This is a genomic window from Bordetella flabilis, assembly GCF_001676725.1.
GTDB lineage: Bacteria > Pseudomonadota > Gammaproteobacteria > Burkholderiales > Burkholderiaceae_B > Bordetella_C > Bordetella_C flabilis.
Genome location: NZ_CP016172.1, coordinates 4,724,087 through 4,838,159, shown reverse-complemented (window position 1 = coordinate 4,838,159; position 114,073 = coordinate 4,724,087). Strand labels below are relative to the sequence as shown.

Annotated in this window: 102 protein-coding genes (2 of these 102 cut by a window edge); 54 read left to right on the top strand and 48 right to left on the bottom strand. The window is 67.1% G+C overall.

The features are described 5' to 3' along the window. Positions 1-356: the 5' end (the start) of a UbiD family decarboxylase gene (locus tag BAU07_RS21555; RefSeq protein ID WP_066662299.1), read on the bottom strand. Its footprint begins 1,189 nt before the window's first position; 356 of the gene's 1,545 nt are visible here — the first part of the coding sequence; the start codon lies at positions 354-356; its stop codon lies beyond the left edge, outside the window. Positions 357-499: 143 nt separating this feature from the next. Between BAU07_RS21555 and BAU07_RS21550 the strand changes: the two genes are divergently transcribed. Then, a complete protein-coding gene (locus BAU07_RS21550; protein WP_066662296.1) occupies positions 500-1,372 on the top strand; it encodes a transglycosylase SLT domain-containing protein in 873 nt (290 codons plus the stop codon). Positions 1,373-1,513: 141 nt separating this feature from the next. Here the strand turns inward: BAU07_RS21550 and BAU07_RS21545 are convergent, their stop codons facing one another. Beyond that, positions 1,514-2,677, bottom strand: coding sequence for a pyridoxal phosphate-dependent aminotransferase (locus BAU07_RS21545; RefSeq protein ID WP_066662294.1), 1,164 nt, complete (start codon positions 2,675-2,677; stop codon positions 1,514-1,516). 45 nt (positions 2,678-2,722) lie between these two features. Between BAU07_RS21545 and BAU07_RS21540 the strand changes: the two genes are divergently transcribed. The 3 genes from BAU07_RS21540 to BAU07_RS21530 all read left to right on the top strand — a co-directional run bounded on the left by BAU07_RS21540 (position 2,723) and on the right by BAU07_RS21530 (position 7,144). Next, positions 2,723-3,691 carry a hypothetical protein gene (locus tag BAU07_RS21540; protein ID WP_066662291.1) on the top strand — a complete coding sequence of 323 codons (969 nt, stop codon included), beginning with the start codon at positions 2,723-2,725 and terminating at the stop codon, positions 3,689-3,691. Between the two features lie 397 nt (positions 3,692-4,088). Beyond that, complete coding sequence (locus BAU07_RS21535) at positions 4,089-6,377, top strand: NADP-dependent malic enzyme (protein WP_066662289.1); 2,289 nt, start codon at positions 4,089-4,091, stop codon at positions 6,375-6,377. Between the two features lie 302 nt (positions 6,378-6,679). Then, complete coding sequence (locus BAU07_RS21530) at positions 6,680-7,144, top strand: barstar family protein (RefSeq protein ID WP_066662288.1); 465 nt, start codon at positions 6,680-6,682, stop codon at positions 7,142-7,144. Positions 7,145-7,235: 91 nt separating this feature from the next. Here BAU07_RS21530 and BAU07_RS21525 read toward each other — a convergent pair whose 3' ends face one another. Further along, positions 7,236-7,976, bottom strand: a complete 741-nt coding sequence (locus BAU07_RS21525; protein WP_066662287.1) for a 16S rRNA (uracil(1498)-N(3))-methyltransferase — start codon at positions 7,974-7,976, stop codon at positions 7,236-7,238. Positions 7,977-8,356: 380 nt separating this feature from the next. Here BAU07_RS21525 and tkt point away from each other — a divergent pair, with 380 nt between their 5' ends. The 3 genes from tkt (at position 8,357) to BAU07_RS21510 (ending at position 12,800) form a co-directional block, all read left to right on the top strand. Further along, positions 8,357-10,402, top strand: coding sequence for a transketolase (gene tkt, locus BAU07_RS21520; RefSeq protein ID WP_066662285.1), 2,046 nt, complete (start codon positions 8,357-8,359; stop codon positions 10,400-10,402). Positions 10,403-10,418: 16 nt separating this feature from the next. Continuing rightward, a complete protein-coding gene (gene gap, locus BAU07_RS21515) occupies positions 10,419-11,429 on the top strand; it encodes a type I glyceraldehyde-3-phosphate dehydrogenase (protein ID WP_066662283.1) in 1,011 nt (336 codons plus the stop codon). Between the two features lie 174 nt (positions 11,430-11,603). Continuing rightward, on the top strand, positions 11,604-12,800 hold the full coding sequence (locus BAU07_RS21510) for a phosphoglycerate kinase (RefSeq protein ID WP_066662280.1): 1,197 nt from the start codon (positions 11,604-11,606) through the stop codon (positions 12,798-12,800). Positions 12,801-12,834: 34 nt separating this feature from the next. Here the strand turns inward: BAU07_RS21510 and yfcF are convergent, their stop codons facing one another. The 4 genes from yfcF to BAU07_RS21490 form a co-directional block, all read right to left on the bottom strand. Then, entirely contained in the window at positions 12,835-13,464 is a 630-nt protein-coding gene (gene yfcF / locus BAU07_RS21505) for a glutathione transferase (protein ID WP_157122379.1), read from the bottom strand. Between the two features lie 123 nt (positions 13,465-13,587). After that, positions 13,588-15,279 (bottom strand): sensor domain-containing diguanylate cyclase, encoded by a 1,692-nt coding sequence (locus tag BAU07_RS21500; protein ID WP_084025906.1) that lies wholly within the window; start codon positions 15,277-15,279, stop codon positions 13,588-13,590. A 181-nt stretch (positions 15,280-15,460) separates the two neighbouring features. Then, positions 15,461-15,814, bottom strand: coding sequence for an Hsp20/alpha crystallin family protein (locus BAU07_RS21495; protein WP_157122377.1), 354 nt, complete (start codon positions 15,812-15,814; stop codon positions 15,461-15,463). 29 nt (positions 15,815-15,843) lie between these two features. Further along, positions 15,844-16,287: an Hsp20/alpha crystallin family protein gene (locus BAU07_RS21490; protein WP_066662258.1), complete on the bottom strand. Its 444-nt coding sequence runs from the start codon at positions 16,285-16,287 to the stop codon at positions 15,844-15,846. A gap of 211 nt (positions 16,288-16,498) precedes the next feature. Between BAU07_RS21490 and BAU07_RS21485 the strand changes: the two genes are divergently transcribed. Continuing rightward, positions 16,499-17,443, top strand: coding sequence for a DnaJ C-terminal domain-containing protein (locus BAU07_RS21485; protein ID WP_066662247.1), 945 nt, complete (start codon positions 16,499-16,501; stop codon positions 17,441-17,443). Between the two features lie 139 nt (positions 17,444-17,582). Here BAU07_RS21485 and BAU07_RS21480 read toward each other — a convergent pair whose 3' ends face one another. Then, positions 17,583-18,338, bottom strand: coding sequence for a GNAT family N-acetyltransferase (locus BAU07_RS21480; protein WP_157122375.1), 756 nt, complete (start codon positions 18,336-18,338; stop codon positions 17,583-17,585). Between the two features lie 350 nt (positions 18,339-18,688). Here BAU07_RS21480 and mog point away from each other — a divergent pair, with 350 nt between their 5' ends. Next, on the top strand, positions 18,689-19,330 hold the full coding sequence (gene mog, locus BAU07_RS21475) for a molybdopterin adenylyltransferase (protein WP_084025905.1): 642 nt from the start codon (positions 18,689-18,691) through the stop codon (positions 19,328-19,330). Between the two features lie 157 nt (positions 19,331-19,487). Here the strand turns inward: mog and BAU07_RS21470 are convergent, their stop codons facing one another. After that, complete coding sequence (locus BAU07_RS21470) at positions 19,488-19,874, bottom strand: COG4315 family predicted lipoprotein (RefSeq protein ID WP_066662239.1); 387 nt, start codon at positions 19,872-19,874, stop codon at positions 19,488-19,490. Between the two features lie 213 nt (positions 19,875-20,087). Here BAU07_RS21470 and BAU07_RS21465 point away from each other — a divergent pair, with 213 nt between their 5' ends. Then, positions 20,088-20,426 (top strand): hypothetical protein, encoded by a 339-nt coding sequence (locus BAU07_RS21465; RefSeq protein WP_066662238.1) that lies wholly within the window; start codon positions 20,088-20,090, stop codon positions 20,424-20,426. A gap of 73 nt (positions 20,427-20,499) precedes the next feature. Here BAU07_RS21465 and BAU07_RS21460 read toward each other — a convergent pair whose 3' ends face one another. Next, positions 20,500-20,781 carry a hypothetical protein gene (locus tag BAU07_RS21460; RefSeq protein ID WP_066662237.1) on the bottom strand — a complete coding sequence of 94 codons (282 nt, stop codon included), beginning with the start codon at positions 20,779-20,781 and terminating at the stop codon, positions 20,500-20,502. Between the two features lie 137 nt (positions 20,782-20,918). Next, positions 20,919-21,203, bottom strand: a complete 285-nt coding sequence (gene infA / locus BAU07_RS21455) for a translation initiation factor IF-1 (RefSeq protein WP_066662235.1) — start codon at positions 21,201-21,203, stop codon at positions 20,919-20,921. 501 nt (positions 21,204-21,704) lie between these two features. On the opposite strand from infA, the gene BAU07_RS21450 reads away from it, so the two are divergent. After that, entirely contained in the window at positions 21,705-21,884 is a 180-nt protein-coding gene (locus tag BAU07_RS21450) for a DUF3311 domain-containing protein (RefSeq protein WP_066662232.1), read from the top strand. Then, positions 21,884-23,377, top strand: coding sequence for a monocarboxylate uptake permease MctP (gene mctP, locus BAU07_RS21445; protein ID WP_066662229.1), 1,494 nt, complete (start codon positions 21,884-21,886; stop codon positions 23,375-23,377). The genes BAU07_RS21450 and mctP overlap by 1 nt, the downstream gene beginning before the upstream one ends. On the opposite strand, the gene BAU07_RS21440 is transcribed toward mctP, so the two are convergent. Continuing rightward, complete coding sequence (locus BAU07_RS21440) at positions 23,345-24,442, bottom strand: acyltransferase family protein (RefSeq protein WP_066662226.1); 1,098 nt, start codon at positions 24,440-24,442, stop codon at positions 23,345-23,347. The genes mctP and BAU07_RS21440 overlap by 33 nt on opposite strands. A 470-nt stretch (positions 24,443-24,912) precedes the next feature. Here BAU07_RS21440 and phnC point away from each other — a divergent pair, with 470 nt between their 5' ends. From phnC to BAU07_RS21420, 4 genes are read left to right on the top strand one after another with little or no spacing between them, the layout of a single operon-like run. After that, a complete protein-coding gene (gene phnC / locus BAU07_RS21435) occupies positions 24,913-25,752 on the top strand; it encodes a phosphonate ABC transporter ATP-binding protein (RefSeq protein WP_066662223.1) in 840 nt (279 codons plus the stop codon). Positions 25,753-25,786: 34 nt separating this feature from the next. After that, a complete protein-coding gene (phnD, locus tag BAU07_RS21430) occupies positions 25,787-26,782 on the top strand; it encodes a phosphonate ABC transporter substrate-binding protein (protein ID WP_066662221.1) in 996 nt (331 codons plus the stop codon). Between the two features lie 6 nt (positions 26,783-26,788). Further along, positions 26,789-27,586, top strand: a complete 798-nt coding sequence (gene phnE, locus BAU07_RS21425; RefSeq protein ID WP_066662219.1) for a phosphonate ABC transporter, permease protein PhnE — start codon at positions 26,789-26,791, stop codon at positions 27,584-27,586. Positions 27,587-27,597: 11 nt separating this feature from the next. After that, complete coding sequence (locus tag BAU07_RS21420; protein WP_066665614.1) at positions 27,598-28,134, top strand: phosphonate degradation HD-domain oxygenase; 537 nt, start codon at positions 27,598-27,600, stop codon at positions 28,132-28,134. 52 nt (positions 28,135-28,186) lie between these two features. On the opposite strand, the gene BAU07_RS21415 is transcribed toward BAU07_RS21420, so the two are convergent. The 5 genes from BAU07_RS21415 to phnF form a co-directional block, all read right to left on the bottom strand. Then, positions 28,187-29,332, bottom strand: coding sequence for a serine hydrolase domain-containing protein (locus tag BAU07_RS21415; protein WP_066662217.1), 1,146 nt, complete (start codon positions 29,330-29,332; stop codon positions 28,187-28,189). A gap of 178 nt (positions 29,333-29,510) precedes the next feature. Next, positions 29,511-30,086, bottom strand: coding sequence for a phosphonate metabolism protein/1,5-bisphosphokinase (PRPP-forming) PhnN (phnN, locus tag BAU07_RS21410; protein ID WP_066662214.1), 576 nt, complete (start codon positions 30,084-30,086; stop codon positions 29,511-29,513). Continuing rightward, entirely contained in the window at positions 30,083-30,820 is a 738-nt protein-coding gene (locus tag BAU07_RS21405; RefSeq protein WP_066665613.1) for a DUF1045 domain-containing protein, read from the bottom strand. Before BAU07_RS21405 ends, phnN begins: the two co-directional genes overlap by 4 nt. A gap of 10 nt (positions 30,821-30,830) precedes the next feature. Continuing rightward, positions 30,831-32,027 (bottom strand): alpha-D-ribose 1-methylphosphonate 5-triphosphate diphosphatase, encoded by a 1,197-nt coding sequence (locus tag BAU07_RS21400; protein ID WP_066662211.1) that lies wholly within the window; start codon positions 32,025-32,027, stop codon positions 30,831-30,833. A gap of 64 nt (positions 32,028-32,091) precedes the next feature. Next, positions 32,092-32,817: a phosphonate metabolism transcriptional regulator PhnF gene (gene phnF / locus BAU07_RS21395; RefSeq protein WP_066662208.1), complete on the bottom strand. Its 726-nt coding sequence runs from the start codon at positions 32,815-32,817 to the stop codon at positions 32,092-32,094. A 127-nt stretch (positions 32,818-32,944) separates the two neighbouring features. On the opposite strand from phnF, the gene phnG reads away from it, so the two are divergent. The 7 genes from phnG to BAU07_RS21360 are packed head-to-tail and all read left to right on the top strand — an operon-like array spanning position 32,945 to position 38,831. Continuing rightward, on the top strand, positions 32,945-33,409 hold the full coding sequence (gene phnG / locus BAU07_RS21390; RefSeq protein ID WP_066662206.1) for a phosphonate C-P lyase system protein PhnG: 465 nt from the start codon (positions 32,945-32,947) through the stop codon (positions 33,407-33,409). Position 33,410: 1 nt separating this feature from the next. Beyond that, positions 33,411-34,037 (top strand): phosphonate C-P lyase system protein PhnH, encoded by a 627-nt coding sequence (gene phnH, locus BAU07_RS21385; RefSeq protein ID WP_066662204.1) that lies wholly within the window; start codon positions 33,411-33,413, stop codon positions 34,035-34,037. Position 34,038: 1 nt separating this feature from the next. Next, complete coding sequence (locus BAU07_RS21380) at positions 34,039-35,208, top strand: carbon-phosphorus lyase complex subunit (protein WP_066662202.1); 1,170 nt, start codon at positions 34,039-34,041, stop codon at positions 35,206-35,208. After that, complete coding sequence (locus BAU07_RS21375) at positions 35,205-36,122, top strand: alpha-D-ribose 1-methylphosphonate 5-phosphate C-P-lyase PhnJ (RefSeq protein WP_066662200.1); 918 nt, start codon at positions 35,205-35,207, stop codon at positions 36,120-36,122. The genes BAU07_RS21380 and BAU07_RS21375 overlap by 4 nt, the downstream gene beginning before the upstream one ends. Next, entirely contained in the window at positions 36,119-36,898 is a 780-nt protein-coding gene (gene phnK, locus BAU07_RS21370) for a phosphonate C-P lyase system protein PhnK (protein WP_066662190.1), read from the top strand. Before BAU07_RS21375 ends, phnK begins: the two co-directional genes overlap by 4 nt. 2 nt (positions 36,899-36,900) lie before the next feature. Next, complete coding sequence (gene phnL / locus BAU07_RS21365) at positions 36,901-37,614, top strand: phosphonate C-P lyase system protein PhnL (RefSeq protein WP_066662187.1); 714 nt, start codon at positions 36,901-36,903, stop codon at positions 37,612-37,614. Positions 37,615-37,616: 2 nt separating this feature from the next. Then, positions 37,617-38,831 carry an alpha-D-ribose 1-methylphosphonate 5-triphosphate diphosphatase gene (locus BAU07_RS21360; RefSeq protein WP_066662176.1) on the top strand — a complete coding sequence of 405 codons (1,215 nt, stop codon included), beginning with the start codon at positions 37,617-37,619 and terminating at the stop codon, positions 38,829-38,831. A gap of 112 nt (positions 38,832-38,943) precedes the next feature. Here the strand turns inward: BAU07_RS21360 and yfiB are convergent, their stop codons facing one another. Genes yfiB through yfiR form a run of 3 tightly spaced genes read right to left on the bottom strand, consistent with a single transcriptional unit; the run spans position 38,944 to position 41,305 of the window. Further along, on the bottom strand, positions 38,944-39,474 hold the full coding sequence (yfiB, locus tag BAU07_RS21355; RefSeq protein WP_232338178.1) for an outer membrane lipoprotein YfiB: 531 nt from the start codon (positions 39,472-39,474) through the stop codon (positions 38,944-38,946). Positions 39,475-39,485: 11 nt separating this feature from the next. Further along, positions 39,486-40,763, bottom strand: coding sequence for a diguanylate cyclase DgcN/YfiN (gene dgcN / locus BAU07_RS21350; RefSeq protein ID WP_066662174.1), 1,278 nt, complete (start codon positions 40,761-40,763; stop codon positions 39,486-39,488). Then, a complete protein-coding gene (yfiR, locus tag BAU07_RS21345) occupies positions 40,760-41,305 on the bottom strand; it encodes a regulatory sequestration protein YfiR (protein WP_066662172.1) in 546 nt (181 codons plus the stop codon). The genes dgcN and yfiR overlap by 4 nt, the downstream gene beginning before the upstream one ends. Before the next feature lie 213 nt (positions 41,306-41,518). On the opposite strand from yfiR, the gene BAU07_RS21340 reads away from it, so the two are divergent. Then, positions 41,519-41,953, top strand: coding sequence for a DUF6985 domain-containing protein (locus tag BAU07_RS21340; RefSeq protein ID WP_066662170.1), 435 nt, complete (start codon positions 41,519-41,521; stop codon positions 41,951-41,953). A gap of 24 nt (positions 41,954-41,977) precedes the next feature. Here BAU07_RS21340 and BAU07_RS21335 read toward each other — a convergent pair whose 3' ends face one another. Together BAU07_RS21335 and BAU07_RS21330 are read right to left on the bottom strand one after the other, a co-directional pair. Next, entirely contained in the window at positions 41,978-42,511 is a 534-nt protein-coding gene (locus tag BAU07_RS21335) for a hypothetical protein (protein ID WP_066662168.1), read from the bottom strand. Positions 42,512-42,664: 153 nt separating this feature from the next. Further along, positions 42,665-42,985 (bottom strand): hypothetical protein, encoded by a 321-nt coding sequence (locus BAU07_RS21330; protein ID WP_066662166.1) that lies wholly within the window; start codon positions 42,983-42,985, stop codon positions 42,665-42,667. Positions 42,986-43,189: 204 nt separating this feature from the next. Between BAU07_RS21330 and fba the strand changes: the two genes are divergently transcribed. The 7 genes from fba (at position 43,190) to BAU07_RS21300 (ending at position 49,037) form a co-directional block, all read left to right on the top strand. Beyond that, positions 43,190-44,254: a class II fructose-bisphosphate aldolase gene (gene fba, locus BAU07_RS21325; RefSeq protein WP_066662164.1), complete on the top strand. Its 1,065-nt coding sequence runs from the start codon at positions 43,190-43,192 to the stop codon at positions 44,252-44,254. 87 nt (positions 44,255-44,341) lie between these two features. Then, positions 44,342-45,223, top strand: coding sequence for a phosphoribosylaminoimidazolesuccinocarboxamide synthase (locus tag BAU07_RS21320; protein ID WP_066662162.1), 882 nt, complete (start codon positions 44,342-44,344; stop codon positions 45,221-45,223). A gap of 74 nt (positions 45,224-45,297) precedes the next feature. Further along, positions 45,298-45,456 (top strand): DUF5993 family protein, encoded by a 159-nt coding sequence (locus BAU07_RS27410; RefSeq protein ID WP_198168831.1) that lies wholly within the window; start codon positions 45,298-45,300, stop codon positions 45,454-45,456. A gap of 12 nt (positions 45,457-45,468) precedes the next feature. Beyond that, positions 45,469-46,047, top strand: a complete 579-nt coding sequence (locus BAU07_RS21315) for a disulfide bond formation protein B (RefSeq protein ID WP_066662160.1) — start codon at positions 45,469-45,471, stop codon at positions 46,045-46,047. Between the two features lie 108 nt (positions 46,048-46,155). Next, the gene (purE, locus tag BAU07_RS21310; RefSeq protein ID WP_066662158.1) at positions 46,156-46,680 is read left to right on the top strand and encodes a 5-(carboxyamino)imidazole ribonucleotide mutase; all 525 of its coding nucleotides are present in this window, start codon (positions 46,156-46,158) and stop codon (positions 46,678-46,680) included. After that, positions 46,677-47,894, top strand: coding sequence for a 5-(carboxyamino)imidazole ribonucleotide synthase (locus BAU07_RS21305; protein WP_066662155.1), 1,218 nt, complete (start codon positions 46,677-46,679; stop codon positions 47,892-47,894). Before purE ends, BAU07_RS21305 begins: the two co-directional genes overlap by 4 nt. Positions 47,895-47,978: 84 nt before the next feature. Next, positions 47,979-49,037, top strand: a complete 1,059-nt coding sequence (locus BAU07_RS21300; RefSeq protein ID WP_066662153.1) for an L-threonylcarbamoyladenylate synthase — start codon at positions 47,979-47,981, stop codon at positions 49,035-49,037. A 1,263-nt stretch (positions 49,038-50,300) separates the two neighbouring features. On the opposite strand, the gene BAU07_RS21295 is transcribed toward BAU07_RS21300, so the two are convergent. The 8 genes from BAU07_RS21295 to BAU07_RS21260 all read right to left on the bottom strand — a co-directional run bounded on the left by BAU07_RS21295 (position 50,301) and on the right by BAU07_RS21260 (position 62,373). Then, a complete protein-coding gene (locus BAU07_RS21295) occupies positions 50,301-54,974 on the bottom strand; it encodes an NEL-type E3 ubiquitin ligase domain-containing protein (protein ID WP_066662151.1) in 4,674 nt (1,557 codons plus the stop codon). A 291-nt stretch (positions 54,975-55,265) separates the two neighbouring features. Then, the gene (locus tag BAU07_RS21290; protein WP_066665611.1) at positions 55,266-55,976 is read right to left on the bottom strand and encodes an ABC transporter ATP-binding protein; all 711 of its coding nucleotides are present in this window, start codon (positions 55,974-55,976) and stop codon (positions 55,266-55,268) included. Between the two features lie 2 nt (positions 55,977-55,978). Beyond that, positions 55,979-56,755, bottom strand: coding sequence for an ABC transporter ATP-binding protein (locus BAU07_RS21285; protein ID WP_066662149.1), 777 nt, complete (start codon positions 56,753-56,755; stop codon positions 55,979-55,981). After that, positions 56,748-57,755: a branched-chain amino acid ABC transporter permease gene (locus BAU07_RS21280; protein WP_232338177.1), complete on the bottom strand. Its 1,008-nt coding sequence runs from the start codon at positions 57,753-57,755 to the stop codon at positions 56,748-56,750. Before BAU07_RS21280 ends, BAU07_RS21285 begins: the two co-directional genes overlap by 8 nt. A gap of 75 nt (positions 57,756-57,830) precedes the next feature. After that, on the bottom strand, positions 57,831-58,712 hold the full coding sequence (locus tag BAU07_RS21275; protein WP_066662147.1) for a branched-chain amino acid ABC transporter permease: 882 nt from the start codon (positions 58,710-58,712) through the stop codon (positions 57,831-57,833). A gap of 21 nt (positions 58,713-58,733) precedes the next feature. Then, positions 58,734-59,900 (bottom strand): ABC transporter substrate-binding protein, encoded by a 1,167-nt coding sequence (locus BAU07_RS21270; RefSeq protein WP_066662144.1) that lies wholly within the window; start codon positions 59,898-59,900, stop codon positions 58,734-58,736. Between the two features lie 56 nt (positions 59,901-59,956). Beyond that, positions 59,957-60,820 carry an alpha/beta fold hydrolase gene (locus BAU07_RS21265; RefSeq protein ID WP_084025902.1) on the bottom strand — a complete coding sequence of 288 codons (864 nt, stop codon included), beginning with the start codon at positions 60,818-60,820 and terminating at the stop codon, positions 59,957-59,959. Continuing rightward, positions 60,817-62,373: a benzoate-CoA ligase family protein gene (locus tag BAU07_RS21260; protein ID WP_066662141.1), complete on the bottom strand. Its 1,557-nt coding sequence runs from the start codon at positions 62,371-62,373 to the stop codon at positions 60,817-60,819. The genes BAU07_RS21265 and BAU07_RS21260 overlap by 4 nt, the downstream gene beginning before the upstream one ends. Before the next feature lie 276 nt (positions 62,374-62,649). On the opposite strand from BAU07_RS21260, the gene BAU07_RS21255 reads away from it, so the two are divergent. The 11 genes from BAU07_RS21255 (at position 62,650) to BAU07_RS21205 (ending at position 80,258) form a co-directional block, all read left to right on the top strand. Next, entirely contained in the window at positions 62,650-63,555 is a 906-nt protein-coding gene (locus tag BAU07_RS21255; RefSeq protein ID WP_066662138.1) for a helix-turn-helix transcriptional regulator, read from the top strand. A 113-nt stretch (positions 63,556-63,668) separates the two neighbouring features. Then, complete coding sequence (gene boxC / locus BAU07_RS21250) at positions 63,669-65,327, top strand: 2,3-epoxybenzoyl-CoA dihydrolase (protein WP_066662135.1); 1,659 nt, start codon at positions 63,669-63,671, stop codon at positions 65,325-65,327. A 14-nt stretch (positions 65,328-65,341) separates the two neighbouring features. Further along, the gene (gene boxB, locus BAU07_RS21245) at positions 65,342-66,769 is read left to right on the top strand and encodes a benzoyl-CoA 2,3-epoxidase subunit BoxB (protein WP_066662132.1); all 1,428 of its coding nucleotides are present in this window, start codon (positions 65,342-65,344) and stop codon (positions 66,767-66,769) included. A 36-nt stretch (positions 66,770-66,805) separates the two neighbouring features. After that, positions 66,806-68,140, top strand: coding sequence for a benzoyl-CoA 2,3-epoxidase subunit BoxA (gene boxA / locus BAU07_RS21240; RefSeq protein ID WP_066662129.1), 1,335 nt, complete (start codon positions 66,806-66,808; stop codon positions 68,138-68,140). A gap of 81 nt (positions 68,141-68,221) precedes the next feature. Continuing rightward, positions 68,222-68,671: a MaoC family dehydratase gene (locus BAU07_RS21235; RefSeq protein ID WP_066662126.1), complete on the top strand. Its 450-nt coding sequence runs from the start codon at positions 68,222-68,224 to the stop codon at positions 68,669-68,671. Between the two features lie 89 nt (positions 68,672-68,760). Beyond that, positions 68,761-69,603: a hypothetical protein gene (locus BAU07_RS21230; RefSeq protein ID WP_157122371.1), complete on the top strand. Its 843-nt coding sequence runs from the start codon at positions 68,761-68,763 to the stop codon at positions 69,601-69,603. A gap of 317 nt (positions 69,604-69,920) precedes the next feature. Further along, positions 69,921-71,297 carry a hypothetical protein gene (locus BAU07_RS21225; RefSeq protein WP_066662120.1) on the top strand — a complete coding sequence of 459 codons (1,377 nt, stop codon included), beginning with the start codon at positions 69,921-69,923 and terminating at the stop codon, positions 71,295-71,297. A gap of 116 nt (positions 71,298-71,413) precedes the next feature. Continuing rightward, positions 71,414-73,207: a Hint domain-containing protein gene (locus BAU07_RS21220; RefSeq protein ID WP_066662117.1), complete on the top strand. Its 1,794-nt coding sequence runs from the start codon at positions 71,414-71,416 to the stop codon at positions 73,205-73,207. A gap of 77 nt (positions 73,208-73,284) precedes the next feature. Continuing rightward, positions 73,285-73,599 carry a hypothetical protein gene (locus tag BAU07_RS21215; protein WP_066662113.1) on the top strand — a complete coding sequence of 105 codons (315 nt, stop codon included), beginning with the start codon at positions 73,285-73,287 and terminating at the stop codon, positions 73,597-73,599. A 75-nt stretch (positions 73,600-73,674) separates the two neighbouring features. After that, positions 73,675-75,114 (top strand): hypothetical protein, encoded by a 1,440-nt coding sequence (locus BAU07_RS21210; protein ID WP_066662111.1) that lies wholly within the window; start codon positions 73,675-73,677, stop codon positions 75,112-75,114. Positions 75,115-75,266: 152 nt separating this feature from the next. Next, positions 75,267-80,258 carry an autotransporter outer membrane beta-barrel domain-containing protein gene (locus BAU07_RS21205; protein ID WP_084025901.1) on the top strand — a complete coding sequence of 1,664 codons (4,992 nt, stop codon included), beginning with the start codon at positions 75,267-75,269 and terminating at the stop codon, positions 80,256-80,258. 7 nt (positions 80,259-80,265) lie between these two features. On the opposite strand, the gene BAU07_RS21200 is transcribed toward BAU07_RS21205, so the two are convergent. From BAU07_RS21200 to BAU07_RS21165, 8 genes are all read right to left on the bottom strand, one after another. Continuing rightward, entirely contained in the window at positions 80,266-80,973 is a 708-nt protein-coding gene (locus BAU07_RS21200; RefSeq protein WP_066662108.1) for an autoinducer binding domain-containing protein, read from the bottom strand. A 214-nt stretch (positions 80,974-81,187) separates the two neighbouring features. Next, the gene (locus BAU07_RS21195) at positions 81,188-82,381 is read right to left on the bottom strand and encodes an acyl-CoA dehydrogenase (protein ID WP_066662106.1); all 1,194 of its coding nucleotides are present in this window, start codon (positions 82,379-82,381) and stop codon (positions 81,188-81,190) included. Between the two features lie 54 nt (positions 82,382-82,435). Next, on the bottom strand, positions 82,436-84,124 hold the full coding sequence (locus BAU07_RS21190) for a thiamine pyrophosphate-binding protein (protein WP_066665609.1): 1,689 nt from the start codon (positions 84,122-84,124) through the stop codon (positions 82,436-82,438). Between the two features lie 216 nt (positions 84,125-84,340). Beyond that, the gene (locus tag BAU07_RS21185; RefSeq protein WP_066662104.1) at positions 84,341-85,318 is read right to left on the bottom strand and encodes a Bug family tripartite tricarboxylate transporter substrate binding protein; all 978 of its coding nucleotides are present in this window, start codon (positions 85,316-85,318) and stop codon (positions 84,341-84,343) included. Between the two features lie 75 nt (positions 85,319-85,393). Further along, on the bottom strand, positions 85,394-86,599 hold the full coding sequence (locus tag BAU07_RS21180) for a pyridoxal phosphate-dependent aminotransferase (RefSeq protein WP_066665608.1): 1,206 nt from the start codon (positions 86,597-86,599) through the stop codon (positions 85,394-85,396). A gap of 40 nt (positions 86,600-86,639) precedes the next feature. Continuing rightward, positions 86,640-87,152 (bottom strand): LeuD/DmdB family oxidoreductase small subunit, encoded by a 513-nt coding sequence (locus tag BAU07_RS21175; protein ID WP_066662102.1) that lies wholly within the window; start codon positions 87,150-87,152, stop codon positions 86,640-86,642. Then, positions 87,149-88,411, bottom strand: coding sequence for a 3-isopropylmalate dehydratase large subunit (locus BAU07_RS21170; protein WP_066662099.1), 1,263 nt, complete (start codon positions 88,409-88,411; stop codon positions 87,149-87,151). Before BAU07_RS21170 ends, BAU07_RS21175 begins: the two co-directional genes overlap by 4 nt. 219 nt (positions 88,412-88,630) lie before the next feature. Continuing rightward, positions 88,631-89,557: a LysR family transcriptional regulator gene (locus BAU07_RS21165; RefSeq protein WP_066662096.1), complete on the bottom strand. Its 927-nt coding sequence runs from the start codon at positions 89,555-89,557 to the stop codon at positions 88,631-88,633. 147 nt (positions 89,558-89,704) lie between these two features. Here BAU07_RS21165 and BAU07_RS21160 point away from each other — a divergent pair, with 147 nt between their 5' ends. The 5 genes from BAU07_RS21160 (at position 89,705) to BAU07_RS21140 (ending at position 94,105) form a co-directional block, all read left to right on the top strand. Further along, positions 89,705-90,598, top strand: a complete 894-nt coding sequence (locus BAU07_RS21160; protein WP_066662093.1) for a LysR substrate-binding domain-containing protein — start codon at positions 89,705-89,707, stop codon at positions 90,596-90,598. Between the two features lie 224 nt (positions 90,599-90,822). Then, positions 90,823-91,752: an amino acid ABC transporter substrate-binding protein gene (locus tag BAU07_RS21155; RefSeq protein ID WP_066662091.1), complete on the top strand. Its 930-nt coding sequence runs from the start codon at positions 90,823-90,825 to the stop codon at positions 91,750-91,752. 120 nt (positions 91,753-91,872) lie between these two features. Continuing rightward, positions 91,873-92,631, top strand: a complete 759-nt coding sequence (locus BAU07_RS21150) for an amino acid ABC transporter permease (protein ID WP_066662089.1) — start codon at positions 91,873-91,875, stop codon at positions 92,629-92,631. A gap of 10 nt (positions 92,632-92,641) precedes the next feature. Next, positions 92,642-93,334, top strand: a complete 693-nt coding sequence (locus BAU07_RS21145) for an amino acid ABC transporter permease (protein ID WP_066662087.1) — start codon at positions 92,642-92,644, stop codon at positions 93,332-93,334. A 33-nt stretch (positions 93,335-93,367) separates the two neighbouring features. After that, the gene (locus BAU07_RS21140; RefSeq protein WP_066662084.1) at positions 93,368-94,105 is read left to right on the top strand and encodes an amino acid ABC transporter ATP-binding protein; all 738 of its coding nucleotides are present in this window, start codon (positions 93,368-93,370) and stop codon (positions 94,103-94,105) included. 160 nt (positions 94,106-94,265) lie between these two features. On the opposite strand, the gene purU is transcribed toward BAU07_RS21140, so the two are convergent. The 6 genes from purU to BAU07_RS21110 all read right to left on the bottom strand — a co-directional run bounded on the left by purU (position 94,266) and on the right by BAU07_RS21110 (position 99,486). Next, complete coding sequence (purU, locus tag BAU07_RS21135) at positions 94,266-95,120, bottom strand: formyltetrahydrofolate deformylase (protein ID WP_066665607.1); 855 nt, start codon at positions 95,118-95,120, stop codon at positions 94,266-94,268. 34 nt (positions 95,121-95,154) lie between these two features. Next, positions 95,155-96,264, bottom strand: a complete 1,110-nt coding sequence (locus tag BAU07_RS21130; RefSeq protein ID WP_066662082.1) for an NAD(P)/FAD-dependent oxidoreductase — start codon at positions 96,262-96,264, stop codon at positions 95,155-95,157. Beyond that, entirely contained in the window at positions 96,261-96,791 is a 531-nt protein-coding gene (locus BAU07_RS21125; RefSeq protein ID WP_066662080.1) for a flavin reductase family protein, read from the bottom strand. Before BAU07_RS21125 ends, BAU07_RS21130 begins: the two co-directional genes overlap by 4 nt. A gap of 48 nt (positions 96,792-96,839) precedes the next feature. Further along, positions 96,840-97,481 (bottom strand): pyridoxamine 5'-phosphate oxidase, encoded by a 642-nt coding sequence (pdxH, locus tag BAU07_RS21120; RefSeq protein WP_066662079.1) that lies wholly within the window; start codon positions 97,479-97,481, stop codon positions 96,840-96,842. A gap of 80 nt (positions 97,482-97,561) precedes the next feature. After that, on the bottom strand, positions 97,562-98,131 hold the full coding sequence (locus tag BAU07_RS21115; RefSeq protein WP_084026097.1) for a gamma-glutamylcyclotransferase: 570 nt from the start codon (positions 98,129-98,131) through the stop codon (positions 97,562-97,564). A 137-nt stretch (positions 98,132-98,268) separates the two neighbouring features. Beyond that, a complete protein-coding gene (locus BAU07_RS21110; RefSeq protein WP_415830326.1) occupies positions 98,269-99,486 on the bottom strand; it encodes an MFS transporter in 1,218 nt (405 codons plus the stop codon). 250 nt (positions 99,487-99,736) lie between these two features. On the opposite strand from BAU07_RS21110, the gene BAU07_RS21105 reads away from it, so the two are divergent. The 3 genes from BAU07_RS21105 (at position 99,737) to BAU07_RS21095 (ending at position 102,933) form a co-directional block, all read left to right on the top strand. Then, complete coding sequence (locus tag BAU07_RS21105) at positions 99,737-101,218, top strand: ATP-binding protein (RefSeq protein ID WP_066662070.1); 1,482 nt, start codon at positions 99,737-99,739, stop codon at positions 101,216-101,218. A 15-nt stretch (positions 101,219-101,233) separates the two neighbouring features. Continuing rightward, positions 101,234-101,902: a response regulator gene (locus BAU07_RS21100; protein ID WP_066662068.1), complete on the top strand. Its 669-nt coding sequence runs from the start codon at positions 101,234-101,236 to the stop codon at positions 101,900-101,902. Between the two features lie 170 nt (positions 101,903-102,072). Beyond that, a complete protein-coding gene (locus tag BAU07_RS21095) occupies positions 102,073-102,933 on the top strand; it encodes a tRNA threonylcarbamoyladenosine dehydratase (protein WP_198168830.1) in 861 nt (286 codons plus the stop codon). Between the two features lie 89 nt (positions 102,934-103,022). Here the strand turns inward: BAU07_RS21095 and BAU07_RS21090 are convergent, their stop codons facing one another. From BAU07_RS21090 to uvrA, 3 genes are read right to left on the bottom strand one after another with little or no spacing between them, the layout of a single operon-like run. Next, entirely contained in the window at positions 103,023-103,691 is a 669-nt protein-coding gene (locus BAU07_RS21090) for an aminotransferase class IV family protein (protein ID WP_066662064.1), read from the bottom strand. Positions 103,692-103,703: 12 nt separating this feature from the next. Then, positions 103,704-104,834: an aminodeoxychorismate synthase component I gene (locus tag BAU07_RS21085; protein ID WP_066662062.1), complete on the bottom strand. Its 1,131-nt coding sequence runs from the start codon at positions 104,832-104,834 to the stop codon at positions 103,704-103,706. Positions 104,835-104,855: 21 nt separating this feature from the next. After that, on the bottom strand, positions 104,856-110,612 hold the full coding sequence (gene uvrA, locus BAU07_RS21080; RefSeq protein ID WP_066662056.1) for an excinuclease ABC subunit UvrA: 5,757 nt from the start codon (positions 110,610-110,612) through the stop codon (positions 104,856-104,858). 199 nt (positions 110,613-110,811) lie between these two features. Between uvrA and BAU07_RS21075 the strand changes: the two genes are divergently transcribed. The 4 genes from BAU07_RS21075 (at position 110,812) to BAU07_RS27680 (ending at position 113,425) form a co-directional block, all read left to right on the top strand. Next, on the top strand, positions 110,812-111,633 hold the full coding sequence (locus BAU07_RS21075) for an IclR family transcriptional regulator (protein WP_066665605.1): 822 nt from the start codon (positions 110,812-110,814) through the stop codon (positions 111,631-111,633). Next, positions 111,630-112,289 carry a bifunctional 4-hydroxy-2-oxoglutarate aldolase/2-dehydro-3-deoxy-phosphogluconate aldolase gene (locus tag BAU07_RS21070; RefSeq protein WP_066662053.1) on the top strand — a complete coding sequence of 220 codons (660 nt, stop codon included), beginning with the start codon at positions 111,630-111,632 and terminating at the stop codon, positions 112,287-112,289. The genes BAU07_RS21075 and BAU07_RS21070 overlap by 4 nt, the downstream gene beginning before the upstream one ends. After that, positions 112,282-113,217, top strand: a complete 936-nt coding sequence (locus BAU07_RS21065; protein WP_066662052.1) for a sugar kinase — start codon at positions 112,282-112,284, stop codon at positions 113,215-113,217. Before BAU07_RS21070 ends, BAU07_RS21065 begins: the two co-directional genes overlap by 8 nt. Positions 113,218-113,296: 79 nt before the next feature. After that, positions 113,297-113,425 carry a hypothetical protein gene (locus BAU07_RS27680; RefSeq protein ID WP_255592312.1) on the top strand — a complete coding sequence of 43 codons (129 nt, stop codon included), beginning with the start codon at positions 113,297-113,299 and terminating at the stop codon, positions 113,423-113,425. Positions 113,426-113,559: 134 nt separating this feature from the next. On the opposite strand, the gene BAU07_RS21060 is transcribed toward BAU07_RS27680, so the two are convergent. Further along, a protein-coding gene (locus BAU07_RS21060; protein WP_066662051.1) for a LysR family transcriptional regulator crosses the window boundary here: on the bottom strand, positions 113,560-114,073 show its 3' portion. Its footprint extends 404 nt past the window's final position; 514 of the gene's 918 nt are visible here — the last part of the coding sequence; its start codon lies beyond the right edge, outside the window; it ends in the stop codon at positions 113,560-113,562.

Sequence of the window (114,073 nt, the reverse complement as noted above, 5' to 3'; positions counted from 1 at the left end):
AAGGCGGCCTTGAGCATGGCGACCTTGGCGAAGGCGTCGCGCAAGCCCTTGGGCGGCTCTGGCTCGCGCAGCGAAGCGAGCAGCTCGCCGGTGTCGCGCAGCGCTTCGACCTGCTCGGCGCCCATGCCCCACGCCACGCGGCGCGGCGTGCCGAACAGGTTCGCCAGCACGGGCATGCCGGCCGCGCGGTCCTCGTGGCGCGCGTTCTCGAACAGCAGCGCGGGGCCGCCCGCCCGCAGCACGCGGTCGGCGATTTCGGTCATTTCCAGGCGCGTGGATACGGGCGCGCCGATGCGTTTCAGTTCGCCACGCGATTCGAGCTGCGCGATGAAGTCTCTAAGATCTCGGTATTTCACGGGGTTTCCATGGGGCGGCGTGCGTACTTTGACAGCAGTTAGCCAAAATTGCTTAAAGTTGCATGGCAATTAAGGGATTTGTTACATACGGGCCGGCGCTAAGAGGTTAACATCGCCTTCCCTTTAAAACGCAGGAGGTTCACATGCCCGATGCGTCAGTCGCCAGCTTCGTATTCAGGCAGTTGGCACAAGGCGTTCACCGCTACCTCGCCGAATGGTTGCGCATCTGTTCGGTCTACCTGGGCATCGCCGTCATCGTAACGGTCAGCATGGGGTTGGCCTTACCCGGCCTGCGCGACCAGGCCCTGCAAGTGCACAAGGCGCTGCTGATGGCGCTTGCCCCAGCCACCGCGCCCGGCGCGGGCCAGGATAGCGCATATGCCGATGCGGGTGTCGATGCCTGGTCGGATCTCGATGCCGACGGTACCCCCGCCAAGCCCGATGGCTCGCCCGCCGCGGTGGCGCTTGCCGTGCCCGATACGCCGTCTAGCAACGCCACGGCCTTCCTGACGCCCTTGCCGCATCCGGAACCGAAGCCGGCTGCGCGACTGGACAGCATGTCCAATGCGCAGACGGAAGCGCTGCGCAACTACATCTCGCGCAAGTACAAGGTGGCGTACGACGCCACGGGCGTACTCGTCAACACCGCCTACAAGGTCGGCCGCGAATTGAAGATCGATCCCTTGCTGCTCCTGGCGGTGATCGCCGTGGAGTCGCGGTACAACCCCTTCGCCGAAAGCAGCGTGGGAGCGCAGGGGCTGATGCAGGTCATGACCAGCGTGCACCAGTCCAAGTTCGACGCCTATGGCAAGAAGGGTGCGCTGGATCCGGTGGCCAACATCCGGGTCGGGGCAAGCATCCTGAAGGATTGCATCAAGCGCCGCGGTTCCGTGGCCGCGGGGCTGGCCTGCTACGTCGGCGCCAGCGGCCCGAATGACGGCGGCTACGGCGACAAGGTGCAGGCCGAGCGCCGTCGCCTGGCGGTCGCCTCGGGCATCCCCCTGGCGCGCGACTGACGGCGCCGGGCGGCATCCGGCCGCGTTTCCCATGTCATGCGGGTCGAGACGATGACTCGACCCGGCGTGCGGGCAGCGCGCCGGGCGTGGCCAGGGCGGGCCGAGGGCCGACCCTGGCTTACGGTATACGAATCCGGTCGCTCAACCCAGTGTCCGCAGGAAACGCTCGATGCGCGCCGCCGCCTCGGCCAGCCGGTCCATTCCGGTCGTGTATGCAAAGCGCACGGTGCGGCTGGCGTGGGCCGGGCCGAAATCCATGCCCGGCACGGCGGCGACGCCCGCCTCGTGCAGCAGCCGGTGCGCGAAGCGCCCGCTGTCCATGCCCCAGCGCGAGACATCCGCGTAAATATAGAAGGCGCCGTCCGGCTTGACCGGCACGTCGATGCCCATCCTTTCGAAGGCATCGAGCAGGAAGTCGCGCCGTTGCTGGAACGCGGCCCGCCTTTGCTCGTACAGCGCCAGGGTGTCGGGCGCGAAGCAGGCCACGGCGGCGTGCTGGGCCAGCGTCGGCGCGCAGATCGCCAGGCTCGCGGCCATCTTTTCCACGGTGGACACCATCGCGGACGGCACGATCAACCAGCCGAGCCGCCAACCCGTCATGTTGAAGTACTTGGAGAAGCTGTTGATGATGACGGCCTCGTCGTCCAGCGCCAGCGCGGAACGCGGCTTGCCGTCGTAGGACAGGCCGAGGTAGATCTCGTCCATGATGGTGAATCCGCCGCGCCCGCGGACCTCGGCCAGTAGCGCGGCCAGTTCCGCCGCGGCGATCGAGGTGCCGGTCGGGTTGCTGGGGGACGCGATCATGGCGCCCCGCGTACGCGCCTGCCAGTGTCGCCGTATGTCCTCGGCGGACAACTGGAAGCGCTGCGCCGCCGTGCTGGGGATCAGTCGCGGCTGCCCACCCGCGGCCAGCACGAAGTTGCTGTTGGCGGGGTAGGCGGGGTCCGGCATCAGCACTTCGTCGCCCGGATTCACCAGCGCCGCGCAGGCCAGCGCTAGCGCGCCCGATGCGCCGGCCGTGACGATGACCCGGGACGGGTCGACGTCGGCGCCGAAACCGGCATAGAAGCGCGCGATCGCTTCGCGCAGCGCGCCCACGCCCGCTGGAGGGCTGTAGCCGCTGCGGCCGGCGCGCGCCGCCTGCTCCAGCGCTTCCACGACCTGGGGTGGCGCGGTAAAGTCCGGTTCGCCGATGCCCAGGCTGATAATGTCCCGGCCCGCCGCCTGCAGCGCCTGGGCCTCCTTGAACACCTCCACGGCATGAAAGGTAAGGAATTCGGCGGTACGGTCGGCGAGGCGCGGCATGGGAACTGGGGCGGGTTTTTCGGGAATGGAAAGGGGATTTTAGTCATGCAGCCGTCGCGACGCGCTTTCCTGATGGGACGGCCTGCACCACGCACGCCGTGGCAGCACTTCTGCGAGCGCCTGCGGGCGCTGTGCGGCGGCACGCTGGTGCCGGTTGCGCCGGGTGCCGTCTCCACACCTGCGGGCGCCCCGGGCGATGGCGGCCTTGCGTCCGGCCCGCTTGTCGTGCCACAGGCTCGATGGACGCCCCTGGGCGCTGGCGATGTGCGCCAGGCCCGCGCCCTGTGCGTCGAACATGGCGTGCTGTTGGCGCTCCATGGGCTCTCCGGCACGCAGGCCGCGGCGGCCTGCCGGCCGATCCTGTGGGTGGATCCCTCGGCGCTGAATCGCGTAGTGTCCGAGCCCGGACCAGTGCCCCGTTGGCGCGCGGATGCGGGCGTCACGGCGGGCGAGCTGGCGGAGGTGGGCTTGGCCCAGTTCGCGGGCGTCGCCCCCGACACGACGCTGGCCGCCTGGTACGCCGACCGCGCCGCGGCCAACTGGCCGTCCGGCCGTGGCGACCTGTCCGGCATACAGTCTGCGGACATCCTGCTCGCCGATGGGGTGGTCGACACGCTGGGCCCTTTCGGCGCGGACGATGGCGCTCCCCTGCGCAGCGCGTCGCTGCAAGCCCTGGTGCCCGCGCTGTTCCGCCTGTCTTCCGGACCGCAGGCGCAATGGTGCCGCGAGCAGGAGGCGTGGCCGGCGCATTACCGGCTGGACGCGCTGGCGCCGCGTGCCCCGGCCACCGTCAACCTGGCGCAGCTGCTGCACGGGCATGGCGGCACGCTGGCATGGATGGAAGCCCTCGTGCTGCAAGTGCCGCCATCGGGCGCCGCGGCCCAGGCCGCGATGCCGCCGCCGTTGCGCCCGGCGCAGGCGCGCGCCGTGGACATGCGTGTCAAGACGCTGTTCGATCCGGGCGATCTGTTTCCCGAAATCGCGGATGCGGCCACGGACGGCACGCCGGCTTGAGGGCTGCATGTCCTTTCGCATGCCCTTCGTGCAGCGTGGTCGCTCCCGCCGTTATGGTCCGGCCCGCACGCGTGCCAGCGCGCCCGGCGCGGCAGCGCCGTATGGCATGGGCTGCATACGGACGGACGCGCTTCGCGCAGGCGCCATCGCACAGGCACGGGCGTACAACGCAAGGTACTGGGAGCCACCTTGCGGGGCTCCTGCTCTTGGGGAGTAAGATAAACGGCCTTCAAGCTGTAATAAATCGTGTTGCAACCGTGCTGGATTTGCCTCCGGTTTTTTGCTGCCGCGTCCCTACGGACACGCTTCGCTGAAGCGAATCCGGGCAGGCTCTCCGGCAAGGGACTAGAATCCTGCGTTTCCGCTTTTCAACTTTCTTCACACGTATCAAGCGATCATGGACGCCAATCTGCGCAAGGCCGCGCTCGAGTATCACGAGCAAGACCGCCCCGGCAAGATCTCGGTCACACCGACCAAGCAACTGACCAACCAACGTGATCTGGCCCTGGCCTACACGCCAGGCGTGGCGGCGGCCTGCGAAGAAATCGTCGCCGACCCGGTGAACGCGTTCCGCTATACCAGCCGCGGCAACCTGGTCGGCGTGATCACCAACGGTACGGCAGTGCTCGGCCTGGGCAATATCGGCGCGCTGGCGTCCAAGCCGGTCATGGAAGGCAAGGCTGTCCTGTTCAAGAAATTCGCCGGCCTGGACGTCTTCGATATCGAGATCAGCGAAACCGATCCGGACAAGCTCGTCGAGATCATCGCGGGCCTGGAACCGACGTTCGGCGGCATCAACCTGGAAGACATCAAGGCGCCCGAGTGCTTCGTGGTGGAGCGCAAGCTGCGCGAGCGCATGAAAATCCCGGTCTTCCATGACGACCAGCACGGCACCGCGATTACGGTCTGTGCCGCCTTCATCAACGGCCTGAAGGTGGTGGGCAAGGACATCACCGGCGTCAAGGTGGTGGCGTCCGGCGCGGGTGCGGCGGCGCTGGCCTGCCTCGACCTGATGGTGGACCTGGGCCTGCCCCTGGAAAACGTCTGGGTCACGGACATCGAAGGCGTGGTCTACGAGGGGCGCGTCGCGCTGATGGACCCCGACAAGGCGCGTTTCGCGCGCAAGACCGACAAGCGCAAGCTCGCTGAAGTCATCGAAGGCGCCGATGTGTTCCTGGGCCTGTCGGCGGGCAATGTGCTCAAGCCGGACATGGTCGCGGCGATGGCGGCGCGGCCGCTTATCCTGGCGCTGGCCAATCCCACGCCGGAGGTCCTGCCCGAAGTGGTCAAGAGCGTGCGCGATGACGCCGTCATGGCGACCGGCCGCTCGGACTATCCCAACCAGGTCAACAACGTCCTGTGTTTCCCCTACATCTTCCGCGGCGCCATGGACGTGGGCGCCACGACGATTACGCGCGGCATGGAAAAAGCCGCGGTCTATGCCATCGCCGGATTGGCGCAGGAAGAACAGAGCGAAGTCGTGGCCGCGGCCTATGGCACCTTCGACCTGTGTTTCGGTCCCGAATACTTCATCCCCAAGCCCTTCGATCCGCGCCTGATCGTGCGCATCGCCCCCGCCGTCGCCCGCGCCGCGATGGAAGAGGGCGTGGCGACGCGCCCGCTGGCCGACATGGACAGCTACGTCGAACAACTGCAGCAGTTCGTGTACCACTCCGGGGCCTTCATGAAGCCGCTGTTCGCGGCGTCCAAGCGTCTGGTGCGTGAAGGCGCCAAGGCGCGCATCGTCTACACCGAAGGCGAAGACGAGCGCGTCCTGCGTGCGGTGCAGGTCGTCGTCGACGAAGGCCTGGCCAAACCCATTCTGGTTGGCCGCCCGTCCGTGCTGGCCGCGCGCATCGAGCGCCTGGGCCTGCGCATCCGCCTGGGCGAGGACGTCGAAGTCACCAATCCGGAATACGACGAGCGTTTCCATCGCTACTGGACGACGTACTGGGAGCTCATGTGCCGCCGCGGCATCACGAAGGAGATGGCGCGCGTCGAGATGCGGCGCCGCCTGACCCTGATCGGCGCGATGATGGTGTATCTGGGCGACGCCGACGGCCTCATCTGCGGCACGGTAGGCGCCTACGCCGATCACCTGCGCTTCGTCGACGAAGTCATCGGCAAGCGTCCGGGCAGCAATGTCTACGCCGCCATGAGCATCCTGCTGCTGGCCGAACGCACCGTGGTGCTGGTGGACACGCACATCAACGAAGAGCCGAGCGCCGAACAGATCGCCGAGTTCACCATTGCCGCCGCGCAGGAAATGGGTCGCATGAACCTGGCGGCGAAGGTCGCGCTGCTGTCGCGTTCCAACTTCGGCTCGGGCAGTTCCTCGTCGGGCGCCAAGATGCGCGCGGCGCTGCAGATCGTGCGCGACCGTGCGCCCGACATCGAGATCGACGGGGAAATGCACGGCGACTGCGCGCTGGACGAAGAACTGCGTCTGCGCATCCTGCCGTCTTCCACGCTCAAGGGAACGGCGAATCTGCTGGTGTGTCCCAATGTGGACTCCGGCAACATTGCGTACAACCTGCTGAAGACCGCCGCGGGCGGCAACGTCGCCGTGGGACCCTTCCTGCTCGGCGCCAATGCGCCCGTGCACATCCTTACATCGAGTTCCACCGTGCGCCGCATCGTCAACATGACGGCGCTGACCGTGGTGGACGCCAACAACCGCCGCTGACGCGGCGCGGTCCGACAGGCAGGGCGCACCTGGCGGTGCGCCCTGTTTTTTTGGGCCTGTCGCGGGCAAACCACGGCGTCCTACCGTGCGGCGGCCAGGCGGGCGGCGACGTAATTTTTCTGCCCGTTCTCATCCCGCACGGTGTATCTTGCGACTCCATGCCGCCCCGGCCACGACGCGCTTCGGGCAGCGGCACGAAAACGTGTCGCGGCGATTGATCGTTCCGGCGTATGCCGATACGATGCAGCGTATCGCCGCCGACGGGACGCGGTGGACTTCACGATTTTGCAGGAGGGCCGAGCATGGCCAGAACCGGTCAGCCCGCATTGCAGCGGCAGTTGCAGCGTGGCGGCGAGCTCGACGCTGCTGCGCTGGACAAGCAATCGGTGGTCGATGCCGCCAGCGACCTGCGGGCGGCGTTTTTCGTGGCGGACTGCGATCGCGCGCGCAGCCGTTCTGCTGTGCTCCGCGCCATCGCCAAGGCAGTCGATTTCCCCATGCACTTCCGCAGCTTCGACGAACTGTCGGATTGCCTCTGCGATACGGTGCTCGATCAGAAAGTCGGCGTCGTGCTGTGGCTGCACAAGCTGCATTCGGGCGACCCGGCGCTGGAAGAGGATGCGGCGAACATCCTGGCGGTGTGCCAGGACGTGGTCGAATATGCCCGCGAAAACGGCCGCCTGTTTGCCTACGTCGTCGAGCACGCCGGCGCCCACCCGGCCGCCGAACCGGGCGTGGCCGCGGCGCCCTATGGCGAGGCGGACTAGTCCCTGCGGCCGCGCTCCTGCTTGATGCGCGCGTCATCGATGCCTTTTTCCCGCATGGGAATTTCCCGCGTGCTCCCGCTGTGAGCCCGTCCTAGGCGTCATTCCATCCCAGCAGCGCCGTCGCCGCCGCGACCAGTGCCAGTCCCGCGGTTTCGGTACGCAGCACGCGCGGGCCGAAGCCCACGGTGACGGCCCCGGCGGACGTGGCCGCGGCCCGCTCGCCATCCGTCCATCCGCCTTCGGGGCCCACCAGCAGACATAGGGCCTGCTGGGCGTCGGGTGCGCGCAGCGCCTGCGATAAGGGGGCCCCCTGTTCGGGATGGCAGATGGCTCGCATCCCGGCAGCCGGCGTGGCAAGCCATTGTTCGAGCGTCATCACGGTTTCGATGCGCATGATGCGGTTGCGGCCGCACTGCTCGCTGGCCGCCACGGCGATGCGGCGCCAATGCGCGAGCCGCTTGTCCTGTCTGTCCCCGGTCAATTGCAGGACGCTGCGTTGCGCCGCGACGGGAACCAGTTGCTGCACCCCGAGTTCGACGGCTTTTTCGACGATCCAGTCCATTTTGTCGCCGGATGGCAAGCCCTGGACCAGCGTCATGCCGCCCGCCAGTTCCGCTTCGCGCGCGTCGTGCGCGCCCAGTTCGGCGTGCGCGGTGCGGCCGGCCACGCGCAGGGTCGCCGGGTAGGATCCGCCGTGCCCGTCGAACAGCACCAGCGCGTCGCCGTCGCGCAGGCGCAGGACGCGTACGGCGTGGTGAGCGAGGGCATCGGGCAGTTCGATGCGCGCGTGGGGCGACAGGGCGAAAGGGCAGTAGAAGCGTGGGCTGGGCATGTCGATGGTTGCGGTACGCCGGTGGCAAAGTCGCAAGAAAGATGGAGGTCCAGGGCAGCGGCAGGGCCACCCGCTTCGGCATTTGCCGTGGCCCGGCGGCCGGGGCGGATCGCCAGCCCGTATTCTGAGGCATGCCGAACCATCCCGTCGCCGAGGCGTTTCCATGCAGCGCCCGGCGCCTGCCGCCGCGCGGGCCGCCGGACGAAGCGGCGCGGCATCGCGCCGTCCCTGCAGCCGCCCGAACGGCCCACCGCGTACTAGGCCGCCCGGCCGAGGGCGGGGCGGCGGCCGGGCGGCGTGCGGGTGCTAAAATCGTGAGCTCTTCAAACCCTATACCCGGCCCTTTTTTTCAGCCGCGCCGGGAGACGAGCCCTTCCAGAATGAGCAATCCCACCGCCCGACAACCCACATTGGCGGATGCCGTCCGCGCCCTGGCGATGGATGCCGTGCAACAGGCGAATTCAGGGCACCCGGGTGCTCCCATGGGCATGGCGGAGATCGCCCAGGCCTTGTGGACGCGCCACCTGCGCCACAATCCCTCCGATACCACCTGGCCTGACCGCGACCGCTTCGTGTTGTCCAACGGCCACGGTTCCATGCTGCTCTACGCCTTGCTGCACCTGACCGGCTATGACCTGCCGATCGAAGAGCTCAAGAATTTCCGCCAGTTGCACTCGCGCACGCCCGGTCATCCCGAGGTCGGCATCACCGCCGGCGTGGAAACCACTACCGGCCCCCTGGGCCAGGGCTTGGGCAATGCCGTGGGCATGGCGCTGGCCGAAGCGCTGCTCGCCGCGGAATTCAACCGTCCCGGGCATGCGCTGGTGGACCACCACACGTATGCCTTCGTGGGTGACGGCTGCCTCATGGAAGGCATTTCGCACGAGGTCGCCTCGCTGGCCGGGACGCTCAAGCTGTCCAAGCTGATCGTCCTGTACGACGACAATGGCATTTCCATCGACGGCAAGGTCGAAGCCTGGTTCGGCGACGATACGGCCAGGCGCTTCGAAGCCTACGGCTGGAACGTCATCCGCGGCGTGGACGGCCATGACGTGGACCAGGTGGATGCCGCCATCCGCCAGGCCCGCGGCCATGCGGCCAGCCATGGCGGTCCCACGCTGATTGCGTGCCGCACCGTCATCGGCAAGGGCGCGCCCAATATGGCGGGCACCGACAAGGTCCACGGCGCGCCCCTGGGCAAGGACGAAATCGCGGCGACGCGCGCCGCGCTGAACTGGCCGCACGCGCCCTTCGTCATTCCTTCCGAAATCTACGAAGCCTGGGATGCGCGCCGCGCCGGCGCCACCGCGCAGCACGATTGGCAGTCGCGTTTCGACGCCTACGCGGGGCAGTTTCCGGCAGAGGCGGCGGAGTTCAAGCGCCGCATGAAGGGCGAACTGCCGGCCGATTTCGCCGCCAGGGCCCAGGCCTTCATCGCCCAGACGGTGGAAAAGGCCGAAACCGTCGCCACGCGCAAGGCGTCGCAGTATGCGATCGCCGCGCTGGCCGACGCGCTGCCGGAACTGCTGGGCGGTTCGGCCGACCTGACCGGTTCCAACTACACCGACTGGAAGGGCGTGAAGCCCGTGCGCGCCGGCGAACAGGCGATACAGTCCGGTCGCCACATCAACTACGGTGTGCGCGAGTTCGGCATGGCCGCGATCATGAACGGCATTGCGCTGCATGGCGGCTACCTGCCCTTCGGCGGCACCTTCCTGACGTTCTCGGATTATTCGCGCAATGCGCTGCGCATGGCCGCGCTGATGAAGCAGCGCGTGGTCCATGTCTTCACGCACGATTCGATCGGGCTGGGAGAAGACGGCCCCACGCACCAATCCATCGAGCATGCCAACAGCCTGCGCCTGATTCCCAACCTTTCGGTCTGGCGTCCTTGCGACACCGCCGAGACGGCCGTGGCCTGGATCGAGGCGGTGAAGCGTCCCGCCAGCATCGGCATGGCCGTGCACGACGGCGGTCCGACGGCCTTGCTGCTGTCGCGCCAGAACCTGCCCTTCGTGCAGCGCGATGCGGAAACGCTCGCGGCCATTGCGCGCGGCGGCTATGTCCTGCGCGACGCGCAGGAGGCGCGCGCGGTCATCATCGCCACCGGGTCGGAAGTCGCGCTGGCGCTGGCGGCGCAGGATCTGCTGGCCAAGGACGGCGTGGCCGTCCGCGTGGTTTCCATGCCCAGCACGGATGTCTTCGACAGGCAGGACGCCGCATGGCGCGGCAGCGTCCTGCCCAAAGGCTTGCCGCGTGTCGCGGTCGAGGCCGGCACGACGGGCTTGTGGCACAAGTACGTGGGCCTGGAAGGCGCCGTCGTCGGCATCGACCGCTACGGCGAGTCGGCGCCGGCCGGCACGCTCTTCCCATTTTTCGGACTGACCGCGGAGAAAGTCGCCGAGGCCGTCAAACAGGTTTTGTAAACGAGGAGAACGAGTCATGACCATACGCGTTGCCATCAACGGCTACGGCCGCATCGGACGCAATGTCCTGCGTGCCCACTACGAAAGCGGCAAGAAGCACGACATCGAGATCGTCGCCATCAACGACCTGGGCGATCCCAAGACCAATGCCCATCTGACGCGCTACGACACCGCCCATGGCAAGTTCCCCGGCAAGGTGGAGGTCGAGGGCGACTACATGGTCGTCAATGGCGACAAGATCCGTGTGCTGGCCAACCGCAACCCGGCCGAACTGCCCTGGGGCGACCTGAAGGTGGACGTGGTGCTGGAATGCACCGGCTTCTTCACCACCAAGGAAAAGGCCAGCGCGCACCTGAAGGGCGGCGCCAAGAAGGTCATCATCTCGGCACCGGGCGGCAAGGACGTCGACGCCACCATCGTGTACGGCGTCAACCACACCACGCTGAAGCCCGAGCACACGGTCATCTCCAACGCCTCGTGCACGACCAACTGCCTGGCCCCGCTGGTCAAGCCGCTGAACGACGAACTGGGCGTGGTGTCCGGCCTGATGACCACCATCCACGCCTACACCAACGACCAGGTCTTGACCGACGTCTACCACGAGGACCTGCGCCGGGCCCGTTCCGCCACCCACAGCATGATCCCCACCAAGACCGGCGCCGCCGCGGCGGTGGGCCTGGTGCTGCCCGAGCTGAACGGCAAGCTGGACGGCTACGCCATCCGCGTGCCGACCATCAATGTGTCGATCGTCGACCTGTCCTTCATCGCCAAGCGCGAAACCAGCGTCGAGGAAGTCAACGGCATCCTGAAGTCCGCTTCGCAGGGCGCGCTCAAGGGCATCCTGGAGTACAACACCGAACCCCTGGTCTCGGTGGACTACAACCACAACCCGGCGTCCAGCACCTTCGATGCCACGCTGACCAAGGTGTCGGGCACGCTGGTCAAGGTCTCGTCCTGGTACGACAACGAGTGGGGCTTCAGCAACCGTATGCTGGACACCACCGTTGCCCTGATGTCCGCGAAGTAATCCGCGTATTCGCGCTGCGATGACGCGAAGCCGGCGTGGCCCATGCCGCGCCGGCTTCGCTTCGGATGGCCGTCCTTCCGGCGGAGGGGGCTCGCGCGCCTCGGGATGGTCCTGCGCCGTCCCGCCGGTCTTGGCGTGGCGCCGTGCCGTCCGGGGAGACCCAGGAGAAAAAATATGCCCAAGGTAAATACGCTGTCCGCGCTGGCCCGGTCCGGCGCGCTGCAAGGCAAGCGGGTGTTCATCCGCGCCGACCTCAACGTGCCGTTCGACGACGCCGGCAACATCACCGAGGACACCCGCATACGTGCCTCCGTGCCGGGCATCCGCCTGGCCCTGGAAGCCGGCGCGGCCGTCATGGTCACCTCGCATCTGGGCCGGCCCAAGGAAGGGGTGCTGACCGATGCCGACAGCCTGGCGCCGGTGGGACGCCGGCTGGCGGAATTGCTCGGCATGGCGGTGCCGCTGGTGCGCGATTGGGTCGCGCAGGGCGTGCAGGTCGCGCCGGGGCAGGTGGTGCTGCTCGAAAATTGCCGGGTCAATGCCGGCGAGAAGAAGAACGACGAGGCGTTGTCGCGCAAGATGGCTGCGCTGTGCGACGTGTATGTCAACGACGCCTTCGGCACGGCGCATCGCGCCGAGGCCACGACGCACGGGATCGCGCGCTTCGCCGCGGTGGCGTGTGCCGGGCCGCTGCTGGAAGCCGAGCTGGACGCACTGGGTCGCGCGCTGCACGACCCCAAGCGGCCGCTGGTGGCCATCGTCGGCGGTTCCAAGGTGTCGACCAAGCTGAGCATCCTGCAATCGCTGGCCGGCAAGGTCGACCAGCTGGTCGTCGGGGGCGGCATCGCCAACACCTTCATGCTGGCCGCCGGCAAGTCCATCGGCAAGTCGCTGGCGGAAGCCGACCAGCGTGACCAGGCCGCCGCGGTGATCGACATGATGCAGAAGCGGGGCGCCGCGGTGCCGATACCCACGGATGTCGTTTGCGCGCCGTCATTCGGCGCCGACGCGCCGGCCACCGTGAAGCCGGCCGAGGCCATCGGTGCGGACGACATGGTGCTCGATATCGGCCCGCAAACCGCGCAGGCGCTGGCGGACATCCTGAAGAAGGCAGGCACCATCGTGTGGAACGGCCCGGTGGGCGTGTTCGAGTTCGAGCAGTTCTCGCACGGTACCGAGGTGATCGCGCGCGCCATCGCGGAATCGCCGGCGTTCTCGATCGCCGGCGGCGGCGATACCCTGGCCGCCATCGCCAAGTTCGGCATCACGGACAAGGTCGGGTATATCTCGACGGGCGGCGGCGCCTTCCTGGAGTTCCTCGAGGGCAAGACGCTGCCGGCGGTGGAAATCCTGCAGCAGCGGGCAGGCTGACCTGGCGTGTTCCCCGGGGCGGGGCCGGGCGGCCTCAGCCCCGGCTGGCGCGCCAGCGGCGGATGCCGGGATGTTCCCATTGCGCGGCGGCGTAGGCGCGCAGCGGCTCTGGGACTTCATCTCCCGGCTGGATCAGCCGGTTCAGCATCAGCGCCAGGTCCGTGTCCGCCAGCGACCATGCGCCGAACAGGTGTTCGCCCCCATGCGACAGCAGCGCCGTGGCGACGCGTATCAGGCGGGCCGCGTCGGCCTGGGCGGCGTCGCTCAGCGGCGGCGGCTGCCTGCCGTCGAACACCACGTCCGTGGGACGCTCACTGCGCAAGGCCGCCAGGTCGCTGCGGAGCCAGGCCTGCGTCTGCCGCGCCTGGGCCCGGGGCCGCAGGTCGGCGGGATACAGCGCCGCATAGGCGGGTGGCGGAAAGGCCTGTTCCAGGTATTCCGCGATGGCGCTGGATTCGCTCAGGTAGAAATCCAGATGGGCCAGCACGGGCACCTTGCCGATAGGCGAGCGGCACAGATAGGGCGCCGTGCGCTGGTCGCCCTGCTCCAGGTCGACCAGCCGGACCTCGAAATCCAGTCCCTTCTCGACCAGCGCCACGTAGACGGACATCGCATAGGGGCTCAGGAATTGGGCGTCTACGTATAGGGTCAGCGGTACAGCCACAGTCTCCTCCGGTTAACCGGCAATTGCTCAATGCTGGCGGTTTTCCCGCCGTCTTGCAATGCGGCGTGTCTCCGGGATGTCGTCCGTACGGATGACTGTGGTTTCCATGTCGCGTCGCGGGCATCAGGCGGAGAGAACGGCGCGGTTGCGCCCGCGCTGCTTGGCACGGTACAGCGCGTGGTCCGCGCTCTCGATAACGGCCTGGATATCGTTGTCGCGCGCGCTGGCCACCGCGATCCCCAGGCTGATGGTGATGCGGATGGTCACGTGATGGTATTCCACGGGGGTTTCCTGCACGTTCCGGCGCATGCGCTCCGCGGTCGCCAGCACGGCCCCCGGGGAGGCGCCCGCCAGCAGGATGACGAATTCCTCGCCGCCAAAGCGTGCCACCAGGTCGTTCTCCCGTACGGAAGCGGTCAGGATTTCCCCGACCTTGCGGATGGTGGCGTCGCCCGCGCCATGGCCATGGTTGTCGTTCACCAGCTTGAAGAAGTCGATGTCGGCCATGATGATGGCGATCTGGCCCAGGCGCGCGCTTTGTTCGGCCACGCGGGTGGCGGCCGCATAGAGGAAAGAGCGCCGGTTCAAGAGGCCGGACAGCGGGTCGATGCCGGCCGCGCGCCGCAGCTCACTGATTTCCTGGACGTAGCGCTGTTCGTCCATCTGGGCGCGTCGCTGCACGTGCTCGGCACGCGCCTGTTCGACGTCGAGGCGACGCATCAGCGAACGCAGCGCGGCCGACAGGTTGACGATTTCGCGGGCGCCGGCCAGGCGCGGCAGCATGGTGACCGTATCGTCGCGCCCAAGATGGCGCGCCGCCAGGGTCAGCTCGCGCAGCGGCCGTGCGATGCGCTTGGAGATCACCCACATCAAGCCTACGCCCAGCACGCTGATCAGGACGCTCAGGATCAGCACCCGCCACTCCAGGCGCCGTACCGCGGCGTAGGCGTCGCGGGCCGGCTGGTGGGCGATGATGATCCAGTTGCGGCCCGGGTAGTCGCGGTAGCCGGACGCCAGGGCGAAGCCGGTCAGCATTTCGCCGTCGTCGGTCTGCCATTCGAAATAACCCTTGCCCGAGGCGCGCATGTGGGCAATCTGCTCCGCGCTGTAGGGCCGGCTGCCCAGCCGGGGGCCCAGCAACATGGTGCCGTCGGCGGACAGGATCCACAGATCCCGGACCCCGCCGGAGCTGTCGGATTCCAGCATGGCGCGCCGCACATCGGCCGCCCAGGTCCAGCTCAGGTGCGCCCCGAGGACGCCCACCAGCCGTCCATCGTCCATGATGGGCGCGGAAATCTCCACGAAGCGAAAACCCTTGCCGCGCGGACGATCCAGGAGCTCGTTCAACATGTCGGATTCGCGCACGTCGCCGATGGTGGGCGCCTCGCGTCCACGCATGAACCAATGCCGCATGGCGACCGATTGCCCTTCCAGCCGCGCGCCGCTGGCCGCGATCACCAGCCCCTCCGGGCTGGTGACGCCGATCCAGGCGTAGTCGTTCATGGATAGCTGCCGTCCGGTCAGCAGCGTGCGCAAGGCATCGCGGTTCATGGTGCGCGTCGTGGGCGCTTCGGATAGATTGCGGATTTCGCGGAACCGTTCGAACATGTCCCGGTCCAGCGTGCGGGCCATGGCGCCGGCGATGTCCGCCACATGCTGTTCGATCAGGTCGCGTGTCTGCCGTTGGCCCATGTACACCGCGCCGCCTGCTGCCGCCGCCACCAGCGCCAGGCACAGCGTGCCGGCGAGCAGGATGATCTGCTGCTGTATGGTGAGGGGTTGGCGAGGGTGCAAACGGCTGGCCCGAGCTGACATGAACGGCACCCATTCTGTCGCAAAGGCTGACCGCGCGCTACATAAAGGCAGCCGCGTCGCGACATAAGGCCCCGATTGTTGTTTGTGTGCAGGCCGGCTGGCGCGGGCCGGCCAGTCGTGGCCATCGGGCCGGCGGCCAGCGGCTGGCCGGCATCTGCGCGCCGGTCAGCCGTCGCCGCTGCTAGCCCGCCGCGATCTCGATACGGCGCGGCTGCGCCCGCTCGCGCTTGGGAATCCGCAGCTTCAGCACGCCGTCGCGCGATTCCGCCTCGATGCGGCCGCTGTCCAGCTCGCGGCTCAGCGTGAAGGCGCGCCGGAAGCGGGTCGCCGACATTTCGCTGTGGACCGCCTGGCCTGCAGCGGCCGGGGCCATTTCCCCCTCGATTTTCAGGGTATCTCCATCCACGTCGATAGCCAGCCTGTCTTTCGGTACGCCCGGCATGTCGGCCAGCAGCGTCAGGCCGGTGTCGTCCTCGAACACGTCCACGCGCGGCGACAGGGCGGGCGCCGTGCCCGTGGCAGAGGTCTGGTTCATGGTGTTTCTCCTCGGCATTTCGTGCAGGTTCATTGGATTTCGATGCGGCGCGGCTGTTCGCTGCCGCGGCGGTTGACGGCGATGCGCAGGACGCCATCGGTATAGCGGGCCGAGACGGTCTCCGGATCTACGTCATCCGAAAGGCTAATCGCCCGTTTGAAGCGGCCGGTGTAGCGTTCGGTGGCGTAGGTGCTGGTGCCGCCGTTTTCGGCGGGCAGGGTCGACTCGCGTTCTCCGCTGATGGTCAGCACGCCGCGGTCGACCTGGACGTCGAGTTTGGCGGGGTCGGCGCCCGGCACGAATACGTCGATCAGGACCGCGTCGTCATTGCGCGAGATGTTGATGGGCGGGTAGGCCCGCGATACGGCGCGGATACTGCTGGGCTGCGCGCCCCATACCGGGCTCAGCGCGCGTTGCAGCCGCTCGAACTCGGCGAAGAGTCCGGTCGGAAAATGAAGGAGCGGTTCGTACATGGCAGTGTTTCTCCGTATTGCCTGGATGTCACGTATGTAGGCGCCGCTTTGGCGTTTTCAAGTTGACAAGTTGAAAAAGTACACACCAACCCTACGTAAACAGCATCCGGACCCGCGGCGCGTTCCGGCGTTGCGGATCCCCACCGACAATCGACGGTGGCCGCATCGGCCAGCAGCCGAAGCAGGTCACCTTGATATGTGAGCAAGCGATATGGAGTTCAAGGACTATTACGGGATACTTGGCGTCGAGCGCGGTGTGTCCGACGAAGACCTTCGCCGGGCGTATCGGAAGCTGGCTCGCCAATTCCATCCGGACGTCAGCAAGGAACCGAACGCCGAAGGCCGCATGCGGGACATCAACGAGGCCTACGATGTATTGCGCGACCCCGCCAAGCGGGCCGCCTACGACGATCTGGCGGCGGGTGTGTCCGCGACGGCATCGGCCGGGGGCGGCTTTCGCGCGCGACGCGGCTGGGACGAGGGCTTCGAGTTCAGCTCGGCCGGCAGCGGCGAGGACGCCGATTTCAGCGAGTTTTTCTCCTCGCTCTTCGGCAGCGGTGCACGGCGTCGTTCGTCGCGGGGATTCCGCGCCAGCGGCGAGGACCACCACGCCACCATCGAAGTCGACCTGGAGGACACCCTTCATGGTGCGACGCGGGAGATCAGCCTGCGTTCCATGCAAATGGACGCCCAGGGGCGGCCGCGCCTGCGGCAACGCAAGCTGAGCGTGCGCATTCCCCCCGGCATCCGCGAAGGCCAGCGCATCCGCCTGTCCGGGCAGGGCATGCCGGGCTACGCCGGCGAGCCGGCCGGCGACCTGTACCTGGAGGTTCGCCTCAAGCCGCATCGCTTGTATCGGGTGGACGGGCGCGACCTGTCCCTGACCTTGCCCGTGGCGCCCTGGGAAGCCGCGCTGGGCGCCACCGTGACCGCCCCCACACCCGGCGGTCCCGTGGAGGTCGCGGTGCCGGCCGGCTCGCGCAGCGGGAGCAAGCTGCGCTTGAAAGGCCGGGGCCTGCCCGGCCAACCGCCCGGCGACCTGTACCTGGAGCTGGAGATCGCCTTGCCGCCGGCCGATAGTCCGGCGGCCCGCGAGGCCTACCGCGAGCTGGCGCGCGCGGCGCCGTTCGATCCACGCGCCAAACTGGGCGCATAGGGCCGCGCCGAGGGCCGGTGCCCGCCTGCCGCGCGGTGCCCCCGCAAGTCGACGGCCATAGAGATCCAACGCCCTGTGGCCCCTGAGGCAGGCCCGTCAGGATTTCTACGGCAGTTCACCGACCCGGGGTTTCCGTAAATCACGGGGCCATAACCCTGACGTGGTTAACCCTGACATAGGTCGGGGTGAATCCGGCCCGGACATAATTCGAAAACGAAGTGTGCTGCGCCTCCATGCCGACGTCGGGTTGTCCCGTTTCCGCGGTGAATGCTTTGGCGCCGAGCTCCATGCCGCGACGTAGGCGTGCCTGGATCAAATGCGATTGCACCCCACGGCCACGGAAATCCGCCAGGGTGGTATCCGCGCCCATCCATGCCCAGCCATTCGCCGTGTAGAGCGCGCCGCACCCCACTGGCGCGTCGTCCCAATAAGCGATCGCTACGCTCCAATTGGGCCGGCCGACAAGTGCGGCGAACCACCTTCCCACGCTCTCCGGCAGACCGAAACCGGCGCTCACGAGATGGCCGAAGGTCGCGGCGTCCTTGCGCTCGGCAAAGGCGCTGCGCAGATGAGGCACCGCGGGAATGTCTACCGTTACCGGTGCATGGCGAAACTTGGCCCATCCGTTGCCCTTGGGCGCATACCCGCGCGCTTCCACAGCGCGACGCGTTTCGGCGTTCTCCGGCACATTCGGCAACTGTAGCGCCCAACCCGCTGCGCAGTTCCCTTCCATCCATTGGATCGCCTCATCGACTTCGGGCAGGGATGAGACGCCGATGATGCGAGCGAACTCGGGCACGATCAATCGGCCGTGCGCCAGACATGCCCCGTCGCCTATGCGTGTAGTGGCCAGGGAATTCTCGCGCGCGTAGTCTGTCGGCGCTGCCTTGTACATGTCGTGCCAGGCCGCGGCTTCGATACTCTCGATATTGTGGGACGAGGTACTGCTATTGCTCATGGAGGAATTCCAATGCCGGGGTTCATCGGTGTGTCGCAGGCGCCCGTCGATCCTGGCGCGCCGAGTCCTGGCCGGAGCATTGTAGGCATAGGGCCGCGATCGGCATGGCGCATGGGCAGTGCTTTCTTGGCTTGGCCGGTGGCGTCCGCTTACCAGGCACGCCCAGGGCAAGAACGTCCAAGGCCGTGCCCTGGCGGAGTGCGAACCGCAGAGGCAAAGCCGAGTCCCAGCCCCCTCCCATGCGGGAGTTATAGTTCGTTCATCCATCTACAGAATGCAGGTAATCCATGACTGAAGCCGTCACCCGCATGGTGCGCCGTCATCCCGACGAATTGCTGGTCGGACTCGTGTCCGTTTCCGACCGGGCCTCCCAGGGCAGCTATGAAGACCAGGGCATCCCGGCCTTGCGCGAATGGCTCACGGCAGCCTTGTCGTCGCCTTGGCAGGCGGTCGCGCGGCTGATTCCCGATGAAACCGCGCGGATTTCCGCGGCCCTGGTGGAACTGGTGGACCAGGCCGGATGCGACCTGGTGCTGACCACCGGTGGCACCGGCCCGGCCCGGCGCGATGTAACGCCCGAAGCCACGCTGGCGGTCGCCACCCGTGAGATGCCGGGATTCGGCGAGCAGATGCGGCAGATCAGCTTGAAGTTCGTGCCCACCGCCATCCTGTCGCGCCAGGTGGCGGTCCTGCGGGAGACGGCGGACCATGCCGCGCTGATCATCAACCTGCCGGGGCAGCCCAAGGCCATCAAGGAAACGCTGGAGGGGCTGCGGGACGGGCAGGGCGCGGTGCTGGCCCCCGGCATTTTCGCCGCGGTGCCCTATTGCATCGATCTGATCGGCGGGCCTTATATGGAGACCCGCGACGAAGTCGTCAAGGCGTTCCGGCCGAAGTCCGCGCTGCGCAAACAGCCGGACGCGGGTTGAGGGCCTGCCGGTTTCCCTCCGGACGCGGCCGGCGGGCGGCCCGTCCGCCGGCCGGCACGACGCGGGAGACGGGCCGGCCACCCTGGAGCGTGGACGGGCCCGCAGGAGCCGTGGCGAGGAAGCGATGCGGCAGGGTCATCCAGGCCGCGGTCCGGGCTCAGGGCGTGGCGATATGCCAGACGCCCCCCACGCCATCGCCGGTCGCGTCGCCGGCCTTGGTGTCTTTCTTCCAGGTATACAGGGGCTTGCCGTCGTACGCCCATTGCCTGGAGCCATCGTCACGCGTAACGATGCTCCATTTGCCGGCAGGCTTGGCGTCCGCGCCGGCGGTGAGCGGAGGCCAGTTGGCCGCGCATTGGCCGTTGCAGTTCGACTTGCCCTTGGCGTCCTTGTCGTAGGTGTACAGCGTCATGTTCTTCGCGTCGACCAGCGCCGTGCCCTTGTCGGTCTTGCCGCTCTTGGCGGGCTGCTCCGACTGGGCCAGGACGGGCGACGCGACCAGTGCGCCGCAAAGCAGGGTGAGAGCCAGGTATGAACGTTTCATGGTTGTTCCTTGTTCGGTGAGGAAGCGACGTCCGGGACCACGGCACGCTGTGCCGCCACCCCATGCCGGTGTCTGTCCGCGGCGGCGCGGGGCCGCTTCAGCATACGCGCATTCAGGCCGGTGGGCGCGGGTTTTTTGAGCGGCATGTGCAGCCGCCATTGCCGCGGATCGCGCTATAGTCCCGCTTCGCAATCGATTCGAATGGAGCTAGCCATGAGCCGCCGTGTATGGGCCGCCGCCACCATCCTGGTGTTGGCCGGATGTACCTCCGCTTCCGACCTGTTGAAGCGGGATCCTGTCTTCTACGGCCACACCAACAAGTCGCCCCAGGCCTATGCCAGTTGCGTCGCGGACGCGTGGCGCCGCCAGGGCGAAGAGGTCAAGCAGACCGAGATCGACCACGGTTACGATGTGACGAACCAGGGCCTGACCGGCATGACGACCGCGTTGCGGGTGCAGCAGTGGGCCAATGGCGAGGTGGAGATCCGCATGTCGGCGCGTTCTTCCTTCGGCGCGCAGGACATGGTGCAGGCGGCCAATCTCTGCATGTAAGGCAGGGTGGGCCGGTGTGGCCGCCTTGCGTGGGCAGGCCGGCGTATCGACCGGGGGGCCTTGCTGCCCCTGCTCAGCCGTGGGATGCGTCGGCTTGCGCCTGCAGCGCATCGTAATCGCGCTGCGCGGCTTGCAGCGCCTCGGTCAGGTTCTCGTACAGACGCCGCTGTTCCTCGGCGAAGTCGTCGAATTTGATCTGCGCGTGCGCGTACGAAAGGCCGGTGTGGCGCAGGCTGCCGATGAAGGCGGCGCGGGACCGGCCTAGCAGCTGCCACCCCTTGGCGGCCAGGGCCAATTGCTGCTGAGCGCCGGCAACGCGCGCCTGGGCCGCGCGCAGTTCTTCTTCGGTAGCCATGGCTGAGCGGTAACGATACTTCGTGCAAAAGCCGCCACGTTAACCCAAGGCGAGCCTCTGCATTCCCTGGAAATCGGGCCGAAAGCGGGCGCTTTCGAGGTCTGGCGAGACCTTGCTACCCTTCCGGGGCTGCCGTCCTAGCGACGCGCGCCGTACGAACCGGTGCGTTGGCCGGCGGAAGCGGGGCGCGGGGGAGCGTTGTTGTCCTTGTGACGGTAGTTGATGCGCCCCTTGGTCAGGTCGTAGGGGGACATCTCCAGCGTCACGCGGTCGCCAGCCAGGATACGGATGCGGTGCTTGCGCAGCCGGCCCGATGCGTAGGCGCCTACTGCCACGCCATTGTCCAGCGTGACGCGGTAACGGCTATCGGGCAGCACTTCGTCGACGACACCGTCGAGCTCGATCAGTTCTTCTTTCGCCATGGAAATCTCCAATGCAGGACTGTCCTGTGCGCCATGCCGCAGGGGGCGCTCCGGCAGGATGCCGGGTGGGGCGGTCCGGATAAAAAGCCTGGAGCAAACGACCGGGCCGGGCGCGTCTGCGGACGCGAGAGGATGAAGGCGAGGACGCTGGCCGCCAGGGCGGCTAACCCGCGCGGGCGGGCGCTTGGTCGCAACCCCACCGACATGCGGCGCGATTGGAAGAAGCGAGGTGAAGGCGGCGGAGCGCCTGGTCGGCAACAGTGGCCGCACAGGGCAGCTGTTGCTATGAAGTAAATTCGCTTGATAGTTTAGCACTGTTGCAACAGCGTGGAAACCCCGACCTGCCACGTTCAGGTACTGGACAGGTGCGATTTGCGGCCGCCTTCGAGCCGGGAGTATTCTGCGGCCTCGCTCGCGGCCGATGCCCGATCCGGGCGCAGCGCCGCGCGAAGGCCGATCACGACAAGATCGAGACATAACCTTCCTGTAAAGAGTCCAGGCATGTGGATCCTGCTATTGCTGCCGTTCATCGGCTTGCTTTGGGTGCCGTTCTATAACGAGACCCTGCCCGAGTTGTTCGGCTTTCCCTTTTTCTATTGGTACCAGCTTCTCTGGGTGCCCATCACGGCTTTCCTGACCTGGATCGTCTACCGCAGCCAGCGCAGCGGGGGGGACGAGTGATGGACGCGCAGATCGATTGGACCGCCCTGAGCGTGTTCGTGTTTTTCTTCGTGCTGGTCACGGTCATGGGTTTCGCGGCCTCGCGCTGGCAGCGAGGACCGGCGGCGTCGCACCTGGACGAATGGGGCCTGGGCGGACGCCGTTTCGGCACATGGATCACCTGGTTCCTGGTGGGCGGCGATTTCTATACCGCGTACACGGTGATCGCCGTGCCCGCACTGGTGTATGCCGTCGGCGCGTATGGATTTTTCGCGCTGCCGTACACCATCCTGGTCTATCCCATCGTGTTCTCCATCATGCCGCGCCTGTGGCGGGTGGCGCAGCGCGCCGGCCATGTCACCTCGGCGGACGTGGTGTATGCGCGCTTCCAGTCGCGGCCGCTGGAACTGGCCATCGCGGTCACCGGCGTCCTGGCGACCATGCCTTACATCGCCCTGCAACTGGTCGGCATGGAGGTGGTCATCAAGGCGCTGGGGCTGACCGGCGAGTTTCCCCTGGCGGCGGCGTTCGTGATCCTGGCGCTTTATACCTATTCGGCGGGCCTGCGGGCGCCGGCGCTGATCGCCTTCGTCAAGGACTTGATGATCTATATCGTGGTGCTGGTGGCCGTCGTGCTGGTTCCGATGAAGCTGGGCGGCTATAGCGCGGTGTTCTCGTCGGCGGCCGAGGGTTTCGCCGCCAAAGGAGGCGCCACCGGCCTGACCTTGAAGCCGGCCCAGTTCCTGCCGTATGCCACGCTGGCCCTGGGCTCCGCGCTGGCGGCCTTCATGTATCCGCACACCCTGACGGGGATCTTCGCGGCCAAGAGCGCCGACACGATACGCAAGAACGCGATTTTCCTGCCGGCCTACACGTTGCTGCTGGGTTTGATCGCCCTCCTGGGCTATATGGCCTATGCCGCCAATCTGCACCCGCAGACGGCCAACGACGTCGTGCCCGCGCTCTTCAAGACGCTTTTCCCCAGCTGGTTCGCCGGTTTCGCCTTCGCGGCCATCGCCATCGGTGCGCTGGTCCCGGCGGCGGTGATGTCGATCGGCGCGGCCAACCTGTTCACGCGCAACTTCTGGAAGGCCTACGTCAATACCTCGGTCACGCCGGAAGGCGAAGCCAAGGTGGCCAAGATCGTCTCGCTGGTGGTCAAGGTGGGCGCGCTGGTGTTCATCCTGTTCGTCCCGACGCAATACGCGCTGGACCTGCAACTGCTGGGCGGCGTCTGGATCCTGCAGACCTTCCCTGCCGTGGTGTTCGGGCTGTTCTTCGGCTGGTTCCGCGGTGGTCCGCTGCTGCTGGGCTGGCTCGCCGGGCTGGTCACCGGCACCAGCCTCGCGTATGTGGACGGCATCAAGCCCGTTCACACCTTCATGGTCGGCGGCGACGCCTACGGCATCTACACCGGCCTGACGGCATTGGTCGTCAATGTGCTGGTGGCGGTGGTCGCGCAACTGCTGTACAGCATGGTCTCAAGCCCGCAAGGCGCCCGCCGGAGCGCCTGACGCGCGGTCGGGGCGCTTGACCCGCTCGCGCACCCGGTCGATACGGCTGTCGACCAGGCGCCAGAGCAACGCGGCGAGCGCCACGGAAAACACCGCGTTCAGCACGGAGATCGCCAGGGCATCCCTGACGCCCAGCCATGTGGTGGCCTCCTGCACCAGCAGGATGGCCACGCCATGCGAGATATAGATCGGGTAGCTCAGCTGCCCGATTTTTTTATCCATGCGATGGCGCGCCTGGTAGATGAAGGTAAGCGGCAGGATGCCCGTGAACACCGCTAGCGCCAGCGCATCGCGCACGTTGTGGTTGATCGTCACAGAAAAGTGGAACAGCGCGTAGACGACGAACAGGGCAGTGGCGAGTTCGGGCAGGTAATGGAAGCGGCGCGCCAGCTTCTGCCAGCCCGGCAGCAACAGGCGATGCGACAGCGCCCCGGCGAGGAACAGCGCCAGTTCCAGCGGGAAAAAGCGGTACGACCAGGGATCCGATTGCGCGACGCCGGCATACAGCAGCGCCGCGCGCAGGGCCAGTGAAGCCAGGAACAGCACCACGATCCAGCGCATGGAGCGCAGGATGAACGGCGCGATCAGGTAGAAGCTGAGCTCGATGCCCAGCGTCCACGCCTGGGGCACCAGCAATCCCTGGTACAGGGGCACATCGCTGTCGGCGAAACTGCCGGTAAAACTCAGCACGCCGCTCTTGACGCCCGCGAACATGACCCAGTCCTGGCCGAAGATGAAGAGGTTGGACAGCACCAGGAACAGGTCGGCGCTGGGCGGACTATGGCGGTACACCTCGAAGAAGGCCGGGTTCGCCACCATGTTAAGCGCCAGGGCCACCACCGCAACCGCTGCATAGCTCGGAAACAGCCGCAGCAGCCGGTTGCCATAGAAGCGCGGCGTGCTGCGATAGGCCTCGTTGGTCGCCAGGATGTAGGAGATCAGGAACCCGGAAATAACGTAGAAGAGTTGGACGGCCAGACGGCCCCCGACCAGCAGGTTGCCCTGGTTGAAAGGGGAATGATCCAGCACCACCGAAAGCGCAAATAGTGTCCTAAGCAGGCCCATGAGGCACACCTCCTATGCCTTAGGGCGTGTCGACAGGCCCTAATCATTGCCTCCGATTCTGCGCGTCCGCGCCGGTCCCGGCGTCCTCCATACGGACCGTAGTTGTCTCATATGCTTTGGTTCTATTACCGCACCGCTCCGCATCCGCGTCGATGTGCCTGCGGCGCGAGCGCGGCGAGCGGCGAGGAACCGCTTGCGGACGACTTTTCGAGGCGTCTTTGCCCGCAGTTGGCGGACGATACCGTCGCGGCGGCCGCTGCATGGCAGTGGTCCCGCCCGGCCGAGGGACGTGCTTGCCATCGCGCCAGCGGACTAATGCGAAGCACGCTTTGTGCCGCGCCACATTTCATTTTGATGACGAACACACAGAACGTCACGAAATACCCTCATAAAGCTTTATGACATCGTCATGAGGCTGTCACTCGCGCTGCCCAGACTTGCCGTATCGCTCCCAATGCGGAAATACGGTCATGACTTATGCAATCGATGTGCGCGGAATCACCAAGAGTTTTCGCGCGGGCCAGAAGGCCTTGGACAACGTCACCCTGCAGGTGCGGGACGGTGAGATGGTGGCCTTGCTCGGCGCGTCCGGGTCTGGCAAATCGACGCTGCTGCGCCACCTCGCCGGGTTTGTCGCGGCGGATGCCGGCGCCGGCGAAATCCGCGTGAACGGCGAGTTGATCCAGCGCAACGGACGCATCAGCCGCCAGGTGCGGCGCGCCCGTGCGGGGATCGGCTTCGTATTCCAGCAGTTCAATCTGGTGGGCCGCCTGCCGGTCATCACCAATGTCCTGGCCGGTATGCTGCCGCGCGTTCCGTTGTACCGCAGCCTGCTGCGCTGGTTCCGCCGTGCGGAGGTCGAGGTGGGCCTGGATGCGCTGGCACAGGTGGGTATCGAAGCCCAGGCCTTCCAGCGCGCTTCCAATCTATCGGGTGGGCAGCAGCAGCGCGCGGCCATCGCGCGCACCCTGGTGCAGAACGCCAGGACCATTCTCGCCGATGAACCCATCGCGTCCCTGGACCCGGAATCCTCGCGCCGCGTCATGGATACGCTGGCGCAGATCAATCGCACACGCGGTGTCGCCGTGGTGGTCTCGCTGCACCAGGTCGACGTCGCCATGCGCTATTGCCCGCGCGTGGTCGCCCTGCGCCACGGCAAGGTGGTGTACGACGGACCGTCCGCCGAACTTACCGCCCAGATGCTGAAGGACCTGTATGGCGCCGAACTGGACGAGCTGATGCCCGCCGCGCCCGTCGATGCCGCGGCGCCGCAACCCCTGATCGGCCGGCCTCGCCTGGCCGCTGCCTGACTTTTTTTCCCTACCGTCATATACGGAGCTACACATGTTTCGCAATACCTTTTGCGCCCTGATCGCCACGGTGGCCCTGGCCGCGCCCGCGATTGCGCAAGACGTCAAGAGCCTCAACTTCGGCATTATCTCCACGGAGTCCTCCACCAACTTGCGCAGCGGCTGGCAGCCGGTCATCGATGACCTGAGCAAGGCCATCGGCGTGCCGGTCAAGCCCTTCTTCGCTTCCGATTACGCAGGCATCATCGAAGGCATGCGCTTCAACAAGGTGCAACTGGCGTGGTACGGGAACGCCTCGGCCATCGAAGCCGTGGATCGGGCGCAAGGCGAAGTGTTCGCGCATGTGATCGACAAGGACGGCAAGCCCGGCTATTGGTCGGTGCTGGTCACCGGCAAGAACAGCAAGGTACAGACGCTGGATGACGTGCTGAAGAACGGGCAGGCGCTGAGCTACGGCGCGGGCGACCCCAACTCCACGTCGGGTACGGCCGTTCCGGGCTACTACCTCTGGGGCGCCAACAAGATCGAACCGAAGTCCTTCTTCAAGAACTTCCGCATCGCCAACCACGAAACCAATCTGCTGTCGGCCATCAACAACCAGGTCGATGTGGCCATCACCAATACGGAAGCGCTGGAGCGCTACCGCGTCAATACCGGCAAGGACGCCACCGAGCAGGTCCGCATTCTGTGGAAATCGCCGCTGATTCCCGCGGACCCGATCGTATGGCGTACCGACCTGCCGGCCGACATGAAGGAGAAGATCCGCGCCTTCTTCGTCAACTACGGCAAGACCGGGCCGGACGCCGCGCAGGACCTGAAGAACCTGCAGGCGCTGACCTACAAGGGCTTTGTCGTGTCCGACAATTCGCAATTGCTGCCGATACGCCAGATGAAGGTGGCCGCCCAGCGCACGAAAATCGAAACCGATACGACCCTGAGCGCCGAGGAGAAGCAGCGCAAGCTCGCCGAGGTGGACAAGCAGCTGGCCGCCCTGGCCCAGCAGGTCGCCATGGCCAAGCCGCAGCAGTAATCGACCATGAGCACCACCCTGTCAACGGCGCGGCCCGCGCCGCAAGCGCCGAAGGGCTCGCTGCCCACCCTGCTGGCCTGGGCCCTCGTCATCGCCGTGCTGGCCGCGTCCTGGAAGGGCGCGGACATGCGCCCCATGGACTTGTTCCGCGATTCCGGCAACATGGCGCAGTTCGCGCGCGACTTCTTTCCGCCTGACTTCCGCGATTGGCGGATGTACCTGGAGGAAATGCTGGTCACGGTGCAGATCGCCATCTGGGGCACGTTCCTGGCTGTGGTGCTGGCCGTGCCGATGAGCCTGCTGTGTTCGTCCAACATTGTGCCGGCGTGGGTGTACCAGCCCGTGCGGCGCGTGATGGACGCCTGCCGCGCGATCAATGAAATGGTTTTCGCCATGCTGTTCATCGTGGCGGTGGGCCTGGGCCCATTCGCCGGCGTGCTGGCCTTGTGGGTCCATACGCTGGGCGTGCTGGCCAAGCTGTTCTCCGAGGCCGTGGAGGCGATCGATCCGCGGCCGGTGGAGGGCGTGCGCGCGACGGGGGCCGGCGCGATCGAGGAAATCGTCTTCGGCGTCATTCCGCAAGTGCTGCCGCTGTGGATTTCGTATTCCCTGTACCGGTTCGAATCCAATGTGCGGTCGGCCTCGGTGGTGGGCATCGTGGGCGCGGGAGGGATCGGCATGGTGCTGTGGGAAATCATCCGCAGCTTCCAGTACGGGCAGACCTGCGCGGTGATGATCATCATCGTGCTGTTCGTGATCGCCACGGACGTGCTGTCTTCCCGTATACGCAAGATATTCATTTGACGGACCGCATCATGTCGGAAGCATTGACGCTGGAACGCATCGAAAGCCTGTTCGAAGGCTACGGCAGCGCCTACTACGGCCGCGAGGCCATTACGCAGACGGAGCACGCGCTGCAGTGCGCGGCGCTGGCCGAGCAGGCCGGCGAATCGGCCGCGATGATCGCGGCCAGCCTGCTGCACGATGTCGGCCATCTGGTCATGGCGGAAAGCGCGCTGGAGGACAAGCGGCACCAGGAGGTAGGCGCGCGGCTGCTGGACGATATGCTGGGTGAGAACGTGGTGGCGCCGGTGCGCCTGCACGTGCCGGCCAAGCGCTATCTATGTGCGGTCGATTCGGCATACTGGTCGACGCTCTCGCAGGCGTCCAAGGACTCGCTGGCATTGCAGGGCGGACCCTTCACGGCACAGGAAGTGGAGGCCTTCGAGCGTCTTCCATTCTTCGCGGAGGCGGTGCGACTGCGCAAGTACGACGACATGGCCAAGGTGCCGGGGGCGGTGACGCCGCCCCTGCGGCATTACCTGGGCCTGCTCGAGGCGATCGCCGCCTGAGCGGCAGCGCCGTGGCGTCGCGCCGTCCAGGCCGGGGGCAGGTCTCCGGCCTTCAACCCGGGCAGGCGGGGTTGTCCGTCGGTTTGGGAAACTTCGACCGGTCGGCGGGCGTGCCGCGCAATGCGCCCAGCAGCAGGCGTCCATGCTGCGTGATGTTGTCGCCCCCAGTGCCGCCGCTGGTATTGCCGAAGGCGAAAACCCCGATCTGGTTGCTCGGATCGAAGGCCATGTAGGTTTCATAGCCGGCCACGCCGCCGTTCTTGTCCAGATAGCCGTTGGAGAGCTGCCAGCCCAGTCCCATGGACAGCTCGTTGTCGCTGGGGCAGGGTTGCTGGGTGTACAGGATGGCCTGGCCCAGCTCGCTGCCGGGCGGGCTGCACTGCGCCTCCAGGAACTGCAGCATGTCGTCGAGCGTGGCGGACAAGGCGCCCGCACCAAGCCCGGCCGAGCTCATCACCCAATCGGGCGGATCGATCTTGTTATAGGCCGGCCCGCCGCGGTCGGTGTAGGTATAGCCCTGCACCACCTTGCCGAGCACCTTCCGGTAGTCCACCTGGGTGTTGGCCATGCCCAGCGGCCGGGCGATGTCATTCACCGCCAGGTTGGCCCAGTTCTTGTAGCTGCCGTCCCAATCGCTGCTGGCGCCGCTGCCCGTCAGCGCGTGCGACATCAGCACGCCCAGCAGGGCGAATCCCTGGTTGCTGTAGAACCACGTCTGGCCCGGCGCGTAGGGCTGCGTATAGGTGTCCAGGAAGCCCCTCATCGATGTGAAGGGATAGTTGCCCAGCCCGGAACGCGGGCCGCACGGGCCATCGGGAAACCCCGCGCTGTGGGTCGCGAGGTGCCACAGGAGGATCTCGCCGCAGGTCTGGTCGATGCGTGTGTTGCCGGGCAGCAGGCTGGCCACGGGGGTGTCGAGGTTCGCCGCCGTGCCGCTCTTGATCGCCGACAGGGCCAGCAGCGTGGCGGTCACCACCTTGCTGTTCGACCCGATGAAGACCACCATCTCCGGGTAGGGCACGCTGCCGCTGCCCTGGTGCAGGCCCACATCGCCGTAGGCGAAGTGGAAGCGCGTGCCCTGCAGCGTCACACCGACCAGGATGCCGACGGATTTGCCTTTTTCGGGGTTGGCGGACGAGCCGATCAGCGGTGCGAAAAGGCGATCGACGGTTTGCTTCAGATCATTCGGACTTTCCATGAGAAGCTCCTGGTGACCCTGCCGGGGAGGAACTGCAGAGCATAGCCCAGGAGACGTGCCAGGATAGTGACTGAAGCGGCAGGCACTTCGGCATCGTGGCGGCGGCACAACCACCTGCCGGCTGCCCGCCCCAGGCGAGGCCGGTGGGCACGTCCGGGACGACCGGCCACGCCGGCTCTCAGGCCCGCGTGGCCCCCCGCCGGCGCCGCGCCACGGCGAGCAGGGCGGCCGCAGCCTGTTCCGGGGCGACGCTGTTGTCCAGCGTGATGACGTCGCATCCGGCCGGCAGGTCGAAGTCGGCCGTGGCGCGCGCAAGTCGTTCCTGGATGGCTGCTTCGCCCTCGCGTCCGCGTCCCGCCAGGCGACGGCGCAGGGTGTCCGTATCGACGGTGATCTGCACCGCGCACAATCCGGGGTAGCGGGCCCATGCCTGGGGCAGATAGGCCCGCGATCCATTGACCAGCACTGTGATGCCGGCGGCCATCCAGGCGTCGATCTCCAACCCCACGCCGTAGGCCAGCCCGTGGCTGCGCCAATGCAACGCGAAGCATCCCATGCCGACGCGCCGGTCGAACTCCTCCGGCGTCAGGGCGACAGACGCTTCGTCCGCGCCGCTGGGACGGGTGATGTAGCGATGCGCCACCAGGATGCGGTCCTCCGTACCGGTGCTCGCGCGCACGTGCCGCAACAACGTGTCCTTGCCGCTGCCCGACGCGCCCATTACATAGACCAAAGGTATCGGCGGCACGCTCATGGCGCGTCGTCTTGCAGGTAGCAGGCGCCGGCGGCGTCGACCGTCGTGCCGTCGAAGCCGTAGTGGCGGGCGACGATGAAAGGCGTATCCGCCGCGGGTTGCACGTACAGGCTGATGGCCTGCACCGGCATGCTGCCGGCCAGGGCATCGCCGGCGCGGGCGGTCAGCAGTTCTTGCGCATGCCGTAGTTCCGTGTCGCCGAGCTGGCCGGTCAGCGTGATGTGGAAGGTGTACGTATCGAAGACATACGGGTAGCCCCATTGCGCGAGCATCTGCTGTTGCGCCGGCGTCAGGCGGGCCGGATGCCGGCGCGCCAGTTCGGCGGCGGTCGGGGGCGCGCGATAGGCATCCAGGTCGCGGACCGTGCGGTCCGCCAGGGCGCGGATGCGCGCATGGTCGGTGGCGTTATCGGTCAGGCACCAGGCCAGGAAACCGCGCAGCGCGCGCAGGGTCAGCGTCACGGAAAAAGGCGACTGGGTGCGCGCCACCGTGCGCATCGCGGCGTCCAGCGCGCGCACCGTGGTGCCCGCACGCAACCGGAACGGCGGTTTCAGGGTGGCGTGCAAGCCGTAGTGGCGCGGCGCGTCGGTCCAGGCATCGAGGCGTGGATCGTCGTCCCGGCCGCGGGCGATGCGCTGGCCGGTTTCCTCGCAACGGCCCAGCCAGGTTCGTCCCAGGTCGCGCCAGGGGCCCGTGGGCGCCAGGTAGGCGGCGTAGCGATAGGCTTGCGGCATGGCGGCAGGCTCAGGCGGCAGCGCGTTCGACGCGGTGGTCGAAGTGCCGGGCCGCATAGCGCAGCTGCCCATCGACGATGGCGGCGCACACGCGCGGCACGCCCGCAACGCTGTCGTCCACGACAATGGCGTCGGCCACCATGCCGGCATCGAGCGCGCCCCGGTCGGCCAGCCCGGCGGCGCGCGCCGGATTGCGCGACACCAGGTTCCAGGCCTGGTGCAGCGGCAGCACGCCTTGTTCGGCGAGCTTGATGACGGCCGCCAGCGGCGCCGGATAGTAGTAGTCCGACGCGAGGATGTCGCACAATCCCGCGCGTATCATCGCGGTGGCGTCCGGCGCGTTCGTATGGCTGCCGCCGCGCACCACGTTGGGTGCACCGAAGACGATGGCATCCGCCAGCGAGCGCGCCACCTGAGCCGCTTCCTGCGTCAGCGGAAACTCGGCTACCCGGCAACCCAGCTGGTGGTAGTAGCGGCGCGTAGCCGCGTCGCGATCGTCGTGCGATGCGACTTCGAGCCCGGCGGCGCGCGCGCATTCCGTCAGGTCGCGCATGGCGCCGGCCACTGCGTCGGCGGACTGCATGGCGGCGCGGATACGGCCCTGGAAGGTATCCAGGTCGCATTCGGCGCGCTCGGCGTACTGCAGCAATTTGCGGTCGTCGCCGAGCCGCTTGGCCATGCTGGGCAGGTGGTCGTTCAAGGCGAGGAAGCCGACCTTGCCGGCGCGTATCCAGGATTGCGCCAGTTCGACACCCGCGACGTGGTGCGTTTCGAAGCGCAGGTGCACGCAATGGCGCGCGCCAAGCAGCTCCTGCATCCGCGTCAGCGCGTCGAACATGCGCACCGCATAGGGCTCGCCCCGCAGCCCGCCTTCCCAGGACAGGGTCACGCCGTGGAATTCGGTGGTGATGCCGTTGGCCAGCAACTGCCGGTCGACGTCCAGCAGTGCGCCATCGTACGGGAAGGTCACGCCGGGCCGCGGCATGATGGCTCGTTCGAATGCGTCGCCGTGCAGGTCGACGATGCCGGGCAGCACGAGCATGTCGCCGGCGTCGAAACCGTGGTCCGCGCGCGCGTCGCCGGGCTGGACGGCGGCAATGCGTCCCTGGTCGAAGGCCAGGCGCGCGGGACGCAGGCCGTCGGCCGTCAGGACGCGGCGTCCCGTGACGCCAGGCAGGAACGGGGAGGGCGAGGTGTTGGAGTGCATAGTGGTGTGCCGGTTGGGACGGATACCTTAATCCGTTTTCGTGACGAACAGATGTCTAGACGATTTATCGGTCCTCGTCGGTGACCATGAGCTGCACCCAATCGCCGGAAAAGCGCGTGATGCCGTATTGCAGCGGCGCACCATCCTGGTCGATGTTCAAGGCCTCGACCTGCAGGATGGGACGCGTCTTGGGCTGGCCCAGCAGCCGCGCGGTTTCTTCCGTCGGCAGCACGGCCGTGATGCGGGACCACTTGCGGGTGTAGTCCGCAATACCGTACTGGCGGTAGGTCTTGGAAATCGAGCGCGTGGCCGTCAGTTTCTCGGCGAAGCCGGGGAAGCGCTTGTCGTCGAAATAGTGCTCCGACACATTGATGGTGCGGTTCTCGGCCTTGCCGAGCAGTTGCACGCGCAACACGGTGGCATTGCGGGGCAGGCCCAGTTGCTGCGCGATGTCCGCGGCCTTCAGCGTCGTGCTGTCCACCACCTGCACATGCCCCAGTACGCCCTGGTTGCCCAGGTTTTCGGAAAAGCGGGTGCGCTTGCCGATGGCATAGTCGATGGCGTGTTCCTGCACGAAGGTGCCGCGCCCTTGCTCGATGCGTACCAGGCCGCTCTGCTCGAGTTCGCCCATGGCGCGCCGTATGGTGTGCCGGTTCACCGCGAACTTCGCGGCCAGTTCCGGCTCCGGCGGCAATTGCTCGCCGGGCGCATAGCGCTTGTTGCGTATTTCCGTCGCCAGGGCTTCGCCGATCTGTCGCCACACGGCGATGCCCGATCCTCGTTCCACCATGATGTTCTTCCCAGTGCCTAAAGACGCCAGTCATAAAAAGTTCACCGAAGTCATGCTCCACTGCGGTTGAACTTTGCGCTCAAGCGGATCATACTACATCTACTCGTATAGACGTTTAGAGGTAACCATGAATTCCGATGCCAGCGAACACCCCCGGGCGGCGCGCGCCGCATGGATGCGCGTGATGGCCCTGGCCGATCCGGCGGAACTGGAGCGCGCCTATGCCGCCCTGGGCGAACTGCCCGGGTACCGCAAGCTGCGCGCGGCGGAAACAGGCATGGCGATGGTGCGCGGACGCGCGGGCGGCACGGGTGCACAGTTCAACCTGGGCGAAGTGTCCGTCACGCGTTGCGCCGTGGCCTTCGACGACGGCGTGGTCGGTACGGCCTATGTGCGGGGCCGCGCGCCGCGTCATGCAGAACACGCCGCGGTCCTGGACGGCCTGCTGCAGATGGAGGCCTGGCGTCCCCGGGTGCATGCCGCCGTCATCGCGCCGCTGGCGCGGTCGCATGCGGACAAGGTTGCCGCCCGCGCCGCCATCGCCGGCCAGACACGGGTCGACTTCTTCACTATGGTGCGCGGAGAGAACTGAGATGAATACTTCCCTTGCCGCGCCCCGCGCGACCACCAGCCGCGCGGCGACGCTGCTGCCCGGATTCGCAGACCCGGTCGCGGGCGCCCAGGCGACGTTTCGTACCGCCTTGCAGGCCCTGGCCAATCCCGGGCTGATCCAGACGATCGCTGGCGATTGCGGCGTGCCGGCCGGCCTGTCGCATGGGATGACGGCGTTGCTGCTGACGCTGGCGGACGTCGACACGGCCGTGTGGCTGCCGCAGACGACGGACGCGGCCGTGCGCAGCTTCCTGCGCTTTCATTGCGGTTGCCCGCTGGTGGACGATCCCGCGCAGGCGCGCTTCGTGGCCATGCCCGCCGGCGGCGCGGCGCCGCCGCTGGATGCCTGCGACCCCGGCGATCCCGCCTATCCGGACCGTTCGGCGACATTGCTGATCGAGGTGGCATCGCTCGATGAGGGACAGCCGCTCACGCTGTCCGGTCCCGGCATTCCCGGCACGCGCCCGCTGCGCGCGACCGGGCTGCCGGCGGATTTCTGGACCCAATGGGCGGCCAATCATCGGCGCTTCCCTTTGGGCGTGGACGTGGTGCTGATCCAGGGCGATCGCGTGTGCGGCCTGCCGCGCACGACACGGGTGGAGAACTGACATGTACGTTGCCGTAAAGGGTGGAGAGCGCGCCATCCTCAATTCCTATCGCATGCTCGACACATACCGCCGCGGCGATCCCGCGGTGCCGGCCCTGACGCTGACGCAAATACGGGAACAGATGCCACTGGCCGTTTCGCGCGTCATGGCGGAAGGCTCGCTTTACGATCCGCACCTGGCGGCGCTCGCGCTCAAGCAGGCCGCCGGCGACACCATCGAGGCGGTGTTCCTGCTGCGCGCCTACCGCACCACGCTGTCGCGCTTCGGCTATACGCAGCCTCTGGATACCGGCCGCATGCAGTTGCAGCGCCGCATCTCGTCGACCTTCAAGGATGTCCCGGGCGGCCAGGTACTGGGACCGACCTACGACTATACGCAGCGGCTGCTCGATTTCAGCCTGGAAGACGACGTGCCGGCCGCGCCGCTGGACCCGGCGGCCGAACCCGTGGCGACCAGCATGCCCCGCGTCACGGACCTGCTGCGGCGCGAATCGCTGGTGGAGGACGACCCTATCCCGCCGGGGGACCCCGCACCTTTCGACCTGACGCGCCAGCCGCTGGAGTTTCCCGCCACGCGCGCCTCGCGCCTGCAGAACCTGGCGCGGGCCGACGAGGGCTATCTGCTGTCCATGGGTTACTCGACCCAGCGCGGCTACGGCAACACGCACCCGTTCGCGGCGGAGATCCGCTATGGCACGGTGGAGGTCGAGATGTTCATCGAGGAACTGGGCTTCAGCGTCACGATCGGCGAGATCGAAGTGACCGAATGCCAGATGGTGAGCCAGTTCGCCGGCAGCGCCCAGGAAGGTCCGCGCTTCACGCGTGGCTACGGGCTGGTCTTCGGCTACGGCGAACGCAAGGCCATGTCGATGGCCCTGGTGGACCGGGCGCTGCGCGCCGCGGAACTTGGCGAAGCGGCCGACGCGCCGGCCAACGACCATGAATTCGTGCTGTATCACAGCGACAACGTGGAGGCATCGGGCTTCGTGCAGCACCTGAAGCTGCCGCACCATGTCGACTTCCAGGCCAACCTGGAGCTGGTGCGGCGCATGCGCGCCGAGCGCGCCCGCGCGGCGGCACAGGCCGCGGCGGCCGCCGGCGGCGACGCCCCCGCGCAGCCCTCGGCCGATACGGCTCCCCACCCCACTCTGGACGAGGCCATCGCATCATGACAGCCGTCGATACGACAACCGCGGCCGGCGCCGCCGACGCGGTGCAACGCGACCCGCACTACAACTTCGCCTACCTGGACGAATCGACCAAGCGCATGCTGCGCCGCGCCCTGCTCAAGGCCGTGGCCGTGCCGGGCTACCAGGTGCCGTTCGGCAGCCGCGAAATGCCCCTGCCTTATGGCTGGGGCACGGGCGGCATCCAGGTGACGGCGGCGATCATCGGCGCCGGCGATGTGCTCAAGGTCATCGACCAGGGTTCGGACGATACGACCAACGCCATCAATATCCGCCGCTTCTTCGCCCGCGTCACCGGCGTGCAAACGACCGAATCGACGCGCGCGGCGACCATCGTGCAGACGCGTCACCGCATTCCCGAAACGCCGCTGCGGGATGGCCAGATCATGGTGTTCCAGGTGCCGATTCCCGAGCCGCTGCGCTGGCTCGAGCCGAGCGAAACGGAAACCCGCACCATGCATGCGCTGGCCGAGTACGGCGGCATGCACGTCAAGCTGTACGAGGACATCGCGCAGCACGGGCACATCGCGACGACCTATGACTATCCCGTGGTGGTCAATGAACGCTACATGATGCGGCCTTCGCCGATTCCCAAGTTCGACAATCCCAAGCTGGACGGCAGCCCCGCGTTGATGCTCTTCGGCGCGGGGCGCGAAAAGCGCGTCTACGCCGTGCCTCCCTACACCACGGTCAAGAGCCTGGATTTCGAGGACCACCCGTTCACGGTGGAGAAGTGGAGCGCCTGCTGCGCGTTGTGCGGGTCGCGCGACAGCTACCTTGACGAGATCATCCTGGACGACCAGGGCACGCGCAACTTCGTCTGCTCCGATACCGAATACTGCGCGGACCGCCGGGCCGCCGGCCATGGCGCCACGCCGGCCGAGGAGAAAACGGCATGACTGCCCCGACGCCCTTGCTTTCCGTGCGCGACATGACGCACACCTGGGACGGCATCCATGGCTGCCGCGATATCAGCTTCGACCTTTATCCCGGCGAAGTGCTTTGCGTGGTCGGCGAGTCCGGCTCGGGCAAGAGCACGCTGCTGCAGGCGGTGTCGTGGCAGTGCGCGCCCCAGGCGGGCAGCGTGCGCTACGACATGCGCGGCGAAGGCCCGGTCGACCTGGCCGGGCTTTCGAGCGCGAGGCGGCGCCTGCTGGCCCGCACCGACTGGGGCTTCGTGCGCCAGAACCCGCGCGACGGCCTGCGCATGCAGGTCAGCGCCGGCGCCAATATCGCCGAGCGGCTGATGGCCGTGGGGCAGCGCCACTACGGCGAGCTGCGCGAGGTCGCGGGCAACTGGCTGGACAAGATGGAGATCGACGTGGGCCGCCTGGACGACGCGCCCGCCGCGTTTTCGGGCGGCATGCAGCAGCGCCTGCAGATCGCCCGCAACCTGGTCACGCATCCCCGCGTGGTGTTCATGGACGAGCCCACCGCCTCGCTGGACGTGTCCGTGCAGGCGCGGCTGCTGGACCTGCTGCGGCGGCTGGTGTCCGATCTGGGACTGGCGGCGATCGTCGTCACGCACGATCTTGCCGTGGCGCGGCTGCTGGCGCATCGCACGCTGGTGATGCGCGATGGCCGTGTCGTCGAAAGCGGGCTGACCGACCAGATCCTGGACGACCCGCAACACCCTTATACACAACTGCTGGTTTCGTCCATTCTTCAGAGCTGACGATGACGCAACGACACACGATGATAGAAGCGCGCGGATTGTCCAAGCGCTTCACGCTGCACAACCAGGGCGGCATCACGCTTCCCGTGCTGGACGAGGTCGACTTCGACGCGGCGCGCGGCGAATGCCTGGTGCTGGCCGGGCCTTCCGGTACGGGCAAGAGCACGCTGCTGCGCTGCCTGTACGGCAACTATCTGGCCACGTCGGGCAGCATCCGGGTGCGCGACGGCGATGCGTGGGTGGAGATCACCGGCGCGCCGGAACAGCGCATTCTGCAACTGCGGCGCGACGTCGTGGGCTATGTCAGCCAGTTCCTGCGTGCCATCCCGCGGGTCGCCACCATCGACGTGGTGGCGGATCCGCTGCGCCAGCGCGGCGTGGCGGCGGAGCAGGCGCGCGACCATGCCGCCCACCTGCTGGACCGGCTGCAACTGCCGCGCCGCCTGTGGGACTTGCCTCCGGCGACCTTCTCCGGCGGCGAGCAGCAGCGCGTCAATATCGCCCGCGGTTTCATCGGCGGCCACCCGATCCTGCTGCTCGACGAGCCGACGGCCTCGCTGGACGCCGGCAACCGTGATGTGGTCGTCGCGCTTATCCGCGATGCAGTGGAAGCCGGCCGCTGCGTCATCGGCATCTTTCACGACGAGGCGGTGCGCGACGCCGTCGCCACGCGCGTCCTCGCCCTAGAACCGGCCACGGCCGCCCTGCAGGAATGACCATGACCACCACCTTGCTGACCCACGCCCGTATCGTGCTGGCCGACGATGTGCTGGAAAACGCCTCGCTGCTGATCGAAGGCGACCGCATCGCCGCGGTGGAGCCGTCCAATACGCGCGCCGACCGCGTCATCGACCTGCACGGCCAGACCTTGTTGCCCGGGCTCGTCGACCTGCATTGCGACGCCATCGAGAAAGAAGCGGAGCCGCGCGCCCGCGTGCTGTTCCCGCTGGAATTCGCGGTGGCGCAGGTGGATCGCCGCAACGCCGCGGCGGGCATCACGACTCCGTACCACGCGGTGTCCTTCGCCAACCGCGAATGGGGCGTGCGCAACAACGAAACCGCGGCGCAGCTCATACGCGCGCTGCATGCCTTCCGTCCGCACAGCCTGGTCGACAATCGCATCCATTGCCGCTATGAAGTCACCGACCCGTATGCGGTGCCGGTACTGACGGAGCTCATGGATGCCGGCATGGTCAGTTTGCTGTCCGTCATGGACCATTCGCCCGGCCAGGGCCAGTTCAAGACGCTCGACGCCTACCTGGAATACATGATGGGCAACCATGGCATGAGCCGTGAGCAGGCGGAAGAAGCGGCGCATGCCAAGACACAGGCCCGGGATGGGGCGGTGGGGCGCGTGGAGCACCTGTTGGCACGTGCGCGCCACCATGGCATTCCGACGGCCAGCCACGACGACGATTCCGTGCATCGCATCGCCGCGATGCGCGCGCTCGGGGTGGCGATGAGCGAGTTCCCGATCACGCTGGACACGGCCAAGGCCGCGGTGTCCTGCGGGCTGCCGACCATATTGGGTGCGCCCAACGTGTTGCGGGGGCAGAGCCAGAGCGGCTCGATGCGCGCCATCGATGCGATACGGGCGGGCGTGGCGAGCTGCCTCTGCTCCGACTACCAGCCCTCCACATTGATCGCCGCGGCATTCGCCGCCGCGCAGCAGGCGTCCCTGTCGCTGCCGCAGGCCGTGGCGCTGGTCAGCGCCAATCCCGCGCGCGCGGCGTCGCTCGACGATCGCGGCCGCATCCAGGCGGGCCTGCGCGCCGATCTGGTCGCCGTGGCCCCCATCGGCGCCCAGGTGCTAGTCACCCACACCTGGAGCGCCGGCCGCCCGGTCTTCGCGGCGCAGTATCCCTTCGGGAATCCGGTTCCGGACGCCAGGCCTGCCACGGGCGCCGGCGCCATGGCGGCGGCGCTGGCGTAGCCGGTCGCTGGACGATCGCGTGCCGCCAGGCCGCGATCAGGGGCGCGTCGGCGGCGGGTGGGGGCGAGGGGCCGCGCGGGTCCCGGGAGGCTCGCTGGCGCTGCGCCGCGCCTTATTCCGACGTAATGACGATGGCTACCCGCCGGTTCTCCGCGCGGCCGGCGGCCGTGCCGTTGTCCGCAACCGGCTGCGACGCGCCCAGGCCACGGACCTGCACATTGGCGGCCGGCATGCCGGCCGCCGTCGCCACGTCGGCGACGGCCTGGGCGCGCCGCAGCGACAGTTGCTTGTTGTAGTCGGCCGCGCCGGTGTTGTCCGTGTGGCCGTCCAGGCGCATGCGGTCGATGCCGACCTTCAATAGGTTATGCGTCAGCCGCTCCAGGTTGGCCTGGCCTTCCGGCTTGACGACATAGGCGTCGAAGTCGAACAGGACCTTGTCAGAAAGGCCCAGCTCCCATCCCTCGTCCGTCGGCTTGAACCCTTCCTGCTTCAGCACGGCTATCTGTGCCGGCGTCAGGCCTTTCTGTACGGTCTGGCAGCCGCCCAGCATCAGCAGGCCGGCGCATACCAGCCACAGTAGCCAGTGCGAACGGAAGGCGCCGGCATGGTGCCGGCCGGGACGCGACAAGGTGGGAGCAAACACGAGACGATCTCCTATGTATAGGCTTCATAGCCATTCTGTGCGCCACGGTCGGGTTGTGCCGTGGCCTGGGTGCCGCCGCCGCGCCGCTTGGCGCGGTACATGGCGCTGTCGGCTGCGTCGAACAGGTCCGATGCATTGCCGGCGTGATCTGGAAAAACGGCGATGCCGACGCTCACCGAGCAGACGATGTCCTCGCCATTGGGCAGGCGGATCGGCGCGCGCATGCCGAGCAGGATGTCGTCGGCGATGCGTTGTGCATCCGTCATCTCGCGCAGCGGCGAAAGCATGACGGCGAACTCGTCGCCGCCCAGCCGTGCGACCAGGTCGCCTTCGCGCAATTGCCCGCGCACGCGCGCCGCGATATTGATCAGGACCACATCCCCGGCGGCATGCCCCAGCGCATCGTTGACTTCCTTGAAGCGATCGCTGTCCAGGAACATGACGGCCACGCGCCGGTTCAGGACCGCCGCGTCATGGATGGCGCGGCTCAGTTGTTCCTCGAAGTGCGCGCGGTTCGGCAGGCCCGTCAGGCTGTCGTGGGCCGCCTTGTGCGCCAGCGAGGCGTTTTCGCGTTGCCACTGGGTCTGCCAGGCGTGCAGCTCGTCGAGCAGGGCATTGAAATCCTCGCCCAGGTCGTGCAGCTCGGCGATTTTGGCCGGCGGGATGCGGCGGTGAAAGGCCCGGTCGATGCGCACGGCATGCGCCACGGACGCCAGTCTGTCCAAGGGGCGGACGATTTCCCGCGAGGTGCGCCGCGACAGCCAGTTGGCCACGACACCGCTGACCAGCACGCAGCCCAGCAGGCCGGCCAGGCCCTTGACCAGGAAAGCCAGCAGGTTGCCGGCCCGTCCCACGAGCAGGAGATGGCCCACCGTCTCATGCTGGTGAATGATCGGCGCCCACACGGGCGCGGGGTTGAGGAGGCGCTCCAACTGCCGCCGGGCCCAGGCGAAGCTTTCGTCGGGCGTGCGATGCCATTCGGCCAGGATGCCGCCCTTGGCGTCGAACACCACCGCCGACGCGATATCCTCGTTGGCGCCTATCGTGGCAAGCACGTCGCGGGCGGCCTGGCGATCGCGGAACACGGTGGCGGCTTCCACGGTGTAGATCACGGATCGTGCGATCAGCTTCTGGTGGTGATCCGCGTAGGTGCGTAGCGCGATCAGCCCCATGACGGTCAGCATGATGCCCGCCAGTCCCACCGCGAACACCGTTACGGCGAAGTGCAGCCGACGCAGCGCCTGGCGCAGCGTGGGGCGGGTGGAGTCGGGGCGCGCATTCTTCTTCATGGTGAGGGCCTGCGACGGGAAAGCTGCAGCACGTTGGGGTTGATGCGAACGCCGCTGCGCGTCACTGAATCGAGGTTGACCTGGAAGCGGACCCGTTCCGGCCCGACATCCAGGCAAAACATGGCGCCTACCGCGCATTCGGCGTCATCTTCAACGATGCTGAGCACGGGGCGGCCCACGATGTGTTGCAGCACCTTCTGGCGCCGGGCTTCGTTCAGCCCACCCAGATACACCGCGTCGCAGTCCTCGGCCAGCCTGCTGCTGTCGGGCAGGGCCACCCCGATCCGGACGGGCAGCCCGACCGGACTGGCCGTGCCGTCGAGCAACGCGTTCGCGTAGGCAGGATCTCCCACCACGCAGAGGCGGATGACATCCGGCTGCTGCGGCCAGCGCGCGTAGCTGAGTATGCCCATGACGACCTGGCCAACCGCGTCCGCACGGCTCTGTGCGCCCGTCTCCGCCGACAGCGCGGGTGCCGCGATGGCGTTGCCCAGCACGAAAAGCGCAGGCAGCCAGAATCGCCGTGCGTGTCGGCCTGTCATAGGAAGGGAAACCGAAGAAGCCGGATGGGATGCAAATCGTGCGAGTTTAGATTAGTTTCGTTATGTTTTGTCAATTGCGGCCACGATCTCTTTCGCCTCCGCAATTGGGGCGTTTCGCTCCCGACGCGCTACCATGGACGGGGACCCTTACCCGGCGCGGACACACGACGCCTTGCCCTGAGGGTGGCACCCATATCGCGTGGAGCAAGGAAGATGGCGCTTTTCAATTTCAACCAGGACCCGGAAGAGCCCGAACTCTGGGCCGCAGAGAACGTAACCGTTGCGCCGGCCCGACCGCCGATCCACATCATGGTCCAGACCGACGGCGAAGCCCCTACCCGCGAATGCGAGAAGGCCGTGCGGGCACTGCTGGACACGATGCCGGACAAGATCCTGGCGGCGGCCGACTTCCTGCTCGAACATTACTCGCCGGAAGAGTGCGAAAAGATGGGCATCGACCGGACGCACCTGCCACGGAACCGCAGTCCGGAAGCCATGGCGGAAGTCGCGGTCTTGCGAGCGCTCTGGCTCTTTGATGAGGACTGCGAGGATTTCGAGCTGTGGTTCACCGTGCCCTGGGACCAGGAGCACACCTACGACGTCGAGTTCGAAGGTGGCGAACCCGTCGCCTGCACGTTGAACGATTGAACCGGGGCGGGTGCCGGAATCCGCTCAGTGGCTGTCCGCCGGGCGGTCTTCGGCGACGGAGGGGGGCGGTTCGCCGGCATCGGCGACATGGCGGTCGCGCAGATACTCCACCGGCACGCCGTTCGGGACGTCCGTCACGCGATCGCGCTGGATTTTCGGTCTTACGAATCCCACTTTCCTGGTCGCTGCTCCCTGCAGCAGGACGGACAGGATCGCCCCCTTGTCCTGGATCCAGCGCGTCTTGCCGCGCAACAGCTTGACGGCTTCTTCCGGCGGCCCGAGCTTGAACGTGGCGCCGTTCACGGTCGTGGATTTGCGGGCAGCGAAGTCCGCTTCCGTCTGTTCCGTGATGGAGATGGCATCCAGGTTGTTGCTGTAGTGATCGATCCGGTAGACGAAGTTGATCAGGGTGTGCGGATCCTGGACGACGATGAATTTCTCCGATCCGGAGAAATCGGCATACTGGCCGACAATGACCGATTCAACCCACTGGTTGCCGCGCTTTTCCTCCGTATAGAGGAAAACCGTGGGCGGGGCGGAGGCGAAGTTCTGCGTCATGGCGTGGGAAAGGGCGGGTTTGCGCGCCTGGAGCGGATACGCGCCTGGCGCGTCGCGCCGCAGTGTACCCGGATCGGTGCGGCGGCGGCACCCCCCCGGGCTGGCGGGGGCAGGGTGCACCCGCGGCGCCGGCCGCCGGGAACGCCCCTGCCGCTATTGCCCCTGGGCGCGCCGCTGGTTGAGCTGCTCCAGGCATACGCTCACCGCCTCCCGCATTTTCTCGGCCGATACCGCCGCGCGGTCCGCGTCGTTGCGGCATTGCTGGTATATCTGCAGGCTCTGGGGCGTATCCCGCACCGGCGGCGGTTGTACCGCCGGCGTGCCGGGCGTCACCGTCATGCGCAGGGTGGACGGGGGCGACAGGCTGCCGGCCCGGCCCGGAAACTGGTATTCCTGCGTGGCCTGGGCGCTTGCCGTCCCGGCGGCGCCGCACATCAAGGCAAGTCCGATAGCGGATAAGGCGCGTAGTTTCATGCTGTCCTCGTCGATACGCCGGCATACCCGGCTGTGTTGATGACCCGCCACGCGGGCGGAAGTTCAGGGTACCACCAGCGTCCCGGGCCGGATGGCCATCGCGGGGCGCCGGATGCACGGGCGAAAGCGCTTTCCGTCGTACCCGCTAAAATCGCCGCGCTCCGAATATTCACCCCAGCCATCATCGCCTTCAGGAGGACCATAGTGGCCCTAGTTTCCATGCGCCAGTTGCTCGACCACGCCGCCGAGCACGGATACGGCATACCGGCATTCAACGTCAATAATCTGGAGCAGGTACAGGCCATCATGGAGGCCGCCGCCGAAACCGACAGCCCCGTCATCATGCAGGCCTCGGCGGGGGCGCGGAAGTACGCCGGCGAAGGCTTCCTGAAGCACCTGATCCAGGCCGCCGTCGAGTCGTATCCCCATATCCCGGTGGTCATGCACCAGGATCACGGCCAGTCGCCCAAGGTGTGCCAGGGCGCCATCGACCTGGGTTTTTCCAGCGTCATGATGGACGGTTCCCTGCAGGAAGACGGCAAGACCATCGCCGACTACGAGTACAACGTCGAGGTCACGCGCAAGGTCGTCGACATGGCGCACCGGGTCGGCGTCACCGTCGAGGGCGAGCTGGGCTGTCTGGGCTCGCTCGAAACCATGATGGGCGACAAGGAAGACGGCCATGGCGCCGAAGGCACCATGACGCGCGAGCAGTTGCTTACGGACCCTGAACAGGCCGCCGATTTCGTGCGCAATACGCAGTTGGACGCGCTGGCGATCGCCATCGGCACCAGCCACGGCGCCTATAAGTTCACCCGCAAGCCCACGGGTGACATCCTGTCGATCGGGCGCATCAAGGAAATCCACCGCCGTTTGCCCAACACCCACCTGGTGATGCACGGCAGCTCCAGCGTGCCGCAGGAATTGCTGGCCGAGATCCGCGAGTTCGGCGGCGACATGAAGGAAACCTACGGCGTGCCGGTCGAGGAGATCCAGGAAGCCATCAAGTACGGTGTGCGCAAGGTGAATATCGACACCGATATCCGCCTGGCCATGACCGGCGCGATTCGCCGTTTCTTCGCCGAGAACCCGTCCAAGTTCGACCCGCGCGAATACCTCAAGCCGGCGCGCGCGGCCGCCAAGGCGATCTGTGTGCAGCGGTACACGGAATTCGGCACGGCCGGCAACGCCAGCAGGATCAAGGCCGTCCCGCTGCAGGACATGGCGCAGCGCTACGCCGCCGGCAAGCTGGCGCAGGTGGTGCAGTAAACTGCACCGGCCCGCCGGCATTTCATTGTTCTGGGCATTCCGGCCACGCCAAGCGCAGCCGGAATGTTTCTCCGCCATAGGCTTCCCGTGACTTCTGCCCTGCATCAATCCAGTATCCAATCCCTGCCCCTGCTGGGGCGCGGCAAGGTGCGCGACATGTACGCGGTCGGCGACGACAAGCTGCTGATCGTCGCCACGGACCGCATCTCCGCCTTCGACGTCATCCTGGACGATCCCATCCCGGGCAAAGGCCAGGTGCTGACCGCGCTGACCGATTTCTGGCTTGGCCGGCTGGCCCACGTCATCCCGAATCACTCCACCGGCATCGCGCCGGAGGATGTGGTGGCGCCTGCCGAGGCCGACCAGGTGCGCGGCCGGGCCGTGGTGGTCAAGCGCCTCAAGCCTATCCTGGTGGAGGCCGTGGCGCGCGGCTATCTGATCGGGTCCGGCTGGAAGGACTACCAGGCGACCGGTACCGTGTGCGGCATCGCCTTGCCGGCCGGATTGCAGCAGGCCGGCAAGCTGCCCCAGCCCATCTTCACGCCGGCCGCCAAGGCGGAATTCGGCACCCATGACGAAAATGTCGATTTCGCCCACGTCGTCCGCGAAGTGGGGCAGGCGATGGCCGAACGCATCCGCGACGTGACCCTGGCGCTGTATGCCGAGGCCTCGGACTACGCGGCCACCAAGGGCATCATCATCGCCGATACCAAGTTCGAATTCGGCCTGGACGCGGATGGCACGCTGTACCTGATGGACGAAGCGCTGACCCCGGATTCGTCGCGCTTCTGGCCTGCCGACAGCTACCGCGAAGGCATCAGCCCGCCGTCCTTCGACAAGCAGTTCGTGCGCGACTGGCTGGAAACCCAGCCTTGGGACAAAACGCCGCCGGCGCCGCGCCTGCCCGCCGACGTCATACGCCGGACCGCCGAGAAGTACCGCGAAGCCCTCGACCGGCTGACGGCCTGAAGTCGTTTTTCGGGCGGGGATCATATATAGTGCCGCGCAGCCGCGCCCGCAGGGCGTAATGGAGGGGCGCTGACATGATCATGATGTTGCCGTTTGTTCTCGGCATGGTGGCTGTGTGGTTGGGCATGCGGGGCAGGCGTGGCGCCTGCGTCGCGGTGTGGCTGCTGACCCTCGCCGTTTTCGCGGCCTGGGCCCATTTCCACATGACCGATCCCTTGCGGATGGCGCTCTAGGGCACGCACGTCATGCAATTCGCCTCGCGCACCGCCCATCCGGCCTCGGCCCTGCTCAATCTCCTGGCCCTACTCGGCATCACGGCCATCCTGGTCCTGGCTTTCGCCTGGCAGATCGTCTTCAATGAACTTCCATGTCCGCTGTGCCTGTTGCAGCGGCTGGCCTTCATCCTGGCCGGTATCGGCATGCTGCTGAACCTGCGTTTCGGCGCCTCGCCGGCGCATTACGCCATGGTGATCCTGGCGTCGGCGGGCGGCATCGTGGTGGCCGGGCGCCAGCTTCTGCTGCACCAGGCGCCGGGCGATGCGGGCTATGGTTCGACCCTGCTGGGCTTGCACTTCTATACCTGGGCGGTGCTTGCGTTTGCCGCGCTCATCCTGTGGTGCGCCGTGATGCTGGTGCTGGACCGCAAGGCAGGGGATACGGCGGCCCCGCGCCGGGTCGGCGTGATCTCCGCCGCCGTCATGGGTTTGTTCTTCCTGGTGACCTTGGTCAACGCGGGCAGTACGACGCTGGAGTGCGGGTTCGGGCCATGCCCGGACAATCCCACGGAGTATCAGTGGCTGGTGCCGGTGGCGGCGCCGGGCTGATTTGCCGTACGCCCGGCGGCATGCCGGGTAAAATCGTGGACTTTCCGGATCGCCGGACATTGCGCGGGCCCGAGACGGGCGCGCGCCTATCCCCACGCCAGCCTCGTTATGAATGCCAATAGCCTATCTCCGTCCGCGCCCGTGGTTGGCGTGATCATGGGTTCGTCCAGCGACTGGGACGTCATGAAACACGCCGTCGCCGTTCTGCAGGACTTTGGGGTCGCGTGCGAAGCGCGCGTGATCTCGGCGCACCGCATGCCCCACGACATGGCGGAGTACGGCGCGGCCGCGCGCGGCCGTGGGCTGCGCGCCATCATCGCCGGGGCGGGCGGTGCGGCGCACCTGCCGGGCATGATGGCGGCGCTGACCGAGGTGCCCGTGTTCGGCGTGCCGGTGCCTTCCAAATACCTGCGCGGCGAGGATTCGCTGCTTTCGATCGTACAGATGCCCAAGGGCGTCCCCGTGGCTACCTTCGCCATCGGCGAGGCGGGCGCCGCGAATGCCGCCCTGCATGCCATTGCGAACCTCGCCACGACCGATGACGGCCTGCATGCAAAGTTGACGGCATTCCGGGCTCGCCAGGCCGACGCGGCCCGTGCGATGCAACTCCCCCCGCAAGGAGCGTCGGCATGAGCGGCGCTGCCGACCCGACCGCGCACGCCGGCGCTGCCCCGGCCGCGGCCATTCCGCCGGGGGACTGGCTCGGCCTGCTGGGCGGCGGCCAGCTGGGACGCATGTTCTGCCATGCCGCGCAAAGCCTGGGCTACAAGGTTGCGGTGCTGGATCCCGCCACCGATGGCCCGGCCGCGATGGTCGCGGATCGCCATATCCATGCCGGCTACGACGACGCCGCCGGCCTGGCTGAACTTGCCGGTATCTGTCGTGCGGTGAGCACGGAGTTCGAGAACGTTCCCGCGGACAGCTTGCGCGCGCTGGCGGCGCGCTGCCGGGTCAGCCCGGCGGCCGACGCGGTCGCGGTGGTGCAGGACCGCATCGCGGAGAAAACCTTCATCGCCGCGCAAGGCATTCCGGTGGCGCCGCATGTGCCCGTGCGCTCCGTGGACGACCTGCGCGATGCGCCGGACGACCTGTTCCCCGGCATCCTGAAGGTCGCGCGGCTGGGTTACGACGGCAAGGGGCAGGCGCGGGTGCAGACCCGCGACCAGGCGCTGGCGGCGTTCGCCGATTTCGGCGCCGTGCCATGCGTGCTGGAAGCCCTCCTGCCGCTGGACCATGAGATTTCCGTGGTGATCGCGCGCGGGTTCGATGGGGCGACGGTCATGTTCCCGATCGCGCGCAACGTGCATCGCGACGGCATTCTCGCGGTGTCGACGGTGGAGCTGGCCGCGCTGTCCGGTCCCCAGGCGCAGCTGGAGCGGCGTGCCGGCGAAGCCGCGTTGCGCATTGCCGCCGGCCTGCAATATCACGGTGTGCTGTGCGTGGAGTTTTTCGTGCTGCGCGACGGCACGCTGCTGGTCAACGAGATCGCGCCGCGCCCGCACAATAGCGGCCACTACACCATCGATGCCTGCGTGACCAGCCAGTTCGAACAGCAGGCGCGCGTCATGGCGGGCCTGCCGCTGGGCAGCACGGACCTGCTGGCCCCGGCCATCATGCTGAATATCCTGGGCGATATCTGGTTCGAGGGGGACACGGACACGAAACGCGAGCCGGACTGGGCCGCTGCCCTGGCCGTGCCCAGCGCGAAGCTGCATCTGTATGGCAAGCACGACGCGCGCCGCGGGCGCAAGATGGGACATGTGACCATCGTGGCCGCGACGATCGCGCAGGCCCGCCGCGATGCCGCGCGCGTGGCCGCGGCGCTGGGCATGCCCGCGCCCTGTTGAGCGCCGGGCGGTATCGCAGCGGGTGTCGCTTCCGATGCTCGTGGGCGACCGTCGCAACGCCCGATCCACCCTACCTGGAATCCCATGGCCCCCGACCGAACAGTAGCAGCAGCCGAAGCGACCGACGCACAGATCGCGGCGGCCGCGCAGGCGCTGGCGCATGGCCACCTGGTGGCGTTCCCCACCGAGACGGTGTACGGCCTGGGCGCCGACGCGGAGAACCCGCTGGCGGTCGGGCGCATCTATGCCGCCAAGGGCAGGCCGTCGAGCCATCCCGTCATCGTGCATGTGGCGCCGGAAGCTGACCTGGCGTATTGGGCGGCCGATATTCCCGCGCAGGCGCGAGCGCTGATCGATGCATTCTGGCCGGGGCCGCTGACGCTGATCCTGAAACGCGCGCCGCACGTCGATCCCGCTGTAAGCGGCGGCCAGGACAGCGTCGGCCTGCGCTGCCCGTCTCATCCCGTGGCGCAACGGCTGCTGCGCGCCTTTGCCGCCCTGCGGCCGGACGGGCACGCCGGCGTGGCGGGGCCCTCCGCGAATCGCTTCGGCCACGTGTCGCCGACGCGCGCCGAGCATGTGCGCGCGGAGTTTCCCGATGAAGTCGCGCAGGGCATGCCGGTGCTGGAAGGCGGCGCGTCGGCGGTGGGCATCGAGTCGACGATCCTGGATCTTTCGCGCGCAGACCAGGGCCTGGGCGCGGTGTTGCTGCGGCCCGGACACATAAGCGCCGCCGACATCGCGCGCGTCCTGGGCGCGGCGCCGGCGCTTCCCGACGCGGCGGCGCCGCGCGCGTCGGGAACGTTGCGGGCACACTATGCACCCCACACGCCGCTGGTTCTGGTGTCACGGGAGCAACTGGAAGCAGCGGCCGTGGGCATCGGGTTGGAGGAAGGCGGCCAGTCCGTGGCAGTAGCCTATACGCCCCGTCCGCTGCAGGTGGACCCTGGGCTGGTGTGGCAACCGGTGGCCGCGGAACCGATGCAGTACGCGCAGGCGCTGTATGCGTTGCTGCGAGAGCTGGATGGCAAGGGCTATAGGCGCATCCTGGTGGAGGCGCCGCCACGCACGCCGGAATGGGCTGCCGTGAATGACCGCATCGGGCGGGCGGCGGCGGCTTTCGAATCAGACAGTGGGAGTTAGTTCGGGGCTGCTGGTTCGGGTGTTGATCGGTGTTTTTGGTTTGTCTGGTGGTAGTTGTCTGTTGGTCGTTGCATTCAAGTTCTTATCCCGTCCGGCGGGGCAGTCGCCTGCCGGTGCCGTCCCGGTCGGGCGCTGCGGCGCGCGGGCGCCGCAGACCGCATCGCTGGCCTCGTCCGGCGGCCGCTCGCTGGTGGTGTGCTTGGGGATGGGTTGCCGGCACGCCTCCCTACGGCGTCCACTCGCTCGCCCTCTACGGGCCGTCCCCGGCAGGCGACTGCCCCGCCGGACTCTGGCATCTTCCATCCACGGCCGCTGCGACCGTCTGGGTTCTTGCCGCTGCGTTGCGCAGCCGGGTGTGGTGGAAGAGATTGGCGCGCCCGCCGAAGTGCGGCCCGCGGGGGCCGCACTTCGGCATACACGCTTCGACGTGCGACGGGTGCTGGTCGTGCGACGCGTGTGGTGAACGTGCGGCCGGTCGTGTAATGCGGCGGGTGCTTGATGCAGCTGGTGCTTGATGCAGCTGGTGCTTGTCGGCGGCAGGTGCTTGTGATGCAGCAGGCGCTGGCCAGGCGGCAATCCAAGCCCGTGTCATGCGGGAATCCAAGCCCGGGCCATGCGGCAATTCAAGCCGGGCCATGCCACGATCCAAGCGCGGGCGGCCGCATGCAATCTCCGCCATCACCGTCGCAGGTCCAATCGCGTAAGCAAATCCGCGGACCCCGCGGCGCGGTTTGCGGGCACGCCGGGATATTCCATCGGCCCCACTTCCCATCGAAGCAGCAACCCCATCCATCCGACGCGCCCCCACCCACGAGGTCGAAACCCGTCGCAAGCCCACACCGCGTAAGCGCCCGCGCGGCCCGCTGGGGGCCGTGCGGGCGCGGGCACTGCAAACTCTTCAACCCCCCACCGCCGTGGAGCGTAGCGGCAAGAACACAACCGGTGCCAGCAACCGTGGATTCAAGACGCCGGAGTCCGGCGAGGGGGGCGCCTGCCGGGGACGGCACGTAGAGGGCGAACGAGCGGATGCTGAAGGAAGGCGTGCCGGCAACCCATCACGAAGAAACCCGGCAGCGAACGGCCGCCGGACGAAGCGAGCGAAGTGGTCTGCGGCGCGTGCGCGCCGCAGCGCCCGACCGTGCCGGCCCCGGCAGGCGCCCCCCTCGACGGACGCATCAAGAACCCCGATCTCCGCCGCCCACCCCGATCTCCGCCCACCCCGATCCCCGCCCAACACCAATCACCGCCGGCGCCGACAACCCCTCATCCCGGCGCCCCCCCCGGCACCGGAACGCCCTGCGATGTCAGGAAATCCCGCGTCAACGGCTCCAGAACCTCATACCTCATATCGTTCCAGACGCCCTTCGAGATCCCGCGATGCGCATCGACGTCGTCGGGATCCAGCCCCCGCTGTTGCAGTTCCGCCCGGATCCGCTCCTGCAAAGGCGCATCCGCCAGTTCCAACAGCTTGCCTTCCGCCTGCTCGTAACGCTCCGCCAGTTTGGGCTTGATATAGGCGTTCCATGTGTCATCCAGCACCAGCTCGCGATAGAACCCCGTGCCTTCTGCTTCGCGTACCTCCTTCAAGGCGGCGTCCAGGTCCGCCTGCGTCAGGCCGGATTCGCGGAAGAAGCGCATCTCCGGCACGACCGTGGACAATTCCAGCGGCTCGCGCAGCTTGACCACATAGGCCAGGTAGACCTCCACATCGTCCACCCTGTCCAGGGACTTGATCTTGCGATAGGCGATCTCCTGCAGCTTGTCCAGCCGGAACGTCTGCCGTATGACCTGTACCGCGTCGGCGGCCCGGCCGTCGTAACGGCCGATGCGAATATTGTCATGCATCCACATCTTCTTCAGTTCATTGAAGGTCAGGGCGACGCGGTCGTCGCAGCGTTCGGTGGCGGTCGCACACGCCTGCAAGGTGCGATCCAGCAGCGGCTTGCTTTCCGGCTTGGAGAGTTCCACCAGCCATTCCTGCACGCTGGCGCGGAAGTCCGCGTTCTTGTAGCTGGCCGTGGCGCGCAGTTCGTCGACAAAGCGGCGGAACTGCGCCGTGGCCGCGGCATCGCTAGACCCGGCTTCCAACGTATGGCCGATCGCATCCCAGCGCAGCGCGGCTTCTTCCTGTGGCGCGTCCAGCCAGCGTCGTACCGCCTGCGCGACGGAAATGGAGTAATCGATGTTCTTCTGTCCGCCGGAAATCGAAAGCAGGAACACCGGGCCGGCTTCGCCGGGGCGAGGCACTGGCACGTTCTGCCAGGGAATCGGGTTGCCTTCCAGGAAGATCTCGCACGACGTCAGGTCGACGATATTGGGCGGTAATTGCATAAGCTCGTTGTCCGACAGGCCCAGCACCCTGAGTCCGGGAGGCAAGGTATCGGGGAGCCGCGTCAGCCCCAGGTCACCGGCATAAAGCTCCCGCAATCCGCGCGGCAGATCCGCCGGCAATTCCCGCAAGCCGGTGGTCTCGATCCACAGTTTCTCCAGCGTCGCCGGCAGCGGTGGCAACGCGGTCAGGTCCGGGTTGTCGCTCAGGTCCAGCGTGGTGACCTGGGAAGGTATGCGATCTGGCGCGATATGTGTCAGGCAATTGTCGGACAGGTCGATCTCGATCATGCCTGCCGGCAGCTGGGCCGGGAATGTCGTCAGCATGTTGCTGGACAGATCCAGCATCCTGAGATCGGCGGGCCATCGATCCGGAGCGACCGAAATATTGTTGGTGCCCAAATGCAGGTATTGCACGCTGTCTGGCAGGACCGGAACTTCCTGCAGCTCGTTGTTGTTGGCCACCAGGCGCTTCAGGCCCCGCGGCACGCGGTGCGCGGGCACGCTGCGCAGCCCATTCTGCGAGACGTCGAGTTCCGTCAGGCCCTCCGGCAGGTGGTTCAGCACGGCCTCGCCGCCGGTCTCCGTGGCCTTGAGCATTTTCAGGCCGCGCGGCAGGCCGCTCCAATCGGTAATGGCATTGCCCGATATGTCGAGCGCGTGTACATCGGCAGGCAAAGGCGGAATCTGCGTAAGGCTGGCATGCGGCAGGTCCACGCCCAGGCCGATCTGCTCGAGCTTGGCCTTGCCCTGCAGCACCGCTTCCAGCGTGGCTCTTCTTACGCCTCCGTAGAGCCTTGCTTCGCGCAGTTGGACACGCAACTGTTCGATGACGGCCTGGCGCTTCGACGCGATAGCCTCCCGCACGTCCGGCGCCGCATGGGGCATATCTTCCACGGCCGTCCATTTTGTCCAGGCGGTCTCCAGCTCGGCATGCAAAGGCGGGCCGCCGCCGTTCAGCACCTCGCGCAATGGGTCTGCGCGTTGCAGGATGCCGGTCATGTTGTTGTAGACCGCCGCCAGTTCTCGGACGGCTGCCTCCGTCGACGTGGCTTTTACGGCGTTCAGATTCAGATGCCATGTCGTCCCCCGCATCGGGCGCCTCAGGGTCGGCCGCAGGCCCGCGGCGCCCTGGTTGTCGAGCAGTACGATGCGTGGGGCTTCGCCTTGCAGCTCATGGTAGGCCCGCATGGCGCTGAGTATTGCCTTGCCGCGTGGATGGGCTTGCAACCTGGCCAGGAGATCGCGCACGCCGTCGAGCTGTGCGGCGGAGGGCGTGCCCGCTATGCGGCTTTGAAGTTCCTGGCGGAACGCGTCCAGCTGAATCGAGGAAGGTCCGATCGAAGGCAACGGCGGCGCCGCGACGGGGGCCGGGAACGGCGGCTCGCCCGCTGGGCGCCTGGGGGCCGACGCTTCCCCCGCGCCGTCGTCCGACGCAGGCCGCTTTTGCGTGATGCCGCCGCCTTTGAGTCCCGGCACGTCGGCGCGGCGCCAGAAGCCCTTATCGCGGTCGTAGACCAGCCGATGCGTCACGATGTCGCGCCGCGCCGTGGACGGGGCCACCACCCGCCATGTCGTGCGGGTTGTTTCGGATGCCTGCTCGCGCGCGATCTCGACATAGTCGTCGGCGATGCGCGCGTAGGTCTTGCCGCCGACCTGCAGCGTGCCATCGGCGCCCGGCCTGCCGGCGCCGAGCTGCCGCAGGAGATCCGGCATGCTGACGCGATAGCGTTCCAAGGTGTCGGCGGGCAGGGACTCGTAAAGCCAACCCTTGCTGTCGGCCAGCAGGACCGCGCCGCGCCGTTCCTGCGTGAGGGGATCGAACTGGGTGTAGGCGCGGCCGCTCTCGTCGCCGTATGGCAGCAGCGACAGGGTCCGGTCGTCGGCGCCGCGCGCGGATACCTGCCGGAGTGCGGCGATTCCCGCGTTGCCCGTCGGAGCGTTGGCCTGGGACGGGACCCGCCACCAGCCATCACGCAAACCGCTGCCCCGGACTCGCGAGCCGGCGCGGTCCAGGGCATCGGCCAGGCGCGGGTACCGGCCGCGCAAGGCCGACGCCATGGCCTCCGAGTCCAGGGGGCGCAGGTCGCGCGCCGCGTGGCCGGTGGCGTTCATTGCGTCCAGGGCCGCCTTGATGCTGGAACGCAGTTCGGGCAGTTCCGCCAGGGCTGTGCGTGCCGGCTGCTCGACCGCCGCGGCAGCCAAGGCGCGGCCGGCCTGGCGAGCGAGCACGACCAGCCCGCGCGATGCGCCGGCGGCCAGCCGCAATCCCGAACTCAGCATGGGAATGGCGAAGGTCAGGACATCTATGCCGCCCGCGATGAGGGCGCCCTGGAGATCGCCCTGGCGCAGGGAGACGATCATCCGGCGGAACGGAATCAGATCGAGCAGTGCGTCGACCGCCTGTTCCCCCCGCGTCTGGCCGCGCGCGGCGGCGCGCGCCTGCTCGAAGCCGCCGCGCAGGATGGGCGCAAGCCAGCCGGTAAGCCGGGCCCGCGGGCCCTGGCCCAGGACGTCCGCCTTGACGCGGGTGCGCAGCCGGCGCTGGCCGGGGTTGCGCTGGGCCGCCGAACCTGAAGGAACGCCGAAGACGGTGCCTGCATGCCGCGATGCCCAGTCGGCCACCGGCGCATCGGTCGGTATGGGAAAGGCGCCGCCGTCGGCCATGGATAGAAAGTACCGGTACTCGCGGCCATCGGCATGGATGGTGGCTATGTATCCGGCCGAGTCGACCTCGCGCAATGTCGGGCCGTCATACGGAAACGCCGAGCCGCGCAATACCAGCACTTCGCGCCGGTAGTACTGCAGGTGGGCCACCGACAACTCCACGCGGGCATTATCCAGGTTGACGCCGTTTTTCCTGGCGATCCAGCCAAGCCAGGCGTCGACCAGCCCGGCCGTTTCCCGCGCGGCGGTCCGCGTGTAGTCGTCGTATCGGCGCGCGAACTCCGCATCCAGGGAGGCGGGCAGGGCAGCCAGCCTGGCGGCGACTGCCGCCTCGGATAGCTGGCGGTCGCTCATATTGCGTATATCGGCGGCCGACAGCGCATCGCGATTGAAATAGTGGTCCGCCGCGGTCTTTGCCGCGTTGGTGGCCAGGATGTTGTCGGGGTCCACGAGTTCCGGCGTGTCTACGCGTCGATCGGGGTCCAGCCCGATGGCCTGCAGAAGTTCGCGCGCCAGCGCGTGGCGACGTGGCATGCGCAGCCGTGCCAGCCGCGTGGCCGCATCGGCGACCGCCAGCTCGGCCTTGAACTCGGTGGTCAGGTATGCGGCGATCCGGTCCGCCAGCTTGTCGTGGTCATGCGTATCGAAAGGGCGGTCCGGCAGTGCGCCGGCTGCCTGGGACAGCGCGACGAGTATGCGCGCCCCGGCGGCGTCGTCACCGTGCATGGCGTGATCCAGGATCAGGTGCTCGCCCAGCGCGGCAAGCTCGGCCGCGGTGTAGTCGTTCGTGTTCCAGCCCAGCTGGGCGGCCACCCTGGCGCCCAGCACACTGGCAATGCGCTGGCGCGCGTTGCAGCCGGATCCCGGATGCGCTGGCGCGGGCCCGGCGTCAGCGGGCGTGCGGGCACTGGCGGCATGCGTTTGCGCAAAGCGGCGCGTCATATCGCTGGCATCGCAGCGGTCCGTGCCCTGGCCTTGATCTGTATTGAAACGCCCAAGCGTCGTATCGGGGCGGGCGGATCCGTCATCTCCGGTGGGTCGCCGGGATGCGGCGGGATCGGCAACGGGAACGGGAGAAGCAGGAACGGCGACTTGCATGGGAACGGCACCTCCGGTCTGGTCCGGCCGCCGGATACGCGGAACAGGGGGGATCGGCGGGGCGGCGCGGCAGCGCAGTAGTACCCGGCCGATGCAAACCGTTCACTTGCCAGCGCGGGATGCCGGCCCGCCGCTTCAGATGCCCAGATGCCGTTCGAGCCGCTGCGGGTGCGCAGCGAGGGCCGGACTGGCGTCCTGGTGCACCAGCAGGCCTTTCTCCATGACCACGCAGCGGTCGGTGTGCGCGAGCACCGCGCGGTAGTTCCGGTCGACGATCAGCGCGGATATGCCGGTGCCGCGTATGGCCCCGATGACCTGCCAGAGTTCCGCCACGATCAAGGGCGCCAGGCCTTCCGTGGCCTCGTCCAGGATCAGCAGTTCGGGATTCGTCATGAGGGCGCGGCCGATGGCCAGCATCTGCTGTTCGCCTCCGGATAACTGCTGGCCGCCGTGATGCAGTCTTTCACGCAGGCGGGGAAAGGTCCTCAGCACGCGCGCATCATCCCAGTCGCGCTGGCCGCGCAAGCCCGGCCGCGCGGCCACCAGCAGGTTTTCGCGGACGCTCAGGTTGGGAAAAATGCCACGGCCTTCGGGCACATACGCAATGCCCAGGCGCGCGCGCAAATGAGCCGGGGCCCGCGTGCAATCGCGGCCGGCGATGCGGATACGCCCGTCGGTGCAGCGCAACTGGCCGGCGAGCGCGCGTATCAGGGTGGTCTTGCCCATGCCGTTGCGGCCCAGCAGTCCCACGGCTTCGCCTTGCCCGATCACCAGGTCGATGCCGCGCAGTACGTGGCTGGCGCCATAGTGAGCATGCAGGCTCTCGGCGGAGATCCAAGGCGTCATGGTCATGTGCCCGTCCTCAGTCGTGGCGCGTCGTCGTCGTGGCCCAGGTAGGCCACGCGCACGGCCGGGTTGGCGCGGATGTGGGCCGGCGCGCCGCTGGCGATAACGCTGCCGTTCACCATGACCGTGATGGCATCGGCAACGCGAAACACGGCGTCCATGTCGTGCTCCACCAGCAGGATGGCGTGGCGGCTCTTCAAGCCTTCGAGCAAGCCCAGGATGCGCTCCGTTTCTTCCGGCCCCATGCCGGCCAGCGGCTCGTCCAGCAGCAACACCTGCGGCCGCGTGGCCAGGCACATGGCGATTTCGAGCTGCCGCTTGCGGCCATGCGGGAGCAGGCCCGCGGGGCGGTCCGCGTCGTCTTCCAGCCCCGTGCCGCGCAAGACGTCATGCGCGAGTTCGTTGCTGTAGGCGCAATCGTCCGCGCGGCGCCACCACTGCCAGAAGCGCGGACGCGCCGCCTGTGCGGCGAGCCGGCAGTTCTCGTGGACGCTCAAGGTGGGAAACAGCGTGGACAACTGGTAGCTGCGGCCCAGGCCCGCGCGGGCCCGGCGCGGTTGCGGCCAGGCCGTCACGTCCTCGCCCTCCAGAAAGACCCGGCCGGCGCTGGCGTGCAGGTCCCCGGACAGCAGGTTGATCAGGGTCGACTTGCCGGCGCCGTTGGTACCGATCACGGCATGCAGCTCGCCGCGGGACAGCGCCAGCGACACCTTGTCGACGGCAACCAGGCCGCCGAAGCGGCACGTCAGGTCCTGCGCCTGCAGCAGCACGTCAGGCATGCGGCTCTCCGTGGGTTTCAAGCGGCGCGCGTGGCTTGACGATGCGCGCCGGCCGCCACGCCGCCCGCCGGCCCTGCGCCAGTCCGGCCAGGCCGTCCGGCAACAGCGCGACCAGCACGATCACCGCCAGGCCCAAGGGCAGATGCCAGTGGCTGGCATAGGTGCCGAACAGCGCTTCCGACTGGAACAGTTCCTGCAGCAGCACCAGGGCCGCGGCGCCTGCCACCGCGCCGCCGGGACGCGCCATGCCGCCCAGGATGACCATCAGCAGCACCAGCCCGGATTGCTCCCAGGCCAGCAGCTCCGGCGTGACGAAACCATCCTTGAGCGCGAACAGGAAGCCGGCGAGCCCGGCCACGGCGGTGCCCAGGACATAGGCCACCAGCTTGTACGGGAAGGTCGAATAGCCGGCCGCGCGCATGCGCCGTTCGTTGATGCGCGTGCCCGCCAGGGCGGCGCCGAACGGCGAACGCCGCAGCAGGGCGAGGAAGCCCCATACCGCCGCCAGACAGGCCAGCAGGAAACCATGGAATACGGCCGGATCGGCCAGGTCGAAAGGCATCCGGCCCGCCATGCGCAGCTCGGGCCGGAAATACAGGTAGGCGCCATCGCTGCCACCGCCTGCTTTGGTGTCGTGGAACACGTAGTACGCCATTTGCGCAAAGGCAAGGGTCACCATGATGAAGTAGACGCCTCGCGTGCGCAGCGCCAGCGCGCCCGTCACGGCGCCATACAGGGCCGCCGCGGCCATGGCGGCGAGCATCAGCGGCAGCAGCGGGCCCGGCGCCGATGCGGGCGACAGCAATACGGCGGCATAGGCGCCGATGCCGAAATACGCGGCGTGGCCCAGGCTGACCAGGCCGGCCTCGCCGACCAGCAATTGCAGGCTCAGGGCGAAGATGGCATAGATGATGATCTTGCCGGCCAGGCCGACGTAGTAGTCGCCGCCCATCCACGGCAGCAGCGCCAGGACGAGCAGGGTCGCCAGCATGGCGAGCATGGCGGGCCGGAGGGCCGGAACGACAGCCCTTGGGCGCCTTGAGGGGGATGGTAGCTTGGCCATGGCGTCGCCCAGTCAGCTTTGTTTGAACAGCCCTTCCGGCTTGCACAGCAGGATAAGCGCCATGAGCACGTACATGAGAATGCCCGCCGCCGCCGGGAAGAACACCTGCCCGAACGTATCGACGAAGCCCACCAGCATGGCGGCCAGGAAGGCGCCGCGTATGGAGCCGATGCCGCCGATGACGACGACCACGAAACAGGCGATCAGCACGCCGTTGCCCATGCCCGGGTAGACGGACGAAACGGGCGCGGCGATGGCGCCGGCGAGAGCGGCCAGCGCCACGCCGCCAGCGAACACCAGGCGGTAGAGGCGGTTGATGTCCACGCCCAGTGACGCGATCATGTCCCGGTTGCTGGCGCCAGCGCGAATCATCATCCCTACGCGGGTGCGCGAGATCAGCAGGTACAGCAGCAAGGCCACGGCTATCCCCACCGCCGATATGAACAGGCGATAGACCGGGTAGGTCATCACCTCGCCCAGGGCCACGCTGCCCTGCAGCCAGGCCGGCAGCGCCACGCCGTGCACGTCGTTGCCCACCAGGATGGCGCGCATTTCCTCGAACACCAGGATCAGGCCGTAGGTCATCAGCACTTGCTGCAAGTGGTCGCGCCGGTAAAGAAAGCTGAAGAAGGCCAGCTCCAGCAGGTAGCCGAGCGCGGCGGCAAGCAGGACGCAGGCGACGACCGTGGCGAGCAGGCCACCGCCGGTTGCGCGGTCGACCACAGGTCCGAGGGCGAAGGCCATGTAGGCGCCCGCCATATAGAAGCTGCCGTGCGCCAGGTTGATGATGCCCATGATGCCGAAGATCAGCGTCAGGCCGCTGGCGACGAGGAACAGCAACAGGCCGAACTGCACCGCGTTCAGGCACTGGATCAGGAAGACGGCGATATCCATGGCACGGTGCCGTTCGTCCGGCTACAGCCGGCAGCCGCGAGCGGGATCGGCCAGTTGCCTGGCAGCGACCTCGATGGCCTTGTTCTGCAGGCCGTCCACCTGTCTCAGGTAGATGTCCTGCACCGGATTGCCGGCCTTGGACAGCGTGAAGCGTCCGCGCGGGCTGTCGATGGCGGCCCCGCGCATCGCCTGGCGCATTGCGGCCTTCCTGGATACGTCGCCGTTGACCGCCGCCAACCCGACCTGCAGCAGTTGGGCCGCGTCATAGCCCTGGACGGCGTACACGTCGGGGGCCATGTTCGGATGGGCCTTGCCATAGGCGGCGCGGAAGGCGTTGTCGCGCGGCGTGTCCAGGCCGTCCGCGTAATGCAGCGTGGTCAGCAGTCCCTGCGCGGACGGTCCCTGGGCCTGCAAGGTGCCATCGGTCAGGAAGCCCGAGCCATATAGCGGTATCGATTTGTTCAGGCCCGCCGCCGCGTAGTCCTGCACGAACTTCACCGCGCCGCCGCCCGCGAAAAAGGTAAAGACCATATCGGGTTTCAGCGCGGCGATCTCGGTCAGCAGCGGCTGGAACTCCACATTGGGGAAGGGCAGGCTCAAGTCCTTGACGACCTTGCCTCCCGACTTCTCGAAGCCTTCGCGGAAACCGGCCACCGCCTCGTCGCCGGCCGCATACTTCCAGGTGATGGTGACCGCGGTCTTGTGGCCTTTCTTCGCGGCCACGGGTCCCATGGCGTAAGCCGGCTGCCAGTTGCTGAACGATGTGCGGAATACGCCGAGCCCGCACATCGGCCCGGTGATGGCGTCGGCCCCCGCGTTCGTGACCAGCAGCGTCGTATCGGCGTCCTTGGCGGCCTTGGTCAGCGCCATGGCGACGCCCGAGTGCACCGTGCCCACCAGCACGTCGACCTGGTCGCGCTTGATGAGACGACTGGCGTTTTCCGGCGCCTTGGCCGGATTGGATTCGTCGTCCACCTTGTAATACGCCACTTCCCGGCCGCCCAGCTTGCCGCCCTGCTCGTCGACATACAGCTTGAAGCCGTTCTCGATCGCCGTGCCCAGCGCGGCGTAGGTGCCGCTGTAGGGCAGCATGAAACCCACCTTGATCGGGTCGTCGGCGGCATGTGCCAGGGAGGCGGACAAGGCGAGGGCGGCCGCCAGCGCGGCGCGGCGAGTATGCGGGGTCATGGTGTGTCTCCGTGTCGCGATGTGTTGTGGTTATGTGTTGTCGTGATGTGTGGGGGCTATCTACCGCCGCGATTTCCCGTCGCCGTGTCCTGTGGCCCTGTGCCGTGCCCATGTGCCGTGGCGATGAAATCCGCGATGGCGCGCATGACCGCCTCGGGCCGATCTCGGTGCGGGGAATGGCCGCAACCCGGCAGGACCAGCGCGCGGCCGCGCGGGGCGTCCGCGGCGATGCTGTCGATCTGCGCCAGCGTGCCGTACTCGTCGTCCTGGCCCTGTATCGCCAGCACGGGGCAGGCGATGCGTGGCAGCGCGGCGCGGATGTCCCAGGCGCGGAAGTCCGGGTTCAGCCAGACCTCGTTCCATCCCCAGAACGCCGAATCCGGATCCGCGTGATAGCGTCCCAGCCGGTCGCGCAGGTCGCCTTGCAGATATGCCTGGCGCGCCTGCTCGATACTGCGCACGGTGATGTCCTCGACAAAGACGTGCGGCGCGGCGGCCACCACGCCGGCCACTGCGTCCGGATGCAGGGCGGCGTACAGCAGCGCGATGGAACCGCCGTCGCTGTGTCCGTACAGCCACGGGCGATCGACGCGCGCATCCACGTCCAGCGCCCGGAACAGCGCCGGCAGGACGTGGCGCGCCTGCGTGTGCATGAAGCCCACCGGCCATGCCTGGCCGGCGGGCCGCGGCGTGGAGCGGCCATAACCGGGCCGGGAATACACCAGGCCGCGGCAGTCCGCCGCCGCACAGGCCTGCGCCGGCCAGTCTTTCCACATATCGACCGACCCGAGTCCTTCGTGCAGGAACACCAGCAGCGGGGCGTGGCGGCGTTCGGGCGCGATCCAGCTGTACTCCAGCTGCACCGGGTACGTGGCGTCGGGCAAGTCCACCCAAGCGAGAGACGGTGCGCCGTCCTTCATGCGTGCTCCTCCAGCTGGCGCAGGCGGAAGCGCTGGATCTTGCCGGTCGCCGTCTTGGGCAATTCCTCCACGAAGTGGATCTGGCGCGGGTACTTGAAGGGCGCGAGGTGCTGCTTGACGTGGGCCTGCAGGGCCGCGCCCGTGCCCGTATCCGCGACCTGGCCGGGCCGCAGCACCACGTAGGCGGTGGTCTTGACCAGGCCTTGCGCGTCGGGCACGCCGATGACGGCCGCTTCCAGTACGGCCTGGTGCTGCACCAGCACGTTCTCCACCTCGATGGGCGACACGTACTGGCCGCTGACCTTGATCATGTCGTCGCTGCGGCCGGCATAGGTGTAGTAGCCATCCGCATCGCATACATACTTGTCGCCGCTCTTGAGCCAATCGCCCAGGAAGCACTGGCGCGTTTTCTCGCGGTTGTTCCAGTACATCAGCGCGGCGCTCGGCCCCTTGATGTAAAGGTCGCCGATGGCCCCGGGCGGCACCGGCAAGCCCTGGTCGTCCCGCAACTGCACTTCATAGCCGGCGACCGGCATGCCGGTCGTGCCGTAGCGGATGCGTCCCGCCTGGTTGCTGATGAAGATATGCAGCATCTCGGTGGAGCCGATGCCGTCCAGGATGTCGCAGCCGAAATGCCGGCGGAAGCGCTCGCCGATATCCCGCGGCAGGGCTTCCCCCGCCGAGGTACATACGCGCAATGCCACCTGGTCCGGCGACGGCAGGTCCGGCGCCGCCAGCATGGCGGCGTACAGCGTCGGCACGCCGTAGAACACCGTGGGCCGATGCCGGACCAGCCGCTGGAAAACGGCCTGCGGCGTCGGGCGTTCCGCCATCAGGACCACGGTGGCGCCGGCCGACAGCGGAAAAGTCAGCCCGTTGCCCAGGCCATAGGCAAAGAAAAGCTTGGCCGCGGAAAACACCACATCGTCCTCGCGGATGCCCAATACGGGCTTGGCGTAGAGCTCGGCGGTGTGCCACAGATTGCCATGCGTATGGACGACGCCCTTGGGCTTGCCGGTGGAGCCGGATGAATACAGCCAGAACGCCATTTCATCGGCCAGCGTGCGTATCGCGGGAATGGCGGGGGCGGCCGCCATCGCAGCTTCCAGTTCGAGCGTCCCCTCGGGCGGCGGGCCGTCGGGACGCGATACGACGATGTGTTCGATCTCCGTTTCGACGCGCGCCATGGCCTGGCGCAGCACGGGCAGCAGCGTGCCCGAGACGATCGCGGCGCGGGCACGGCTGTGCGTCAGGATGTAGCCGTAGTCGTCCGCCGTCAGCAGCGTATTGACCGCCACAGGCACGATGCCGGCATGCAGGGCGCCCAGGAACGCCACCGGCCAGTCCGCGGTATCGTGCATCAATAGCAACAGCCGCTCTTCGCGCCGCAAGCCGAGCTGTTTCAGCAGGCCGCCGAAACGCGCCGTGCGATCCGCCAGCTCACCGTAGCGCAGGGTGCCGAAGTCGTCGATATAGGCGGTCTTGTCGGCCCGCGCCGCGTTCAACGCGGCCAGGTGACTCGCGAAATTCAATTCCTGCGGACAGCTTTCCACGACGTGTCTCCTGGTGTCTCTTGTCCCGTTCCGCCGCCGGCGTCATGGGCCGGTGGTCATTCGTTCAACCGCGCCAGGCGCGGCGGGAGCGGGGCGGCCATCTCGCGGGCCCTGGCGCTCCACTAGAATCACAGGCCCGCCCCCTGGGCGCTATCCGTCCTGCGATGTCAGCCGTTGTTCAATATGGCAGGAAAAATAGTGCTTTAATGGTCCTGGGTCAAGCACTATAATGCATGAACCGTCACGCCCTAGGGAAATCTCGGAGCAAGGAGACCCATGACTCAAGCGTTGGATATGGCGGCGCCCGAACCGCCTCGCGAGGCCTTTCTGGTGGCCCTGGGCGAACGCGTGCGCCGCCTGCGGGCGATCCGCGGCATGACGCGCAAGGCGCTCGCGCAAGCCACGGGCGTCTCCGAGCGCCATCTGGCCAACCTGGAGCACGGCGTCGGCAATGCTTCCATCCTGGTGCTGCTGCAGATCGCCAAGGCGTTCAACTGCGCGCTGGCCGAACTGGTGGGCGACGTCACCACGGAGTCTCCGGAATGGCTGCTGATCCGCGAGCTGCTGAGCGGACGCAGCGAAGCCGATCTGCAGCGCGCGCGCGAATCGCTGGCGCAGTTGTTCGGCGTCGGCGGCGGGCAGCGGCCCAATCGCATCCAGCGCATCGCCCTGATCGGCCTGCGCGGGGCGGGCAAATCCACGCTGGGCCAGATGCTGGCGGACGACCTGGGCTACCCCTTCGTCGAACTCAATGTCGAAATCGAGCGCGTCGCCGGTTGCGGCATCCTGGAAATCCATAATCTGTACGGTCCCAACGCCTACCGCCGCTACGAGCGGCGCGCGCTGGAAGAGGCCGTGCAGCTTTATCCGGAGATGGTCCTGGCCACGCCCGGGGGCCTGGTGTCGGAAGCCGCCACCTTCAACCTGCTGCTCGCGCATTGCTATACGGTGTGGCTGCGCGCCACGCCCGAGGAGCACATGGGCCGGGTCATGGCGCAAGGGGATTTCCGCCCCATGTCCGGCAACAGCGAGGCCATGGCCGACCTCAAGCGCATCCTGGCAGGCCGCGAGGCCTTCTACGCCAAGGCCGACCTGACCTGGAACACCAGCCATATGGACGTGGGCGAGTGCTTCGCGGGCCTGCGCGCCCAGGTACGCACGGCCGGCGGACTTCCGCTGTAAGGCGCCCTGCACTTTGTTGCATACGCGCCTTGACGCGTGCCTTCGGCTGCACTATTCTGCATCCCACAATACCGCATGCAATATTCTGCATGCGCACGATGCAGGAGACTTCCATGACGAACGCCGCGCCCCCGGTCGAGTTCCGCACCGACCCCAGCCGCTACCGCCACTGGCGCCTGACCACCGAAGGCCCGATCGCCACGCTGGCCATGGATGTGGCCGAAGATGGCGGCCTGCGCCCCGGCTACAAGCTCAAGCTGAACTCCTACGACCTGGGGGTCGACATCGAGCTGCACGACGCCTTGCAGCGCATCCGCTTCGAACACCCCGAAGTGCGGACGGTCGTGGTGACCAGCCTGAAGGACCGGGTTTTCTGTTCCGGCGCGAACATCTTCATGCTGGGCCTGTCGTCGCACGCCTGGAAAGTGAACTTCTGCAAGTTCACCAACGAAACGCGCAACGGCATCGAAGACGCCAGCCGGCATAGCGGCCTGAAGTTCATCGCCGCGGTCAACGGCGCCTGCGCGGGCGGCGGTTATGAGCTGGCGCTGGCCTGCGACGAAATCCTGCTGGTGGACGACCGCTCGTCGGCCGTGGCCTTGCCCGAAGTGCCGCTGCTGGGCGTGCTTCCCGGCACGGGCGGCCTGACGCGCGTGACCGACAAGCGCAAGGTGCGGCACGATCATGCCGATATCTTCTGCACGCTGGTGGAAGGCGTGCGGGGGGAACGCGCCAAGGCCTGGCGCCTGGTCGATGAACTGATCAAGCCGCAGCAGTTCGCGGCCGGGGTGCGCGAGCGCGCGCTGGCCTTGGCGGAAGGGAGCAGCCGCCCCGGGCAAGGACCCGGCGTGGCGCTGACGCCGCTGGCGCGCCGCGATGGCCCGGACAGCCTGTCCTATCGCTACGTCGATGTGGAAATCGACCGCGCGCGGCGCGTGGCCAACTGGACGGTGCGCGCGCCGGACGAACCCGTGGCGCAGGATCTGCGGGCCATCGTCGCGCAGGGCGCGGACTGGTGGCCCCTGCAGATGGCGCGCGAGCTGGATGATGCCATTCTGTGGATGCGCGCCAACGAGCTGGACATCGGTACCTGGCTGCTGCGCACGCATGGCGATCCGGCGGCCGTGCTGGCCGCCGATGCCGCGCTGCAGGCTCATGCCGGGCACTGGTTCGTCAATGAAACGGCGGGCATGCTGCGGCGTACCCTGGCGCGCCTGGACGTGACTTCGCGCACCCTGTTCGGCTTGGTGGAACCGGGGTCCTGCTTCGCCGGCACCTTGCTGGAACTGGCGCTGGCGGCAGACCGCATCTATATGCTGGATGACGAGGACGCCGCCACGCCGGCGCGCATCGTGGTGGGCGAACGCAACTTCGGCGCCTATCCCATGGTTAACGGCGAAAGCCGCCTGCAGCGCCGCTTCCATGGCGAAGCCGAGCCGCTGCAGGCGCTGCGGGCGCAGGCCGGGCAGCCCTTGTCCGCGCCACGGGCCCTGGACCTCGGCCTGGTGACCCTGGCTCCGGACGCGATCGATTGGGACGACGAAGTCCGGCTGGCGCTGGAAGAGCGCAGCGCGCTGTCGCCCGACGCGTTGACGGGCATGGAGGCGAACCTCCGCTCCGGCCCGCGCGAAACCATGGAAACCCGCATCTTCGGCCGGCTGACGGCATGGCAGAACTGGATCTTCAACCGCCCCAACGCCGTGGGGGAAAAGGGTGCGTTGAAGGTGTACGGCAAGGGCGAGCAAGCCGCCTTCGACTGGAACCGCGTTTAACCGGGAGCACCGATATGCCAGGCGTCAACTATTCCGACAAGATTCCCAACAACGTCAATCTGTCCGGCGACCGCGCCCTGCAGCGCGCCCTCGAGCACTGGCAGCCGAACTACCTGCAGTGGTGGCGCGACATGGGCCCCGACGGTTCGCACAACCACGACGTGTACCTGCGCACGGCCGTCAGCGTCGAGCCCGACGGCTGGGCGCATTTCGCCCATGTGAAGATGCCCGACTACCGTTGGGGCATTTTCCTGGCGCCGCAGGACGGCCAGCGCAAGATCCACTTCGGCGAAAACGCGGGCCGCGACGTGTGGCAGGACGTGCCCGGCGAACACCGGGCGAACCTGCGCCGCATCATCGTCACGCAGGGCGACACGGAACCCGCCTCCATTGAGCAGCAGCGCCACCTGGGGCTGACCGCGCCGTCGCAATACGATTTGCGCAATCTGTTCCAGATCAACGTGGAAGAAGGCCGGCACCTGTGGGCCATGGTCTATCTGCTGCACCGCTATTTCGGCCGCGATGGCCGTGAAGAGGCCGACGCGCTGCTGCAGCGCACGTCCGGCGACGCCGATAATCCGCGCATCCTGGGCGCTTTCAACGAAAGGACGCCGGACTGGCTGTCCTTCTACATGTTCACCTACTTCACCGATCGGGACGGCAAGTTCCAGTTGTGCGCGCTGGCGGAATCCGGCTTCGACCCGCTGGCGCGCACGACGAAGTTCATGCTGACCGAAGAGGCGCACCACATGTTCGTCGGCGAGTCCGGCGTCTCGCGCATCATCCAGCGCACCTGCGAGGTGATGAACCAGTTGAAGACCGACGACCCCGCCGCGGTGCGCGCCGCGGGCGTGATCGACCTGCCCACCATCCAGCGCTACCTGAACTTCCACTACAGCGTCACCATCGACCTGTTCGGCGCCGACCAGTCGTCCAATGCCGCCATCTTCTACAGCGCCGGCCTGAAGGGGCGCTACGAGGAAGGCAAGCGCAAGGACGACCACCAGCTCAAGCACGACATTTATCGCATCCTGGCGCTGGACGGCGGCAAGCTGCACGAAGTCGAAGTGCCCATGTTGAACGCCCTCAACGAAGTGCTGCGCGATGACTTCATCCGCGATTCGATGGCCGGCGTCGGCCGCTGGAACAAGGTCATCGAAAAGAACGGGATTCCCTTCCGGCTGGCCGTGCCGCACAAGGCCTTCAACCGCCAGATCGGCACGCTGGCCGGCATCAAGGTCACGCCCGAAGGCGAGATCGTGGACGACGCGCAGTGGCGCGCCGGCCAGGCGCGCTGGCTGCCCACCGAGGATGACCGTGCCTTCGTCGCCTCGCTCATGGGCCGCGTCACCGAGCCCGGAAAGTTCGCCAACTGGATCGCACCGCCCGTCATGGGGGTGAACCGCCAGCCGGTCGACTTCGAGTACGTGCGCTTCAATTGAACCGCGGCACGCGTCCGCCGCACCGAGGGTGAAACGATGAACGCGCCCCTGCCTGCCACGCTGTTGAAGCAGCACCTGATCGATCCGGAGATCTGCATCCGCTGCAACACCTGCGAGGAGACCTGTCCCATCGGCGCCATCACGCACGATGGCAATAACTACGTCGTCAATCCGGACATCTGCAACGGCTGCATGGCCTGCGTGCCGCCTTGCCCCACGGGGTCCATCGATAACTGGCGCGTCATCCCGCGCGCGCGGGCGTATGGCGTGGACGCGCAATTCGGCTGGGATGCCTTGCCGCCGCAGGAGCCCGTGGAAGATCTGTTGGCCGCCGCCGCGGCGGCGGACGCGGAGGCCGCTCCGGCGTCCGCTTCGGCGCCGGCGGTGAACTCGCCCGCCGCTGCGGCCGCGGCCGCCGGCCCCGGCGCGGCCGTGGCGACGGCCGGCGAAGCAGCCGACGATGCGGCGGATACGGCAAAACCGGCCCAGGTTGCCGGCGCCGTCGTCCCGCCCTGGTCGGCGGCCCACCCCTACGTCAACCTCTACACCCACAAGGAACCGGTCACCGCCACCGTGGTCGGCAATTACCGCGTCACCGATGGCGACGCCGAAAGCGATGTACGTCACATCGTGCTGGACTTCGGCGAAGCGCCGTTCCCCGTGCTGGAAGGCCAATCCATCGGCATCCTGCCGCCGGGCGTGGATGCGCGGGGCCGGCCCCATCACGCTCGCCAGTATTCCATCGCCAGCCCGCGCGACGGCGAGCGCCCCGGCTACAACAACCTGTCCCTGACCGTGAAGCGCGTGGTGGCGGGCCAAGACGGAAATACCCACGCGGGTGTGTGCTCGAACTACCTGTGCGACCTGGCCAAGCACGATACGGTGCGCGTGATCGGTCCCTTCGGCAATACCTTCCTGATGCCCGGCCGGCCGGGCGCCAATCTGCTGATGATCTGCACGGGCACCGGCTCGGCGCCCATGCGCGCCATGACCGAGCGTTGCCGGCGCCGCATGGGCGGCGACGAAAACGGCAAGCTGATGCTGTTCTTCGGCGCCCGCACGCGGCGCGAACTGCCGTACTTCGGCCCGCTGATGAAACTGCCCAGGGACTTCATCGACATCAACCTTGCCTTGTCGCGCGAGCCCGGGCGGCCCAGGCGCTACGTGCAGGACCTGATCGTGGAACGGGCGGAGGACGTGCTCGCCTTGCTGAACGACGAGAAGACGTGCGTGTACGTTTGTGGCCTGAAGGGGATGGAAACCGGCGTGCTGGAGGCCCTGCGGCACGCCGTTGTGCAAGCCGGCCAGGATTGGACTATCCTCCACCAGGCCTTGTGCCGCCAAGGCAGGCTGCATTTCGAGACGTACTGACCGCGACGCTTCTTCGCCCAGGCGCCCGACCGGCGTCCGGCATGGCGAAGCCCCGCGCGGTCGCCAACAGGAAGCCGCTTTATGAAGTTCGCCGATTTCAAGCAGGGCATGGTGATCCATGCCGGTCCCGTCAAGGTTACCGAGGCCGAAATCCTCGATTTCGCCCGCAAGTACGATCCACAGTGGTTCCATACCGATGTCCAGCGCGCCGAACAGGGCCGCTGGGGCGGGTTGATCGCCAGCGGCTGGCACACCTGCGCCATGGCGATGCGCATGGCCGTGGATGCGGCCCTGCACGATTCGGAGTCCTTCGGTTCCCCCGGGCTGGGCGAAGTGCGCTGGCGCGTGCCGGTGCGGCCCGGCGACCAGTTGCGGCTGGAGGCACGCGTGCATGGCGTGCGTAATTCTTCGTCGCGCAGCGACCTGGGCATCATCAACTGGAGCTGGACCGTCTACAACCAGCACGACGAAGCGGTGCTGGAGCTGGACGCGACCAGCCTGTTCGAACTGGGCGAGGACACGTCCGCTTGAGTCCCGGAATGATGGCGCGGGGGTTCCGGGGCGCGTTCGGGCCGGTCGTTGGCGCGGGACGCCGGGCCGGACGTCGGTCGGCCAGGGACTTGCTGGTCCGGTTGGCGATGCGGCCGGCGCGCCGGCCGACGGCGCTGATCGCGGCCTTGCTGTCCGGCGTCGCGATGCAGGCCACCGGCGCGCCTGCCGTGGAGGCCGGCGAACACTACACCTTGCGCCAGGCCGTCACAGCGTGGGACATGCTGGCCAAGGTCGATGTCCTGTGCCCCGATGGCGACCGGGACCGCGAGGCGCGTCGTTTCAGGGAACTGGAAACGGTCGCCAGGCAGCGCCTGAAGCTCTCGGCCAAAGCCATGCTGGAAAGGTTGCAGGACGAAACGCCACCGGTCCTGATGACGCCCGAGCAAGCCGTGGGGGTGGTGGGCAATGCCGGCGGCTGCAAGACCGAAGCATTCGCGCAATGGCGCGGCCGTGCCGCCTTCGCGGCCGATACGGCGCGCCAGGTGCTGGCCGGCCAGGCGCGCGCCGATCTGCAATGGCCGCGCGACCCGGCCCTGGAGCAGCCCTTGCGCATTACCGTGCTGGGACAGCGTAGCGATGCCGTTCACGGTGCCGCGGTCTGGCTGCGCGTGGACAATCCCGGAACGACCCCTATCCGTTTCGCCTTGCTGGGTCCGCAAACCTTCGTGGGCCTGTGCACCCGTCTCGCCATCACCGGCGTGCCGGTCGAACAAGGCTACGCGCCGCGCGAGTGGCTGATGCTGGCTGCACGGGGCAACGCTTCCGTGCAGATGGCGCGCGACCCGTCGTGTCCGCGACAGGGCCGGGTCAATGTGGGCGGCGCCGTCGTAACAGATACCGGTACGGGACCGCGCTACTGGCGCTTCCTGTCCCGCGGCGTAGGCACGATGCCCGCCGATATCCAGCCCTGACGCTGCTACGCCACGAAGGCGGCAAACACGGCCTCCGCGGTCGCGGGGCGTCATCCCGTTTCCTTGCCGGGGCAGTCCGCGCGCGCCGCTCCGGGCAGCCTGCCGGCAGTTTTGAATTCCCTTGGCCGGCCGAGGCTTCCGCAAAATAAAAACTGGCACTTCTGCCAGTTCGTATTACATCGGCGGCTCCATAGAATGATTTCCATGACGAACATTCGGTTGCGCGGGAAATATCACTCGCGCGCTGCCGGACCTGGTTCTTGCGCGCTGCCGGACCTGGGGCTTTGAAATCATCCAACACGCCAAGGAGATTCCAGATGGCCAATACGATTATGCCGCCCAGTGGTTCGGCCATGGGCGTGGACGCCCCGATGCGATTCGTCTTTACCTATGTGCCGCCCGGGCCCGCCGATCCCAAGGACGTCCCGGTCGTCTTCACCTGCACCGACAGCAATGTGAAGTTCGAACCGCCGCAGGCTGCGCCCGTAATGACGGACCCCGTCACGGGAGAACTGGCGGTGACGGTGATATACGGGGCGCTCACCGAAAACGAGACGGTGACCATCGATGTCAGGCCTTCGCCTACCGGCACGCCCTATATCAGCGGGACTTACACGACGGCGTGGGTCAAGACTGGCAAGCTGGTGCTGAGCCCGAAGTCCGTGCCCGTCGCCCCGCAACCCAGCGACCTGGGGAAACCAGGCTATACCGCCACCGCGACCGTGCAGTTCACGTGGCATGGTACGCCGCTCAAGAACTATCCGGTCGCCTTCCAAATGCAGGCGAACGTGCATGTATACGATTCCGCCGGCAACGAACTGCAGCCGGACGCCAACTACAACTATTATTTCTATACCGGCAGCACCGGCCAGCCGGCAACCTTCAAGGTGTCGAGCGAGTTCGAAGGCGTGTACACCTGCAGCGTGCGCTATGGCAGCCAGTACTCCGCCGATAACGACCACCTGAGTTTCATGCCGGAACTGACGGGCGGACCGCTGCCCCAGTTCAATCTGTGGTCGCCCTTGAACCTGGATGATTTCCCGGGACCCTTCGTCAACGCCACGATCGTGGGCGACCTGGACCATACCGTGCCGCCGACGCAGCCCGTGATTGCCTTGGTGAACCGTACCGCCGCAAGCGATATCGTGCCGTACGAAAGCCTGAAGACCGGCGTCAACATACAGAAGCAGAAGTTCTCGGGGCAGACCGAGTACTACGTGAACTGGATGACTACCGACACCACGAGCGGCATCACGACGCAGTCCCAGGCCGTGCTGGCTACGGTGACGGGAGATACCTGGCAGCATCCGCCCACGGACGGGGAACTGGCCAAACCGTATGTCCTGGGTATCGGCATTATCAACATCCCCTTGCTGCTGAAAGGCGACATCACGGTATTCGTGCCGGAGCTGACCACCGGCGATAAGATCACCCTGGTTTATTTCCTCAACGGCTGGGCGCCCGGCCAGAACCCGCCCGATGCCATCGCGAACAGCTACCCCGTGGAATATACGGCCACGACGACAGGCACCAACGCGGTCATGATCCCGGCGGGCAACCTGGGTGGCTACGCAGCCAACAACAACGAGCGCGGCACGTTCGAGTGCTATTACTACAAGGGCTGGGGGAGCGCAGGCGATAAGTCGACCTATTCGGCGCCCCTGTCGCCCATCATTCCGCTCGTGACGGCTTGATGCGCAGGCCGGATCGGCGTGCCGCCCACGCTGATCCGGTTGGCGGCCCGGTACGGCCATCAAGGCCGGGACCGGCAGTGCGCGCGGGATAGCTCCATACCACCAGGAGTACCAAAATGCGGCCCCCTTTGTCGATCGCGGCTATCGCGGTGTGCGCCTTGATGGCGCTGATGCCCATGCATGCAGCCTTTGCCAAGACCTTCCACCCGCCCAGTCCCGAAGACGATCGCGCGATGCGCGCCGCCGCGGACAACATACCGGCGACGGGCGAGCCGGTGGCATGCAGCCAGGATTTCGAGCCCGCCTACCGGGCGCTGTTGAATATGTGGGGCCGCGATCCGAAGAGCTTTCCCGCCGCGTACCGCACCTTGGATAAATTGAAGACGAGCAAGTGGAAGTTCCCCGACCGTACCGCGACCGGGCGGCCGGTCCGCTATGGCATGAACCACGCCCCGGACGGTTACTCCGTGGTCCACATTACCGCGACGGATGTTTATTTCAGGAACGTCACGGCGATGTCCTTCAGCACCATGTTCGTCAACGATACGGACACGTCCAAGTACGAGAGCCAGACGGTCAACGTCTATACGAAAGACTCGAACGGGCTGGCCTATCAGCTGATCGCGGCCGGCACCAATGACGGCGACGCCAGCATGCGGTATATGCCGGTCGTGGCGGAGGGATTCGGCACGGGCCCGAATAACCCATCCATGGCGAACGTGATCACGGTGGTCACCTTCGTGGGCGAGGCCGGGGGCAGCCCGTTCTGCTGGAATGTCCGCATGGACCGTGACCGCAGCGGGGGTACGACGTCGGTGAACGTATGGGACCCAACCTTTGCCACCGGCCATCAGAAGCCGGCCACCGGCAAGGACCGCACGATTATCTGCCTGAACCGCGGCGCGACCAACACGGCCGGGGATTTCTGCGATTACGGGCCGACGGAGCCTGGCACGGAGAACGACAACCTGGACCTGCTGTTTCCATTCGCGGGGACGCTGACCACCCTCAACAATATCTATACGGTCACGCTGGACGACGGCCGGGTCGTTCCAGGCTTTCCCAGCAAGGGCGGCGGTAAGCCCGCGTCCTTGATGATCAAGCTGGTGAAGGTCGAAGGCGGCGCATGCGATGCGGTATTCAACCTGGGCGCGCCGTGGAAGGGCTTCTACGTAAACGGCAACAAGCTGACCTGGCAGTTCTCCAATCCTAACGACCGGACGGATGCCAAGAACTACCTGAGCGCGGGCTCGATATCGGCATGCACGGCCCTCAGCCCCAGCGATGTACAGGACTGGTTCATGGTCGCGTCGCTCTACGATGTCGTGAACGGGCAGCCGATGAACTACATACCGATCGGGCTGGGTTCCCTGTCGGACGCGGACGGCTACGACACCAACAAGCTGCTTCCGCCTGTCGGTTTCCAATGGGGCTGCGTCATAGAGGGAACCCCGGTCGCCCTGGCGGACGGCGGCAGCGTACCCATCGAAAAGCTGAAAGCCGGCGATATCGTGATGGGACCGTCCGGGAAGCACCTGCGCGTGACGGGGATTACTCCGGGCCACGACCGGAACTTCGTCAAGCTGGTGAATGCCGCGGGCGACGCCGTGGTAGTGACCTTCGACCATCCGGTTTTGACGACGGACGGCATGCGCCGGGCCGACCATCTGAAGGTGGGCGATACCGTGTACGGACGCAACGGTCCGTCCGCCTTGCGCGAGGTGCGCATGGATAACCGCGACAAGCCGTCCGCCGTGTATAGCGTGCATCTTGCCGCCGCCAATGGAGGCGCCCTGGCCGATACCGACGATCACGCCTTCTATGCCGGCGCCATCCTGGTGGGCGACCACGTCGCGCAGGCCGCCCTCAGGCGCCAGGCGGCCAACGACAGAATGCAGGGCAAGAAGTGATTCAGCCGGTCGCATGACAGGACGAGGCCGGGCGAATCCGCCGGGCGGATGTCGACGATATTTCGGAGGGATAAGCCATGGCCTACGCGATAAATCTGAAGACGGCCACTTACGACCCCGCGGGGATCGTGAGCGCGACTTGGGATCTGCTGAAGCTCGACGGCAACGTCGGCTTCTCTGTCCGCATCGACTGGATGAACGGCTTCAATGCCTTCCTGGTGCGGGACGCCGCCGCGGTTTCGGTGTCGCTGCCCATGCAGTTCGATACGGCATACACATACAGCCTGACCTTGTACGGCCTGAAGGACGACGACGATGAGAACGACGACGTTTATTCCGCCCAGCTCCAGATTCCGGATTGGCCTCCTTCTCGGCAGACCGCACGGTCCTGACGTGCGTCGGTGCGTGGCCGCGCATGGCCGCACGGCGGTTCGTGCGCGATGAACCCAATATTGAGGTGAGATGCCATGGACGTCCAGTTCAACAATCCAGGTCCCGATACGCAGCTGATCGTGGGTACCTTCAATACGCTTACGGTGCGGGTCGGCGGCAATACCGGCGATACGATTTCATGGTCCGTCATTCCGACGGCGTCGCTGTCCGGGGCGAAGTCGGGAACCGCGAAGGTCGAGGCCGGCGTGGCCACGTTCAAGGTCGGCATCAAGAGCAGGCCCGGGGTCGATAGCCAGCGCATGGTCCTGGTTTCGGTCTGGGACACCAATGCGCCGGACGCCGGACACTGCACGGCATTGTTCGACTGCGCCCGGCCGCGCATGCAGTCCAGCATGAGCCGCGGCTATGGCGAAACCGCGGACCCGGAACGCTCTCCATTCGACTCCAACCATCCGGACCCGGACAAGGTCGTGATGCTCACGCTATGGCTGAGCGACGCGGACGAGGGGACGCCGCTGAACAACAGCAAGGTGACGTGGAAAGGCTACCTGGGCAATCCGACCTATGTATTGACCGCGGATAACAAGAACCCGCAGACCGACCCCAGCGATATCACGGGCAATACCTTCCTGACGTATACGGACCGCAATGGCCGCACGGCCCTGAAGTTCGCGAATACCGGACCTTCCATTATCCCGATGGGGTGCACCTGGGGCGGTGTGCTGACCCGGCCCTTCCCGCTCGTGTTCTCCGCATTGGGCACCACCTGGCTGGAAACCGGGGTCCAGGTGCCCGATATGCCGGACATCGTGGACCTGGACGATTACGACGCTACCGGCGTGCCGGTCACCATCGACGCCGATCCGAGCGTCGACTGGATGACGAACGGCACCCCCATCCTGCTGGGTTTCTGGCTGAACGGCTTCATGACGGCCGCCTACCAGTTGAAGGTCGGGGATACCGTGAAAATCCCGAAGCAGTACTTCATGTCGTTGAACACGACGGACAAGACGCCCAATAACGTCGCCTATACCGTCGTCCCGGCCATCAGCGGCAATGGCCTGGATTCGAACTACCTTCCCGTGAATGTGATGGGCGCGGTGACCGCGGCCCGCGCCCAACGGCCCAGCCCGGCATTGCAGGGACTGGCGCCTTACTTCCCCGGGAATCCCGATCCGGTGGACAGTGATGCAATCGCCGGCGGCCTGCAGGTATTCGTCCCGCAGTCGTACACCGCTTTCCAGAGTGGCGACACCGTTGTCATGAACCTCTTCCTGAACGGCCGCTTTCCCGGTACGGAAAACCCCAAGTCCGTCACGCTGTCCAGTCCGGAATTCGCCATTCCCGCGGACCAGTTATGGGGCCGGTTCTCCTTCGTGTTTCCGGAGAACCAATTGTCCGGCTTCGACGGCCCCAACGCCACGCTGGTGGCGCAGTACGAAGTGCGGCGGGGCGATGTGACGCTGTATTCCGACACGCGATCCGTCGGCCTTGCGACCGATACCACATCGTGACGGCAGGCCGTATGCCCGCTTGCTGGCGCGGCGCCTAAGGATTTTCTTATTCATAACCGTTTATCGGAAACCTAATCTCGTGGGCTTGACGAATTTCGGTCTAGGAAAATTCCGGCGTGTGTGTCGGGCAACCATATGGGCGGCGTACAGGAATGAATCGAGTCTATCGTTTGATACGAAGCAGGAAAACCGGCCAGATCGTGGCCGCATCCGAGCTTGCCAAGGGTGATCCGTCGTCGCATGGCGGGTCGGGCGGCGTGGTCGGCGGCGTACGGTCCCCGCGCCGCCATGGTGCATCCGCACTGTGGTGGCTGGGCGGGACGGCGGCGTCCTTCCTGCTTACGGCCAATGCGGCCTACGCAGCCTGCGGTCCGACCCAGACCACCAACCTGGGCGCCGGCCAGGCGGTGGAAACCTGCAACGATACCGAGATCGGCGTACTGGCCGATGGCACGTCCATCACCGCGCCGGGCGGCAACACCATCCTTACACGCGGCCAGAATGCCGACGGCGTCGTGGCCCGCAACGGCGGCACGGTCAACCTGGTGGGCACGAATATCACGGTCGAAGGCAATGGTTCGAACGGCGTGAGTCTCTCCACCTCCTCCACCGTCACCATGGACGCCAACACGGTGGTGAACGTGCATGGCAACGGCGGCGCGAGCGGGCTGGGCAGCAACGTCGCCGGTATCCGGGTGACGGGCACGTCGGGCCAGTCCAGCGCCATAAACATCAACGGGTCGCAGTTCGTCACGACAGGCACCAACGCGCTGGGCGGCGACTTCGAAGGCGTGCTGCAGAACCTGAATGTGCAAGGCGCCAGCTTCACGACGTCCGGCGACCAGTCCATCGGGGTGTTCATATCGACCAGCGGCGTACCGACGCTGACGAATACGACCATCCATACCTCGGGCAACGCCGCTGGCGGCCTGCTCGTCGGCGGCGGGGTGGGTACCAACGCGACGATGACCAACGGCGTCATTACGGTGGACGGCCAATCGATCGGCGCACAGGTGGTGAACGGCTCGATCCTGAATATGAACGGCACGACCGTCAACGCCGCCGGGACCAACTCGACGGGCTTGTCGGTGAACAACGGCGCCCGGCTGCTGCTGGGTGCGAGCGGACCCCTGACGGTCAACGCCACCGGCGCCGGCGCGGTGGGCCTGGCCGTGGGTTCCGCCACCGATGCCGGCAGGGTGACGCTGACCGACACGACCATCGCCGCCGGCGCGAACGCAAGCGACGCGATGCGCGTGAACCAGGCAGCCAGCACGGTCCAGTTCTCGCCCACGACCTTGCTGCAGGCGGCAGGGCCGGGCGCCAATGGGCTCGTGCTGGACAACGCGGCGGTCATGACCTTCGACCCGGCGCTCCCGGCCGGCGCGACCGTGTTGCCCCGCTTCAGCGTGACGGGTGACGGGGGCGCTGCGATCCAGGTCAACGGCGTGGGCACCCAGGCCTTCCTCAATGACGTCACGCTTGATGCAACACAGACCAGCGCGCTCACGCTTGGGGCGAATTCCTGGGGCTTGCACGCGACGAACGGCGGCGTGGCTGCCATAACCGGTACGGCGTCGCTGAACGGGCTAGGACTCTGGGCGGCCGGCAGCGGGCCGGCCGCGATTGGCACGATACGCCTGGATGCCGGCGTGACGGCCACGGATCTGCACGCGCAAGTGGACGACTACGGCCTTCTGGACATCAGCCCGCGCAGCCCGACCAGCACCTTCACGCTGGACTCCCTGCAGGGGACCGGTACCGCGGGCACCGGTGAAGTGTTGATCGGCCCCGTCGACCTCGACATCGCAGGCGCCCAGCAGACCAGCTACGCGGGTCAAATACAGGGCAACGGCGACCTTATCCGCAGCGGAACCGGCAGCCTCACGCTCACGGGCGCCAATGCGCTGACGAACTTCACCGGCACCGCGCATATCCGGGATACCGCCACGCTGGGCCTGGCGGGCGCCGCGCAGGGCACCGGGGTCGCTTTCGATTTTTCGGCGCCCGGCGCCACGCTGGATATTTCCGGTTCGACGGCGCCAGGCGGCGTACAGGTGGGCCGTATCAACAGCCTTGCCGCGGGCAATGGCACGATCAGCCTGGGCTCCAGCAATCTCACCGTATCGTCTGCGCAGGCTTCCGATTTCAGCGGCACGATTCAGGACGCGCCGCAAGGCAATGGCCGGTTGACCAAGGCGGGGACCGGCACCCTGACGCTTTCGGGCGCCAATGTGTTCAATTTCGGCGCCGGCAGCGGCGGCGGCGTTCTGGTGCAGGACGGTACGCTGGCGGTGGCGGGGGCCGCCAATGCCACCCAGCGCACCTTCAATGTGAGCGGGCCCGGCGTGCTCGACGTGTCGGCGGTGTCGAATCCCGACGGGAATTTCAATACCGGCATGATCTCCGGCGACGGCACGATCAATCTGGGCGCGAACTCCCTGACCGTCGACGGTGTCAACAACCTGGATGGCACCAGCACGGGTACATTCTCCGGCACGCTGACGGGCGGTAACGCGGCTGGCATGGGCCTGATAAAGAAAGGCCCGGGCACGCTTATCCTGTCGGGCAACAACGCGTTCGGTTATGTGGGCGGCACGGATATCGAGTCCGGTGTCCTGGCGATCCGCAACGTCACCCCCGCCACGTTCACCAGGACGGTGACGCTCGATGGCGGCTGGCTGGACCTGTCGGATGTCGGCCCGCCCAATGAGACGACGGCGAACAACTGGCCCAACATCACGGTGAACCAGGGCGCCAATGCCAGCCAGGGCGGCATCATCGGCGCCGACGACAACATGACCTATAACGTCGGCGCGGGCGCCACGCAGACGGTGGCGTACCACCTGGGCGATGGCACCACGCCGAACGGCCAGGGCATATTCGTCGTCAAGCAGGGGGCCGGCACCCTCGAATTGAGCGGCGCCAACAATTATGTCGGCAACACGCGCATCGAAGGCGGGACCCTGAAGGTCACCAGCGATAGCAACCTGGGCGATACCTCGGTCGCCCGCGAAGTGGTGCTGGATGGCGGCGACCTGGATGTTGGCGGCAGCTTCAGCTCCGCGCGCAATATCGAACTGCGCACGGCGGGCGCGGTCAATGTGGAGGCCGGCCAGGACACGACTTGGCGCGCCGTGGTCGACAACGGCGCCGGCCTTACCTTCACCAAGAACGGCGCCGGCCGCCTGGCCTTGAGCGGCGCGAGCCAGGTGGGCGGGGTCGTCGCCAACGCCGGGGAACTCGATATGGGGGCGGCCACCGTGGACAGCACGGCGGCTGGGACCGCCGCCGTTGCGGTGCATGGCAGCACCGTCGGTTTCACGGGCGGTACGATCAACAGCGCCGATGACGCGATCGTTTCCGACGGTGCGAGCGTGGTCAACCTGAGCGGGACAACCTTGAACGCTGCCGCGGGCAAGGCGCTGTATCGCGTGGCCGGCGGCCAAGGCACGCTGAACGCGGACGGCCAGGCCTTGTCGGGCACGCTGCGCGCCGACGCGGGCGCCGGGCTGGTCCTGAATCTGAATAACGGCAGCGTCTATACGGGCACGCCCACGCTGGGGGATGCCACCAGCACCGCGGCGGTGAATGTGAACGACGCATCCAGCGTCTGGAATGTCACAGGCGATGCGACCGTGAGCGGCCTGACCAATGCCGGTACGGTGGCCTTCGGCGCGCCGTCCGGCGGGGCGTATAAATCGCTGACGGTAAACGGCGATTACAACGGCGGTGGCACCGTGGTGATGAACACGGCCCTGAATACCGGCGGCCCCTTGGCGGCGCAAAGCACCGACCGCTTGCTCATCAAGGGCAACGTGACCGGCACGACGACGCTACAGCTCAATACTACGGGAACCGGCGCGAACACGAACACGTCGCTGAACAACCTGATGGTGCCGACGGAAGGCATCTCGCTGGCCCAGGTCTCCGGCAACGCATCGGGCGATTCGTTCAAGCTGGCCGGCGGTTATGTCGCGGCCAACGGCAGCCCCTACCAGTACCGGGTCTTCGCCTATGGGCCAGGACAGACGGCGGCTTCGCAATCGCTGTTGGGCGCGTCCAGCCTGGATTGGGATTATCGCCTGCAGACGGCCTATCTGGACGCGAATGGCAATCCCGTTCCGGGCGTCCCCGCGCCCGGCGGCGGTCCCGGGGGGCCGGGCGGTCCGGGTGGACCCGGCGGCGGACGTCCTGCCGTCGTGGCGCAGGCGAGCTCCGACCTGGTCGCGCCATTGGCCATGCAGAACTATGGCGCCACGGTCATGAGCAGCCTCAACCGTCGCCTGGGAGAAATCCGCGGGGACGACGGTCCGCCGCCGGACAACCGAGCTGAAATGTTCAGCCGCGTCATCGCCTCCAGCAGCAGCTACCGTTCCAACCGGGATTTCGATGACTATGGCTACGACTTCCACCAGGACATCCAGGCCATGCAGATCGGCGGCAACTGGCTGCACCTGGCGGACCAGGACCAGAACCTGCGCCTGGGCGCGGCGGTGACCATCGGCTCGACATCCGTGCGTCCGAAGACGGAGGATGCGGAATCCAGCAAATTCCGGGTCGATGCGCGCAGCCTGGCGCTGACCGGCACATGGCAGCACAAGAGCGGCTGGTACGTCGACGGCGTGCTGTCGGCGGGCACCTTCGACGGCGATATCGAAACCGACAAGAGCGGCAAGGCCGGAAAGATCAAGGGCAATAGCCTGGAAGCGTCCGTGGAGACCGGCAAGGCCTTCACGCTCGACAACGGCTACGTGATCGAACCGCAATTGCAGTTGATGAGCCAGACGTTCCGCTTCGACGATCACACCGACGTGGACGGCGTCCATACCGACTGGAGCGACAACACCTACCTGACGGCCCGCGGCGGCGTGAAGGTATCCATTCCGGTGCCCTCGGCGCCGCAATGGAAGCCGTATGTGGCGGCCAACCTCTTGCAAACCTGGGGTGGCAACAACGAAGTCAAGCTGGCGGATACCTCGTTCACGCCCGGCACGGTCGGCACGGCGCTGCAGCTGCAGGTCGGCGCCACGGGGCGGCTTACGCCCAACCTGTCCGTCTACGGCGATCTGTCCGGGCAGCAGCGCCTCGGCCACGGCACGAGCTCGGTGTCCGCGAATGTGGGGATACGGTATCTGTTCTAGGGCCGCCCTACAGCAAGCCGAGCATCGCGGCCTTCAGCGCGGCGGCGGTCTTGTTGGCCGCCGTCAGCTTCTGGAGGATTTTCTCCATATGGAAATTCACGGTCCGTTCGGAGATGTGCATGATGCGGCCGATGGCGCCGCTGGTCTTGCCGTCGGCGGTCAGCCGCAGTATCTGGACTTCCTGGCCCGAAAGACTGGCGCGGGTTTCAGGCATGTATTTCGGTATCAGCAACTGGGCAAGGCCACGGTGCGCCGTGTGGGCCAGCCAGGTCAGGCGCGGCGACAGTTGGTCCAGGTCCCTGGGCATCCGGGACTGGGTGCTCGCCAGGTTGAGTGCGCTGCTGACGCCCCTGGGGCCGTGGCATGTCTGGCCCCAGCCCGCCTTCAGGCCATGCATTGTGGCGTCTTGCCAGAACGGCGGGGGATACATGGGAAGTTCGGTAGACCAGACCAGCGGGTTCGTCGCATCGTCGATCGGGCCGCTGCCTGTTCTTGCAAACGCCAGGGCGGTGGTCATCGTGGCCCATTGCCATCCCGCCGGGCAATTATCGTGAAGGATCAGCCTGGGGTTGCTGACCGGCAAGGGCAACCGCATGCCGAAGGCGTAGTAGTCGAAGCCCAGCCGTCCCGCGATGTCGCGCAGGAGGTTGAAAAAGCGCTGCTGGTTGCCCGCCACCAGCAATAGCTCTACCCGCTCTCGCTCCCAATCGTCCATGCGGCCACTCCCCCTCGAGCGCCTCGTGCGTCGAAAATCCGTGCGCGGACAGTATCGCCATGGTCCCCGGGCTCGGCACGGGGGCAGGGCGTAATGTTTGGTATCGGAGTGTTGAGCGGGGCGCGGCACCCCGTTGGTTGCTGCTTGCCATTCGCCGCGTTCGCCGTTCGCGCGGGTCCGGCCCGCGGGAACGGCGTGAGCCTGGCAGCCCGGTTCAGCAGAACGCCTGGATGCCGGTCTGCGCGCGGCCCAGGATCAAGGCATGCACGTCGTGCGTGCCTTCATAGGTGTTGACGACTTCCAGGTTGACCAGGTGGCGCGCCACGCCGAACTCGTCGGAAATGCCGTTGCCGCCCATCATGTCGCGCGCCATGCGGGCCACGTCCAGGGCCTTGCCGCAGGAATTGCGCTTCATCAGCGAGGTGATTTCCACGGCCGCCGTTCCTTCGTCCTTCATGCGTCCCAGCCGCAGGCAGCCTTGCAGGCCCAGCGTGATTTCCGTCTGCATGTCCGCGAGCTTTTTCTGTATGAGCTGGTTGGCCGCCAACGGGCGGCCGAACTGCTTGCGGTCCATGGTGTACTGGCGCGCGGTATGCCAGCAGAACTCGGCCGCGCCCAGCGCGCCCCAGGCAATGCCATAGCGCGCGGAATTCAGGCAGGTGAAGGGTCCCTTCAGTCCGCTGACGTGCGGCAGCATTTGCGCCTCGGATACCTCGACTTCGTCCATGACCACTTCGCCGGTAATGGACGCGCGCAAGCCGACCTTGCCGTGGATGGCCGGCGCGGACAGGCCCTTCATGCCCTTTTCCAGGATGAAGCCACGGATCTTGCCGTCGTGATCGCCGCCGACGCACTTGGCCCAGACCACGAATACATCGGCGATCGGCGAATTGGTGATCCACATCTTGCTGCCGGTCAGCCTGTAGGTGGATCCGCTCAATACCGCACGCGTTTCCATGCTGCCGGGGTCCGAGCCGTGATTCGGTTCGGTCAATCCGAAGCAGCCTATCCATTCCCCGCTGGCGAGCTTGGGCAGGTATTTGCTTTTCTGTTCTTCGCTGCCGAATTCATTGATCGGCACCATGACCAGGGACGACTGCACGCTCATCATCGAGCGATAGCCGGAGTCGATGCGTTCCACTTCGCGCGCGATCAGGCCATAGCAGACATAGTTCAGGCCGGCGCCGCCGTATTCGGTCGGGATGGTCGGGCCCAGCAGCCCCAGCTCGCCCATTTCGCGGAAGATGGCCGGATCGGTTTTTTCATGGCGAAACGCTTCCAGCACGCGCGGCGCCAGCTTGTCCTGCGCGTACGCGGCAGCCGCCTCGCGCACCATGCGTTCGTCCTCGTTGAGCTGCGCGTCGAGCAACAGCGGATCCTGCCAATGGAAAGAAGGATTGGATGACATCGAAAAACTCCTGGTCTTGCTGGTTTTCAAATCGTGGACCGTGCGTGCCGCGTATCAGTGCCTGGCCTTCAATGCCGCGTCGCGGATCTTCTCGAGGGTGGTGGTCGGCGTGATGACCTCGGGGTCGATCAGGCAATGCACGATGGCAGGCTTGCCGCTGGACAGCGCGCGCTGCAATGCCGGCGCGAATTCCTCCGTGGATTCGACGCGTTCGCCGTGGCCGCCGAAGGCGCGCGCATAGGCGGCGAAATCGGGATTGCGCAGTTCCGTCGCCGAAACCCGGCCCGGATAGTGCCGTTCCTGGTGCATGCGGATGGTGCCGTACATGCGGTTGTCGATGACCAGCACCAGAATGGGCAGGTCGTACTGCACCGCCGTCGCGAACTCCTGGCCATGCATCAGGAAGCAGCCGTCGCCGGCCAGGCAGACCACCGTGCGGTCGGGATACACCCGCTTGGCGCCCACCGCAGCCGGCAGGCCATAACCCATGGAGCCGGACGTGGGCGCCAACTGCGTGCCGTAGCGCTGGAAGCGGTGGAAGCGATGCAGCCAGGTGGCGTAATTGCCCGCGCCGTTGGTCATGATGGCGTCGGCGGGCAGGGTTTCGCGCAGCGTCTGCATCACAGCGCCCATCTGCAGGGCGCCCGGGGTTCTGACCGCGGCAGGGTCGCTCCACGACAGATACGAGGCATGCGCCGCTTCCGTATCCTGCGGCCACCCCGCCGCGCCGCTCGTGGGGCGTAGGTCCGCCAGCGCCTGGGTGAAGGCGATGGGGGAGGCATTGATCGCCAGCGTCGCACGATACACGCGGTTCAATTCGCCGCTGTCCGGATGCACATGCACCAGCTTCTGCCTGGGCACGGGGATGTCGAAGAGCGTATAGGACTGGCTGGGCATTTCCGACATGCGGCCGCCCACCAGCAGCACCACGTCCGCATCCTGCACGCGCTTGAGCAGGGCCGGGTTCAGGCCGATGCCGACGTCGCCGGCGTAGCAGGGATGGTCGGCCGGGAACAGCATCTGCCGCCTGAACGACACCGCGACCGGCAATTGGAAGCGGGTGGCGAAATCGGCGAAACCCTGCACGGCGTCGGCGTCCCAGCGCGCGCCGCCCAGGATGGCGATGGGCGCGCGGGCCGACTTCAGCAGCGTTTCGAGTTCGGCCAGTTGCGCCGGCGTGGGCGCGCTATCGATGACTTCGTAATGCGGCGCGTCGGCGACTTCGGCCGTTTCGACCAGCATGTCCTCGGGCAGCGCGATGACCACGGGCCCGGGCCGGCCCGAGGTCGCGACGTGGAAGGCGCGCGATACCAGTTCGGGAATGCGTTCGACCTGGTCGATTTCGGTCACCCATTTCGCCTGGGTGCCGAACACGGCGCGGTAATCCATCTCCTGGAAGGCTTCGCGCTCGCGCATGCCGCGTTCGATCTGGCCTACGAAAAGGATCAGGGGGGTGGAATCCTGCATCGCGATGTGCACGCCCGCCAGGGCGTTCGACGCCCCCGGCCCGCGGGTGACCATGCAGATGCCCGGCTCGCCGGTGAGCTTCCCATGGGCATCGGCCATCATGGCGGCGCCGCCTTCCTGGCGACAGACCGTGACCTCGATACGGGCGTCATGCAGGCCGTCCAGGACGGCCAGGTAGCTTTCGCCAGGCACGCAGAACACGTGCTTCACGCCCTGGGCAATGAGTTGATCGACAAGAATATGCCCGCCCAGGCGGGATGGCTGCGGAGTCGGCATGGGATGGAATTCGATGAACGCGGACAAAGGTAATCGTGAGAATAGTGTTCCAAACCCGCACAACGCAATTGATAAAACCGCACAATCTAGTGCGCGGGCGGCACGTCGCTTTTGCTGTGGTGCAGCAAAAAGGCGCCCGGTGGGCGCCTTGCTTGCCAGCCGGGGCGCTGACGCAATGCCCTTGCGTCGGCCCGGCGGTCTTCCCTGGCTGCGGGGCTAGTTCGCCTTGATGCCGGCTTCCTTGACCAGCTTGCCCCATTTGGCGCGTTCGGCCTGCATATGGGCGGTGAAGTCCTGCGGGGTTCCACCCGTGGTCTGGGCGCCGAGTTCAGCCATGCGCTGCTGCACCCCCTTGTCGGCCAGGATGGTGTTCAGCGTGGCGTTGAGCTTGGCGATGACGTCCGGCGGCGTACCCTTGGGCGCGACGATGCCGGTCCACGACAGGGACTCGTAGCCCTTCAGTCCCGCCTGGTCCAGCGTCGGCGCTTCCGGCAGCGCGGGCAGGGGTTTCATGCTGGTGACTGCAAGCGCCTTGACCTTGCCCGATTGCGCCATGGGGACCGCCGAGGGCGCGTTGTCGAAGATCATGCTGATCTGGCCGCCCACCAGGTCCACCAGCGCCTGGCCGCTGCCCTTGTAGGGGACGTGCATGATGTCCACGTCGGCCATGCGCTTGAAGAGCTCGCCCGACAGGTGGGTGGAGCTGCCGGCCCCCGAGGATGCGAAGGACAACTGGCCCGGCTTGGCCTTGGCCAGCTTGATGAGCTCGGCCACGTTGGTGACCGGCAGGTCCTTGTTGACGATCAGCACGTTGCTTATCGAGGCGGTGTAGGCGACGGGCGTCAGGTCGCGTTCGACCGAATAGCCGGGATTGGCGTAGATGAACTCGTTGACCGCCAGCACGCCGGTCGTCCCCAGCAGCAAGGTATGGCCGTCGGGCTTGGCCCGCGCGACCAGCGATGCGCCGATATTGCCGCCGGCGCCCGGGCGGTTCTCCACGATCACGCTCTGGCCCAGGGCCGCGCCCATCTTCTCGGCCAGGAGACGGCCGATCACGTCGGTCGACCCGCCCGGCGAGAACGGGATGACCAAGGTCATCGGCCCTTGCGGAAACGCCGTCTGCGCGCACGCGGGCGCGGCGGCGCCCAGCGCCATGGTCACCAGGGACAGCCCCAGCAGCTTGCGGTAATTCATGTTCTTCCCCTTCGTCGTTCAAGTTGGACTTCTGGCCGCGTGGCCGCGGTTCTTCACGTGCCCGTCACCCGGACGTCAGCGCTCGAGCTGGGCGCAGGCGTGCGCCAGGCGCGCGCAGCCTTCTTCCAGCCTTGCCATCGAAGTGGCGAAGGAAATGCGGAAGTACGGCGCTACGCCGTAGGCCGTGCCCTGCAGCACCGCCAGGCCCTGCGCGTCCAGCAGGTACAACACAAAGTCGTCGCTGCTTTCCAGCCGCCTGCCTTGCGGGGTGCGCATGCCCAGCAGCTCCTGGCAGGACGGAAATACGTAAAAGGCGCCCTCCGGCAGATGGCACGATATTCCGGGTATGGCATTGAGTCGTGCCACGATGGCGTCGCGCCGGGACTGGAATTCCGCCGTGCGAGTGCGGATGAAGTCCTGCGGTCCGGTCAGGGCCGCCAAGGCGCCGGCCTGCGCCACGCTGGACGGATTGGACGTGCTCTGCGACTGCAGCTTGACCATGGGCTTGATCAATTCGGACGGTCCCGCGCCGTAGCCGATGCGCCAGCCGGTCATGGCGTACGACTTCGACACGCCGTTGATGGTCAGCGTGCGCGCTTTCAGCTCGGGCTCCACCTGCGCCGGCGTCACGAAGCTGCGGCCGTCGTACAGGATGTGTTCGTAGATGTCGTCGGTCATGACCCATACGTGGGGATGACGCAGCAGGACATCGGTCAACGCCTTCATTTCCTCGCGCGTATAGGCCGCCCCGCTGGGATTGTTGGGCGCATTCATCACCAGCCAGCGGGTGCGGGGCGTAATGGCACGTTCGAGGTCCGCCGGCTGCAGCTTGAATCCCTTCTCCGGCGGGCAGGGCACGAATACCGGTTTGCCGTCGGCCAGCAGCACGATGTCCGGATAGGAAACCCAATAGGGCGTGGGGACGATGACTTCGTCTCCAGGCTCGATGGTGCACATGAAGGCATTGAAGATGACCTGCTTGCCGCCCGTGCCGACGATAACCTCGCCCGGCTGGTAGTCCAGGCCATTGTCGCGGCGGAACTTGTCCGCCACGGCGGCGCGCAGTTCCGGCGTGCCCGCCACGTCGGTGTACTTGGTCTGCCCCGCGGCCAGGGCGACCTGCACGGCGTCCTTGACATGGTCGGGCGTATCGAAGTCCGGCTCGCCGGATGTCAGGCCGACGATGTCGCGGCCCGTCGCGCGAAGTTCGCGAGCGCGTTGGCCCGCCATGGAGCTGGGCGATGGTTTGATGCGGTTGAGCCGTGAGGCGATCTGCAGCATGAAAACGTCCTCGAAGGAGCAATGGAAAAGCGTGGGCGCGTCAGCCGGCGAAGCGGCCATGCGCGCGCAGGTACGGGACCAGGCCGCCGGCCTCCAGCATCTGCAGCATGAATTCGGGCATGGGCGCGCAGGGAATCCGCGTGTGCCCATTGACCTCCAGTTCAAGGCCGCGCTGGCCGTCGGCCGCCAGGCGAAGGCCGTCGCCTTCGCCGACGCCGCGCGTATCCGCTTCGATCGCCAGCAGGCCGTTGTTCATGGCATTGCGCAGATAGGTGCGCGCGAAACTGCGCGCGACGACGGCCTTGATGCCGGCGCCCAGCACCACCGTCACCGCCACTTCCATCGCCGAACCGCAGCCGAAATTGCAGCCCGCGACCAGGATGTCGCCCGGCCGCACCGATGCGGCGAAGCCTGCGTCCAGGTCTTCCAGGAGGTAATTCCGCAGGTGCGCCGGATCGATGCTGTCTTTCTTGCGGTGCGACGAGATGATGGTGTCGGTGCTGATGTCGTCGCCCACGACGCGGGCGCGGCCTTCCAGCGGCAGGAGCTTCATCGCGCGTCCTCCGGTGAGCCGATGCTGCCGGTCGCCGCGGCCCGGCCGCAGAGGCGCGGCGAGGCCAGGTAGATGGCGGCCTGCGCGTTGCCCATTCTTCCCTTGAAGTTGCGGTTGGCGGTGGAGACCACGTTCTGGCCGGCGGCCGGCACGGTGCCGCAGGTGCCGCAGCAGGAGCCGCAACCGGGCGGCTGCAGTTCGGCGCCCAGCGCCTTGAAGGCGTCCAGCGTGCCGTCGCGCTCCAGTTCCTGCTGCACGGCCAGCGAGGCGGGCGTGACGATAACCCGTACCCCGGCGGCGATCCCGCCACCGCTGCGGATTTCAGCCAGCGCCTCGGCATAATCGCGCGCGCGGCCGCCGGTGCAGGTGCCCAGGTAGACCATGTCGACGCGCGTGGACGGCACCCTGGCGGCATCCATGACGTTGTCCACCCGATGCGGTAGCGCGACCTGGGGGACGACCTCGTCCAGCAACAGGGTCAGGGTGCGGACATACTGCGCGTCGTCATCGCGCTGGACTGGCTGCGGCGGCGCCGCACCGCACGCGTGCAGCCATCGCGCCGTGACGGCGTCGCAGGGAAAGATGCCGGCTTTCGCGCCGACCTCCACGGACATATTCGACAGCACGATGCGGTCGTCCATATCGAGCGCCGCGACGCCCGGGCCGGTGAATTCCAGGACCTGGTAGGCCGCGCCATCGGCCCCGAGATCGCGTGCCAGCCTGAGCGCGACGTCCTTGGCCGAAACGCCTTCGCGCAAGGCGCCGTGCAGCGCGACACGGATGGTGTCGGGCACCTTCAGCCAGATCTGCCCGCACAGCATCACCCCCGCCAGGTCGGACGAGCCGATGCCGGTGGCGAAGGCGTTCACTGCCCCGTACGAGGTGCTGTGCGAATCGGCGCCCACCATCAGCAGGCCGGGACGGGCCAGGCCGGTTTCCAGTATCAGCTGGTGGCCAATGCCCGTGCCGGCTTCATGGATGAGGATGCCGTGCCGGCGCCCGTAGGCCCGGGCGCGCGCCTGCAATGCCAGGGCCTTGTCTCCGGACACCGGACCGTAATGGTCCAGCGCGAACACCAGGCGTTCCGGATGGCGGGGCGCCGCGCCGGGACGCATGCTGTGCAGGTAGTCCAGGGCCATCGGAATCGAGCCGTCCGTGCCCATGGCGATGTCCGGCTCGCAAATCGCCAATTCTCCCGCCCGCACCGGCTTGCCCGCTGCGCGGCCCAGGATCTTCTCCGCGATGGTACGGCCCGCCATCGTGTGCCCCTTCTGCCGTCGGCGACGGCCCTAGTTGTCATCCAGCTGAATGCGCAGGAGTATGGCCGCCGCTGGGCGAAAGGAAAAGCGATTTAATATCCGTCTGAAGGCGGAATTTTTTTCATGTATGGCTTGTCCGGCCCAGGCGACGCTCGGCCGGAACGACAGGATTCCTCCATGGACCCGCATGGGCGCTTGGGCAGCCGTTCCAGCGACCCTCTATTCGGCGGACCGATACACCGTCGGGCCGGCGACCGGCTTGGAGAAATCGCAAAGCTGCGCGCACAGGGCGGCCACGGCGGCGCTGAAGGGCGCGATGCTGTCGTCGCCGCGATAGACCGCGTAGTAGGGGATTTCGGGGATAGGCTCGCTGGTATGGAAGACGCGCAGGCGGCCTTGCTCCACCAGATCCGCGAAATACAGCGACGGCAGGTAGCTGACGCCCAGGCCGGACATGGTCAGCGCGGCGAGCGAAATCAGGCTGTTGCCGGAGTACACCTTCCGTATTGGCACATCGTGCGCGCGGAACCACTGCTCGTAGACCGCGTCGACGCCGGAGCGCCCGGACTGCGCGATGATCGGATAACGCGCGATATCGCGCAGCGGCAGCAGATCCGCGCCGTCGAGCATATCCGGCCGGCACATCCAGGACAGCGCCAGCTTCTTCAGGGGCACGGATACGGCGCGCGGGTCGTGAAATACCGGCGGGACGATCACCAGGTCGAGAATGCCGTCATTGAGCTTTTCACAGAGCACGGGACTGAGGTCGATTTCGGGCTCGAACTCGATGCCGGGATAACGTGTCTGGAATGTCTTCAGCAATTCCGGCAGCCACGTCAGGGATACCAGTTCGGTCACCCCGACGCGATAGCGCCGCACCAGCGTATCGGCCTTGCCCATGCCCGTGACCAGCCGGTCGCGGGCTTGCAGGATATCGACGGCATGGGCCAGCAGGTCGCGTCCCGGGCGGGTCAGCCGCGCCGTCCGGCGGCTGCGGTCGAACAGCGCCACCCCGAACAGTTTTTCGAGTTCCCCTATGCGCTTGGAGATCGCCGATTCGCTCGTATAAAGCCTTTCGGCGGCGGCGGCGAAGGTGCCCAGTTCGGCGACCCAGCGTACGGCTTCCAGTTGTTTGAACGTCAGCATGCTTCCCCCTCGTCCTTGCCTGGCGTGCGAGTGTGGCATAACGGCGCGCCGCCTACACGGAGGGCCGCGGCAAGTTGCCGTACAGGCACATGATCATTGATAAAATCGCACATTGCGTCCCGCGGGCCGTCCCTATCCTGGGCACACATGAGAAAAGGCATTCCGAATCTGAGCGCGCTGCAGGCGTTCGAGGCCACCGCGCGCCTGGGCACGTTTTCGCGCGCCGCCGAGGAGCTGTCCCTGACCCACAGCGCTGTCTATCGCCAGGTCGCCAGCCTCGAGGCGCGGCTGGGCGTGCAACTGTTCACCCGTGTCCGGCGCCGTATCGCCTTGACCGATCATGGCGCCGAGTACGCCGGGCGCATCCGGCATCACCTGGACCAGATCGAAAAAGACACCTTCGGCCTGGTCAGCCGCACCGGGATGGGCCGCAGCGTGCATATCGCCGTGGTGCCCACCCTGGCCACCACCTGGCTGATTCCGCGGCTGGCCGGTTTCAATCGCCTGCATCCGGATATCACGGTCAGCCTGTCCGTGCGCACGCTGCCTTTCCAGTTCAAGGACCAGCCTTTCGATGGCGCGCTGTACCATGCCGACCACGTCTGGCCGGGCACTCGGGGGGTGCTGCTGTTCCGCGAGCGGGAATTGATTCCGGTTTGCGCCCCGTCCCTGGCCCAGGCCAGCCGGGAACAGGCGGGCAGCCCCATTGGCGGCATGCCGCACCTGCATCTGAACTCGCGCCCGGACGCCTGGCGCCTGTGGTACACGGAGAATCATTTCCTGTTCGGTCCGCAGGCCGCGGGCGGGCCGCGCTATGAGCTGTTTTCGATGGTGCTCGCCGCCGCGCAGGCCGGGCTGGGGGTAGGGCTGGTGCCACGCTTCCTCGCCGAGGAGCCGCTGCAGCAGGGGTTGGTGGTGACGCCCACGCCGGCGGTCTTGCCGGTGACGCAGGGTTATTACTTCGGCTACCCCGAACGCGTTAGTCGATCGGATGCCTTGCGGACCTTTCAGACATGGCTGCAGGGTGTAGTCTCCGCTTAGTCTTAGACGGAGGTCGTTGCCGGCTTCACGGCCCCCGGACGCCCCCAGGCCGCCTGGAACGCTTAAACGCCGTTGAAAAATGCCACCCGCCTGGGCTTTTCGGACAACGGATCAAAGGGGTAATACCGATTGTTTCCGCTCCTGAATCTGAAACAATAGCTTTCTAGTCTCGGACGGCGGTACCCGCGCCGTCCGGGTGTTTCTCCTGACCATGGGATAACTTCATGAAAAAAACGCTGCTCTTCGCTGCCATCGCCACCGCCACGGCGCTCACGTCGATGTCGGCCCAGGCCGGCCGCCTGGACAACATCAAATCGTCCGGCACCATCTCCCTCGGCTATCGCGACGCCTCGCTGCCGTTTTCCTACCTGGACGATAACCAGAAGCCGATCGGCTATTCCATGGACATCTGCTATGGCGTCGTCAAGGCCGTGGAAAAGAGCGTCGGCAAGCCGCTGAAGGTGAACCTGGTTCCGGTGACGTCGTCCACGCGGATTCCGCTGGTGGCCAACGGCACGGTGGACCTGGAGTGCGGCTCCACCACCAATAACCTGGAGCGCCAGAAGCAGGTCAGTTTCGCGCCCACCACCTTCGTCACGGCCAACCGTTTCGTCGCCAAGAAGTCGTCGAAGCTGGAATCGCTGCAGGATATGAAGGGCAAGACGGTCATCTCCACCGCCGGCACCAGCAATATCAAGTGGGTGACGGAAGCCAATAGCGGCAATGCCAAACTGCTCACTGGCGCGGCGGTACCGGCGCTGGGCATGAATATCATCCCGGCCAAGGATCACGCCGAAGCCTTCCTGACCGTCGAAAGCGGCCGCGCCGCAGCCTTCTTCATGGACGACGTATTGTTGGCCGGCTTGGTGGCGACCTCGCGCAATCCCAAGGAATGGATGATCAGCAAGGAGGCCTACTCGGTCGAGCCCTATGCCATCATCGAGCCCAAGGACGATCCGGCCTTCAAGAAGGTGGTCGATGACGCCGTGGTCGCCATGATCAAGGATGGGACCGTCGAGAAGCTGTACACCAAGTGGTTCCTGTCGCCGATCCCGCCCAAGAACGTCAACCTCGACCTGCCGATGAGCGAGCAACTGAAGAAGGTTCTCGCCAACCCGACGGATTCGGGCGATCCCGCGGCATACAAGCAATAATGGCAACACCCTGAGCGGTGAGGGCCCACCGGCCCTCCCGGCCGCGCCATGGGCGCGGCGTGCCGCTTTTTCCCTGCGCCGGCGCATGATCGCCGGCGCGGCTTTTATGCAGGATCACACATGCATTACAACTGGAACTGGTCCATCTTCTTCCAGATGGCGCCCGACGGGTCGGGTTCCTACCTGGACACGCTGCTGCACGGCCTGGGCTGGACGGTATCGACGGCGCTGCTGGCCTGGGCGCTGGCTTTCTCGCTGGGCTCGGTGATCGGCGTGATGCGCACCACCGACAGCAAGATTGCCCAGCGCATCGGCACGACCTACGTGGAAATCTTCCGCAACGTGCCGCTGCTGGTGCAGATGTTCATCTGGTATTTCGTCGTGCCCGAACTCGTGCCGCGGGCGCTGGGCGATACGATCAAGCAGATGGCGCCGCCCTGGGCCATGTTCTGGCCGGCGGTGCTTTGCCTGGGTTTCTTTACGTCGTCGCGCGTGGCCGAGCAGGTACGCGCCGGCATCGGCTCGCTGCCGCGCGGACAGCGCATGGCGGGCACCGCCATGGGGCTGCGACCGTCGCAGGTCTACCGCTATGTGCTGCTGCCCATGGCTTACCGCATCATCCTGCCGCCGCTGACATCCGAGTTCCTGAACCTGATCAAGAACACGTCCATCGCCTTTACCATCGGCTTGCTGGAACTGACAGGCGCGGCCCGCTCCATGCAGGAATTCAGCTTCCAGGTCTTCGAGGCATTCGCCGGCGCGACCCTGCTGTATTTCGCGCTGAATATCGTCGTGCAGTTCGGCGCGCGCGTGCTGGAGCGGCGCGTGTCGGTTCCCGGCTTCGTCGGCTCGCGCACCACCGGCACCGGCGGCCATTAAGGGGAACGACATGAACGATGGTTTCGATTTTGATGTCATCGCGCGATCGCTGCCCTACCTGTTCCGGGATGGGATGGTGTTCACGCTGAAGCTGACGATATTGTCGGCAATCGGCGGGCTGGTCCTGGGAACGATCCTGGCGATGATGCGCCTGTCCAAGAACCGCCTTTTCAATACGGTCGGGACGGTATACGTCAACGGCTTGCGGGCGCTGCCGCTGCTGCTGGTGATTTTCTGGTTCTACTTCCTGGTGCCGTACATCGGGGCGTGGATCGTGGGTTCCGACCGGCCGTTGGCGGTGGGCGGGTTCACATCGGCCCTGATCACCTTCACGCTGTTCGAAGCGGCCTACTACTGCGAGATCATGCGCGCCGGCATCCAGTCGATTCCCGGCGGACAGGTGGCGGCGGGCCAGGCGCTCGGGTTGCGCTATTTCCAGATCATGCGCCATGTCATTCTGCCGCAGGCCTTCCGCAACATGATGCCGGTATTGCTGACCCAGACCATCGTGCTGTTCCAGGACACGTCGCTGGTCTATGTGCTCTCCTTGACGGACTTCATGGGCGCGGCCGCCAAGGTGGCGCAGCGTGACGGCCGGCTGGTGGAAATGTATTTGTTCGCCGCGGCGGTGTACTTCGTTATCTGCTTCACCGCGTCGCGCCTGGTGAAGCGCTTGCAAACGCGCATGGCGATCGTGCGCTGACGCGCGCGCAATTCAGGGGTTTTCGTGATGGCAATGATAGAAATCAACAACGTCAGCAAGTGGTACGGCAGCTTCCAGGTGCTGACGGATTGCACGGTGTCGGTCGCCAAGGGCGAAGTGGTGGTGGTGTGCGGCCCGTCGGGTTCCGGCAAATCCACGCTGATCAAGACGGTGAACGGCCTGGAGCCGTTCCAGAAAGGCGACATCACCGTGGACGGCACGTCGGTGGGTTCGCCCAAGACCGACCTGCCCAAGCTGCGCTCGCGCGTGGGCATGGTGTTCCAGCATTTCGAGCTCTTCCCGCATCTGTCGGTGACGCAGAACCTGGCGCTGGCCCAGGTCAAGGTCCTGGGCCGCAGCAAGGACGAAGCCATGGCGCGCGGGCTGAAGCTGCTGGACCGCGTTGGCCTGAGCGCCCACAAGGACAAGTTCCCCGGCCAGTTGTCCGGCGGCCAGCAGCAGCGCGTGGCGATCGCCCGCGCCCTGTCGATGGACCCGATCGCGATGTTGTTCGACGAACCCACTTCCGCGCTCGATCCCGAAATGGTGAACGAGGTGCTGGACGTGATGGTCGACCTCGCCCGGGAAGGCATGACCATGATGGTGGTGACCCACGAAATGGGCTTCGCCCGCAAGGTGGCCAACCGGGTCGTCTTCATGGACGTGGGGGGGCATATCGTCGAAGACTGCACCAAGGAAGAATTCTTCGGCAACCTGGAAGCCCGTTCGCCGCGGGCCCAGCAGTTCCTGTCGAAGATCCTGTCGCACTGAGTCGCCGCCTGCGCGGCGGAGCCCGGGCGGACCGGCGTCCGGGCGTCCCGCCGTGGCAGGCCGGACGGCGGCGTCGCGGCTGGCGTTACCGCCCGGCCTCCGTCCGCTTCGCTTGCCGCTTTCGCCGCTTGCCGGGCGCCGCGGTCCCGACCGCGGCGCCCTAGCGGAACACCACCGTCCGGTTGCCGTTCAGCAGGATCCGGTGCTCCACATGGCTGCGCACGGCCCGGGCCAGCACCAGGGACTCGACATCGCTGCCGACCTGGCCCAGGTCCTGGGCCGACATCGTGTGGTCGACGCGTTCGATGTCCTGTTCGATGATCGGGCCCTCGTCGAGGTCGGGCGTCACGTAATGCGCGGTTGCCCCGATGATCTTCACCCCGCGCTGGTGCGCCTGGTGATACGGGCGCGCGCCCTTGAAACTGGGCAGGAAGCTGTGGTGGATATTGATGGCGCGCCCTTCCAGGGCGCGGCATAGATCCTCGGAAAGAATCTGCATATAGCGCGCCAGCACCACCAGGTCGATGCGCGCCGTTTCCACCAGGGCGAGGATCTGCCGTTCCTGCTCGGCCTTGGTGCCGGGCGTTACCGGCAGGTGGTGGAAGGGGATGCCATACGACGCCGCCAGCCCGGCATAATCGGGATGGTTGGAAACAATCGCCGCCACCTCGGCGTGCAACTGTCCGCTGCTCACGCGGAACAGCAGGTCGTTCAGGCAGTGCCCCTGCTTGCTCACCATGATGAGCAGGCGCGCCTTGCGGCGCGCGTCGTGGATCTGCCATTGCATTGCATGCGACGCGGCCAGCGTGCCGAATTTTCCGCGCAGGTCCTCGGGCGCCACCGTGGTCGGCAGGTCGAAATGCACACGCAGGAAGAACCGGCCTGTCTCCTCGTCGCCGAACTGCTGCGAGTCCAGGATATTGCAGCCCAGCTCGAACAGCAGGCCGCTGACCCGGTAGACGATGCCCGTGCGGTCGGGGCAGGAGAGGGTAAGGATGTAGTCGTTATGTTGCATGGTGGGCGCCGCGGAAGGCGCGATGTCGATGGGGTCAGGCACGCAGGGCGGCCACGGTTTCCTCGGCGATTGCCAGGCAGGACGTCAGTCCCGGCGATTCGATGCCGAACAGGCTTGCCAGTCCAGCCACGCCGTGGCGTGCCGGGCCGGCGATCATGAAGTCCGCAGCAGGTTCGTGCGGGCCGGAAATCTTGGGCCGGATGCCGGTGTATCCGGGGGCCAGCGCACCGTCCGGCAGGTCGGGCCAGTAGCTTCGTACCGCGGCATAGAACACGTCGGCGCGGCGCGGATCCAGCGTGTAGTCCTCGCTTTCTATCCATTCCGTATCGGGCCCGAACTTGGCCTGCCCGCCCATGTCCAGCGTCAGGTGCACGCCCAGGCCGGCGTGTTGCGGCACCGGGTAGATCAGGCGCGAAAACGGCGCCCGGCCGGCCAGCGTGAAGTAGCTGCCCTTGCACAGGTATTCGCGCGGAATGGAGCCGGCGGGTACGCCTTCGATGCGGCGCGCCACCGTGGGCGCATGCAGGCCGGCGGCGTTGACCAGGGTCGTGCAGGACAGGCTCATCGCCTCGTCGCCGCCGAAGCGCAGGTCGAAGCCGCCTTCGGCGCGCACGCTGCCGGACAGCAGCGGCGTGTGAAAGACACATTGCGCCCCGGCGTTTTCCGCGTCGCCCTGCAGCGCCAGCATCAGGGCGTGGCTGTCGACGATGCCCGTCGAGGGCGACAGCAGGGCTGCGGTGCATTGCAGCGCGGGCTCCATGCGGACGGCCTCGGCGCCTGAAATACGTTCCATGTCGTCGACGCCGTTGGCCCTGGCGCGCCGTGCGATATCGTCGAGCAGGGCCGCCTGCGCGGCGTCGGTGGCGACGATCAGCTTGCCGAGGCGGCGATGCGGAATGCCCCGTTCGGCGCAGTAGTCGTACAGCATGTGCTTGCCGCGCACGCACAGCGTCGCCTTCAGGCTGCCGGCGGGGTAATAGATACCGGCGTGGATGACCTCGGAGTTGCGCGAGCTGGTGCCCGTGCCGATGCCCTCCGTGGCTTCGGCCACCAGCACCTCGCGCCCCGCCATGGCCAGGGCGCGGGCGACGGCCAGCCCGACCACGCCCGCGCCGACGACGACGCAATCGATGTCGGTGCTCATGCTTCCGTATTCTCTGAATCGGCGGTGGCCGCCGCCGGCGTCAGGTCGAAGCCGCCGGCATGGTAGACCAGCGGCAGGGCGCCGCTATGGCCGCAATGCTCCACCTGGCCGACCATGATGATGTGGTCGCCTTCTTCATAGCGGCTGCGGTTATAGCACTCGAACCAGGCGGCGCAGTGCTGGTCCAGCATGCGCGTCCCCCCCGGCGCGCGCACGTCGCGCATCCCGGCATACCGTTCCAGCAGGTTGCCGCGGGCGAAGCGCTCGGCCAGGGCCAGTTGGTCCGCCGCCAGCACATTGACGACATAGCGTTCGCAGCGCATGAAGGCTTCCCGCGAGGCCGACGCCGTGGACAGGCTCCACAGGATCAAGGGGGGATCCAGCGATACCGAATTGAAGGAGCTGACCGTCAGCCCCAGCGGTGCGCCGTCCGGCGCGCTGGCCGTGACCACCGTGACGCCGGTGGCGAAGCGGCCCAGGGCGGTGCGGAAATATCCTGCGTCGAAATCGGGAGAGGATGCGGACATGCGGGGATGCTTCGTAGAGAGCCGGAAGAAGGCCAGCGTCAACAGGCCCTAGGGCGAAAGCCGGACGATGCGCCAGGGATGGCCGGGCGGCGTGCCCTGCGACTCGTAGACCAGCCGGTCATGCAGGCGCGAAGGCCGTCCCTGCCAGAATTCGAAGCGGTCCGGCACCAGGCGGTAGCCGCCCCAGTGGTCCGGCCGCGGCGGGGAGTCGCCATAGCGCTGCTGACAGTCCGCCAGTGAGGCTTCCAGCACCTCGCGGGTCACCGGCTGGCTCTGCTTCGAGGCCCAGGCGCCCAGGCGCGAGCCCAGCGGACGGCTGTGGAAATACGCGTCGGATTCCTCGGGCATCGTCTTTTCCACCCGGCCCTCGATGCGCACCTGCCGTTCCAGCGGTTGCCAGAAGAACAGCAGGCACGCCCTCGGGTTGTGCGCCAGTTCCTGTCCCTTGCGCGATTCATAGTTGGTATAGAACACGAATCCGCGTTCGTCGGCGCCCTTGACGAGGACGATGCGCGCCGACGGCCGGCCCTGGCCATCGACCGTCGCCAGCGTCATGGCGTTCGGTTCGGGCACTTCGGCGGCCAGCGCTTCGTCGAACCAGGCGGCGAACTGGTCGAAGGGCGATGCCGCGGCATCGCTTTCCAGTAGAACGTTTTTTTCGTAGCTTTGGCGCAGATCAGCGATAGTCATGGCAGGTTCCGCGCAGCACGGCTGCGTCAGCGGGTGGCGAAGCCACCAGTTTACCGCCCTTGCGCGAGGAAGCCCGGGCGTCAGCCTTCCGGAAGCGTATGGCGCTGTGCCGCCAGCAGGCCGGCCACGCGGGCCAGCCGGGCGTCGTGGATGCCGGCGGCGTGCAGTGCCTCGGCCGTATGCAGTACGTAGTCGATGCAGGGGCCATAGCGGCCGCTGGCGCGCCGCACGATCGCCAGTATCTCGGCTTCAGGCAGGGCAGGGATATAGGCAGGGTTGCTGCGGTTCATCACGAATACCAGCGCCTTGACGGTGCCGGCTTCGGTTTGGCAGGAGAGCCAGCGCGGCAGATAGGCCCCGGTGGACATCTCGCGCTGCCAAAGGGCGGGGAAGAAACGCGGCACGACGGCGCCCGGCAGGCGGTACACCACGCCGCGGCACGAGCCGCCCCGGTCCAGGGCGAAGACCAGCCCCGGCGACTCAGGGGTGCCGCGATTCACGCGCGACCACAGGCACAGGGCGCGATGGTAGCCCCGCAGCGTGGCCAGCCGGCGTCCCTCGTAATCGAATTCCGGACGCCAGATCAGCGAGCCGTAACCGAAGACCCACACATCCTCGCCTTCCCGCCAATGCCGCAAGGCGGTCTCCATGGAGGCCTGCCGCTCCTGCGCCGTCCACAAACGGAATGGCAGGCCGGCGCCACCCGTGGGTCCGGCATCGGGGGGGACGGCATCGAGGGGGATGGCATCGGAGGGCACGGCATCGGGATTGCCGTTATCGGCCGGCGTCACGGTTCCGCCCTCCCATCCGGCTCGCCCGGCGGCTTGCGGTTCAGCCACCCCCCGGTGGCCAGCGCCAGGGCATAGGCCCAGAACAGGGGCGCCACGCCAATGACGGCGCCCAGCGCGCCGAAGGTGAGGGGCAAGGACACCTGGGAGCCGTTGATCAAGGCCATGCGCAGCCCCACCGCCTCCGCCGCGCGGCCGGGCGGGGAGTGCTGGTGCAAGAGGGCCAGGATGCTGGGCTGGCTGGAGCCCAGCGCCAGTCCGAGCGCGAAGGACAGCGAGATCAGGATGACAACGTCGGTGAAAAACGGGTAAATCATGAAGTCGGCCGCCGCCGTGCCCATGGCCACGCGGATCAGGGTCCAGGAGCGTACCCGGCGCTGTACGAAGGGCAATGCGAGCCGGATGACGAAAGTTGCTGCAGAAAAGGAGGCCAATATGATGCCGATGGTAGTGGCCGACAGCCCGATGGCGACGCCGAACAGCGGCACGACGAATAGGTGGCTGTCCCAGGCTCCCGATAGGATAGTGTTGACCAATAGAATGCGCCGCAGGGGCGGCAGGGCCAGCAGCTCCGTAACCCGCCGCCGCTCGGCGTCCCGCACGGCGCCCGGTATGCGGCCCTGTCCCAGGTGGCGCCGCACCCGGTACAGTCCGGCGGCGGCTCCCAGTGGCCCCAGCGCCAGGAGGCCGAAGGCCGAATCGCTGCCCATGTGGTCGATCGCCACCCCGCCGAACAGCGGACCGGCAAAGCCGGAGGCCGCCAGGGCCAGCGACATCCACGAGAAATTGCGCAAGCGGTGGTGCGGACGGGTCTGGCCCAACACGTTCTGCGTCGCGACCTGGTGCAGCATGAAGCCGATACCGATGCAACATGAGGCCAACAGCAGCGAAATGCGGGTAGGCGCTACGGCGGGCGCCAGGGTACCCACCACGATGAGCGCGGTACCGATGAACATGGGCTGCCTGATACCCACCTCGTCCACCCATCTCCCGGCTTTGACCGAGAAAATCATGGGAAGTACGGCGAAAACCGCGATCAATACGCCGACTGTCAGGGTCGACAGGCCCAGGTGCAGGGCGCTCAGCGAGACGGTCACCCGTCCCCCGGTCAAGGCCACATGATTGAGCATGGCGATCAGGCATAGCGACACGGCTCCGGAGGCGGAGGTGGCGATAGGCGCGATGGGGGAGGAAGAGGCAGGCTGTGGCACGGTCAGATTAGTCTTATTCTGTCCCTATCTTCTTGCTATGTCGAGCCGACCAGGGCACCCAGAAGCGCCAGCAACATTTTTGCAACAGCCGGGGGCGGCCGCGGAGAGGGGGCCACGTTCCCGCTGTGTCGCAAGGCGTAAAGATTATGAAACCATGGCGCAATCGCCGCCGCGGGCTGCGCGGTATGGGTAAGATGCCCGCCGGATCACCATCGTCCGGACAAGGCGCGCCACCTCCGTGCCGAGCGGCGCCACCATGAGACTAGGCATCACCTTCAAGCTCTTCCTGGCCATCCTGGCCACCTCGCTGGCCGTGACCCTGGCCATGGGGACGGCCGTGCGCTGGAACTTCGAGCGCCATTTCTTTTCGTACGTAAAGGAACGTGAGCTGCGGCGGGTGGAGCGGATGCGGATGTCCCTGGCGGACTTGTATCGGGAACGGGGCAACTGGGAAGCCCTGCGCGGCAATCCATCGCTCTGGAACCACATCTTGACGGTCCCGCCCATGGAGCCTGGCGTGCGGCGGCTTCCCACGCATGGCGGGGTGATCGAATGGCTCTCGGAGTTCGATCCCAATGTGGCCCCGCCGGGGCCGGCCGCGGAACCGTCCGCCTTCGACGACTGGTCCCGGGGCCGCGACTTCCTGGCCCTGCCCTTTACCTTGCTCGACAACCAGCTCCGCGTCGTCGCCGGCTATTCGGCGCCGATGCCCGGCGCGCCGCGCCGGCCCATCGACGTGGACGGCATGACGGTGGGATGGCTGGTGACGCCATTTCCCAATCGCCTGCCCAGCGAAGCCGACCAGCGCTTCCAGCGCGAGCAGTCCGAGGCCACCTGGGTCATCGGCATGCTGGCGGCCCTGCTGGCCGCGGCCGTCAGTATTTCGCTGGCGCGCATCTTCCTGGCGCCGGTGCGGCGCCTGGCCAGCGCCACGCACCGCCTGTCCGCCGGCGACTACGCGACCCGCGTCAACGTCACCTCGGCCGACGAGCTGGGCCGCCTGGGCCAGGACTTCAACCGCCTGGCGCATACCCTGGAACGCAACGAGGCGCTGCGGCGCGAAATGGTCGCCGATATCTCGCATGAACTGCGCACGCCGCTGGCGGTGCTGCGCGGCGAGATGGAAGCGCTGCAGGACGGCGTGCGGCCGTTTACACCCGCGGCCCTCACGTCATTGCAGTCGGAAGTCACCATGCTCAGCAAGCTGATCGACGACCTGTACGAACTTGCACTGGCCGACGTGGGCGCGCTCTCGTACCGCATGTTGCCGCTCGACATGGGCAGCATCGCGGAGCACGCGGTGGATGCGTTCCGTGAGCGATTCGGCGCGCGCCGCCTGCGCCTCGAGACGGATATCCCTGCCGGGCCGCGTGTGATCGAAGGCGACGCGCAGCGTCTGACCCAGCTGATGAACAATTTGCTGGAAAACACGCTGCGCTACACCGATCCGGACGGCATCGTGCGCGTGTCCGTGCGGGCCGAGGGCCATGTCCTGGCCGTCGAATGCGAGGACTCCGCGCCGGGAGTGCCGGAACCGCTCCTGCCACGGCTGTTCGATCGGCTGTTCCGCGTCGACGCCTCGCGTTCGCGCGAAAGCGGCGGCGCCGGCCTGGGCCTGGCCATTTGCCAGCGCATCGTCGAATCGCACCGCGGCAGCATCCAGGCGCTGCCCTCGGCGCTGGGCGGCCTGCGCGTGCGCATCGTGTTTCCCCTGGCCGCGCCGGCCGAATCGATTTGATACCGTAGGCACACCATGATCCTTATCGTAGAAGACGAACCCAAGCTGTCCTCGCTGCTGACGGACTATCTGCGCGCGGCGCAGCACGAAACCGAATCGGTATCCGACGGGCGCGAGGCGCTGGCCGCGATCCGCCGCCACAAGCCGGAGCTGGTGCTGCTCGACCTGATGCTGCCCGGACGCGATGGCCTGGAGATCTGCCGCGAACTGCGCACCTTCAGCGATGTGCCGGTCATCATGGTCACCGCGCGGGTAGAGGAGATCGACCGCCTGATCGGCCTGGAGATGGGCGCGGACGACTATATCTGCAAGCCGTTCAGCCCGCGTGAAGTCGTGGCGCGGGTCAAGGCCATCCTGCGGCGTGCCCGCAACGCCGCCCAAGGGACGCCGCAGCCTTCGCTGCTGGACATCCGCCCGGAGCACCACATGGCCACGCTCGATGGCCGTCCCTTGTCGCTGACACCCGTGGAATTCCGCCTGCTCCAGGCGCTGGCCGCCGCCGAGGGCAAAATCCTGTCGCGCGACGCCTTGCTGAACTACCTTTATGCCGACCATCGCGTCGTCACCGACCGCACGGTGGACAGCCATATCAAGAACCTGCGGCGCAAGTTCGAGGCGGTCCTGCCCGGCCACGACCTGATCCGCTCGATCTACGGCGTCGGGTACAAGCTCGAACTGCATTGAAGCTGCAACGGCGGCGCTGCGGCCAGCGGTGAGCACTGCGGTTGCCACTGCATTGACACAGCAGCCGCACCGCATCGGCATCGGATAGACACCGTGTGCGCTTGCATCGCCGCACGCGGCCATGGCCCTGACCGCGCCGCGGGCCGCCGCGTGCGAAAATGGTGCCCGCCATGACGCACCCCCATGACCTTCCTGCCTGCGATATCGATGCCGAGCGCCGTTTCGGCGGGCTGGCGCGCCTGTATGGCCCCGGCGCGCCGGCGCGCCTGCGCGATGCGCACGTCGCCGTGGTCGGCCTGGGCGGCGTGGGTTCCTGGACCGCTGAAGCCTTGGCGCGCTGCGGCGTCGGCGCCTTGACCCTGGTCGACCTCGACCATATCGCCGAGTCCAACGTCAATCGCCAGATCCACGCGCTTTCCGCCACGCTGGGCCAGGCCAAGGTGGAGGCGATGGCGGCCCGCGTCGCCGGTATCAATCCGGATTGCCGCGTCACAAGCGTGGACGATTTCGTCGCGCCGGACAACGTGGCGCGCCTGCTGGATGGGCCTTATGACGCCGTGGTCGATTGCACGGACCAGGCTTCCGCCAAGATCGCCATGATCCTGCACGCCCGCGAACGCGGATGGCCGTTGCTGGTATGCGGGGGCGCCGGCGGCAAGACCGATCCGCTGTCCTTGCGCACGGGCGACCTGTCCCAGGCCTGCAATGACGCGCTACTGGCCAAGCTGCGCAACACCCTGCGTCGCCATCATGGCTATCCGAAGGCGGCACCCAAGGCCGGCAAGGCGCCGGCCCGCATGCCGAAGATGCGTGTCAGCGCGCTGTGGTTCGACCAGCCGGCCATACTGCCGGCCGCCTGGACGGCGGCGCGCGAAGGCGAAGACGACGTGGGCGCCATGGCCGGGACGCTGGCCCCGCAGGGCTTGTCGTGCGCCGGCTATGGCTCGTCGGTCACCATTACCGCCACCATGGGGATGGCCGCCGCGGACATTGCCTTGCGCGGCATCCTGGTGGAACGCGCCGCCCCCTAGGGCCCGGCCGATACGCAGGCAAGGCCTGACGGCATCAGGCGGCCGGGACGGCTGGCAGCCCGGCGATGCAGCGGCAGGGGATCAACTGTCTAGGGCGACCCCGGCCGGCGCGCCTTGGCGCCCAGTCTCAACTCGACGTCCATCCATCCGCGCAGCGCATTGGAAAGACGGATGCGGCTGGCGCGCTGCACGTCGTCTTCGTAAAGGATCCGTTCCTGCGCCTTGCCGGCGTCCAGCAGGGCCGCCCGCTGTACCCCGGGCAGGCAGCCGCAGGCCACCGGCGGGGTGAACCACACGCCGCCCATCAAAAGATAGACATTCGTGCGGCTGCCCTCGCATAGTTCGCCGCGTTCGTTGCAGAACAGGGCGTCGAAGATATCGGGATGTCCGGCCAGCCATTCCGTAATGCCGTCATACCAGGGTCGATGCGTGGTTTTGTGGCGCAGCATCGGTTCGGTGGACGCCAGCCGGGACGACCAGAGGCATACCCCCTGCGGCATCGGCAGGTCCGGCAGCGGCGCCGTCCGCACGGTGCAGCCGCCGTCGGGGTGCAGCAGCAGCCGCAGGCGGTGCGGGCCAGGTCCGTCGGCCGTCCCGGCTTCCGTCAGCACCTGGCCGCGGATGGCCGTTTCATCCCAGGGATAGGCCAGCGCCCGGCAGGAAGCCCGCAGCCGGTCCAGATGGCGGTCCAGCAGCGGTACACGGCCGTCGACGTCCACCCGCATGGTTTCGATAAGGTCGGGACTTTCAGGCTTCATGGATCTCAGGTTTCACGGGCGGTTGCGCTCCGGCTCGAGGATGCGGGCTTTCCACAGGCATTCCTGCCATTCGGAATGCGGATCCGAATCGTGGACGATGCCTCCGCCCACACCATAGACGCCATGTCCCGCCTCGTCCACCACCAGCGTGCGGATCGCCACATTCAACGAAAAGTCGCCGTTGGGCGCCAGCCAGCCTATGCTGCCGCAATACAGGCCGCGCGGCGCGATTTCGGTGCGGCGGATATGCGACAACGCGGCCAGTTTGGGCGCGCCGGTGACCGAGCCGCAAGGAAACAGCGCGCGCAGCACGTCTCCCAGGGTGGCGTCCGGCGCCTGCGCCGTCACTGTGGACGTCAGCGTCCATACCGTGGGGTAGCGCTCCAGGGTGAACAGCGCCTGCACTTGTACGCTGCCCGTGCGCGCGATGCGGCCCAGGTCGTTACGCAGCAGGTCCACGATCATCAGGTTTTCGGCGCGGTTCTTGATGCTGGCCTGGAGTTCCCGGCCCAACGCCTCGTCGCGTGCCGGGTCGGTATCGCGCGGGGCGGTGCCCTTCATCGGCCGCGTCGTCAGTGTTGCGCCGTGCCGGGCGACGAACAGCTCCGGCGAAAACGACAGGATGGTCTCGCCGTCGTCCTCGATGTAGGCCCCATGCGCCACCGGATTGCGCTGCGCGATACGCGCATACAGCGCGCGCAGGTCGCCGGCCACGCGCAGGTCCAGGGGCATGGTGTAGTTGACCTGGTAGAAGGCGCCCCGCTCGATGCCGGCGCGTATGGCCTGGATGCGCGGCACATAGTCAGCCTGCGCCATCCGGGGCGTGACATCGAGGATGCCGCCGGCGGCCACGGCGGGCGCGGTCCATGGCCGGTCTTCGCGCATCGTGTCGAAGACCAGCGCCCGCAAGCGCGGCGCCGGACGCGCCGCTTCGCCCTCCGCTTCGTGCATGGATGTCGGCTGCAGCCATTCACCCACTTCGAAGTCCACCATCAGGGCGACCCAGCACCCCTGGCGGCGCGCCGTTTCGATGGCGTCCAGGGCCGGCGACAGCCCGGCGGCGCTGCGCGCCTCGATGCGGTCACGGGCGCCCTCCAGTTGCAGGGCCTGCCCGGCCAGGCGGTCCTCGAAGCGACAGAACATGCGGACCCCCCGTCCCCGGCCCTAGGCTTGCGCCAGGAATTCGGACAGCACGCGGCCCGTGTGCGAGCGTTCGCGCAGCCCCATCACGTGTTCCGGCGAGCCTTGCGCGACCAGCCGGCCGCCGCCGGTACCGCCTTCGGGCCCCAGGTCCAGCAGCCAGTCGGCTTCGGCGATGACATCCAGGTTGTGCTCGATCACCACCACGGTATTGCCCGCTTCCACCAGCCGGTGCAGCACGTGTATGAGTTTCTCCACGTCAGCCATGGACAGGCCCACGGTCGGTTCGTCCAGCACGTACAAGGTGTGCGGCACGCGCGAGGCGCGGCCCGTCGTGATCACCCCTTCGGTCAGGCGGGCCTTCGACAGCTCGGTCACCAGCTTGATGCGCTGGGCCTCGCCGCCCGACAAGGTGGGCGAAGGCTGGCCCAGCGTCAGGTAGCCCAGCCCGACGTCCTGCATCAATTGCAGCGGCCGGCGCACCTTGGGATGCGCCTCGAAATAGGCCAGGGCGTCGTCCACTTCCATGGACAGCACCGCGCCCGCATGCTTGCCCCGCAGTTGCACGGACAAGGTGTCCGCATTGAAGCGCGCGCCGTTGCAGGCGTCGCAGGGAACCTTCACGTCGGGCAGGAAGTTCATTTCGATGGTGCGCATGCCCTGGCCCTCGCAGATGGGGCAGCGGCCGTCGCCGGTATTGAAGGAGAAGCGCGCCGGCGTCCAGCCACGCATGCGCGCTTCGCGCGTGTCGGCGAACTGCTTGCGCACTTCGTCCCAGAATCCGATATAGGTGCTGGGGCAGGAACGCGGCGTTTTACCGATCGGCGTCTGGTCGACCTCCAGCACGCGGTCCAGGGCCTCCCAGCCCGTGATGCCGGTGCAGCCCTTCCACGTCGGCGCCTTGCCCTGCGATACGGCATGCAGCAGGTTGTCCAGCAGCACCTCGCGCGCCAGCGTCGACTTGCCGGAGCCCGATACGCCGGTCACGACGCTGAGCCGGCCGATGGGCAGGCGCGCCGTCACGTTGTGCAGGTTGTGCAGGTGGGCATTGCGGATTTCGATGAACGCGGTGTTCTTGTCCACGGCGCGGCGGCCCTGCAGGGGATGGCGCAGCGGCTGGGCCAGGTAGCGGCCCGTGACCGATTCCGGCGCGTCGATCAGGTCCTGCGCCGTGCCTTGCGCGACCACGCGGCCGCCGCGCACGCCGGCCCCGGGACCGATGTCGATGATGTGCGCGGCGCGGCGTATGGTGTCGTCGTCGTGCTCCACCACCACCAGGGTATTGCCATTGCCCTCCAGGCGGCTCAGCGCATCGAGCAGGATGCGGTTGTCGCGCGGATGCAGCCCGATGGTCGGTTCGTCCAGCACGTAGCACACGCCCTGCATATTCGAGCCGAGCTGTGCGGCCAGGCGGATACGCTGCGCCTCGCCGCCCGACAGCGTCGGCGCGGCGCGGTCCAGCGCCAGATAGTCCAGTCCCACCTCTTTCATGAAATTCAGCCGGCTGCGGATCTCCTGCAGGATGTCGCGGGAGATTTCCGCCTCGCGGCCGCGCACCACCAGGCCTTCGAAGAAGGTATGCGCTTCGCTGACCGACATGCCGGCCAGCTGCGCGATGGAGCGGTCGCGCCAGCGCACGGCCAGCGCGACACGGTTCAGGCGCTGGCCATGGCAAGTCGGGCAGACCTTGGCTTCGCCCATATTGCTGTCGGCCCAGGCGGCCTCCTCGCCGCTTTGCTCTTCGTCGAAATCCGGCATCACGACGCCCGCGCCGTAGCAGGTGGGGCACCAGCCATGCTTGGAGTTGTACGAGAACATGCGCGGGTCGAGTTCGGGAAAGCTGACGCCGCTGATCGGGCAGGTGCGCTTGGTGGAGAAGTGCAACTGCTCCAGGGGCGCCGCCGCGTTGTCGCGCAGCGTGTCCAAGGGCCAGATCACGCTCAATGCGCCCTGGCCGTAATCCAGGGCCCGCCGCACCGCATCGCGCAGGGCGGCTTCGTTGGCGGCGTCCACGACCACGTCGGCCACCGGCAGCTCGATGGTGTGTTCCTTGTAGCGGTCCAGGCGAGGCCACGGGCTGACGGGCGTGAAGACGCCGTCCACCCGGAGGTGCGTATGGCCCTTGCCACCGGCCCATTTGGCCAGGTCGGTGTAGAAACCCTTGCGCGCCGTGACCAGCGGCGCCAGCACGCCGATGTGCTGGCCCGCGCGGTCGCGCATGATGCGCGCGACGATCTGGTCCGGGGTCTGCGGTTCCACCGGCACGTTGTAGTCGGGCGAGTACTGCACACCCAGCTTTACATACAGCAGGCGCAGGAAATGGTGGATCTCCGTCATGGTGGCGACGGTGGACTTCAGGCCGCCGCGGCTGGTGCGCTGGGCGATGGCCACCGTCGGTGGAATGCCGAAGATGGCGTCCACATCGGGCTTGCCGGCGGGCTGGACGATGGCGCGCGCATAGGCGTTCAGCGATTCCAGATAGCGCCGCTGCCCTTCGTTGAAGAGGATGTCGAAGGCCAGCGTCGATTTGCCCGACCCCGATACGCCCGTGATCACCGTGAACTTGTCGCGCGGGATCTCCACGCTGATGTTCTTCAGGTTGTGTTCGCGGGCGTTGCGGATCTCGATGGCTTGGGCCGCGCGCCGCCGCACCGCCGTCTGCAGCGGGGTGCCGGCATCGCCGTCTCCGTTGGCGTAGCGCACCGCAGGCTCGGCCACCGTGCTTCCGTCCTCGGCGGCCGGGGCGTCCGGCACGATGGCTGTTTCGTAGTCGCGCAGGGCCGCGCCGGTGTGCGACGCCGGGTTCTCCATGAGATCGCGCGGCGTGCCGACACCCACCAGCAGGCCGCCGGCGTCGCCGCCTTCCGGGCCCAGGTCGATCAGCCAGTCGGCGGCGCGGATCACGTCCAGGTTGTGTTCGATCACCAGCAGCGTGTGCCCGGCGCCGAGCAACTGGCGGAACGCCCGCATCAGGCGGGCGACGTCGTCGAAATGCAGCCCGGTGGTGGGCTCGTCGAACAGGAACAGGCTGCCTTTCTTGGCTACCTTGGCCGACGATATGCCGCTGCGGGCGGCCTCGGCCAGGTGGCCGGCCAGTTTCAGGCGCTGCGCTTCGCCGCCGGACAGCGTGGGTACCGGTTGGCCCAGCCGCACGTATTCCAGGCCCACATCGGCCAGCGGCGCCAGGCCGGTCTGCACGTCGCGCAAACCCTTGAAGAAGGCCAGCGCCTCGCTGACGGTCATGTCCAGCACCTGGTCGATGGATGCACTGTTGCCCAGGTGTTCGACGCGTACCTGCAGCACTTCGGGCCGGAATCGTTTGCCGTCGCAATCGGGACAGCGCAGGTAGACGTCCGACAGGAACTGCATTTCCACGTGCTCGAAGCCCGTGCCGCCGCAGGTGGGGCAGCGGCCTTCGCCGCTGTTGAAACTGAACATGCCCGCGGTGTAGGCGCGTTCCTTCGCCAGCGGCGCCTGTGCGAACAGCTTGCGGATGGCGTCGAAGGCGCCCACGTAGCTGGCCGGGTTCGAGCGCGCCGTCTTGCCGATCTGCGCCTGGTCGACCATGACGACATCGGTGATCTGCTCGGCGCCCAGCAGGCGCGCGTGCGCGCCGGGCGCTTCGGACGGCTTGCCCTTGAGCTTGAGCAGCGCCGGGTAGAGCACATCCTGCACCAGCGTCGACTTGCCCGAGCCGGACACGCCGGTCACGCAGACCAGGCGTCCCAGCGGAATCTCCACGGAGACGTGCTTCAGGTTGTGCGCGTTCACGCCTTCCAGCAGCAGCCGCGGCGTGTTGGGCGCGACCGGCATGGGGCGCGGGGCCTCGACGCGCATGCGGCCGCCCAGGTAATCGCCTGTCAGGGTTCGTGCCTGGCGCAGTTGCGCCGGTGTGCCGTCGAACACGATGCGGCCGCCCCGCTCGCCCGGTCCGGGACCGACGTCGATGATGCGGTCGGCGGCCACCATGACCTGTGGATCGTGTTCCACCACTACCAGCGTGTTGCCCGCATCGCGCAGGCGATGCATGACTTCGACCACGCGATGCATGTCGCGCGGATGCAGGCCGATGGAGGGCTCGTCCAGCACGAACAGCGTGTTGACCAGGGAAGTGCCGAGTGCCGTGGTCAGGTTGATGCGCTGTACTTCGCCGCCCGAGAGCGTGCGGCTCTGGCGGTCCAGGGTCAGGTAGCCCAGGCCGACGTCGCACAGGAATTTCAAGCGCGCCCGCACTTCCGTCAGCAACAGGTCGGTAGCCGCATCGAGTACGCCGGCGAAGGTCAGGCGGTCGAAGAAGCCGCGCACCCGCTCGATAGGCAGCAGCATCAGGTCATGGATCGACAGGCCGTCGAGCAGGTTCAGCAGCTCGTCCGACCAGTTCGCGTGCACGGGCTTGAAGCGCTTGTAGCGGCCGTCGTCCGGCGGCAGGACCGCATCGGCTTCCTCGCGTGTGCCGGTGCGCCACAGCAAGGCATCGGGCTTCAGGCGCGAGCCGTGGCAGGTGGGGCAGGGCGTGTAGCTGCGGTACTTGGACAACAGCACGCGCACATGCATCTTGTACGACTTGGTCTCCAGCCAGGCGAAAAAGCGCTGTACGCCATACCACTGGGTTTTCCAGGCCTGGCTGCCGCCCTTGAAGTCCGGATCGCCATGCAGCACCCAGTCGCGTTGCGCCGGCGTAAGGCTCTTCCAGGGGACGGACAAGGGCACGCCCGCCTTCGGGGCGTACTTCTGCAGGTCGTCCTGGCATTCCTTGTAGCTGGCGGTCTGCCATGGCTTGATGGCGCCTTCCAGCAGGGTCTTGTTCTCGTCCGGCACCACCAGGCCGAAGTCGATGCCGATCACGCGGCCGAAGCCGCGGCAGGCCTCGCAGGCGCCCAGCGGCGAATTGAAGGAGAAGGAGCTGGGCAACGGATCGGTGTACTCGATGTCGCAGTCGGCGCAATGCAGCCGGTCGCTGTATTTCCAGACCACCGCATCGTTGCCGTCGTCGTCCAGTACGTGCACGGACAGGTGTCCCGCGCCCATGCGCAACGCCGTATCCAGCGCTTCCATCGCGCGGTCGCGCTCCACGGTGGAAAAGCGAAAGCGGTCCTGCACCACATGGAGCACGCGCAGCGCTTCGGAGCCGTGCGGGGCGATGGTCCTGGCGGCCTTGCCTGCCTTGTGAGGCTTGTCCGCCTGCCCGCCCGCATCGGCCCGCGCGCCGGCGCTATCGGCCGGGGCGGCCTCGCCGTGCACGCGCGTATAGCCTTGCTGCTCCAGGAAACCGCGCACTTCCTCTTCGCTGAAGTTCGCCGGAACCTTGATCGGGAACGTCACCACCAGGCGGCGGTCGCCCGCTTCGACGGCGCGCGTGGATAGCGAACGGTAAACCGATTCGGCCGTGTCCCGCCGCACGGGCAGCCCGCAGCCGCGGCAATACAGCCGCGCGCCGCGCGCGAACAGCAGCTTGAGGTGATCGTTCAGTTCGGTCATGGTGCCGACGGTGCTGCGCGAGCTGCGCACCGGATTGGTCTGGTCGATCGCGATCGCGGGCAGGATGCCTTCGATGCGGTCGACCTGCGGCTTGTCCATGCGGTCCAGGAACTGGCGCGCGTAGGGCGAGAAGGTCTCGACGTAGCGCCGTTGTCCCTCTGCATACAAGGTGTCGAAAGCCAGGGAACTTTTGCCCGAGCCCGAGACGCCGGTGACGACGACCAGTTCGCCGGTGGCGAAGGATACGTCCAGGTTTTTAAGGTTGTTCTGGCGAGCGCCAACAATGCGGATTTCGGATGTCATGCCGTAATCGTAGCCTGACCCATGATCCGTGCCGGGCGAGCCCGCGCGCCGGGTAGGGATACGCAAGCTGTGGGATAATCCGCCTATATTGTGGAAAGCCGTCCACAATATGGGCAGCCGTCCCCGTGTCGCGCTGTCGCCGGACCGGAACCTTCGTGGCCAGCGTCCTTCGGGAACCGCTTCCTTGCAGAACAGCTTTATGGACAGTTTGACCCAGGTGGCGGGGACGGCCGCATTCTCGAAGTTCATGACCGTGCTGCAGGCGGTGGCGGATGCGCCGGCGCCGCCCGGCATGCCGCAGCTGGTGCGCGCCAGCGGCTACCCCCGCGCCACGGTCTATCGCATCGTCGCCGCCCTGCTGCAACAGGGTCTGATCGTCGAAACGACGGCGTCCGGCGCCGGCACGCGCTACGGCCTCGGGCCGCGCCTGCTGCTGCTGGCGAACCGGGCGTGGTCGCAGCTGGACCTGCGCGCCGCGCTGGCGGACGACCTGCTGGCGCTGCGTGAGGAGACCGGCGAAACCGTGCACCTGGCGGTTCCTGCGGGCCATGAAATGATCTACATCGACAAGCTGGAAGGCCAGGGCCCCGTGCGCATGGCGTCGCGCGTGGGGGGCCGGCTCGCGCTGCATTGCACGGCGGCCGGAAAGGCCTACCTGGCGGCCCTGCCGGCCGCCGAGGCGGCCGCCGCCGTCGAGTCGCTGGCGCTGGTGGGCCGCATGCCGAACACCATCACGCAGCCGGCCGCCTTGCACGCCGACATGGCGCGCATCCGCCAACGTGGCTACGCCGTCGATGACGAAGAGAACGAGCGCGGCATTGTCTGCTATGGAGTGGCGATCGTCGGGCAGCGCGATCGGCCGCTGGCCTGCGTCAGCGTCAGCACGCTGCAGTTCCGCCAGAACGGTACGCCGCCATCGCGCTATATCGCCCCGCTGATGCGGCTGCGCGATGCCGCCCACGCCAAATTCAGCGCCTGGCCGGCGTCCGCCGGCGGCGCTTTTTTCCGAGAGGACACATGAATACGACAACCGCCCCGCAGGACGCCCGCGCCGCCAAGCGCCAGACTTTGATGGCCGCCCGCGTCATTCCGGTGCTGCGTTATGGCGACGCCGCCACGGCGGCCTACGCCGCCGAGGTTGCCGTCGCCGCCGGCTGCACGACGCTGGAGCTGACGTGGACCATTCCCGGCGTGCTGGACCTGGTCAAGGCCCTGCGCGACAAGCACGGCGACGCGCTGTTGCTGGGCCTGGGCACGGTACTGACCGAAGCGCAGGCGCACGATGCGCTGCGGGCCGGCGTGGACTTCCTGGTGTCCCCGGGCCTGGTGCCGGAAATGGTGCCGCTGGCGCATGCCGCGTCGGCCCTGTGCCTGCCCGGCGCCTTTACCCCCTCCGAAGTGATCCAGGCGCGTCGCGCCGGCGCGGACATGGTCAAGATCTTTCCCGCCGAGACGGGTGGGCCGCGCCATCTGGCCGCGCTGAAGTCGGTCTTCCCGGATACCGCGTTCTGCCCCACCGGCGGCGTCACGGAGAAGAACATGGGCGACTATTTCAAGGCCGGTGCGGCGATCGTCGGCATCGGCAGCAATCTATACGACAAGGACGCCTTCGCGGCGCGCGACACGGCGGCCCTGGTGGCGCAGATCATCCGCACCCGCGAGGCCGCCCATGCGTGACTACGATATCGTCGCGCTGGGCGAACCCATGATGGAGTTCAACCAGACGCGGGCGGGCCAGCCGGAGTACCTCCAGGGGTATGGGGGCGATACGTCCAACGCCGTCATCGCGGCGGCCCGCCAGGGCGCGCGCTGCGCCTACCTGACCCGCGTGGGCGCGGATGCCTTCGGTGAACAACTGCTGCAGCTGTGGCGCACCGAAAACGTCGACACGGCCGGCGTGGTCGTCGATGCCCAGGCGCATACCGGCCTCTATTTCGTGCAGCACGGCCCCCAGGGGCATGTGTTCAGCTATATGCGGCGCGATTCCGCGGCCAGCCGTATGCAGCCGGACGACCTGCGCCATGGGCTGGTGGAGCGAGCGGTGTTCCTCCATGTGTCGGGCATCAGCCTGGCCATCAGCGCCAGCGCGTGCGACACCGTGTTCGCGGCGATCGGCCGCGCGCGCGCGGCCGGTACCCACGTCTGCCTGGATTCGAATCTGCGGCTGCGCCTATGGCCGGTTGACCGCGCGCGCGCCATCCTGTGCGAAGCCATGCGGCTGAGCGACGTCTTCCTGCCCAGCATGGACGATATGCAGCACCTGACCGGGCATACCGACCCGGTCGCCACCCTGGACTGGATACGCGACGCCGGCGCGACCGGCGTCGTGGTGCTCAAGCTGGGCCGCGAGGGGGCCATCCTGGACGACGGCCAGGACCGCCACATGGTGCCCGGCCTGAGAGTCGATGCCGTGGACGCGACCGGCGCCGGGGACTGCTTCGCCGGCAATCTGCTGGCGCGCCGCGCGCGGGGGGATGAATGGCGGCGCGCCGTCGTCCATGCCAACGCGGCGGCTGCGTTGTCCACACGGGGTTTCGGCGCGGTGCAGCCGCTGCCTACCGCGGGCGAGGTGGCGGCTTTCCTTGACGCCGGCGGGAATCCCTGAAACGGGGTAGAATGCCGGGTTTTCCTTATTCGCCGCGACCGGGGTATCCGCCGCGTGCAACCTCGACTGGAGATCCATCATGGCTGAACGCAAACGCGTGCGTCGCAACACCCTGGAACGCCGTTGCCTGGGCAAGGCTTTCAAGCGCCTCTTCGTGAAATCGCCGAAGGGCGTGTTCAAGATGCTGGAAAAGATCAAGCGCGCCTGATCGCCTGATCGGGCAAGGCCCCGACGCATCGGGCCAACCCCGCGTGCCATACGCGCGCCGATCCCGCTGGGGATCAGCCGCGACCAGACCGCCGCTCGCCGGCGGTTTTGTTTTTGGTACGACCCACGCCGGCGTTATTCATCGCCGTTCGCCGGCGCCAGCTTGGGAACGATGAAGTCCATGAAGGCGCGCGTCTTGGCCGGCAGGATGCGGGATGGAAAAATGGCGTAGACGGGCAGCGGCGCGGCGGACCATTCCGGCAAGACCCGTTGCAGTCGATGATCGCGCGAGATCCGGCCGCGTGTCGCGGCGTACACGGGCAGGGGCGCGATGCCCAGTCCCATGCTGGCGAAATCGCTCAACAGGCCCATGTTGTTGGCGACGATGCGGCCGCTCACGGTGATGCGCTGCACCTCGCCATCGCGGCTCAGCTCCCAGGTGGATCCGACCTCGTCGGAAAACCCGCGCAGGCATTCATGCTTGCCCAGGTCCATGGGGATGACGGGCTCGCCGTGCTTGTCCAGGTATTCCTGCGACGCATAAAGGTGCCGCGTCAGCATGAGCAGCTGGCGCACTTCCATGCCGTCCGTCATGGTCGGCTCGCCCAGGCGCAGCATGACGTCGAAGGGGGCGGCGTGCGGGTCGGCG

Bases quoted from the DNA above. Each gene is read 5' to 3' on its own strand.
- tkt (WP_066662285.1), top strand. From the start codon at position 8,357: ATGAGCAATCCCACCGCCCGACAACCCACATTGGCGGATGCCGTCCGC.
- purE (WP_066662158.1), top strand. From the start codon at position 46,156: ATGAATGCCAATAGCCTATCTCCGTCCGCGCCCGTGGTTGGCGTGATC.
- BAU07_RS21460 (WP_066662237.1), bottom strand. From the start codon at position 20,781: ATGGCTACCGAAGAAGAACTGCGCGCGGCCCAGGCGCGCGTTGCCGGC.
- phnE (WP_066662219.1), top strand. From the start codon at position 26,789: ATGAGCACCACCCTGTCAACGGCGCGGCCCGCGCCGCAAGCGCCGAAG.
- BAU07_RS21400 (WP_066662211.1), bottom strand. From the start codon at position 32,027: ATGCACTCCAACACCTCGCCCTCCCCGTTCCTGCCTGGCGTCACGGGA.
- BAU07_RS21485 (WP_066662247.1), top strand. From the start codon at position 16,499: ATGGAGTTCAAGGACTATTACGGGATACTTGGCGTCGAGCGCGGTGTG.
- BAU07_RS21330 (WP_066662166.1), bottom strand. From the start codon at position 42,985: ATGAAACTACGCGCCTTATCCGCTATCGGACTTGCCTTGATGTGCGGC.
- BAU07_RS21380 (WP_066662202.1), top strand. From the start codon at position 34,039: ATGTACGTTGCCGTAAAGGGTGGAGAGCGCGCCATCCTCAATTCCTAT.
- BAU07_RS21155 (WP_066662091.1), top strand. From the start codon at position 90,823: ATGAAAAAAACGCTGCTCTTCGCTGCCATCGCCACCGCCACGGCGCTC.
- BAU07_RS21495 (WP_157122377.1), bottom strand. From the start codon at position 15,814: ATGAACCAGACCTCTGCCACGGGCACGGCGCCCGCCCTGTCGCCGCGC.
- BAU07_RS21265 (WP_084025902.1), bottom strand. From the start codon at position 60,820: ATGAAGGACGGCGCACCGTCTCTCGCTTGGGTGGACTTGCCCGACGCC.
- BAU07_RS21550 (WP_066662296.1), top strand. From the start codon at position 500: ATGCCCGATGCGTCAGTCGCCAGCTTCGTATTCAGGCAGTTGGCACAA.
- uvrA (WP_066662056.1), bottom strand. From the start codon at position 110,612: ATGACATCCGAAATCCGCATTGTTGGCGCTCGCCAGAACAACCTTAAA.
- BAU07_RS21175 (WP_066662102.1), bottom strand. From the start codon at position 87,152: ATGAAGCTCCTGCCGCTGGAAGGCCGCGCCCGCGTCGTGGGCGACGAC.
- BAU07_RS21420 (WP_066665614.1), top strand. From the start codon at position 27,598: ATGTCGGAAGCATTGACGCTGGAACGCATCGAAAGCCTGTTCGAAGGC.
- BAU07_RS21305 (WP_066662155.1), top strand. From the start codon at position 46,677: ATGAGCGGCGCTGCCGACCCGACCGCGCACGCCGGCGCTGCCCCGGCC.
- BAU07_RS21275 (WP_066662147.1), bottom strand. From the start codon at position 58,712: ATGGATATCGCCGTCTTCCTGATCCAGTGCCTGAACGCGGTGCAGTTC.
- dgcN (WP_066662174.1), bottom strand. From the start codon at position 40,763: ATGAAGAAGAATGCGCGCCCCGACTCCACCCGCCCCACGCTGCGCCAG.
- BAU07_RS21480 (WP_157122375.1), bottom strand. From the start codon at position 18,338: ATGTACAAGGCAGCGCCGACAGACTACGCGCGCGAGAATTCCCTGGCC.
- BAU07_RS21105 (WP_066662070.1), top strand. From the start codon at position 99,737: ATGAGACTAGGCATCACCTTCAAGCTCTTCCTGGCCATCCTGGCCACC.
- BAU07_RS21200 (WP_066662108.1), bottom strand. From the start codon at position 80,973: ATGGACGATTGGGAGCGAGAGCGGGTAGAGCTATTGCTGGTGGCGGGC.
- BAU07_RS21335 (WP_066662168.1), bottom strand. From the start codon at position 42,511: ATGACGCAGAACTTCGCCTCCGCCCCGCCCACGGTTTTCCTCTATACG.
- BAU07_RS21145 (WP_066662087.1), top strand. From the start codon at position 92,642: ATGAACGATGGTTTCGATTTTGATGTCATCGCGCGATCGCTGCCCTAC.
- infA (WP_066662235.1), bottom strand. From the start codon at position 21,203: ATGGCGAAAGAAGAACTGATCGAGCTCGACGGTGTCGTCGACGAAGTG.
- BAU07_RS21375 (WP_066662200.1), top strand. From the start codon at position 35,205: ATGACAGCCGTCGATACGACAACCGCGGCCGGCGCCGCCGACGCGGTG.
- BAU07_RS21205 (WP_084025901.1), top strand. From the start codon at position 75,267: ATGAATCGAGTCTATCGTTTGATACGAAGCAGGAAAACCGGCCAGATC.
- BAU07_RS21065 (WP_066662052.1), top strand. From the start codon at position 112,282: ATGCGTGACTACGATATCGTCGCGCTGGGCGAACCCATGATGGAGTTC.
- pdxH (WP_066662079.1), bottom strand. From the start codon at position 97,481: ATGACTATCGCTGATCTGCGCCAAAGCTACGAAAAAAACGTTCTACTG.
- BAU07_RS21315 (WP_066662160.1), top strand. From the start codon at position 45,469: ATGCAATTCGCCTCGCGCACCGCCCATCCGGCCTCGGCCCTGCTCAAT.
- BAU07_RS21170 (WP_066662099.1), bottom strand. From the start codon at position 88,411: ATGGCGGGCCGTACCATCGCGGAGAAGATCCTGGGCCGCGCAGCGGGC.
- phnF (WP_066662208.1), bottom strand. From the start codon at position 32,817: ATGGTGGAACGAGGATCGGGCATCGCCGTGTGGCGACAGATCGGCGAA.
- BAU07_RS21070 (WP_066662053.1), top strand. From the start codon at position 111,630: ATGAATACGACAACCGCCCCGCAGGACGCCCGCGCCGCCAAGCGCCAG.
- BAU07_RS27680 (WP_255592312.1), top strand. From the start codon at position 113,297: ATGGCTGAACGCAAACGCGTGCGTCGCAACACCCTGGAACGCCGTTGC.
- BAU07_RS21195 (WP_066662106.1), bottom strand. From the start codon at position 82,381: ATGTCATCCAATCCTTCTTTCCATTGGCAGGATCCGCTGTTGCTCGAC.
- phnN (WP_066662214.1), bottom strand. From the start codon at position 30,086: ATGAGCGTGCCGCCGATACCTTTGGTCTATGTAATGGGCGCGTCGGGC.
- BAU07_RS21255 (WP_066662138.1), top strand. From the start codon at position 62,650: ATGACTCAAGCGTTGGATATGGCGGCGCCCGAACCGCCTCGCGAGGCC.
- BAU07_RS21405 (WP_066665613.1), bottom strand. From the start codon at position 30,820: ATGCCGCAAGCCTATCGCTACGCCGCCTACCTGGCGCCCACGGGCCCC.
- BAU07_RS21290 (WP_066665611.1), bottom strand. From the start codon at position 55,976: ATGACGCCTTGGATCTCCGCCGAGAGCCTGCATGCTCACTATGGCGCC.
- BAU07_RS21280 (WP_232338177.1), bottom strand. From the start codon at position 57,755: ATGCTCGCCATGCTGGCGACCCTGCTCGTCCTGGCGCTGCTGCCGTGG.
- BAU07_RS21075 (WP_066665605.1), top strand. From the start codon at position 110,812: ATGGACAGTTTGACCCAGGTGGCGGGGACGGCCGCATTCTCGAAGTTC.
- BAU07_RS21150 (WP_066662089.1), top strand. From the start codon at position 91,873: ATGCATTACAACTGGAACTGGTCCATCTTCTTCCAGATGGCGCCCGAC.
- BAU07_RS21270 (WP_066662144.1), bottom strand. From the start codon at position 59,900: ATGACCCCGCATACTCGCCGCGCCGCGCTGGCGGCCGCCCTCGCCTTG.
- boxA (WP_066662129.1), top strand. From the start codon at position 66,806: ATGAACGCGCCCCTGCCTGCCACGCTGTTGAAGCAGCACCTGATCGAT.
- BAU07_RS21540 (WP_066662291.1), top strand. From the start codon at position 2,723: ATGCAGCCGTCGCGACGCGCTTTCCTGATGGGACGGCCTGCACCACGC.
- BAU07_RS21510 (WP_066662280.1), top strand. From the start codon at position 11,604: ATGCCCAAGGTAAATACGCTGTCCGCGCTGGCCCGGTCCGGCGCGCTG.
- BAU07_RS21125 (WP_066662080.1), bottom strand. From the start codon at position 96,791: ATGTCCGCATCCTCTCCCGATTTCGACGCAGGATATTTCCGCACCGCC.
- BAU07_RS21100 (WP_066662068.1), top strand. From the start codon at position 101,234: ATGATCCTTATCGTAGAAGACGAACCCAAGCTGTCCTCGCTGCTGACG.
- BAU07_RS21185 (WP_066662104.1), bottom strand. From the start codon at position 85,318: ATGAATTACCGCAAGCTGCTGGGGCTGTCCCTGGTGACCATGGCGCTG.
- BAU07_RS21180 (WP_066665608.1), bottom strand. From the start codon at position 86,599: ATGCTGCAGATCGCCTCACGGCTCAACCGCATCAAACCATCGCCCAGC.
- BAU07_RS21525 (WP_066662287.1), bottom strand. From the start codon at position 7,976: ATGCCCAGCCCACGCTTCTACTGCCCTTTCGCCCTGTCGCCCCACGCG.
- BAU07_RS21450 (WP_066662232.1), top strand. From the start codon at position 21,705: ATGTGGATCCTGCTATTGCTGCCGTTCATCGGCTTGCTTTGGGTGCCG.
- mog (WP_084025905.1), top strand. From the start codon at position 18,689: ATGACTGAAGCCGTCACCCGCATGGTGCGCCGTCATCCCGACGAATTG.
- BAU07_RS21165 (WP_066662096.1), bottom strand. From the start codon at position 89,557: ATGCTGACGTTCAAACAACTGGAAGCCGTACGCTGGGTCGCCGAACTG.
- BAU07_RS21220 (WP_066662117.1), top strand. From the start codon at position 71,414: ATGCGGCCCCCTTTGTCGATCGCGGCTATCGCGGTGTGCGCCTTGATG.
- boxC (WP_066662135.1), top strand. From the start codon at position 63,669: ATGACGAACGCCGCGCCCCCGGTCGAGTTCCGCACCGACCCCAGCCGC.
- BAU07_RS21470 (WP_066662239.1), bottom strand. From the start codon at position 19,874: ATGAAACGTTCATACCTGGCTCTCACCCTGCTTTGCGGCGCACTGGTC.
- BAU07_RS21085 (WP_066662062.1), bottom strand. From the start codon at position 104,834: ATGTTCTGTCGCTTCGAGGACCGCCTGGCCGGGCAGGCCCTGCAACTG.
- phnK (WP_066662190.1), top strand. From the start codon at position 36,119: ATGACTGCCCCGACGCCCTTGCTTTCCGTGCGCGACATGACGCACACC.
- BAU07_RS21235 (WP_066662126.1), top strand. From the start codon at position 68,222: ATGAAGTTCGCCGATTTCAAGCAGGGCATGGTGATCCATGCCGGTCCC.
- BAU07_RS21285 (WP_066662149.1), bottom strand. From the start codon at position 56,755: ATGCCTGACGTGCTGCTGCAGGCGCAGGACCTGACGTGCCGCTTCGGC.
- BAU07_RS21160 (WP_066662093.1), top strand. From the start codon at position 89,705: ATGAGAAAAGGCATTCCGAATCTGAGCGCGCTGCAGGCGTTCGAGGCC.
- BAU07_RS21465 (WP_066662238.1), top strand. From the start codon at position 20,088: ATGAGCCGCCGTGTATGGGCCGCCGCCACCATCCTGGTGTTGGCCGGA.
- purU (WP_066665607.1), bottom strand. From the start codon at position 95,120: ATGCAACATAACGACTACATCCTTACCCTCTCCTGCCCCGACCGCACG.
- BAU07_RS21115 (WP_084026097.1), bottom strand. From the start codon at position 98,131: ATGGAGACCGCCTTGCGGCATTGGCGGGAAGGCGAGGATGTGTGGGTC.
- yfiR (WP_066662172.1), bottom strand. From the start codon at position 41,305: ATGACAGGCCGACACGCACGGCGATTCTGGCTGCCTGCGCTTTTCGTG.
- BAU07_RS21225 (WP_066662120.1), top strand. From the start codon at position 69,921: ATGGCCAATACGATTATGCCGCCCAGTGGTTCGGCCATGGGCGTGGAC.
- gap (WP_066662283.1), top strand. From the start codon at position 10,419: ATGACCATACGCGTTGCCATCAACGGCTACGGCCGCATCGGACGCAAT.
- BAU07_RS21190 (WP_066665609.1), bottom strand. From the start codon at position 84,124: ATGCCGACTCCGCAGCCATCCCGCCTGGGCGGGCATATTCTTGTCGAT.
- mctP (WP_066662229.1), top strand. From the start codon at position 21,884: ATGGACGCGCAGATCGATTGGACCGCCCTGAGCGTGTTCGTGTTTTTC.
- BAU07_RS21360 (WP_066662176.1), top strand. From the start codon at position 37,617: ATGACCACCACCTTGCTGACCCACGCCCGTATCGTGCTGGCCGACGAT.
- BAU07_RS21535 (WP_066662289.1), top strand. From the start codon at position 4,089: ATGGACGCCAATCTGCGCAAGGCCGCGCTCGAGTATCACGAGCAAGAC.
- BAU07_RS21545 (WP_066662294.1), bottom strand. From the start codon at position 2,677: ATGCCGCGCCTCGCCGACCGTACCGCCGAATTCCTTACCTTTCATGCC.
- BAU07_RS21090 (WP_066662064.1), bottom strand. From the start codon at position 103,691: ATGAAGCCTGAAAGTCCCGACCTTATCGAAACCATGCGGGTGGACGTC.
- BAU07_RS21210 (WP_066662111.1), top strand. From the start codon at position 73,675: ATGGACGTCCAGTTCAACAATCCAGGTCCCGATACGCAGCTGATCGTG.
- BAU07_RS21300 (WP_066662153.1), top strand. From the start codon at position 47,979: ATGGCCCCCGACCGAACAGTAGCAGCAGCCGAAGCGACCGACGCACAG.
- BAU07_RS21130 (WP_066662082.1), bottom strand. From the start codon at position 96,264: ATGAGCACCGACATCGATTGCGTCGTCGTCGGCGCGGGCGTGGTCGGG.
- BAU07_RS27410 (WP_198168831.1), top strand. From the start codon at position 45,298: ATGATCATGATGTTGCCGTTTGTTCTCGGCATGGTGGCTGTGTGGTTG.
- phnH (WP_066662204.1), top strand. From the start codon at position 33,411: ATGAATACTTCCCTTGCCGCGCCCCGCGCGACCACCAGCCGCGCGGCG.
- BAU07_RS21140 (WP_066662084.1), top strand. From the start codon at position 93,368: ATGATAGAAATCAACAACGTCAGCAAGTGGTACGGCAGCTTCCAGGTG.
- phnD (WP_066662221.1), top strand. From the start codon at position 25,787: ATGTTTCGCAATACCTTTTGCGCCCTGATCGCCACGGTGGCCCTGGCC.
- BAU07_RS21095 (WP_198168830.1), top strand. From the start codon at position 102,073: ATGACGCACCCCCATGACCTTCCTGCCTGCGATATCGATGCCGAGCGC.
- BAU07_RS21440 (WP_066662226.1), bottom strand. From the start codon at position 24,442: ATGGGCCTGCTTAGGACACTATTTGCGCTTTCGGTGGTGCTGGATCAT.
- BAU07_RS21215 (WP_066662113.1), top strand. From the start codon at position 73,285: ATGGCCTACGCGATAAATCTGAAGACGGCCACTTACGACCCCGCGGGG.
- BAU07_RS21490 (WP_066662258.1), bottom strand. From the start codon at position 16,287: ATGTACGAACCGCTCCTTCATTTTCCGACCGGACTCTTCGCCGAGTTC.
- BAU07_RS21295 (WP_066662151.1), bottom strand. From the start codon at position 54,974: ATGACGCGCCGCTTTGCGCAAACGCATGCCGCCAGTGCCCGCACGCCC.
- BAU07_RS21500 (WP_084025906.1), bottom strand. From the start codon at position 15,279: ATGTCAGCTCGGGCCAGCCGTTTGCACCCTCGCCAACCCCTCACCATA.
- phnG (WP_066662206.1), top strand. From the start codon at position 32,945: ATGAATTCCGATGCCAGCGAACACCCCCGGGCGGCGCGCGCCGCATGG.
- BAU07_RS21530 (WP_066662288.1), top strand. From the start codon at position 6,680: ATGGCCAGAACCGGTCAGCCCGCATTGCAGCGGCAGTTGCAGCGTGGC.
- BAU07_RS21340 (WP_066662170.1), top strand. From the start codon at position 41,519: ATGGCGCTTTTCAATTTCAACCAGGACCCGGAAGAGCCCGAACTCTGG.
- phnL (WP_066662187.1), top strand. From the start codon at position 36,901: ATGACGCAACGACACACGATGATAGAAGCGCGCGGATTGTCCAAGCGC.
- BAU07_RS21415 (WP_066662217.1), bottom strand. From the start codon at position 29,332: ATGGAAAGTCCGAATGATCTGAAGCAAACCGTCGATCGCCTTTTCGCA.
- phnC (WP_066662223.1), top strand. From the start codon at position 24,913: ATGACTTATGCAATCGATGTGCGCGGAATCACCAAGAGTTTTCGCGCG.
- boxB (WP_066662132.1), top strand. From the start codon at position 65,342: ATGCCAGGCGTCAACTATTCCGACAAGATTCCCAACAACGTCAATCTG.